This window comes from Acinetobacter terrae (assembly GCF_002135195.1).
Classification (GTDB): domain Bacteria; phylum Pseudomonadota; class Gammaproteobacteria; order Pseudomonadales; family Moraxellaceae; genus Acinetobacter; species Acinetobacter terrae.
The window spans coordinates 1-115,343 of the sequence record NZ_NEGF01000001.1; the positions used below are offsets into that span (position 1 = coordinate 1).

Consider the following 115,343-nt stretch of genomic DNA (forward strand, 5'->3'; position numbering starts at 1 on the left):
CCGCCATATTTAGCACGCCATTTATAGAAGGTCGCATTACTCATACCGTGTTCACGACAAAGGGCAGCTACAGGTGTGCCAGACTCCGCCTGTTTCAAAATGGACATGATCTGACTGTCAGTAAATTTAGATGTTTTCATGCAGAATCTCCTGCCTATACTTTAAGAGAAAATTCTACTTTTAGGTCCTATTATTTTCAGGGGGGATTACCGATGGAAATCAGCCTACGGTCAAAATTGAGCGTCAATACGGTTGATAGAAGCTGAATAAATCCAACGGGCATATAGCTCGTTGGATTTAAATATGTTCACTATATTGGCTAATTAATGCTCTTAATTAAAAATAAGCAATGCCAACAACCAGACAACATCAGTGTCCAAGGTGGCAATGCAACATCAGATCAATGCCAATCTGCTGCATAAATGGATTCGCCAGTCCAGATCAAATGACTCCAGCATTAAAAAGGACAGTTAATCAGATCAAGGATTGGATAGGAAGACTATCAAATGAATTTAGAAAAAATACACGTTTACTTTTTACGGGTAACTTACCATTTCAAATTACTAGTAACGTTTACACCACAAATATTACAAACAAAAAAATTAGAAATTAGGTTTATCAATCAAACAATTAAATGTACTATTCATGTAATTTAATTATAAATTTTAAGAGGGTATTATGGCTGTTGATCCAAAAACAATATTTGAAGCTATTTCCAAATCACCTATGGAATTACTTGCAGACAGAGGATTAGGTCTTTACATTCCATCCTACCAACGTCCATACAGCTGGGATAAAGATAAAGTTAGTAGACTGATTGAAGATATTGGTCACGGCTTAAAAACGTTAATTAAATCTGATGATAGTTTCACGTTTTTGGGCACAGTCATTACAATTCATGATGTAAATAATTCAACTGTACAACCTATCGTTAGAGCTGATGTACCAAGTAAAGTTCTTACTGTTATTGATGGTCAACAGCGTATGACCACTCTTTTACTAGTATGTATAGCTTTACACAACTCTCTAAATTTAATGCATAAACAGTTTATTAAAAAAACAAAATCTATCTTCAATGAATATGAAAAGTTATCCAATGCAGAGGAAGCTATCACACCGGAATTAGAAAGCCAAATGACAGCTTTCGAATGGCTGGATGGTCAAACTAGAGAAGCCCTCTCCGCACTATCTGATACTTTTTATGAAAAATATTCTTTTGGTCGCTCCCCCCTTTATCCAAGAATGATTCGCTCAATTGATGATCAATGGTCAAAAAATTCTACTACAAAAAAATATGACTCCCCAATTGCCAATCTGATTTTTAATTATATTACTGAAATTGATAAATCTGATTATGAAGTAATTGAATATAAACCAATTAAACGTGAAAGTAATATTGAAGGTGAAGAAGCATTAGTTGATCGATTCAACCAACTAATGAAAATTTTTAGGAGCATGTCAAGTAATCGCAATACAGTGGCAGATGAAATAGAAGAAGTACCCAGTATTGATGAAATTTATGCTTCAGATACCTTTCAAGAAGGCCTCTTAAATCATGTAGCACCTGTTTCTGATATCTTAAACTTACCTACAAATGAAAAAGAAATATTTGATAAATTAAGCCTACTCGTTTTTTATGCACGCTATGTCCTACATCGAGTGGTTCTAACAGTCGTAAAAGGGAAAAATGAAGATTATGCTTTTACTATTTTTGAATCTTTAAATACAACAGGTGAACCATTAACAGCATTCGAAACATTCAAGCCTCGAGTTGTGAATGCTGTAGGTCTAGCTAACTATGAGCAATCTGAAGCAAAAACACTCATGGATGAAATTGCCGACTACCTATGTGTATTTTCTGTTGGTCCAGAACTTCAAAAAGCAACCAAAGAACTCTTAATACACTTCTTCAGCTCCTATTCAGGTTTACGTATTTCAGGTCGACTAGCTGAGCAACGCAGTGAACTTAAAGCTTCTTTTGAGGAAACAAATAACCAACTAACATTTATCAAAATGTTAAGTTATTGCGCAAATTTCAAAAAACATATTTGGGAGTCAGAAAATTACAGTGAGTTATCAAAATATTTTGGTCAGTTACAATTATCAACTACTAGTCAATTAGGATTAAAGTTTTTCAAAGATATTAATCACACTATTGTAATTCCTATTCTTACCCTATTTTATAGTCAAATTGTTGACGCCACTACCCAACAAGAAAAAGAAGCACGCTTTAATGACTTTGAAGAAGCATTAAAAGCTATGGTAGCCTTTAGTACATTGTGGCGGGCATCTCGTAGAGGAACAGGCGGCATTGATAATGAATATCGAGAATTTTTAAGTAAAGAAGATATGCCAACAGGCTTACCTCGCCTTGCGAAATTATATATGCAAGATCAAACTATCAATATTGAACTTTTTAAGGCTGAACTTAAATCACGCCTATTAGATGGGGATCGGAAAGGAAATTTAATAAATAAAGATAATTTTGTATCTGTATCAAGTCACCTTCCAATTTATAGCAGTGCTAAAAAAGTTGCTAAATTTTTATTATTAGCTGCCCATCATGATGCAGTGGCTGACTCCACTTCTGAGGGCCTACTAATTAAAGGACGATCTGCTTCTAATCCTTGCTTAAATGTTGAAAGTTATATAGATGATAGAAATCTCTCTTTAGAACATATTGCCCCACAAACCAATAATAATGGTTTATGGGATACATCTATATATGAAAATGGTGAACTCAAAGATACTTTAGGAAACTTGATTCTAGTTTCTCGCGAGCTTAATTCATCTTTGGGCAATAGAGTTTGGGCAGAAAAACGTATTTTCTATAAAGTTGTAGGGGCTCAGGATCAAAATGAAGCATCCAGAATTTTGAGCGAAGCAGCATCTACAAATAATATTCGTTTTGGGGATCTAACACATGATTTACTACAGGCACAAAAATACATGCCTAATCTTATTGCCTTAGGTGGTATGACTAAACCATGGACTAGTGAATTCATTACCATACGCTCAAAACGACTTTATGAACTTGCCTGGGATGAACTAATTAAATGGTTAGAATAATTGATTAATATATGAAAAAGAGAGATGCTAAGAGCATCTCTCTTTAAACATAAAAAAATGATTTATTTAGATTTTGCTGCTTCTACCCCTCTTCTTCAATCTGTCAAGGAAGAACTATTCAGAGCATTTGAAGAAGAATATGCAAATCCTTCTTCTGCGCATAAGCTTGGTCTTCTATCAGCTGAAAAAATTGAAGACGTAAGAAGTTTAATCGCTGATTCAATTGGTGCATATAAAAGTGAGATTCTTTTTACTAGCGGTGCAACTGAATCTAATAATTTAGCAATTAAGGGATATGTTTTAGCAAATAGAAGCAAAGGGAGACATATCATCACTTCCTCTATCGAGCACAAATGTATCTTAGCAATTTGCCATTTTCTAGAAAAAGAGCACGACTATGACATAACCTATATTCCTCCACAAAAAAATGGGGTCGTTGATGCACAAGATGTGATTGCTGCTATGAGAGAAGATACCGTCTTAGTCAGCATCATGCATGTGAATAATGAGCTTGGATCAATCCAACCTATTGCAACTATTGGACAAGCATGCTTTGACAAAAACATTAAATTTCATGTAGATGCAGCTCAATCCTATAAAAAAATCCCAATTGATGTTGATGAATTAAATATTGACATGCTTTCTATCTCAGCCCACAAAATTTATGGACCAAAAGGTATTGGAGCAGTCTATATTCGTGATCTACGGGAAACTCGCATTCAGCCAGTTATACATGGTGCAGGCCAAGAATATGGCTTAAGAGGCGGTACACTTGCGACACCTCTCATTCTAGGTTTTGGAGCGGCTGTAAAAGATCACACAATTGAGCATAGTATAAATTCTGTGCTTGGACTAAATAAATATTTGAGAGAGGCAGTATCCGAGCTAGGAGGAATAAGTAACACTCCTGAACAACAGTTTATACCGCATATTTTAAATATAAGATTACCAAATTTTGATGCATCTCAGTTTGTCACAAATTCCATGTACTTATGTTCTCAAGGATCTGCTTGTTCTTCAATGAACCTTGAGGCATCGTATGTACTTAAAGCTATAGGAGCCTCCTTTGAAGAATCATTTTCAAGTATAAGACTGAGCATTTCCCATCAAACAGAAATTAGTAGTATAAAAGATTTAATTTTTCAACTAAAAGTATATATAGATTGATTTATATTTTTTAAATTCTAATATATACAACAACAATTTTATTTGAAAATTGATATGAAAAAGTCATTTACTAACTTAAAACTAAAAACAGTCTATCGTAGTAGCGATGATGATCTTTTTAATGACTTTTATTTACCTGTTTTATCTTATGCCACTAAATATGATAGAGCCGTAGGTTATTTCTCATCTGCAATACTTGCATGTAACACAAAGGGACTTAGTCAACTAATCAAAAAAAATGGAAAAATGCGTCTTATCATTGGTGATCCTCTAGATGCAGATGAATATGAAGCAATAAAATTTGCTTCAACAGAAATTATTAAAAGCCACGTAGATGAATATTTAGAAGAATTATTAAGTATGATTAAAAGTGAGGATTTACATTTTAATCGTTTAAAGCTCTTAGGATTTTTGATTGCATCAGAAAAACTTGAAATAAAATTTGCTTTACGAAAAAGGGGAATGTATCACGAGAAGATTGGTATAGTTTATGATGAATTTGATAATAAAATAGTTTTTCAGGGATCTGCTAATGAAACACCCTCTGGTTTATTTGAATTTATAAATGCTGAGTGTATAAGTGTTTATAAAAGTTGGAACCATGAGATTTTTAACGACTACGGAAAACATTATGTTAGTGCGTTTGAAAATTTATGGAACAATAATCAAAAAGACACGCTTACGCTTTCAGTATTATCTCATCAGTATAAAAATATATCAGATTATATCAAAAGCACATTAATTGAGAAAAATGATTTTATTGATTTAATAAATTACTATTATCTATTAGATAATAGTATTGAAGAAGTAATAAAAGAAAATGAAAAGCCTTATCCCAAAGTACCTAGTTGCTTAGGGGTACATAAATTCTCTATTCGTGAACACCAGCGACGTGCACTTAATCGGTGGAAAGCAAATCAATTTACAGGTATTCTGCAGCACGCGACAGGTTCAGGTAAAACGATTACGGCACTTTACGCTTTAACCAAAGTGTTTGAAGCCAAGTACAAAAAAAATGAACCTCTTGTCGTAATTATTAGCGTCCCATATGTTGATCTTGCAAATCAATGGGTTAAGGAGCTTAAAAATTTCAATATCACTCCTGTTTGTTGTTATGAAAGTCAATTAAAATGGGCACAAACTTTAGAAAGAAAAATTAAACTTCTTAATATAGCAAATTTAAAATTTATATGTATTTTAGTTGTAAATCAAACACTTATTTCAGATAAATTCCAAGAACTCATTAAACAATTAAATCCTAAAAATCTTATGCTAATTGGTGATGAATGTCATCGTCATGGTGCTCAGTCTTTATGTAACTCTCTTCCTGATGCCGACTTTAAACTTGGCTTATCTGCTACACCCTTTAATGATGATGATGATTTGGATAGTCCATTTCCCAATCTCGCCAAACAAAACATTTTAAGTTACTACCAGACAATAGTAGATACCTACTCTTTAGAAGATGCTATCAATGATAATATTTTAACGCCTTACGAATATTATATTATTCCAACCTATCTTACAGATGAAGAACAAGTCCAATTTGACAATATATCAGAAAAAATTTCTAAAATAATGATCAACTCTAATGGGGAATTATCAAAAGATGATAGCAATGCATTAATGATTTTATCCTCTCAAAGAAGTAGAGTTTTAGGATCAGCACAAAATAAACTAGAGGTGCTAAATACTCTTACTAAAACTATCCCCCTGTCTCAAAGAAATTTATCGCTATTTTACGTTGGTGAAGGAAAAAACAGTGAGGGAAATAACATTATTGATGAAGTTTCTAAAATATTAAAAAATAATAATTGGAGTACGGCTCAATTTATAGGGAACACAAAAAAAGATGATAGAAGAGATTTTTTAGAATCTTTCAAAAACCAAAAAATAAATGCATTAATTGCAATGAAAGTATTAGATGAAGGTATTGATGTTCCCGCTTGCCGTACCGCATATATTCTCGCGAGTACAAAGAACCCTCGGCAATATATTCAAAGACGGGGGCGAGTTTTAAGAAAGTTTCAGGATAAAAATATAGCAAGGATATATGATTTTGTAATTTTACCCTGTTTAGATTATAAAACCCCATATGCAGAATCTTTAAAACGTTCAGAACTTGAACGTATAAGAGACTTCACATATCTTGCAACAAACAAAATAGATATTGAACATATGATTAATAATTTGGAGATGAATAATGATAGACACTGATCTAAAGGATGTTTTTAAGGCTGCTCTAGAGGAAATCGAAATTGAATCAGAGTCGCCATTACGTCAACTAACACGAAAAATCTTAAATATAGAAAGAAAATTTCTTTACTCCGACCAAGGTTCAAATCAAAGAAGAAAAGATATTAAAGAACATATTGAGATAGCTAGAAAATCTGAAAGCTTTAAGGAATCACAAGGTTAATTTAAATGAAATTACTATCTATAACACTAGTAAACTTTAGACAATTTTACGGCAAACAAAAGATTATTTTTTCCACTGATTATAAAAAAAATATTACTTTGATTCATGCTGAAAATGGTGTCGGTAAAACGGCTCTGTTAAATGCCATAAAATGGGGGTTATTCGGAGAAACCACTAAAAATTTTAAAGATAATAAAATTTTATTAAATAATATTGCAAGATCAGAGGGTGATAGTAATTTATCTATTGAAATTGAATTCGAAGAAGATAATAAACATTATATTTGTGAGCGAAAAAGTGATTACACTAACCAACTTAAATTTATAGTTTATGAAAGTACAGATTCAGGTTATAAAAAAATCAATGATCCAGAACTTTTTATAAATTCTATTATCCCGAAAGATATGTCAGAGTACTTTTTTTTTCAAGGTGAAGGTATGGGCAGTATAACCAATACCGGCTCTGGCTCAAATCCAAAAGTCAAAGAAGCAATCCAGAAAATTTTAGGATTTACAACAGCAAAGCAAGCTTTAGAAGATTTAAACCTTATAAAAAGAGAATATCTCTCTGAAATATCAAAACTTGATAAGGAAGGGGAAATATCTAAGTTATCAAAAGAATTATCTGGTCTTGAATCAAGAATTTTTGAAGATACTGAGCGACTAGAAAAATGTGCGAGTAATATTGCTTATTACACCTATGAAATCGAAACGATTGATAAAAAGTTAGCCGATAGTGATCACAACGTAATTAAACGAATACAAAAGGAAAGACTAGAACTTGAAGCTGCTAAATCTAATCTTGAAAGAGAATATCAAGATAAGTTCAATCGCAAGAAAAAATTGATTAGTAGTTATGGAACTTACATTTTCAGCCATTTTCTCGCATCTAAAGCTTTAGATTTTATTGATGATGAAGAGTTTAAAGGCACTATTCCCGCACCTTATAATGAGAACTTAGTTCGACAAATTTTAGAGGAAAAGCATTGTATCTGCGGCTCAGATATTAATAGTGGATCAATAGCCTATAACAATATTATAAAACTTTTAGAAAATGCTGCTGATCCGGATCAAGGACATCGCGTTACTAGAGCTCGTGAAACCTTAAAATCTATTCGTTCAAAAAACCAAGATACTCATGAACACATAACTAACAATATTAAAGATTTAGATTCAATTGTAGAAAAACTTGAGCTCACCAAGAAGAAATTAGCTGAAATTTCATTGCAGCTTAATCAGATGACTATTGAAGAAATATCACACTTAGAAAATACTCGTCGTGGCCACGAAAAGAATAAAAATGCTGAATTGACTGTACAGGGCTCAAAAAGTAATGAGCTATCTAGAGCTAAGCAAGAACTTAACTTGAAAGAGGGCCAATTACGTCGATTAAGTTCGTTATCTTCCGAACTTAATACCTATAAAGAATCTTTAGATATTGTCAAAAAAATTGAACAACTTATTTCCAATACTTTAATTACAACACAAACTAGTGTGATTAATGATTTATCTAATATGATTAATAAGTTATTAGAAAAATACGTTCGTCAAGACTATAAAGCTTCTGTAAATAAAGATACATTTGATATTCGTTTAGTAGATCGCAATGGCCTAAAAGTTGCCGAAAGTGATGGTCAACAGTTATTACTCAGTCTTACGTTTATTTCCTGTTTAATAGAGCTCGCGGCAAAAAGAAAAAATGCAAAAGGTGAAATACTAACACCGGGTGCTATCGCCCCTTTTGTTATTGATGCCCCATTTGGAGTACTTGATAATAAATATAAAGGTAATATGGCTAAGTCAATTCCCGAATCTGTAGAACAAGTAATATTACTACTGTCTTCTAGCCACTGGGAAGGTTCAGTGGAAGATAACATTAGAGATAAAGTAGGTGCAGAGTATAATTTAATTGCTGAAGTTAATGCAGAACAAAATAATAAAGAAAAATATTGTATTACTATTCAAAGTAAAGAATATGACACAGTGAGATACAACTGTACAGTTGATAGAACTGTAATTGAAGAGGTTAAAATATGAATCAGTCACAGAGTAAGGTCAATTGGCGTAATTTAAATGTTAACCGTGATCGTAAATATGAGCATATCGTACAAAAACTAGTAGAAGATCGTGAAACAGGGATTTTTAATTATAATAAGGATCTTATGGTTTTTGCTGCAATGATTGGTCACTGTTTTAATAAAAAATTACCCCTATCATCTGACAAAATTCCAATTACATTAGGAACCTACTCCTCTACTGAAGAGGATGGTTTTATCTATCTTTTAGCCCTCATGGAAAATCGCAATGCGAAGTGCTTAAAAGATCAAAGCCTTCAAGATTCTATCAAAATTTTTGAAGAATATTGTAATGGGGGGTTAGACTTAATTAATGATTGGTTTCAAAGCAACCCTGGTGATTTAATGAAAATTGAAACCTTAGAAAAGAAGCTTTTGGATCAAATGGATAGAAATGATAAATCTAATTTACAAATTAACAATGATGATATAGATGTAGATTTTTAAGCATTAAAAATACAAAAAAAATGGGCTAATGGTAAATTAGATTAGCCCATTTACCTTATTTATAACAAGTAACGCAAGCCCCGCTTCCTTCTACCTCGTCATAAACTGCGTCTAAATCGATCATTTCTATTAATTGGTCATCATGTAGAGCATTACGACGACGCTTTTTCTTAAATTTCTCGAGCTTTTTCTCATGATCAGCTTTAATTTGAGCAATACGTTCAGGGTCTTCAAGCGTACTTAAAGGCGTATTTTTTCCCATCCAATAATAAGTTTCACCATTAGTAGACTTTTCATCAGCTAATTGTTTTTCATAAGCTTTCGCTTCTTCAAACTTCTCTGGATGACGCTCTTTTAAACGAACCCATTCAATTTTTCTTTGATAAAAACAGAATGTACAACCACTGCGTGAACGCCATTCATAATATTTAGGTAGGCCTAAACCAGTACCTTCCAAGATATTAATAATGTCTTCTTTGACCAAACCATCATCCGCGAATGGCATCTTAGTCGTTAAAAATTTTTGAGTAGGTACATAACCTTCACGCCACGGCTCATCAGCGCGAATACCGACATAACTAATGATTTCATAACCTTCGTCTAAAAAAGGCTTAACCCATTTTTCAAATGGTACTAGCTTCATTTGGACAGTACACCAACGTTGATGTCCTGAGGGAAGAAAATGATTATATTCTTTTAACCAATAATCAAAATCCTTATCTGCCCCTAAACGTAAAATAGGTTTACCTAAATAAGCTTCGAGCTTGTTTAGGTAGTCCATAACTTCAGGAAGTTCTTTTCCAGTATCAGTAAAGAAATATTCTATATCTAACTCAGGATAGTTATCTCGCATGTAAACAGCTAATGCTGCACTATCCTTCCCTCCAGATAGTCCTAGAACATGTTTAATTGGCTTCTCAATTGTCATGTTTCTTTTCCTCACCTATCGGATGCAAATATTTTTTCAGCAGTTGGTATAAGACTACTGCTTTAGCATCATCACTTAACTCTATAGAATTAACTTGTTTATCTAATTCTATTTCTAAAGTATTCAACTTACTTTGAAGTTTCTGATCAATAATGACATCTCTATTGTACTCTTCAAAACCATGGGCAGTATTTACAATTATTGCTAGAGATTGATGCTCTTGATTTGAATTTATTTCAGAATGAGCATTTTTAACAAAAAAACCTAGTTGTTTAAAGCGCTGTATATAATTTGGTAAAGCTTCAAAAGCTTTTTTCAAACTGTCATCAGTCCAATCTCTTTCAGGGATTTGTCCGAGCAAAGTGATCATGTTACTGATCCATTGAGCTGAACCATTTGAACTTTTAGATAAATGTTCTGCAAACTTTTTCATCTGCCAATCAGCAGCCGACTGGCTAACTGATTTTGCTTGTTCGATAATCTCTGGAGTAATCTCACCTAACTCTTTATGCAGTTTTTTTTCAAACTTCTTAAATAAATTAGATTTTGCATTCTTAATACTAATAAAGAAGTCCGAAATATCAGCAAGAATTTGTCGATCATCTTTATTATCCACCTCTAACAAATCATACATATCTTCAAATAACAATTTGTAGGGGTCATCAGCCTTAACAATAAAAGATCGGAGTTGCTGTACTTTTTCTTCAAAGAACTCAATATCTTTCGAAAATTTAACCCAGTTTGATTGCTTAACTACATGAGAAACCATGAAGCGAGCAACCAATAATGGCGTAGCCTGAATATTCTTAGAAAATATATCATTAATACTTTGAGCTAATAACTGAATAAAACGATTCTTTTCAGCTGGCTCTTTCACAAATTTTACAGCAACTTCATTTGGACGCTTAACCAACTTATTTAAGAACTCCTCATCCATTGAACTAATAAAACGAAATTCCTGTGTGACATCTTTGTCATAAAACGCTAGAGCACTTTCTTTAGCTAATAGTAATGTCAAACCAAAAATTGGTAATAGACCTTGCGGTATGCCAAATGGTGGCTTAGACCATTCTATATAAAGCTCTGATAATGTAACTAATCTCTTATTTGCCTTAAATAATTCGTACCCTTTCTCAAACATTTCAGAGACTAGTTGTAAGTTTTCTCTCCGCTCTTCATGACAGTTAGCATTCACTCCAGGAATCACAAAAGACCAGACACCTTGCTCAGCTTGATATTGATGCAAACCTAACTGTTTTAAACAGGAAAGATAAATAGCTTTCTCTGGCGGAAATTTATCTATATCTAAATTTTCTTGATCAAAACTTTCCAACATCTTTTCTAGTAGCTTTCTACGGCCTGCTGCTGCAGAGCTAGATACATCATGTCGAACGACTAATTCATTTGAGACTGCAGGACAAGCAAAAAACGTCTTATCAGCTACCTCTGAAGCGACCATCGATAATGATTTTGATAAGATCTTCTCTCCGGAAAAATACCAATTAACATTCTCAAAGGATTGTTGAAATAAGGAATCGATCTGCTGATATGCATAATTTAAACGTTGCTCATATTCTTTTTTAGCAACAGGATCAATCATTAATTTAGGTTGATCTGTATGGATTTCTTTTAAAGCAAAAATTTCTTTAGACCAACTTAGAATTTCATTCAATTTTTTCAATTGAGAAATAACTAACCTTGGATACTCAATCGAAATCTCAGTAAGTTTTTTAGGACTCAAAGCATGATCTGTGATTAAAACAAAATGTGCAAAGGCTTTAGTATTTTGCAATTTACCACTATTAAGTAAACGTTTAAGTTCTACAATATCATTGACTAGGTGCTGATCCATCCAACGCATCACACCCTTTTGTTGGTAGTGTCTTTTAGCGAGTATGGCATTTCCTTTATAGTCAATATGTTCAAAATAATTCTGTTGACTGCTTAATGTTTGTAACTTTTCCTGTAATAACTGCTGAATATTAAGCTCAGATGTTTCAACCACTTCATACGAATCAGTTCGATTCCAATGGGTTATTATTCCCCAAACTTTAAGGTTATCTATACATTCATCAAGAGAATCCAAAGTAGCTGCCGAAGTAGGCAATGCACTAGCTATTAATCCTTTTGTTGGATAAACACCTAATGATTTTCCAAATAGATTCATCATTGCAATAGCTTTAACAATATTAAAGTAAAGCTCATCTAATTGAATATTTTTACCTACTTCCAACTTATTGAGCTGTTTGCTTAATAAAGTGAGTGATTCTTCAACAACTCCCCAAGAATGCCCTTCTTTAGACCCTAAAATTTGATGCTGCAGGTTATGACTTAAATAATTCCATAAATCAACAATAGTATAAGTCTTGTAATATTCAACATCAGCTTCTAAGAACTTTCTGAAACTTAATGGCTCAACAGATAAGAGAAAACTAAAAATACTGCGTTCATTTTGACTAAAACTACTTTTTGCAATTGAACCTAAGAGAACTGTAGTTAGTGGGTGTAATGGCAAAGCGCCAATAAAATATTGTTTAATTTTAGGGCTACTTTCTGTCAACCTTGAACCAATAGATGACATTACATCATCAATTAGTCGCTCATTTAGATATACAACTGGCTCAGGAATCTTATTTTTTGTGGTCTTAATTGTTTTTGAGATTAAAGCAACCGATTCATCTAAAGAAATTCGATACGCAATATCAATATAACGTCCTTGAATCTTTGCCCACTCTAATGCAATTTGATGACTCAAGCCTTTTGCATAATCGGAAAAAGCCTGATGTAAAACGCCTAAAAATATAAAAGGACATTCTTTAGTTGACAGTCTATTAATTTTTTCAGATAACTCTTGAAATAGGTGTAAATCACCGCTATTTCTAGCGATATTATCTAGCAATTTACCCATCTCATCTAAGACAAAAATACTGCCTGATATTTTGCCCTGAAGTGCTCGAAATACCTCATCTATCCATTCTATTAATTGTTTCTCATTGTGCATTTCTTCAGGAAAGAAAAATAGATCATCTTGAAAAAGTTCTATGAGTTCTGCATCCTGCAGGGCTTTTAAGATAGATTTATAAAATAACTCAGCAGGTGACATCACACCACCTACTGCCTTAATTACCAACCATGGTTTATCATCAGAAAAATTAAAGGACTTATCAAATTTTTTAAGCAGTTTCTTATCATTAATAAGATTTCGTGCTGCACTTCTTATCCGATTATCTTGATGTAGTAAGCCAGTCAAAATAGCAGCTAAAGTTGATTTTCCTGTTCCATAACTCCCCGTCAATGTGAAGGTTGACTGCCCCGAAGTCTCAAATGAATCAATAATAGTCTGTAAAGAATTATAGGCTGTTCCATGAAAAACGACTTTATCAAAAAACTCTTTTGATATATCTGTATCTAATCGTGTAGATAAAAGATGATTAACATGAATCTGATAATAGTGATTCAAATTTTCTACTTTAGTCATTTTTAATTTTCCCACGATAAATATTTGCTAAGAGTTCATCTAAATTTACTTCGCTTATTTGATCGCAAGCCAAACTTCTCATACCCAAAGTATCTGTCCATTTAAAACGATCATCGATTAATGCACATTGATTTAAAAAGTAATCAACTGCTGCATTATTTAAACGATACAGTTTTCCAGGACTCCCTGGATTAGTTGCAACACTATCTACACTAATAGTAGGTGATTGGATAAAATTCTCTTTCCAGAAATCTACCAAACAATATAAAAACACCTGTACGGGCAAGTTTTTTTGCTCAAGTAAATCTGCTTTAAATTTATGTGATTCAACTTGATAAATGAGGTTTAATTCATTTAAAGGAGAGATGAATGCATCCTCATTGAGTTGCTTACGACTCAGTCTTTTCGCATAGCACAATACAAAGCAATCAAAATCTTTTTGTAAAGTCGCATGTGATGGAACTTTAAGTCCTGCTGACTCCAACCAATTAGCTAAATCACTAACTAGCTCAGCTTTATCAAAAACTTGTTTATTAGAGTAATTAAAATACCAACGAGAAAAAGTTAAGTCATTAAACCTTTTTTGAATGAAATAATGTAACAACCAAGTAGATTCATTCAGTTCTAAAAAAGGATCATAGTTCGTAAAAATGTCGCCTAGTTTAGTTTCATAGCTTATTTTATTATTTTCTTTATTTTGTAAGGGCACTAAGCCTGATACATCAGCCCAATATTTGATACTATTGACCATGTTTTTCCCAACACCTAGATCAACCACCTGTTTTTCAACATCTTTTTCATTTAAATTCAATGTGGTATAGGCTTTATTTAGCCATCCGTAGCGCAGAGCAAAAGTTTCGTGCCCTGAAAAATGCAAAGTAAAATTAGTAGAGTTCATTTAAAAATATTCACTGGAGAGTTTCCTCCAGTGAGAGTACTACTATTAACTCACATATTCAACAAATCGACTATTTTTTCTTAAATCTAAAAAAAAAGAAAAGCTCAAAGCTTTTCTCTTTCAACCACTTGAGCAACCTGTAGATAAGATTTCATTGCAAAAGACATACAGTCTTTTGAATTTATATCTTTTGGTATTTCAATAGAAATTATAACTCTATCCTGAGCCACATCTTTTAATTCCAATCTTGAATTATATAATCCAAATATAACCCTAACCCCATTACGCCTTTTTTCTACTTTATCATTACATAGAGAAAAAAAGTGATATTTAACCAGCCAACCTTCAATGAAGATTTTTATAACCTCATCATTTAATTCATTCATTACATACCTCTTCTATTCCCGTTGCGCTAGCTTGTTTTAATCCACTGATTAATTTCCCAAGCTGACCAACTGATACGATTCTGCGTGATTTTTACTTTCTTCGGAAACATTGGATCATAGTACTTTGAATCCTCAACCATCATTTCATAGATGGTTGAACGTCTAACTCCTACAAAATCCGTAACTTTCTTAATATTAATAAGTTGATCAATTTGAAATGTTTGACCAACAAATGTATTTATGACCAATTCTCCTTAGATTGTTTAAGCGAGCTTTCTACTACTCAAACAATCAGGACCTTCTGTAAAAAACCAATTTGAATGCTTTATCAAATTGGTCTAAGTCACCGCTCTCACACTCTGCTTCAACCCCTGCTGAATATCCTGCACAAATTCTTCAGGCGAAGTTTGTTGTTCCACCGCTCGGTTCTGTTCTTGTTCAGGGTAGTATTCCTCCAGCACATCTAACCCTTCCTCTATATCTGTTTCAAACCTTGCATTAGCAAAACCTCGTCTTGCTATATGATCCAGTGCCTCCTGATAAAACCCCGCTTGTTTACTCTGTTCATCAATTTGCTTGGCTTGGGTAATCGCATCATTCAGGCTAATACCCTCCCGTAAAGTCAGATCCACGTAGTACACAGGTTGGCGATAGCTTTGTGTGGTGCTTTTCCCTCTTAAAGTCAGTTGCAATGGTAGGCACGACAGTAAGCCTCCTGAAGCTGCACTGTAGTAACTCAATCGTGCTGCCAAAGTCCGAATACTGTTAAAGCCTGTGGTTCTAAAAATGAAGGTCCCAAATTCGTCCGAATCATCCAGGTTCACATGCAAGCGTCCATAAGGCTTGCAGTTACCTCCTTGAGCCAGAGGACATAAATCTGGCGATGGGCAAGGATGTTGCTCCACCCCTTGATTGGTTAAACGCTGGCAGGTTTCACCATTCCCGACACACACTGGCCGTCCGGTCTGTCGATCAAATAAGGTGTACTCTGCTCGTAAGTTCAAATCAGGATCATTGAAGATCATTCTGACGGGGATTGAGCGCAGCTTTTGATTAGGCATATTGGCTCGAAGCTGTTCATCCAGAGGATGCTTTATCCAGCCACTCTCTTTGCTTTGGATCTGGGAAGTAATGGTGAACTGATCATCCTTTTCAGGTAGACGTTTGCCATTCTTTTCTACCATACGACCAATACTGATACGTCCCAGGGTCGGTGGTGTAATCGCTAAACCTTTAATCATTCTATTTTCCTCAAATTGATTTTCTACAGATCATCCACCTTTATGTAGATCACCTGATTCAATAAATATGTATATAGTTCGCTATAAAAGCCGCAACCGTATTACCCTCTATTCCTAGCGAATGGAGGGCGGTGAGCAGTTTTTGCGCATCGGTATTTGAATGGGCTGAAATAGGCTTAGTCGGTATAGATGTTGAATCGACGACTGCCCTGCTTTTGAAGTGGATAAAGCTCGATAAGTTCAGGCTGGCGCTGAAGTAATGCCTTAGTATTTAGACTGATGGAATCCTTGGCTTTCTTCCAGACCACTGAGCCATGAGCAAAGGTGGCTCGTTCAGCATCTTTCATCAGCATTTGGATGTGATGCTTCAGCTGGTCAAAACGTTCCTGCTTATGCTGAATCTCTTCCTTCATTTTGATGAACTGATCGAACATCAAATTGGCATTTTCATTTTGCGATAGATCTTCAACGGTCAGTGGGACATGCGCTGGATACAGTTGCAGGATGGCCTTGGCTGCGGATTCACTGGCATCCACAGATGGCGGAGTATCATTCTCAACACACTCCCAGAAATAACGCTCTGCTTTAACGATGTGTTCAATCACTGATTCAGACCGTGTCACTTTAAAGATCTTGGTTTCATGCCCACAGATCAGCACGCAGACATGTGCTGCCTGCTTACCTGTGACGGCTAATTGATGTTGCACCTGACATAGCACGTATAAAGGCACCCCATCACGCCACAGTTTGGCACCATGTTCCCCGGCGGTTTTACACTCCAGGATCTGGACTTCATCACTACCCACTACAGAATAGTCCAGATTTGCCAACATAAAGGATTTATCCGGATCGGGATGCTGAAGCACGGCATTGACTCGTCTAACTTTATTATTGGTGTGCAAGCTGTAGTACTCAGCAACAAGCGGCTCTAGCTGTTTACCCCAATACAACGGTGCAACGCCTGAGCTGTCATCATCAATGTTCTGCTGAGTTCGACCAGTTTTGATCATCCACAGTTCCAGCATCGACATGTAAGGATTTAATCCACATGCGGTTGCGGCATCACTACTCCCAATGCCTTGTTTACGCACTTCAAGCCATTCCTGATAATCCATATTTTTGGTATTTGCTAAGCGCCTAGCGTTAGTTGAACGTTTAGCTGCTGGATTGGATTCGTTCACCTCATTTAAGATTGGAAGATGAGTATACTGATTTCCTGTAATGGGTACGATTTGGTTCATGGTCTTATCCTTTTATAAATAGCTGAGGCTGTAAAAATTTGCGGCATAAAAAAAGCCACATCCGAAGATGTGGCAAAGGGGGGGGGCATTGACTGGATATTGCTAAATGGTCATGTGACTGACCACTTGCAGAAAATTCAATTAAAGTGGATTAAATCAGGCTTAAACTGCTAATCGGAGGGCTTGTTCCAGTCCACGCTGTTTCAAAGCAGCACCTGCACCAAACCAGGCTGAATCGAGACGATGATCGGTACTCATGGCACGACGTTCATGATCGGCAAACTCGGTGATTGAACAAAGTAAGCCATAAGCGGTATCTTTGGCTGAGCTGAGTTCTGCACCACGGCCTTGCCCATTAAACATATTCATGGCTTTGCTCATGGCACGTCCATTCGGTTCAGACTTTTCTTTAGCTGGATTTGGATTGGCGACATTACGATAGAACTGAATGATGTTCCCCTCCTGATCTGCCACGCTCATCGTTGTATTGTTGAACACTGCATCAAAGAAAGCTGCTGCCTCGCCTTGGGTGACTTTACGCTGACTGAGCTGTTTCATTTCATACATATGCTCATCCCATGCACGGACTGAAATACCCAATTGCTGTTTGACCTTTTCCGCATCAAACTTGGTGCTGTGTGGCACTTTAACCACACCCGCACTGCCGCTCTGTCCACGTAAGGCAATCGCTAAGGTGTTGTTACATACCACCCTGATATTGGTAAATTGTGCAGTGGTCGCTAAGGTTCCATCGCATGCAGTTGCAAGGAGAATATAACCATTACTGACATCCTTGCCTTTTAAAGCCGTGCTTTGTCCAGTACGTGCCAATGCCCAGAACTTCTTACCACCTTTGAGTACGCCTGCGGTTTCCAGTTCAAAGCCGGATTGCTCGGTCAGATCCCGATAGAACTCCAGGATCTCGATGGGTTGAACTTCCTGATAGCGTTGACTCACTACAGACAGAGGTGCATGAGTATCTGAACGATACAATACTCGCTGTTCTTCATAGGACATGATAATGCTCTGCCCGCGTTCATTCTTTGCCATGTAGCTGACATCAGAGGATTCAATGCGCCAGTCCATGCCTGCTTGCTGTGCCCAGACTTCAATCGGTTGTTGTTGTGTCAATTGATTCCCTAGTCCATGCCAAGGGGTTTGACCAACATAGGCCATGTTTTCGATTAAATGTGCCATAGTAAATATTCCTTAATTTAAAAAGTAAAATGCTTGAAATGAATTAAGTGATGAAAAATGTAAGGTTGTGAGATCAAAGCTAGATCGTATTTAGACCTATGAGGATCTATTGATTAGGCTCATTAAGCAGGTTTTACCCAGGCAAAATGCTGTTGGCAGTCCTGGCAGATAAAATTCATGGCATTACCATAGTGCCGTTCAAAATAATATTGACTGACCACTACCAACACACCACCGATAACCACGCCAACCATCGCACCGGCTAAAGGTGGAGCTCCGGTCTTCTTCGCCATTTTTATTCCGAACAGCGCCATCTGGGCTGGGGAAAGAAAATACCGTAGCTGTTCAAAATACTGTTCATGAGGGTGTCCTGATTCAGTCTGCTTAATATTGGCAGACTGGCAATAAGGACAATGGATGAAAGACATAGATCAATTCCTATTAAAAAACTGGAAGGTCAGGCATAAAAAAACCGCACCCCGAAGGATGCGGTTTGGTCTTTAGGTCAGCCGTGACTGGTTTTGTTTTAGATCATTTATTGAAAACTATAACTGGCTGTGCCCTTTTCAGTTTCAACATCCACCTGCACTACATTGTTGTATCCGCATCCCGTCAGCTGTAATTTCAATACCTGCCCCATCTTAAATATTTGTGGATACTGAATTTTTCTTCGGTAACCTTCATAACCGCATTGACCGTTATTGATCGATACATTGGTCGCATCAATATTGTCAGGAGAATTGGATCGGATCGTCAGTACCGTAGCGGTTTGATTTTGAGCATACCAGTTACTGGTATCTTCAACATTCAGTTCAACGGTGAAAGTATTTGGGTCTAAACTTGAGCTGCATCCTGTCAACAGGATACCCGCAGCAGCTGTAACTGCCAGCAAGGTCGATTTAAAAAATGTATTCATAAAACTTATCCTTCAATGTTTTAATGAATATCTAAATTTTTTGAATTTGTTATAGACGATAAAGTACATTGATCTACTTAGCTCAAAACAGTATTAGAGATTCATCTTCATATCGGTAATATGTAATTGAAAAATTTTTATTCTTAGAAAGTTATAGACATACCTATGCCTTTGAATTAAATAAATTAGATTTATTTACCACTGCATTGAACATAAATCTAAACTATGTATGGGTATTCGTCCTGTATAACCTGATCGTTTGATCACAGCCAAAATAGATTCACTACGCATCAGTTCTCGATTGTGATCCAGCTGATGAGAAAGGAAAGGCTTCATATTTAACCTTTCCTTTCTCATCAATATAATTTTCATTATTAAGTTTTCAATTCATCCAGATAATCTGACCAAGCTTGCATCATCACTATACGCTCTTCAAGATATTTTGTTCGGTTATAGGCTCTACCATGCATATCACGAACCTGATGCGCAAGCTGCTGTTCAATCCTCTCAATTGGAAATTTAAGTACTTCATCTAACAGCGTTCGCGCCGTCGCTCGAAAGCCATGACCAGTAGTTTCACCATTCTCAAATCCATATTGCTTAAGACGCTTATTAATAGTTGAATCACTGATTACTTGGTTAGAATTCCTCATAGATATAAAACAGTATTCACTATTTCCAGTGATTCGATATAACTCCTTAAGTAAGCCATAAACTTGATTAGATAAAGGAACAATATGCTGAAGTGCTGTTTGGTTCTTGGTTTTAGGAGGAGTGTACGACCATAATCTTTTTTCAAAATCTATATCGGCCCACTTAGCTGATCTAAGCTCTCCAGGTCTAACAAAGACATGAGGTAAAATTTTAACTGCATAATCTACTGTGATTTCTCCACGCCCAAAATTCTCATCAATATTTGTTAGAAGCTGACCAAGATTTTCTGAATCTGTTATTGCTGCTCTATGGGTTTTAGTGCCAGTTTTCAATATACCGCTAATTTGATCAGCTATATTGAATTGACATAACCCTAGAGCAATTGCATATCGATAGACTTGTGAAGCTTTGCTACGCATACGTCGAGCAGAGTCAGTTTTACCTTGTTTTTCATAAAGTCTACAAGCATCTAAAATTTGTGCTGCGGTAATTTCACTAATTGGATAATCTCCAATCGATAAATAAAGTTTCTCCCAAACAAATGCATTTCGTTTTTGCGTGCTTGGTTCGAGCTCTTCAGTTTTTCTGAACTCTTCTGCAATAAATTTAAAGGTATTATCTGCAACAAATAAGGCTTGTTCCTTTTCCTTAATTTTTATTTCACCAGGATCAATATTTTGGGCAATTAATTTCCTAAATTCTGCTCGCTTCACTCTGGCATCTGCAAGAGTGACTTCAGGATAAACCCCCAAGGCCATCGTTGATCTTTTTTTAGAAATTGGTCTTACATAATCAAATCGCCAATATGTACCACCTTTTTTATCCAATAAAAGATAAAGACCATCTCCATCAGAAAGTTTAATATTTTTTTCCAATACCTTTTTTTGTTGCGATATTGCTGATTTTATCTTCGTATCAGTAAGCGGTAGAACAGTTTTAGCCATTTTTAACGGTATATTTTTAGAGTAAATTAACATGTACCGCAAAAAGTACCGTTAAAAATTACGGTAGATCCAGGATACCATTGGACATCATAGAACAATACTAAAGCCAAAACCCTTTATTATCAATATGTTTGGGATGAATTAGGACTTTACAGGAAGGGAAAATGGTGCGCTCAGCGGGACTCGAACCCACGCCACAGGCTTCGGAGACCTGTACTCTATCCAGTTGAGCTATGAGCGCGCGTGCACATCATAACAAAAAAAACCATAAGGTAAAGCAACTATATAGAAGTCTTCATTTTTAGTGCTTAGACTTTAAACAATGTTCCATAATTGCAACATAGAATTCCTCCTTATTTACTTGGTTTATTAGCAAAGATCACTCACAATACTCATACTATTCACCATGTGAGAACTTCATGACTGATGCATTGACCTTGAGAGACGTATCTAAAACTTACCGAAATGGTTTTCAAGCACTGAAAGGTATCAACTTAACTGTACCTGAAGGTGAGTTTTATGCACTCCTCGGACCCAATGGCGCAGGTAAATCAACCACGATCAGTATCATTAGCTCACTCACCAAAAAAACATCAGGTACGGTTGAGATTTTCGGGCACAATTTAGATACGCATCCTTCCGAAGCCAAACAATGTTTAGGTGTCGTACCGCAAGAATTTAACTTCGGTCAATTTGAAAAAACCTTTGATATTTTAGTGACCCAAGCCGGTTATTACGGCATTCCAAAAAAAATTGCTGAACAACGGGCGGAGCAATATTTAGAAAAACTCGGTCTTTGGGATAAACGTGCTATTCAAGGCCGCATGCTTTCTGGCGGTATGAAACGTCGTTTAATGATTGCTCGCGCCATGATGCATCAACCAAAACTGCTGATTCTAGATGAACCGACTGCTGGCGTAGACATTGAACTACGTCGTTCAATGTGGGACTTCCTCACCGAAATGAATGAAAAAGGCACTTCCATTATTCTAACCACGCATTATTTAGAAGAAGCTGAAATGCTCTGTCGTCGGATCGCCATTATTGACCGCGGTGTGATTAAAGAAGATACCAGCATGAAATCTTTCTTAAATCAGCTGAGTGAAGAATCCTTTATTTTTGATTTGGTTGAACCGATTCAACCCGTCAATATTGACATTATTGGGGTGCGTTTTAATTTAATCGATCCTGTCACCTTAGCCGTGACCATGGACAAGGCTCATACATTGAATGAACTGTTCCAACTTTTGGAAGCACAAGGTATTCAAGTGCGTAGCATGCGTAATAAATCGAATCGCCTAGAAGAACTGTTTGTGAAAATGGTTGAAAAAAATCTTGAAGGAGCTGCGCAATGAACTTTAATCAATTAAGTGTTGCGCTCTATACCCTGGTTCATAAAGAAGTGCGTCGCTTTATGCGCATCTGGCCACAAACCCTGTTACCGCCTGCCATCACCATGAGTTTGTACTTCGTGATTTTTGGTAATTTGGTCGGCTCACGCATTGGTGAAATGGGCGGCTTCAGCTACATGCAGTTTATTGTGCCCGGCCTGATTATGATGGCAGTGATCACCAACAGCTATGCCAACGTATCTTCCAGTTTCTTTAGCGCAAAATTCCAAAAAAGCATTGAAGAACTGATTATGAGTCCTGTGCCTTTACACATGATTCTTTGGGGCTATGTGATTGGTGGTGTGTGTCGTGGTGTCTTGGTCGGTATTATTGTAACTGCCATGAGCATGTTCTTTACTGACTTATATATCACCAACTGGTTTGTGACTATATATACAGTTTTAATTACCTCATTATTATTTTCACTCGGTGGTCTAATTAATGCGGTTTATGCGAAATCTTTTGACGATATTTCAATTATTCCAACTTTTGTACTGACTCCACTCACTTATTTAGGTGGTGTATTCTATGCCATTAGTGCTTTAAGTCCATTTTGGCAAAATCTCTCTTTAATTAACCCGATCGTATATATGGTCAATGCCTTCCGTTTCGGCATTTTAGGTCATAGTGATGTCAATGTTTCAGTTTCATTGAGCGTCATTACCTTATGTTGCGTTGCGCTTTATGGCATAGCTTACTATTTACTTTCTCGTGGTTCAGGAATGCGTGAATAATGAGTGTAGAACATTCTCTATTAGGTAAAGACACCAATTATCCAACAGAATATCAACCCGATATTCTGTTTCCCATTTCACGTGCGCAAGCGCGTGAAAAATATGCCCATGTTGAAGGCATTCAACAGGGTAAAGACTGGTGGCATGTTTTTGAAATTTCCTGGTTAAATGCAGCTGGCATTCCACAGGTTGCAATTGGTCGCATTACCTTACCGGCATCTTCGCCCAACCTGATCGAATCAAAATCATTAAAGCTCTACTTTAATAGTATGAACTTTAGCAAATTCGATTCAAAAGACGCTTTTATTGCGACGGTTGAAAAAGATTTATCTGTAGCAGCAGGTGCGCCGATTACCCTGACTTTATTCCAGGCAGATGATCTGGATATTTCCAAACCTGAAGGAATCTGTATTGATGATTTAAGCCCAGAACGCTTAGAGAACCATCCAGATGCAAGCTTATTAAAGCTTGATACCGAAAATAGTGACGAAGTCGAAATTCAACTGTATTCACATTTACTACGCAGTAACTGTCCAGTTACTGGCCAGCCTGATTGGGGCACAGTTTTTATTCGATATCAGGGTAAAAAACCTTGTTATCGCAGTATTTTAGCTTATATTATTTCTTACCGTCAGCATAATGGTTTCCATGAACAATGCGTGGAACAGATGTTTGCCGACATCTGGCAAAACCTTGCTCCAGAAAAGTTGATGGTATATGCAACTTATACACGTCGTGGTGGGTTAGACATCAACCCTTGCCGTGTATCGGATGCGACATGGATGCCTCGCCCCATTCGTTTGGCGCGACAATAAAATGAAGAACATTGAGGTTTTTTAACATGCCATTTTTTGGGTTTATTCCTTCTGAAGAATTATTAACCAGTATTCAAACAGCTCAGGAAAAGAAAAATTCCAGCGAACCGCTTTACCCTTTACGCGACAAAACAGCATTACTGATTAATGAAGAAATCATTGATGCTATTTTGACTGAACTTGTGCGTCGTTTTCCGGCCAGTGATAAACGTGATACTGCTGAAAAACTTGCGGGTTATATCAAATCAACTGTTGCTGTTTTATTGAAACAGTTGATGAGTAAATCTCCAAATGATGTGGTCAAGCAATCGATTGAGTTTTCTGAAAAAAGCTTATTTAAAGATGCGGAAGGTAACTTCCGTGTAGGCGAACTTTTGGATGCAAGTTTGGTGACCAATCTTAAGCATAGTTATGCGGAAATTAAAGCCGGTAATGAAGTCAATAAAGCGGCGCTCACTGAATCGTATAAGCAATTTGCTGAAGCGACCGTGCGTCATTTTATGAGTGACTTTAATAAAACCCTGGATTTAGGCATGATCAAGCGTAAAGCTGCGGATCTGGGTTCTGCTGCAGTGACTAAAGCAGTCCATATGGCAGTGGATAAAATCATTCCGAATTTGAATAAAGCTGAGCTTCTGGCACTTGCGGAATACCACGATACTTTATTTCATGTTTAAATTTCATGCTTGAGCATTTTTAAAATATCAAAACCTAGCCATGGCTAGGTTTTTTTATGGCAAGATTTCGCTCTCAACTAACAAGTACAATGAATCAATCAATACCGTCTTTATGCGGATTAAGTATTACAGATTGGCTGTGTATTACCTTGATTTCAGAAACAGGACTTTCATTAGTTCCCTACTCCTTCCATTTTTATGTAAATAATTTTTATATAATAATTTCCATATAAAGTGATGAGGGAAATTAAATCCTGCCAAATCTTATTCTTTATACTCTTTTGTCCAGCCCTGAATTTTTATCCATGTCATCTTTATAGCAGTACTAATAAAGAAAAAGGTTAATAGATGAACTTGTATGATTTGCGTTTTGCAGGGCGATTTTCGAATTTTTAAATAATGATCAAGGACAATCAGTCCTCGCTATGTTTTTGCCTTTATATGGGCTTTTTTGCAGATATGGCACAAAAGGCAATAAGGGAACATTATTTGCGTCACAGCTCAATATCGAATGATTTTTTCGCAACAAGTCCCTGTCCAACCAAGCAATGTATTCTGATGTTTTTTCAACCAAACACCGGCTAATAAAGCACAATCGCCGCTAAATTTCTTACCCTAAGCCTAGATAGACCGTATTATTGCAAACGATGTAAAAACCAGGCTTGATCAACTAAAACAAGTCGATGATCTTTTATTTTTGTCCTTCTACTGACAACAGCAAAGCAAATCTAAGAGAATAGGTCTCAAATATGCGGATTTATGCGCAGGCACACGATCTTTGTCTTTTTTTGTATATGTACTTGTTGATGCAGCGCTGGTCAATGTTATCTTAAGCCTCAATAGAAATTCTGTTACCTTTCATGCGATAGATTTTCAGTCATTCTGTCTGAAATGCCAGCTTTTAGCGTCGTGATGTCAATTGATACACACTGATTATGTTTTTGGAACTTTGAGTAATATGTTAAATATCAACTTTTATAACAAAATTAAACGTCTTCCTTTACTTCTCGGTGCACTTTCCATCACCAGTTTCTGCCAAGCCAATGATTTTTATAATCATCCTGCATATAACAGCTTCAAGCAAAAAACCATGCAAACTTATGGCTTAAGTGCCGAACAAGTCGACTGGGCCATGAACGGCTCAAAAAACCTTCCCAATATTATTAATATCATGAACCGTCCGGGCGAAAGTAAGCCTTGGTACCAATATAAAACCAACTTTATGGCTGAAAGTACCATTCAACGCGGGGTGCGTTTTAAAAATCAATATGCCGACACTTTAAACCGTGCTGAACAACAGTTTGGTGTACCTCAATCGGTGATTTTAGGTGTTTTAGGTGTAGAAACAGGTTTCGGTACCAATAAAGGGAATTTTGTCACTCGTGATGCATTGGCAACTTTAGGTTTTGATTACGAACGCCGTGCACAATATTTTCAAGATGAACTCTCTGCACTGATTGCATGGTCATATAAAGATGGTGTTCCAACCAACTCAGTGACAGGTTCTTATGCTGGTGCAATCGGCTACCCTCAATTTATGCCAAGCAACATTCCCAAACTAGGCGTTGACTATGATGCTGACGGGCATATTGACCTTAGAAATTCGGCGGTAGATGCGATTGGTTCGATTGCCAATTATTTGGCCCAACATGGCTGGCAACGTAATCAACCGATTGGCTTTGCTGCACGCTATACAGGAAATAATCCAGAATCGATTATCGCCAAAGATTTGGAACAACCAACACCTTATGGAGTCTTAAAGAATCAAGGTGTTACACCGACAAATCCGATTGTGAAAATAGATGATCTCGATATGGTGAATGTTATTCAGCTTCAAGATAGCTATGCACCAATTTATTATTTGACTTATCCAAATTTTCAAGTGATTACGACTTATAACAAGAGCCGTATGTATGCCACCGCGGTATGGCAATTAGGTACTGAAATTGCCAGTCGCTAAGACTGGTTTTTACTCAAAACAACCAAAGTCAAGGTTTTTTTATGTAAAATAGCGCACAAAACGGACATTTTAAATAAAATGTTACAATATTGGTTATTTTTTAACCGAAAAATGTTATATTTCTGTCCTTTTTGTAATATTTTCAATTAAAGAGTAGACAGCTTTAGCATGGCATGAATATTATCCATTTCGTCAAATGTAGTTGCAAAAGAGAATTAACAGACTGGATTGCTTATATTTCAAGCTTTTAAATGAAATTAAGTCAATGGTCTTTAGGAGTTTAATAATGCATTCATCGATTAAATATATTTTAGCTTTAAGTACCACTTTTGCCCTGAGTCAGTCTCAAGCGGAATTGGTTCAGTCATCATTTAATACAGATCATGACAACTCTCGTTTAGCCACGCGTGTGCTAAATAAAGACGCTCAAAAGTTCAATTCACACTTCTCAAATTTAAATAGTCTTTCAATCACTGAGCGTTCTGGCGATAAAATCCGTCGTCAAACCATTGCAGCAAAAATTGAAATTCCTGAAGACGAGCCTTCAGTGATTGAAAAGCTAAACACTGTTGCATCAAATACAGTTCGTAAATTTAGCCAAACGGGTGCAGCATCTTGGTACGGTCGCCAGTTTCACGGTCGTAAAACAGCAAGTGGTGAAACATTCGATATGAATGGACTCACTGCAGCTCACCGTAGCCTGCCATTGAACTGTTATATTCGCGTAACGAATAAAACCAATGGTAAGAGTGTAGTTGTGAAAGTGAATGATCGTGGTCCATTCCATGGCAACCGAGTTCTAGACTTGTCTTATGGCGCTGCGAAACAGTTAGGTATTACTAACGCAGGTACTGCGAAAGTAAATATTGAACGTGTTGATGGTCCAAATTCATAAGATAATGCTAGCCTCCTAATACATTTGACTTAAAAGCCACGTAAAGTGGCTTTTTTAATGTCTGAAAAAACTTTGTTTTAAGCATCCTCTTAGTGTTTAATAAATACAGCATATAAATAACAATAAGAGTTGAGGATGAACACATTGTTGAAAATCCAAAAGCGCCCTACACATAACTTGATAGCCAAATGCATCATTTCATCACTACCCCTCACTATGCTTGTTGCATGTTCAAATTTAACTACAGCACAACATAAACCTGTTCAAGAAAAAGCGTCAAATACATTATTGGTTTATGGCGGTCCCATTTTGACCATGGAGGGAATGCAACCCACTTATGTCGAAGCATTACTGATTCAAGCAGGTCATATCCAGTTTAGTGGAAAACTTGAACAAGCACGCAAAATTGCCCCTCGAGCACAGCAGCTCAATTTAGAACAACGTACAGTTATCCCGGGTATCATCGATGCACATAGTCATGTCAACAGTGTCGGCTTACAACAAACGGTTGCGAATCTCTACTCTCCCCCAGATGGAGCAGTGACTGATATCCACTCGCTCATTGTTGCCATGAAAAGCTGGCAGCAGCAAAATCCTGAATTTATTCAGGCAACATCCGGCTGGATTATGGGCAATGGCTATGACGATGCCCAATTAAAAGAAAAACGTCATCCAACGGCAACAGAACTGGATCAAATCTCTAAAGATCAGCCAGTCTTAATTTTGCATCAATCTGGACATCTAGCATCGGTAAATCATAAAGCTTTAGAAATACTCAACATCAATGCAAAAACACCCAATCCATCCGGTGGCGTGATTCGTCGGATGAACGACTCCATGGAGCCAAATGGTGTGCTTGAAGAAAGTGTTGTTTTTAGTGCCATGATGCAAGCTTTTAAAAATATCCCACCCGATGTTATGGAGAAAATGGCGCTCAGGGCTATTCAAACTTATGTCCAAAATGGTTACACAACCGTTCAGGAAGGTCGTGCGGATGCTGGAACAAGTGAATTGTGGCGAAATTTAGCCAAACAAGAAAAATTACCGATTGATCTGGTGTCTTACCCCGACATTAATAATGAAAAAGAATACATGCTTAAACATGGCACGAGTCGCAACTATGATCATCATTTTCGCATAGGCGGCGTTAAAATGAGTTTGGATGGCTCACCTCAAGGCAAAACGGCTTGGCTAACTCAACCCTATTTAATTCCACCAGAAGGAAAACCAAAAACTTATTCAGGCTACCCTGCCTTTCCTGAAAACAAAACGGTACAAGATGCAATTAATTTAGCCTTTGAACACAAATGGCAAATACTGACCCATGCCAATGGTGATGCTGCAATTGACCAATATTTAAATGATATTGATACCGCAACCAAGCACTATCCAAAATTAGACCGACGTAATGTCATTATTCATGCACAAACTATGCGTGAAGATCAGTTAGACAAAGCTAAATCTCTCGAACTCATTCCATCCTTCTTTTCATTACATACCTATTATTGGGGCGACTGGCACAGAGAAGAAACGCTGGGCGTAGAACGGGCAAATCGTATTTCACCAACAGGTTCTGCTATACGCAAAGGCATTTTGTTTACCGAACATCATGATGCCCCTGTTATTCCACCTCGTAGCATGATGACTCTGGATACCACTGTAAATCGTGTCACACGCAGTGGCAAAATACTGGGTGCTGAACAACGCGTCAGCCCTTATATTGCATTAAAGTCGCTCACAGACTGGGCTGCTTATCAATATTTTGAAGAAAATAGCAAAGGAACCCTAAGCAAAGGAAAACTGGCTGATTTTGTCATTTTAAGTGACAACCCACTCACTATCCCGAGTAACAAAATTAAAGATGTACAAATATTAGCCACATACAAAGAAGGTCAACAGATTTATCAAAACCCAAAGCTAAAAACCCTAGAACTAAAAACATCACCATAAAATTATGGTATCGCAAGTTCTTTAATGGGTTATTCAGCTAAATTAAACTGAATGACTAAAACCAATTGCTGGACACTTTGACCCATGATTGCTTCTGGTTTATATTTTATTTAAATAAAAATAAGTCTATGGATCATAAATCCAACTGGAGTGGATGATGAAAACAATAACCGAATGGTTAGATGAATATAGTGAGAGTCATCAAGACAAAACCAACAAAGCCATTCATTGGGTTTGTGTGCCTGCAATTCTTTTTTCAATCATTGGAATTCTTGCTCATTTCAGTGCGTTATTTACCGCCCTGATACTGGTCTTAACTTTTGTCTTTTATGCGCGTCTCGATCTGGTACTTGCTGTGGCAATGGCTGCTCTACTCGTTGTCATGGCGTGGCTTATTTTTATCTTACCTATAGGTGTCGGATTTTATATCGCAATTTTTGTTTTGGCTTGGATTGGGCAGTTTTATGGGCACAAAGTCGAAGGTAAAAAGCCTTCTTTCTTTAAAGACCTCCAATTCCTCCTCATTGGCCCAGTATGGTGCATGAACACCTATCTAGGTAAATTGATACCAAAATGGAAAAAACGCCAAAAATCGCAAATGACAGCAACTTAGACACCATCATCATTTTAACCTTTCGAAGAATCTTTATTGATAGGTTCTTCCTTTATACTTCAACCAACCGTTGGCATGACTTTTTTGCGGGTCATGATGAGTCCAGTGAATTACACCACCTTGATCACTGTATTCATATTCACCATAAAATTGGACAATTTCACCCTTTTCCAAGTCATCCAAGCGCGGGCTTAAGTCAATATTGTGAGCGACCAATACCGTTTGCCCACTACCCAATTGCAGAATAAATTTTTGATGACGTGAACCGTTATTATCATCACGTAAAATAGCTTTCACTCGTCCACTTGATTGGACTTGAATATCACTTTTTTGTTGTTGAAATGCCTGTTGAATTTTTTCATCATCATTTTGAGTTTGAAAATTTGATGGCTTCGATTCTACAGTTACTCTTTGATGTTCTGTTTCCGATAAAATTTCGGTTTGTGATTTTGAATTGCCGAGAGATTGATTTGAAGGATTTTGCTGTTCTTGTAAATCAATTCCAAAATATGCTGCTATTAAGACAATAATAACTGCACCAATCCCCAGATTGGTTTTATTTGCCATGTCATCGTTCCTCAAAATTTTATTGTATTCATAAAAAAAGCCCCAAACGGGGCTTTTTTTCACAAAATAGTTTTACCTAAAGGCAAAAATTATTTTGCAGCAGCTTGAGCAGCAGCAACTTCTTCAGCGAAGCTCATTTCTGCTTTCTTCTCAATACCTTCACCTACTTCGAAGCGAACGAATTGAGCAACTATAGTACCAGTTGATTTAAGAACGTCAGCAACTTTCTTGTCGTTGTCGATTACGTACATTTGACGCTCAAGAACAACTTCGTTCAAGTATTTTTCAACTGAACCAGTAACCATTTTTTCAACGATGTTAGCTGGTTTACCAGATTCTAATGCTTTCGCTTCAGCAATTTCTTTTTCTTTAGCGATAAGATCAGCAGATACACCTTCAGCATTTACAGCAACTGGGTTGAACGCAGCAACGTGCATTGCAATACCTTTACCAGTCGCAGCATCACCTGTGTAAGACACAACAACACCGATTTTTAAACCGTGTTTGTAAACTGCAAGGTTTTCGCCTTCAACAATTTTCGCACGACGAACTTGGATGTTTTCACCGATTTTTTGAACAAGAGCGATACGCGCTTCTTCAACAGTTTGACCATCTTCAAGTTTCAATTCAGCAATTTTAGCAGCATCAGTTTCGTTTGCAGCAAGAGCAGCAGCAGCAACTTTAGCAGAGAAACCGGCAAAGTTTTCGTCTTTAGCAACGAAGTCAGTTTGGCAGTTCACTTCTAAAAGAAGTGCTTTGTTGCCTTCTTGAGCAATCGTGATTGCGCCATCAGCAGCAATGTTACCAGCTTTTTTAGCTGCTTTTGCTTGACCAGATTTACGAAGGTTATCAATCGCTAATTCAACATCACCATTCGATTCTGTTAATGCTTTTTTGCATTCCATCATTGCAAGACCAGTACGGTCACGTAATTCTTTTACCATGCTCGCAGTAACTGCAGTCATGTTGTTCTCCTAAATACGGTAGAAAAATGAATCTGTTCAACAAAAACGGCCCAAAGTGTTCTCTGGGCCGTTCTGCTTTCTTGACGCTTAATTTGCCACCATTACATGTCGCAAAAATGACAACCTTGCGTCAAAACGCATTAAGCCTCTGGAGCTTCTTTAACTTCTTCAGCTTTCGCTTGAGCGTTTGCTTGTGATTGAGCGTACTCTTTACCAGCAAGAATCGCATCAGCCATAGCAGAAGCATAAAGTGTAACAGCACGGATTGCATCGTCATTACCCGGGATAACGTAGTCTACGTTGTCTGGGTTAGAGTTTGTATCAACGATACCGATTACAGGAATACCAAGGTTTTTAGCTTCTTTAATCGCGATTGATTCGTGGTCAACGTCGATTACGAATAATGCGTCAGGTAAACCACCCATGTTTTTAACGCCGCCTAAAGCACGTTCAAGTTTTTCCATCTCGCGAGTACGCTCTAAAGCTTCACGTTTAGTAAGCTTAAGGAAAGTACCGTCTTGAGATTGAGTTTGAAGGTCTTTTAAACGGTTGATTGATTGACGAAGAGTTTTCCAGTTCGTCAACATACCACCTAACCAACGGTGATCAACATATGGTTGACCAGCGCGTTGCGCTTGTTCACGGATGATGTTAGATGCAGCACGTTTAGTACCAACGAACAATACTTTGTTCTTTTTGCTAGCAAGATTGTTAACAAAGTTCAAAGCATCATTTAACGCAGGAACAGTATGTTCAAGGTTGATGATGTGAATTTTGTTACGCGCACCAAAGATGTATTCACGCATCTTTGGATTCCAGAAACGAGTTTGGTGACCAAAGTGCGCGCCAGCTTGAAGAAGGTCGCGCATGCTTACGTTGTAATCTGCCATTTTCTATACCTTAAAGTTTGGGTTAGGCCTCCATATATCCGCATTCTCCACTCTTTGCAGAGCACCCAGAGAAATGTGTCGATATATGTGCGGATTTTATTGCCCCATCGCACAAAGCCCGTGAAATATATTCACGAAAAAGCATTTGATAAAATGGGCGGCTATTTATACCATAGTCACATACAAATTTCCAAAAGTTTTTAGAGATCATGAACAGTACTTATAAAGCGCCAAGTCGACTCATTAAAACCCCTGACGAAATTGAAAAAATGCGTGTGGCGGGACGACTGGCAGCAGAAGTCTTGGATATGATCAAACCGCATATTGTTCCGGGTGTGACGACCCTTGAGCTTGATACGATTTGTCATGACTATATTGTCAATAAACAAGATGCCATTCCTGCATGTTTAGGTTACGGTGCAGCACCCGGTCGTCCTGCATTCCAACACGTGATTTGCACATCTGTAAACCACGTGGTATGTCACGGTATTCCATCGGATAGCAAAAAATTGAAAAAAGGTGACATTTTAAATATTGATGTCACTGTAATTAAAGACGGCTACCACGGCGATACCAACATGATGTACATCGTGGGTGGTGAAACCTCCATTTTGGCTGACCGCCTGTGTAAAGTTGCTCAAGAAGCGATGTACCGTGGCATGGCAACGGTTAAACCCGGTTCGACCATTGGCGACATTGGTAATGCCATTCAAAAATACGTTGAATCTGAACGCTTTAGCGTCGTACGTGAATATTGTGGTCATGGTATTGGCACTGTGTTCCATGACGAACCGCAAGTCCTTCATTACGGTCAACCGAATACCGGTATGGTTCTGGAAGAAGGAATGACTTTCACCATCGAACCTATGGTGAACGCTGGTGTTTGGCAAACTAAATTATTAGGTGACAAATGGACTGTTGTGACTAAAGATCATAAGTTATCTGCACAATATGAACACACCCTTTTAGTAACCAAAACTGGTGTTGAAGTACTGACAGCACGTCCTGAAGAAGACTTATCTCGTTTCATGTAATTATTCTATTTAAATTGCATCTTAAAAATGGCTACTTCAATGTAGCCATTTTTATGTTTAAACTTTTTTTATTTCATCCAGTCGCGTTATTTAGGTTAAAGCTTTTTCTAAACTTTCAATTTTTTGAGTTATTTTCTATTCTTATAAAAACATAAAATCGTACCCATTAAAGCCAAAACTATTAAAACAATTATTCATAAAAATATATTTTTTACATATCGTATATTTCTTGCACCCCTTTCTCCTGTTTTTTAAGCTAAGATAGTGTGCTTTTTTATTTTTTAATCCCTATAAGAAGGAATACTGCCGTGGACGTACGTCTCTCTGATCGTGTCAATGCCATCAAACCGTCCCCTACACTTGCTGTTACCAATAAAGCTGCTGAACTTAAAGCTGCTGGTAAAAACGTAATTGGTTTGGGTGCAGGTGAACCAGATTTTGATACCCCACAACACATCAAAGATGCAGCAATTACTGCGATTAACAACGGTTTTACCAAATATACCGCTGTTGACGGTACTCCAGGTCTTAAAAAAGCGATTATCGCAAAATTCAAACGCGACAATAATCTTGACTATGCAGCAAACCAAATCCTGGTTTCTTGCGGTGGTAAACAATCATTCTTTAACTTGGCACTTGCTTTGTTAAACAAAGGTGATGAAGTGATCATCCCTGCACCATACTGGGTAAGCTATCCAGACATGGTGATCATTGCTGAAGGTGTTCCAGTTGTTGTTAAATGTGGTGAAGAACAACGTTTCAAAATCACACCCGCTCAATTAGAAGCAGCAATCACTAACAAAACTCGTCTAGTGGTGCTTAACAGCCCATCTAACCCGACTGGTATGATCTACACTAAAGCTGAATTAGAAGCTTTGGCTGAAGTGCTTCGTAAATACCCAGAAGTATTGGTTGCTTCAGATGACATGTACGAACCAATCCGTTGGGATGACGAGTTCTACAACATTGCAACTGTTGCTCCAGACCTTTATGACCGCGTAATCGTGCTTAACGGTGTGTCTAAAGCATATGCAATGACTGGCTGGCGTATCGGCTATGCAGCGGGTCCTGCTAAATTGATTGGCGCAATGAAAAAAATCCAGTCTCAATCAACTTCAAACCCAACTTCTATTTCACAAGTTGCTGCTGAAGCTGCATTGAATGGTCCTCAAGACGTTCTTGAGCCAATGATTGAAGCTTTCAAACGTCGTCACGATTTAGTTGTAAAAGGCTTGAACGACATCAAAGGTATAACTTGCTTACCTGCTGATGGCGCATTCTATGCATACGCAAACATCCGTCCATTGATTCGTGCGAAAGGCTTAAAATCTTGCACAGAATTCTCTGCATGGTTATTGGAAGAAACTGGTGTTGCCGTTGTTCCTGGTGATGCATTCGGTCTAGGCGGCTACATGCGTATTTCTTATGCAACTGCTGACGAAGTACTTGTAGATGCATTAGCGCGTATCAAAAAAGCTGCTGATTCAATCGAAGGCGTTGACGCTGCGATTGCTTCAATTGCTGCTGAAAAATAATCTGCTTTTTAAATCTTATTTAAAAAACCCGCGATAAACGCGGGTTTTTTAATAACAAAGTTTTATATCCAATATAAGAAAGACTTAGTGATTGCCTTTAACGCTATGTTTACCTGTATAAATAACCAAAAAAATTCCCAACAAGACAATCACGGTAGATAAAACAATCCTTAGCCCGATTGTTTCACCAATAAAAAGTGAACCACCCAAAATAGCTAAGCACGGCACACTCAATTGCACAGTGCTGGCGGTCACACGGTCTATATGCTTCACTATGGCATACCACAGCACATAAGCACCGCTAGATGCTAAACCGCCTGACAGCACTGCTAAAAATACACCTTGAGGCTTTGCAAAGCTTTGTGTATAAAACGCAACATAAGCTAGCAATACAAAAGGAATCGCCATCACAAAATTTGCCAGCGTACTCGCCAATGGGTTCTGCATATTCTTACCCGCGATGCTGTACATAGCCCAGCCTATTCCTGAAAGCACCATAATTGCCACATAAACTAAATTTGGTGCAGTTGCACCCGGCAGCAGGAGAATGAAAATACCAAGAATTGCGATACCCAACCCTGCACCACGCTGAATATTGATTTTTTCACCATGACATAAGCCATAGCCAACCATACTCAACTGTACTGTGCCAAATAAAAGCAATGCCCCTACACCCGCATCAATATGCAAATAAGCCATTGAAAAGGCCACAATATACAGCGCAAGAGAAAAACCGTTTTTAATATTCCATTGTATTTTGGCTTTTTGTACAGAAAATATGTAGAACAGCAGCAAAACAGCTGCGCCGCTACATACCCGAATCAAGCTAAAACTCATGGGATCAATCTGCTGTTCGGCCAGCGCCAGACGACATAAAACCGAATTGGCGGCAAAAGCCAGCATTGCAATGCAGATTCTCAGCAGCATGGTTGGACATCCTTATTCAACGATCTGCTTTAGATATATCGAATATATATAAGTAAATCCACTTATTAAATCTATAGCTTAAATCTACAAACTTTCCTGATTCAATTCATCAAAAATACAAACGAGTAAACACTCTTCATATTCATCAATTATTATTTTTCTTCTTGGTCTTTAGAAAACATCGCAATCACTTCAACTTCTGTCATTTTTTTAGTTTGATTGTTAAATGAATAGAATGCTGGTTGATTATCTACATAAATCTCTAAATTGAAATCCAGATCCCCTGGTAATTGCTCTAGAGAAAATACATTAATATTGGCAAATGTATGGTCTTTGGTTCGCCAAAAAATTAGGGTACCACACGCATTACAGAACCCTCGTTCACCCCAATCTGAAGAACGAAAGACCGATAAATGCTGTGGGTCTATAAAATCTATATCCTGTATATCTACAGTCATCAATGGTCCTCCAGTCTGGCGGCGGCACATGGAGCAATGACAGGCGCAAACCTCATGGTTCTTCAGTTTTACCTCAAATTGAGTCGCACCGCATAAACATCTCGCTTTCATCTTTATTCCTAATTTTTATCATTATTTTTAATATTTATACTTTAACCGTAAGCAAAAGGCTCAGTACACTTCGATAATACAATTTTGAATTGATGATTGAATATCCACCCATCTAGAATTTAAGTTCCAATCTAAAAGTTAAACACAACAAGGACAGGCAATGAATATCAAGAATCTTTCAGGCCTACAAATTATGCAAGAGATGTGTAATGGCAACATTCCAATGCCGTCCATGGCCACAACCATTCCCATGTCAGCAAGCGAAGTTGAACTTGGGCATGTGACTTTCATTGTGAAAGCAGATGATCACCATCTCAATCCTATGGGTAGTGTGCATGGTGGTTTTGCTGCAACGGTCTTAGATTCAGTCACTGGCTGTGCTGTGTTTTCCATGCTAGAAGCAGGCCTAAGCTATACGACCATCGACCTAAATGTCAAAATGTGCCGTCCTGTCCCCCTCAATACCAAGCTTAAAGCTGTGGCTAAAATCATCAATATTAGTAAAAGCTTAGGCATTGCTGAAGGTCAGCTGATTGATGATGAAGGCAAGTTATACGCCCATGCCACTGCAACTTGTATGATTATTCGTTAATACAAAAAATGCTGGATTTGGAGCATGTTGACTCAACTAGAGCTTAAGTTAAGTTACTTAAGCTCTTAGCATTTGATCATCATTAGACAGCTGATTTAAATGATTTCGTTAACTCTGGGAAAGGCACTTCTGGACGTGACGTCGCTTTATAAATACATAAATATTTAAACACGCTATCGAGTGATACAGAGAGTTTCTTCTGTTCCGATATTGACCACACCTTCGAATTATTGCGTCCAGATAAGGCGCTGCCATTCAGTTGATACAAATACAGATCATGATCACGTTGCAAAGGTTGCTTACGACCATTTGAATAGCTTTCTAGTAACAATTGACAGGGTGAATCAATCAACCATTTGTCGCTAAACCAAAGCTGCAATAAGTCACCCAGATATAAGGCTTGAGTACCGACAGGCCACACTTGGATATAAGCATCTTCAACCGCAGTTTGATAGCGCTCAGGATCTTGAATGATAGAAAGGTAGTTGTCTTGATAAAAAGATAAATTTGAAAAGATTTCGGCAATCGTCAGCGTATGCATTCGCTTTCTCCTGTTTAGCCATTTTAGTGCTGGCAAGTTGGTTTAAATCCACACTGTTTGAACTTTCATTCAAACGCTCTGTTATGCATTTAATCTAACAAGCCGATTTTGGCTGTGCAAGTTTTTTTAACGTTTTTGATTTATTTGTCTAAATAAAAAGCATACAGCACAAAAATTAAGGAATCATGACACTTTTAGCTTGACCCTCTACAAAATCTCCTTATAATCGCATGCAGATTCTCCAATAGCTCAGTCGGTAGAGCGACGGACTGTTAATCCGCAGGTCCCTGGTTCGAGCCCAGGTTGGAGAGCCAAATACGAAAAAGCCCGCAGCATTAAAGCGGGCTTTTTTTTGCCTAAATAATCTATAACCATTTAAATCATCATAAAAAATTATCCTGATTTCCTTTTTTCTTAGATCAAATCTGCAAATATCTACTGGATATCAAGTTACTCTGTTCATAGCCATAAATTTATTGAGATATAAAAATTCGTAGTGAAATAATGAGTAAGCAATAAAAAAAGCGCACCTAAATGCGCTTTTAATCCATTCACCCTATCTAAACATGGATGAATCTAAAGATTGTCTTATTACTGAGGTAAAGGAATATATTGTGAATTATTATTCTGTGCTTTACGTTCAGTCACCACCACATTCAGGGTTAATGGTTTATCATCTCGAACTACTTCAACTTTGATCGTGCTATTCGGGGCTTGCAACGCAACATAATTAATCAAATGCGATGCAGAAGTAATGGTTTCACCATTTACCTGAATAATTTTATCGCCTTTCTTAATTCCGGCCTTGGCTGCAGGACCTTGAGGAAGCACGTCTGCAACCACAACACCTGTTTGCTTAGGTTCAAGAATGTTTTCCTGTTGCACTGGCATTAGGCTAATACCCAACCAGCCACGAACCACGCGACCATCTTTTAAAATTGAATTCAGGATTTGCTGACAGACCTTCGCCGGGATAGCAAAGCCAATACCCAATGAACCACCTGATTGAGAGAAAATAGCCGTGTTCACACCAATCAAATTACCCGCAACGTCAATCAGCGCACCACCCGAGTTACCCGGATTAATGGCAGCATCGGTTTGAATGAAGTCTTCATAAGTGTTGATACCCAAATCCGAACGATTGGTGGCAGAAATAATCCCCTGAGTGACGGTTTGCCCCACACCAAATGGATTACCAATGGCAAGAACAACATCCCCCACTTCATTAGCACTGAGTTTAAAAGGCAAAACCGGCAGCTTGTCGAGTTCAATCTTAATCACGGCAAGATCAGAATCAGGATCTGTACCAATAATTTTTGCTACAGCACGACGCCCATCATTCAATCCCACTACAATTTGATCAGCCTGTGCAATCACATGATTATTGGTCAAGATGTAACCATCCGAACGAACAATAACACCAGAGCCTAGGCTATTTTCATTTTGCTCCTGCCCGAATTGATCTGGTACTTCATCACCAAAAAATTCACGAAATGCAGGATCATTTAACAAAGGATGTTCAGCTTTTTTCACTTTCTGGGTGGTAAAAATATTTACCACTGCAGGAGCAGCAACTTTAACCGCAGCATTGTAAGATTCAATACCGCCTGTTCTCGTGGTACTGACTAAAGGCTCTACTTTCTCTACCGGCATTTTCACACCATCAGCCGCAACAGGTGCTTTAGGCTGTTGATATTGTTGCCATGCAAGAAAACCTAGCGTGACCAAAATGAGTAAAACCCAAGGTAACCATGTAAATGTGCGACGCACGTTAATTTCCTCTAACAATATTTTAATTCGTTGATGACTAAGTAATTTATGCGCCATTGTAAAATGAAATACAGCAGGAAACATAAAAATAGTGCAAGAGTTTTGTCATGCTTTAGTTACAATTCAAAATATGTTTTGATGATGTTAAATATTTAGGCTTTTGAGAAATTTATGGCAAAGCTCAACGAAATTATTCAGTGGTGCAACCAAACCCTGCAATCACACGAATTTAAAGACTATGCACCAAATGGTCTGCAAATTGAAGGCAAACCCGATGTAAATAAAATCTTGTGTGCAGTAACTGCATCACAAGATGCAATTGAAGCAGCTATTGAACAAGGTGCTGATTTGCTATTGGTCCATCACGGCTACTTCTGGAAAGGCGAACCCTACCCGATTACCGGCATGCGCGGCAAACGTATAAAAAGTTTAATTCAACATGATATTTCATTGGTGGGTTATCACTTACCTTTAGATAGTCACCCTACTTTAGGTAATAATGCGGCGATTGCGGATATTTTAGCACTAGAAAATATCGAAGCTTTAGATCCAAGCGAACGTAACCCGATTGGTAATATTGGTTATTTAAAACAACCCGTATCTGCTGAAGATTTTAAGCTGTATGTGTCGCAGCGTTTAGATTTTAATGCCATTCATCTTGCTGCTGATAAAACATCAATCCAAAAAATCGGTTTCTGTACCGGTGGTGCGCAAGATTTTATTGGCAAAGCGGCTGAGCAAAATTGTGATGCTTACATTTCTGGTGAAGTCAGTGAGCGTACCTATTATGAAGCCAAAGAATTGAATGTGCATTATTACGCTTGCGGACATCATGCCACCGAGCGTTATGGCGTACAACGCCTTGCAAAAGCTATTTCAGAACAGTTCGATATTGAGTATAGTTACTTCGAATTAAACAATCCGATTTAGGGTCTGTTTACATTTCATAAATGGCTTGCGCTGTAGGCTAAAATTGAGCAGATGAGGCATGAAACGAAGATAATAGCGCGACTATTTTCAAGTTTCATAACGAAATCTGAGATAATTTTAGCCACAGCCCTATGGGACGAGCATATTTTTTGCTGCTCTATCGTTACGAAGCAGTCATTTAGAGTGACTAAAAATCCTGCTCCGTGCCTCATATCAGCTAAAAAATATGCTTGTCGCAAACATAGATGAAGTGTCAACAAACCCTGATCTTAATTTGACGGTTTGACATTTTCTTTATACGTATAAATTCAGGCTTTATTCTGTATTGTTATTTATAAGCAATGCGCAATTTAGGCAAAGAATCCATTACAATAAGGCCACTTAATGTCAAAACCCAGCAAAACGCAAGGAATTGAAAACATGACAACGATTACTTTACCGGCACTTCCATACGGTTATGAAGATCTTGCTCCACATATCAGCAAAGAAACTTTAGAATACCATCACGACAAACACCACAACACTTACGTTGTAAACTTGAACAACCTGATCAAGGGTACTGACCTTGAAGGTAAAACATTAGAAGAAATCATTAAAGCTGCTGCTGGTGATGCTGCTAAAGTTGGCGTATTCAACAACGCTGCTCAAGTTTGGAACCATACATTCTACTGGAACTGTATGGCTAAAAACGGTGGTGGTAAAGCGACTGGTGCTTTAGCTGCCAAAATTGATGAAGCTTTCGGTTCTTATGAAAAATTTGCTGAAGAATTTGCTGCTGCTGCAACAACTCAATTCGGTTCAGGTTGGGCTTGGTTAGTCGCTGACGAAGTAAATGGCAACCTTTCTATTCTTAAAACTTCAAATGCTGACACCCCACTTGCTCACGGTAAAGTTGCAGTGTTGACGATTGACGTTTGGGAACATGCTTACTACATCGACTACCGTAATGCACGTCCTGCTTACATCAAAACTTTCCTAGAAAGCTTGGTAAACTGGGATTATGCAAATGCTAAATATGCTGGCCAAGAAGCTGGCGTTGAAAAATAAGATTTAAAATAAATTTTATTTTTTGCATAAAAAACCACCCTTTATGGGTGGTTTTTTTATTTTTAGGGCATATCTGCATAATTATAAGGCAAATGATTCATTTCTTTATATTTACGTGTTGACGACTTGGGTTTTCATCCCTAAAATGCGCATCAGATTCTCCAATAGCTCAGTCGGTAGAGCGACGGACTGTTAATCCGCAGGTCCCTGGTTCGAGCCCAGGTTGGAGAGCCATCTATTCTTCCATAGCTCAGTTGGTAGAGCGACGGACTGTTAATCCGCAGGTCCCTGGTTCGAGCCCAGGTGGAAGAGCCAAGATTCTAAAAAGCCCACTCATCATGCAGTGGGCTTTTTTATCCCCTAATTTTTTATTTACTTCTCATGCAACAGATACTTTTTAATCTCTTATCTTTCATCAGCACGCTTGATTTAAATCCTAGATCATTCCCCTATCTATTGTTCGCTTATTAAAATTTGGTTATGTTAATTCTAATAAAAATATTTTAATAAGCCGCCATGAATGCAACCTGGTTAAAATCTCTCATTTTTTGGATTATTTTGATTGTTGTCATGTTCGCAGTGTTTCAATGCAGTCAAAATTCTGAAAATAAAAAGCAGGCTTCCGCGCTCATGTATGAACGCTTATTTCATTGCACCCGTAATTTACCCCAAAAGAACCCTGAGGTTTTAAAACACATTCAACAACAACTCAAGCCTGAGCTTACCCAAGCCGAGCTGATGCAATTGATCAACGAATGCCGTAAAGCACACCCCTTACAAAGTAAAGAAAATTATATAGACCTCATAAAATCACTTAAATAATAGGCAATAAGTTTATTTTTAAAACATTCAATTCATTTTCATGGTTTTTTTAAGCACAAGCCCTTGACCCCTTCAGCTTAGATACATAGAATGCGTATCAGATTCTCCAATAGCTCAGTCGGTAGAGCGACGGACTGTTAATCCGCAGGTCCCTGGTTCGAGCCCAGGTTGGAGAGCCAAATTCTAAAAACCCACTCTACTTGAGTGGGTTTTTTCTTATCTGTAGATTCGTATCGTGTTTAATTCCAGTTCATCTACCTTTCTTGTGATAGGTATTATTGCCAGTCTTGCATTGATCATCCTGTGTGCTCAGCAATATTTCAAAACCAAAAAGAAGTTTTATCCCAAACGTGTCATTACGCCTTATGAATGCAGAATGTACGTTCGCTTAAAAGAAGCCTTTCCTCAATATCATGTTTTGGCACAAGTTGCCTTTAGTGCGTTAATTACCAGTCATAATCTTAAAATTCGCAATCAGTTCAATCGCAAAGTGACCGACTTCGTTTTACTCAATGAATCGCTGCAAGTTTTAGTAATTATTGAGTTAGATGACCCAACCCATTTATACAAAGTTGAAGAAGATAGATTTCGCGACCATATGCTGCATGAAGCGGGATATCGCGTATTACGCTACACTGAAATTCCAAATGTCAGACAACTGCATAAAGATATTCTTTAACAAGCCATTTATGAAAGTCTATTTCTAAATAGCCAAGCCGCTAAAGGTAGCGTAATCAACGCTAAAACAATCAGTGCAATGAAATCCAGTTTAATCTGAGAAAAACTGGCACCCTCCAAACACAACTCACTATGCTTGTGATGGATGGGATAATTTGCACAAAGCGGTGTTATTCGAATCTCATACACCTTTTTTTATTTTGCTGTATGTCCGCACCATGACATTTTAATCAAGCATAAAAAAAAGCATCTGGCTAAATATAATTTAGTAGATGCTTTTTATAAAATCCAACTTTCAGACCAACTCATCATTAAAGCAGTGCAATAAAGATCCCGGCAAAGATAATCAGCCCCACCCACCGGTTATGACGGAATGCCCAAAAGCAGAGTTGGGGATTTCCGTCCCTGGTTTTTGTCCACTGATAAATAAAGTCAGCCACTACCACGAGCAAAGCCATTAATCCAAAAGGTACAAGTAAAGCCTCTCGAAACAAAGCTGCACCAATCAACAACACACTTGCTACTTGTAATAGCGAGATGATTTCGATGTCGTATTTTCCGAATAAAATCGCAGTCGATTTCACTCCAATTTTTAAATCATATTCGCGGTCAGTAATCGCATATTGGGTATCATAAGCCACCGTCCACGCTAAATTACCAAAGTACAAAAGCCAACAGGTCAGATCAGGTGTTTGTCCGACTGCGGTATATGCTATTGGAATGGACCATGAAAATGCAGCACCCAAAAACACTTGCGGCAAGTGGGTATAGCGCTTCATGAAGGGATATATAAAGGCTAAAAACAAGGCACCAAATGACCAGTAAAAGGTTTCTATCGGCAAGAAGAACAACAGGCAGGCACTGGTAGCAACAAGAATTAAAAATACCCCAATGGCTTCTATCGGCTTAATTACCCCTGTCGCTAAAGGTCGATCTTTGGTTCTGGCAACAGCGCCATCCACTTTACGGTCTGCAAAGTCATTTATGGCACAGCCCGCTGCACGCATAAAAACCACACCCAAGATCATCAGCAACAGTATCTTTAAGTCGGGCATGCCTTTGGCTGCAATCCACAATGCCCACATGGTTGGCCAAAACACCAACTCTGTGCCAATTGGTTTATCAAAACGACATAAATAGTAATACGCTGCTAAACGCTCACGCCATGTAGTTTGTTGCGCAATGTCCATGACTGTCCTTAACCAGATTTCTGTTCAATGTTTTATTGTGAAGTATTTTGCTGAATAAATTGTTCAAATGCAGGCAAAAAAGTCTCTTGAACAATAAATTTACAACCATGCCAAGTATAGCAACTTTGCCGTGTCCAGCCATCTTCAAGCAGAATCACACGGCGCTCGCAATCTGGATTAGTGCGTTGAAACAAGAACCAGCCAATTGGCTTTTTGCCAATATGCTGAAAAATACGTGCACGAGATTGCAAACTTAAAATCGGAAAGATACTTTTCGCTTTGACCCAAGGCTGATCTTCACAGCCATATAAATAGCTTTCACGCACCCATGAGGTATGCTGATGCGGCATGTTCATCCACTGGCTGTCGGCAAAGTTTAAACGCAAAAAATGCTCTTGGATCGGCTGTACTTTAAACTCTCCATCGGCTAAATCTGTCAGTTGCTGCGTGAGTGAACCCGATGCATACAACCATTCACGTAATTCAGCAGGAATCTGTTTATCCTGTCGTTTACATGCTCGCTTGTTTTGCATAAGTCCCCTGCTCATTTAGGTTGATTGATTTTAATCTCATATATACATCATGTTAGCAATAACCGATGTTAACTCAGCCGTCACCGTTTCCCTATCATATCCAATCAAATGCGATTAACAATTATCTGTTTTGGCAATCACTTCATATTTGCCTTGTGGGGTTTTAATTAAAACCAAACCTTCAGCGCTGATATAAAAACTTTGCGGATAATCAAAATCCAGTGCCAATTCTGGATGACGCAGCTCTACAAATTCTGCTTGCTTATAGCCTTCTATAGTTCGCCCTATTTCCATATAGGTCACTTCAGAAAAATTCAGTTTAAAGCCTTTGTCATGTTCTTGCGGATCAATCCAAGGGAAAAATCCGGTATGTTTTTTACGTTGCGCCATAATATTTACAATAATGAGTTTCAAAAACAATGATACAAAAAAACCCGCTACATGAGCGGGTTTTTAAAGCTTAAATTCGCGAAAGAATTATAGGCTGTAATACATATCAAACTCAACTGGGTGAGTAGTCGTGTTAAGACGACGTACTTCTTCAGTTTTAAGTTCGATATATGCATTAAGCATTTCTTTCGTGAACACGCCACCTTTTAACAAGTAGTCATGATCAGCTTCAAGTGCTTCAAGCGCCATTTCTAGGTTATGAGCAACTGTTGGGATTTTCGCTTCTTCTTCAGGAGGAAGATCATACAAGTTTTTATCAGCAGCTTCACCTGGGTGGATCTTGTTTTGAATACCGTCAAGACCAGCCATCAACAATGCTGCGAAACCTAAGTACGGGTTCATCATTGGATCTGGGAAACGTGCTTCAATACGTTTGCCTTTAGGGCTAGACACGTATGGAATACGAATCGAAGCAGAACGGTTACGTGCTGAGTAAGCAAGCATAATCGGCGCTTCATAATGCGGAACCAAACGCTTGTACGAGTTTGTAGAAGGGTTTGTGATTGCATTCAATGAACGAGCATGTTTGATCACACCGCCAATGAAGTACAACGCCATTTCTGACAAGCCTGCATATTCATCACCAGCAAACAAGTTCTTGCCATCTTTAGAGATAGACATGTGAACGTGCATACCAGAACCGTTATCGCCAACCATTGGTTTAGGCATAAAGGTTGCAGTTTTAGCGTATTGATGCGCAACGTTCCAAACTGCATATTTGAACTGTTGAACTTCATCCGCTTTACGAACCATGGTGTTGAAGCTCACACCAATTTCTAACTGGCAAGATGCAACTTCGTGGTGATGTACTTCTACACGACCAGGGCCCATGATGTCTTCGATTTTTGCACACATTTCTGCACGCATGTCATGTGAAGAATCTACAGGAGGAACTGGGAAGTAACCGCCTTTAACACGTGGACGGTGACCAGAGTTACCACCTTCGTAGTCTTTGTTGGTTGACCATGCAGCTTCTTCAGCGATTAATGTATGGCGCGCGCCAGACATATCGATTTCCCATTTTACTTCGTCAAATACGAAGAATTCTGGTTCTGGACCAAAGAATGCAGTATCACCGATACCAGTAGATTTTAAATATTCTTCTGCACGGCGAGCAATTGAACGTGGGTCACGGTCGTAACCTTGACCAGTTGAAGGCTCGATCACGTCACAAGTTACGACAACCGTTGCTTCAGCAAAGAACGGGTCAAGGAAGCATGTTGCAGGATCTGGACGTAAAATCATGTCAGATGCTTCGATGCCTTTCCAACCGGCAATTGAAGAACCATCAAACATTTTACCGTCTTCAAATGTATCTTCGTCAATCGTATCTGCTGGGTAAGTTACGTGTTGCTCTTTACCCTTAGTATCAGTAAAGCGAAAATCGACCCATTTTGCGCCACTTTCTTGGATGAGTTGAAGGACCTTGTTCGCCATGCTCATTGTGCTCCGATGATTTTTTGTTGCACCTGTTAAGTGCGTGTTAGTAGTTGGCAGTTATAAAGCAAATCCCGTACCAACTTTAAAAAACAAAGATAAAATATTGAATTCTTTATCAGAATAGAAGATTTAGATACTTTAGTTTGACGCTATTATACTGTGTGCAAATGTAAATGCACCATATTCAAACACTCTTAATTACTTTTGCTTAAAAAGCCGCTTTCAGTGTATCAAAATGGTGCGAATTTATTTTTAAAAGTTGTAAATGAGCCTTGTTTCCATCTATTTGGTTCAATTTTCTTTGCATCCGATTAAAATAAATACTTAAAAATCAATTTTCATCCATGTCGATGATTTAATTACTTAATATTTCAACTATTTAATTTTAATCCCTTCTATAAATTTAAATTTAGAATGAAGTTATCTTATTATTTTTTCACGATTTTATATTCAAGACAGTTTCACTAGCAGATTTTTTCAGCACTTGAATAAAGAAAGGCTGTGCGCCATTTTGGTGATTAAGCTTAGATCTCATTTTCTTCTATTTATGCTTCTTTATTAAGTTCAGCTTCAACTGATCAAAATTTAATACCAATAAAACTTACTTATCGTTAGCCTATTACTTAAATTCAATTTCATAGCCTCATTGATTGCTTTTAAATCTAAATAAAGCCTCCATATTATTTGAAAGTGGTTTCAATGGTGGAAATAAACAGCGATGAATTTCATTCAAGACAAAATGTAAATAAATCAGCTTATTTTGATCCTGTGATTCCTCTAAAATCATTATCATAGAAATAGTTCAGCAGAAAATGCTTATTTTTTGCTATGATTATTCGCACTCCATGTTTGACTTGTTTTTATTCGCCTCTTTTATATCAGGCGGGCCATTAAAAACAGCAATCCTGCGAGTATTCCTGGACTATTCGAGCACATATAAGTGCGTAAATTTCAATAGGTTAGCTCATGCTTTTAATGATCGACAACTATGACTCTTTTACCTATAACATCGTCCAATATTTTGGTGAGTTAAATCAAGAGGTAAAAGTTGTCCGTAATGATGCCGTGACATTGGAAGATATCGAGCGATGGCAACCCAAGTATTTGGTGATTGGTCCTGGCCCTTGTTCACCAAGTGAAGCAGGAATTTCGATTCCCGCGATTCAGCACTTTGCAGGCAAAATTCCATTGCTTGGCGTGTGTTTAGGTCATCAAGCCATTGGACAAGCTTTTGGTGGCGATATTATTCGCGCAAAGAACGTCATGCACGGTCGTTTGTCCGATATGTATCACAGCAACAAAGGCATTTTCAGCAACCTGCCTTCTCCATTTTCGGCAACGCGCTATCATTCACTGGTGATTGATCAGGCGACGGTGCCAGATTGTTTAGAAGTGACCTGTTGGACCAATGAAGCCGATGGCAGCATGGAAGAAATCATGGGTGTAAAACATAAGACATTAGCCGTCGAAGGCGTGCAGTTCCATCCTGAATCGATTTTGAGCCAGCATGGTCATCAAATCTTCCAAAACTTCTTAGAAATTTATGCATAGTGAACACAATGAATATTCAACAAGCTTTAAATAATATTACCAAACAGATTCACCTGACTCAGCCGCAAATGGAAGATGTGATGCGTAGCATCATGTCCGGTGAAGCAACTGATGCTCAAATCGGTGCACTGATGATGGGCTTACGCTTAAAAGGCGAAAGCATTGACGAAATTACCGCGGCCGCTCGTGTGATGCGTGAATTTGCGATTAAAATTGATGTCAGCGATATTCCACATTTGGTCGATATTGTGGGTACGGGTGGTGACGGTCAAAACCTGTTTAATGTCTCTACCGCATCCAGTTTTGTTATTGCTACTGCCGGTGCAACGATTGCCAAGCACGGTAACCGTGGGGTGTCTTCCAAATCAGGTTCATCTGACTTGCTGGAAAAAGCAGGCATTAATCTGAACCTGAATATGCAGCAAACTGAACGCTGTATCCGTGAAATGGGGGTCGGTTTCCTATTTGCACCCAATCATCACAAGGCCATGAAATATGCGATTGGTCCACGTCAAGAACTGGGTATTCGAAGTATTTTCAACTTGCTTGGCCCGCTGACCAATCCGGCTGGAGTAAAGCGTTTTGTGCTCGGTGTATTCTCGAATGAACTGTGCCGCCCGATTGCCGAAGTGATGAAACAACTCGGCGCTGAACACGTCATGGTGGTGCATTCTAAAGATGGTTTGGATGAAATCAGTCTGGCATCTTCAACTTATGTGTCAGAACTGAAAGATGGTGAAATCACGGAATGGATGATTAACCCTGAAGATGTCGACATTGAATCACAGACTTTAACCGGTTTGATTGTTGAAGATTCAGCTGAAAGTCTGGCTTTAATTAAAGATGCTTTAGGCAAAAAAAAATCAGCAAAAGGTGAAAAAGCTGCCAACATGATTGCACTCAATGCAGGTGCAGGCATTTATGTCTCCGGCTTAACCACAAGCTATAAACAAGGTGTGGCATTGGCACATGACATTATTTACGGTGGACAAGCTTTAGAAAAAATGAGCGTTTTGTCTGAATTCACCAAAACCCTCAAAGAATACGAAGCTTAAGGCTATACAGGAAATATTGTCATGCTAGATATCGCAAATACGATTTTAGGTAAAATTGTTGACCGTAAGCAGGTCGAATTTGCTGCACGTTTAAAGCAACATAGCTTAAAAGATGTGGAAGAACTCGCGCAGGCAGCGACACCTGTGCGTGGTTTTGCACAAAGCCTGTTAAGTAAACGCCCGGGAGTGATTGCTGAAATTAAAAAAGCATCACCGTCTAAAGGCGTGATTCGTGAAAACTTTAATCCTGCTGAAATTGCACAGCAATATGAGCAAGCTGGTGCAGCCTGTTTATCTGTCCTCACGGATGTGGATTTTTTCCAAGGTGCAGATGAAAATATTGCCATTGCACGTTCACACTGTGCCCTTCCTGCCCTACGCAAGGATTTCCTGATCGATCCTTATGGCGTGATTGAAGCACGTGCCTTGCATGCAGATTGTATTCTTCTGATTGTCGCGTGTCTGTCTGACCAGCAACTGGAAGAAATGTCTAAAACCGCATTTGAACACAATTTAGATGTATTGGTTGAAGTTCATGATGAACATGAGCTTGAACGTGCTATGCAACTTTCAGAGCGTTGTCTGTTAGGCGTGAATAACCGTAATTTAAAAACATTTGACGTCGATTTAAATACATCTTTACGTTTGAAAAAATTACTTGAGCCTTCACGTTTACTGGTGACTGAAAGTGGTATTTCCACACCAAATGATGTCCACATGATGCAAGAGCATGACATTCATGCCTTCCTTGTGGGTGAAAGTTTTATGAAACAGCCTCGCCCAGATCATGCATTCACTGCATTATTTGGTCAACCTGAAACTGTTTAATGAATAATTGAGATTATGAGTAAACATGATTCTTCACTTTCTAAAGGTCAGTTCGACTTACTGAAAGCCTTTAAAAAGCAAATCACCAATCCGCATTCGACTGCCATTGCAAAACAGCCTGAGCCTAAAAATCAGCTTGAGCAAGAACCGGAAGATGATTTCGATCTGTTCCAAAAATCAATGCAAGGTGTCAAAAAAATGGACACCGGCAATATTGCAAAGATTGAAAAGGACAAAAAGAAAAAAATTGATGCGCAAACTTTAGCAAAACGTGCAGCAGCAACCGGTCCCATGCAAACTGACAATGCAGAGCTTTCGGATACGCAAGCCATGCTGAATCCTGTTGCCAGTCAAGCTACATTAAGCTATCGCATTGGTACTTTACAGCACAAAGTGTTTGAAGATTTAAAAGCCGGCAACCTGCGCTGGTTTGAAGCGGTTGACCTGCATGGTTGTACGGTTGAAGATGCGCGAGCTGCGGTATTACAGATCATTCAAATGGCAAAAGATGAAAATCAGAATGTCATTAAAATTGTACACGGCAAAGGTCCGGAAGCCATTTTAAAAACCTATGTGAATGGCTGGCTTCGTCAACACCGTGATGTTTTAGCGTTTGTCAGTGCGCCTGAAAAACAGGGTGGCACCGGTGCGGTTTTAGTCTTGCTAAAACGTGCGGAAAAGAACCCTAAATTTAAACAGTAATCGGAATTTTTCCCCAAAACAGGGCATTGTAGCGGTTTTCTGCTACAATGCCGTCCTTGTTCGATATCAGTGTAAGTGAACACGTCTTATGTCTATGCAGCAATCCTACGCCAACATTCTGACTGCCGTTGGTGAAGATCTTAATCGTCCTGGTCTAAAAGATACGCCAATGCGTGCTGCTAAAGCTTTTTCGTATTTAACGTCTGGATATAGCAAAACTTTAGAAGAAGTGACCAATAGTGCGGTCTTCCCTTCTGACAACCGTGAAATGGTTTTAGTGAAGAATATTGAATTTTATTCTTTATGCGAACATCATTTATTGCCTTTCTACGGTCGTGTGCATATTGCTTATTTACCGGAAGGTAATGTTTTAGGTTTATCTAAATTTGCCCGCATTACCGAAATGTTTGCGCGTCGTTTGCAAATTCAGGAAAACCTGACTCAGCAAATTGCTGAAGCTGTGGCTGAAGTGACTAAAGCACGTGGTGTTGCAGTAATGATTGATTCTGCACATATGTGTATGATGATGCGCGGTGTAGGCAAACAGGAATCAACCACACGTACTGTTTCTTTTGTTGGTGATTTCAAAACCAATAAAGATGAACGTCGTGAATTCTTGACTGCTTTACCTGAAAGCCTCTAAGATTTTCAGATTTTAAAAAGCCCCGATTGTTCGGGGCTTTTTATATATGCTTTAACTTCTTGCATTTATGCAACTTTTAACTTAAAGGATAAGTCATGTCATCTATTTGGTTAGCAGGTCACGGTTTAACTCAGAGTGAAGCAACGCTTGATTATCCCCGTCCCGACCGTCTGGTTGCAGGCAACCCTAAACGCATAACCCAAAGTTTATATGAACATCCCAATATGAACTGTGGCATCTGGATCTGTGAAGTGGGTGCATGGAATATTCAATTTGCTGCCAACAAACAGGAATTCTTTCAGGTGATTGAAGGTCTGGTACGCTTGCATGATGCCAACACGCAGAATTTTGTCGAAATTAAAGCGGGTGAAGCTGGCATTATCCCGCCCGGCTTTACTGGAAAATTTCAAGTCGTTGAAGCCGTTAGAAAATATTTTGTCGTGGTTGAAGCCTAAACCTGTGTATACAGGTTTTCTTATTTCTTTCGTGCTTTTATAAAAATTTTAAAGCAGTAGCAAACTCACAAGCTCAGTACATGTCATTACTCGAACCATTCTCTCTTCGCTCGTCATCTATCTTAGATTATTAGCAAAAAAATTTATCAGATTTCTTAGGCTATTTACAACAGAACGATTTTGTCGGTGCAGATATAGCACGCAATTTTTTCAGATGGGTTATATCCCTGCACGTCGCTATACCAATCATAACGGTGAGGGAAATATAAAGGCTCTATGCTTAGTGATAAAAAAGCTTAAATAGCACACATGATCGTAAAGAATTACTGTATCAAACAATAGATTTTGTCAAAGTGGCAGCAAAAAAAAATTAAACAAAAATGGGATGAAGCCAAAACCTATCCCGAATATGTAGCGCAAAAAAATCCAAGACTGGATGAAGCAGTCCAATATTTAATGCTTTTGTTAGAGTTGTACAGACTCTGCTGTGTTAGCAACAGCAACCTGCAACTCGTTTTTAGCCAAATAGACACGATTTCGACCGCTATTTTTAGCTGCATACAGTGCTGTATCTGCTGTATCCAGGAATTTTTGATAATCTGGATGACCATTATAAAGCACACAGCCGATACTCACGGTGAATCTAAACTGTTGTCCCTGACTGCTCGTAATCATGCCATTTTCTACATATTTACGAATACTTTCTGCAATATTCAAGGCACGTTTCACATCAGTGTCGACCAATAACAATAGGAATTCTTCACCGCCTACACGGAAAGCATAATCACTGCCTTGGCTGTATTTTTGCAAGGCTTCAGCAATAAACTTCAGTGCCAAATCCCCTGCTGCATGTCCAAACTTATCATTAATGGATTTAAAGAAATCCGCATCAATCGCGAGCAAAGACAGCGGCGTTCGATTTTGACGTGAGAATGTAATTTCACGTGAAATAATGGTATTTAAATAGCGACGATTTAACAGTTGAGTCAGTGAATCATTGCCCGATTCAATATACTCAGACACTTGAAACAATTGATCGACCAACAATTGAATTTCACGGTTTAAATCACGAACCTGCTGAATCAGTCCCAAGATTTCATCTTTTTGCGTGCATTGAATCACGGCAGTATTGAGCTGATCGACCTGATAAATACGATCAATGATCAATTGCACCTGATCAGAACCAGTAAAGGCATACGATGCTTTATGAATAAACCACAAGCCAAATTCAGATTTAGACAATATTGGGTGATGAAAACCGGCATTGCCTGAAAAGACTTTAAACATCAGTTCATTTTCCCAATCGAGTAATGAACTGCGTTGTTTATCTTTTTGTACCGCCACATCCTGCATTGCGGAAAACAGTCGATAACTGTGTTTAATCTCTTGATTGACTGCGGTTTTGGCTTCGTATGAGCGGCACATGATTTCAGTTGAAAAGCCCATGATTTGGACAATATAACTGCAAGTGGTGATCATATCGTGTTGTGGCTTTTGAGCCATCAGTTCAAATACTTTGCGTTCAATCTCACATACACCGCGCATGATTAACCACGATGGAATGCCCACACGTGCATGCACATGTCCAACCATATGCTGTTTTTGCACAGCTTCGAGATAGCGTTTATTAATGCCGACACTAAAACTTTCAAGTAGCCATGCATTCAGTGTGTCAAGCAAGCGTTGTTGAATCAGATCATCTGAGAAAAATTCCGCAGATTCTTTCTCAACCAGCATTTTTTTATAAAATTCTTCAACCAAAATTAGCGAGTGATCTTGTATAAATTGAAAAGCATGCAGTAAATCATCGGATGAATAATTTTGACATATATGTTCCCATTGCTCAGCCAGCATGGCCATACATTCATTATTCATACAATTGATTCCAAGAACTTTAAAGAGAGGGAGATAATTAGTTTATTAATATAACAAATAATGATAAAAATTACTTTGTGAACCAATAGTTGTTTTATATAAATAATGAGAAAAAACTTGCATTTATTAGATATTTTGCTCTAAAAGAATCGTACATATCCCACACTGGTTTTCATCCAGTCTTTGCTATCTTGTTGTTGATATTGCCAATTGAAACGAATTGCATTCTGATGATTCAATACATATTGCAGTTGAGTATTTAGCCCTAATTGCCATTGCTGTGAATCTTGCCAATACGGTAATTCCACTTGTATTAAGCTATTGATTTTATCTGACCAAATATTCTGACAACCTATGGTGGGTCCCATTCCTATACGCCAACCATCATGCAATGCCTTGCCGGCTTGAATATGATTTTGAATTTGCGCATAACATAAATGTTCACGTGTTTGATCGGCATAGCTATAGCCCATTTGCACTTTTAAATTGGCTACGCCATGTTGCTCATGTTCACTAAATTGCCCAGCCTGCTCTAATGCTTCCTGTTGCCAACCCAAATTAAAACCCCAACTCAGTGGTGTTTTAAACGGCGTAATCGGGTTATAAGAATTCACCGAAAGAAAGTCGAAATGATTCAGCTTTAACTCATCTTCACGATATTGAATTGAACCATTCCAGAACAGCAACTGTGTACCTGTTCGGAAGCCCCCTTGCGGATCAATCAGGTCGTGATAAGCCTGACGGTGCCCCAGCTCGATAATTTTTTCACCCTGAATTTCGCCCATATTGACTGAAAAATGACGCGCATCATGCGCTTGAGTTGGATTCACTTTCGGTCGTACAGGTTCTTGGCGCTGTTTTTCCAAATCAATTTGACTGCGCAAACTCAATAACTGACGTAAGCGTGGCTGTGCAAAACTCGGTTCAACTTTATGTCCGATAAACTGAAGATATAAGTCATCATAGGCCATTTCTAAAATTTTGGCGCGATCTCGTCCCTGATACTGTTCTAAAATCGTCGGTATGTCTTTTATTTCAGCAAAAGCGACTTCATGCGCAACTTTAGCTAAGCTCTTACCATGCTGCTTCACTTGAGATAGCAACTGAGTTTCTAAGGCAGGACGATAGACCGTATCTTTGACCAAGCCTTGCTGTTCAATGGCTTTAATGGTTTCAACAGGGATTGATGCCACTTTAAATTGTTGTTTTAAATTAAGCGCTGGACGAACCAGATCAATCAAACCCAATAGACGATAAGCACAGTTATCACTAACAAAATAATAGGGAAAAGTCGCATGTTTCATTTCCCAAATATGTTCGACTAAAAATCGGGTTTCGTCGGGACTTAAGTTGAGTTCATATTCCCACAAATCACGGCTTTCCAAGTCACCATATTCTTTCACCTTACGGTAATAAGGCATTAAGGAATATTCACCGGGGTACTGCCCTGTTAAGCCATTCCATGCAAAAGACCAACCTTCACCACTGGTGACCGTGGCAGCATAATTTACCGCATACGAAACTAAATTGAGTTGCTTTTGATCTTTTGGGTCTAGACGCAATAAGGTATGCCCAAACATCGAACTTGGATTACCCATAAAGTCGGTCGCGTAAATGAGCGTGGCTTTATAGGGTTTAATTTGTCCAATCCAATCATCCAATTCTGGACAGGTTACTGTAGGCAGTTGCTGTTCTTGAATATGCAGTTGCTGTATTAACCAATGACTACGTGCAGGAAAGCGACAACGTACCGACTGATTCGGTTCTGCAAATTGGAATAGGGCTTGAATATTTGCGTGTAACTCTTGCTTTAAATCAGCCTTTCCTTCAGATGCCAGAAAATAGCCTGAATAATTAACTTCACTTTGACCTTTTGCATTGGCATACATCAGCCTTTGCCAAGTGATGTCTTGGTCTAGTTTTTGCTGTTCTGCACGTTCTATATAGGGTTGAGCAGTTTGGGAGCTTGTTGCTGAATAGGCAACAGGTGAGGACATTAAAGCAAAAACTAACGCAATTGGTTTCATTCAAATCTTTTATTTATCATTTATTCAATAAGAAAAACCCTGTCAAAGACAGGGTTTTGTGCTCAACAATTATACATATGCTTTAAGCACGTCATCTTTAGCCATCACAGCCTGTAAAGCTGCAAGAACTTGCAAAGAGTCTTGATTTTCTGCCGAATAAATTTCAGAGAAGTTTTGTTTAGATACAGCGAAGAAACGGGCTTTATCTTGAGATTGAATGTTTAGAAGTTCAGCAAGTACATTTAAGCTTTCACCCTGACCTACAGCCATGTCACGCGCTAAAGTTTCAGCATTTTCATTGGTAAACGTCACTGCCTGTGCAGTAATGGTACCGGTACCGCTACAACCTAAAGTACCAAAAGTGATACCGAATAACTGGTTTGCAAAAAGGCCATTTGTGGTTGCAGCAAGAATTTTAGGCCCCTTACCTGATTTACCTGCCCATACTTGAGAACCGATACCACAACCAACATCTTTATCCGCAAATGCTGCTGTAGAACCGAGGGCTACAACTGCAGCTAAAGCTAATTTTTTCAACATGGTTATTCTCCAGAGTTTCTTATCCGAGTGTTTTTAATTATTCACAATTGTGTAAATTTTATTACACCTCTGTAAGATAACGGCATCTTTCTGATAACGCAAAACAATTTATACTAAAGATATCGATTACTAATTACGCACCTGAAATTATTTATTTTTTAACTGCCAAATGCCTTCATCACTACGATTTCCAAGTATTTTTAACACTAAAACCAGACTTAAAAGCAGCAATAAATACCAAGAACCCAACTTGCCCCACCCCACCATATGCCAGGCATTGACCTGACTTGGGTATAACCAGATTTTGTAAAAAGTACTGATATTTTCTGCAATCCAAATGATAAAAGCTAAAATCATCAGCACGGGTAACATCGGAAGTTGGATCTGATGCTGTTGTAGCTGAAAGCGAATTTTGGTTTTCCAGAAAATAATCACGCTCCATGCAAATAGCAAATAGCGAATATCTGGAACAAAAAATTTGCTCATAAAATTAATATAAGAAAGTACTGCCAAAGCGATCATATTGGGAAAATTGGGCAGCTTCTCAAACGACACCTGATACAGCCTTAATGAGCGAGCAAAAAAACTCCCCACTGCTGAATACATAAATCCGGCGAATAATGGCACCGTTAAAAGCTTAAATATTGCGGGCTGTGGATACTGCCATGACGCAATTTGCGGATGAGTCAGAAAAATTTCCATGCCCATCGCCATAATATGAAACAAGGCAATGACTTTGGCTTCTGGCCATGATTCCAGCTTTAAATACAGCAAGCAAACTTGAATGATTAAGGCATAAAACAACAAGTAGTCATAACGAAAAAAACCGTAAAACTCCTGACTACCCATGGATGCTGTGAATACAAAAGCAATCAGCAGTAAAATCCCAAATAAGGCAGCCGAAGCTGCCTTAAATGAGAACTCAAAACATGATTTAAAAAGACTGATCAAGGTTGAATCCTAAAAAATGAGTTTACTCACAGATACTTAAAGATATTTGGCGCTATATTCATGCACGGTATCAATAAATACTTTAGGATTCGCAGGATCTACCCATTGGGTAATACCATGACCCAAGTTAGCGATATAACCGGTTTTTTCACCACCCGCATAAGCATCGTCAAGCATGGCTTTGGTTGCTTTTTCAATGGATGCTGGTGTGCCATATAAAGTGGCTGGATCTAGGTTACCTTGCAAAGCAGCACGACCATTAACAGTTTGACGTGCCACATTCAATGGTGTAGTCCAATCCAGACCTAAGGCATCTGCACCCGTTGCCAGCATCGGCTCGATCCACTGACCGCCACCTTTGGTAAATAAAATCACCGGTACTTGACGACCTTCATTTTCACGTTTTAAACCTGCAACAATTTTCTGCATGTAGTTCAATGAAAATTCAATATATTCACGATGTGCAAGCGCTCCACCCCAACTGTCAAAAATCTGAATGGCTTGTGCACCGGCATCAATTTGCGCATTTAAATAATCAATCACGGCAAGAGCCAATCGATCAAGCAAAGCGTGTAACACTTCAGGTTGGGCATACATCATATTTTTGGTGTAACGGAAATCCTTACTTGATCCCCCTTCAACCATATATGTTGCAAGCGTCCAAGGACTACCCGAAAAACCAATCAAGGGAACTTGTCCACCTAATGCTGAACGAATGGTGGTTACAGCATTCATCACATAATCTAGATCAGATTTGGCATTGAAGTTGGGTAAATTCGCTACATCTTGTTCGGTACGAATGGTTTTGTGGAACTTCGGACCTTCACCCGCTTCAAAATACAGACCTAGCCCCAAAGCATCCGGCACAGTTAAAATATCTGAAAATAGAATGGCTGCATCCAAGTCATAACGACGCAAAGGTTGTAAAGTGACTTCACATGCAAAATCATTATTTTTGCACAAGGAAAGGAAATCACCCGCTTTGGCACGTGTTTCGCGATATTCAGGCAAATAACGTCCTGCTTGACGCATCATCCAAACTGGTGTGGTATCTACTGGCTCACGCAATAAGGCACGTAGAAAACGATCGTTTTTTAGAGTCGTCATTTACTTTCCCATCTCATTTTTAATCTTCGAACCATCATAACAAAAAGCCCGAAAATTTAGTAACTTCTCTCGCATCTAAAAAGCAATCACGGGAAATGTAAAATAATTTATACACAAAACAAATACTGCATCTCCTCATTTTTTCTGCAATACTTGTGTAGTTTTATCAAATTGTTAATGAATAATTCTTAAGGTTGACTTACATGTTCGTTCGCACATTACTCGCTATGAGTTTAAGTTGCATTTTTGCGGGTACAGCGTTTGCCGCATCTACTGCTGAACAACCCTTAAATCCCAAAAAGATTGCTGATACTGCGGTTCAGGATCCGATTGATCCACTTGCAACCGAGCCAGCATCAAGCGCTCAAAGCACTGAAACTCATATTACACAACAAGAACAGCGAGACTTGAATAAGGCTTCGAAAACCTTAGAAGATCTTAAACAAACTGAAGATGATACTGCTGCAATCGGTGTTGCACCAACCACAACAACACCAACTACGACAACCACTACCAGTGCCGCTGCAGTCAAAGCATCATGGACACTGGATGGTCTGAACCAAGCTGAATGGTATGAAAATATTGGTAAGGGCCAGTTTCCGGTTTATGCGCGTGCCCATGTCATGTTAAATAATGCCCATGCTTCACCGGGTGCGATTGACGGTTCAAGTGGTAAAAATACCCTGAAAGCGATTGCATCCTTCCAGCAAATCAATGGCATTAAACCGACAGGTATTTTAACCCAAGAAACCTGGGATGCTTTAGTCGCTAAACAAGGTTCTAAGCCTGCATTTGTTGAATACACCATTACTGATGCGGACTTAAAAGGTCCTTATGCCGCATCTATTCCACACGATTATGCCTTGCAAGCGAAAATGAAAGGCTTGTATTACACCCGTGTCACCGAAATGCTAGGTGAAAAGTTCCATATGGATGAAGACTTTTTGAAAAAGTTAAATCCTAAAGCAACCTTCAAAAAAGCGGGTGAAAAAATCATTGTGGCAAATATCCGCAATGAAGTTCCTGAAGATATTCATCTGATCGTTGCGCATAAAGGTGCAAAACAACTGTACTTGTTTAACAGTCGCAACCAGATGATTGGATCATTCCCTGCTACTATTGGTAGCTCGGATACTCCATCTCCAACAGGAACTTATAAAGTGACTGGCGTAGCCCGAAACCCTTGGTATAGCTATTCACCAAGTAACTTTGTTCAAGGTAATAATACGAAACCGCTTTCTTTACCACCCGGTCCAAATGCTCCGGTCGGAAACATCTGGATTGGTTTAAGTAAAAAATCATTTGGTATCCACGGTACGCCAAACCCATCTGCCATTTCTAAAACTGCATCGCATGGTTGTATCCGTTTGACCAACTGGGATGCGAACGACTTGGGTAAAAAAGTGAAATCTGGCGTAACTGTTAAATTCCTAGAATAATCAAAATATTGATAATTAAAGAGCCTGCATTTATGTGGGCTTTTTTTTACAAAAAATAAAATGCCATTTATTTTCAAATTACCCATAATGTGACCTATTCTTCATTTAAGAATATTAACAATAAGAAAGTCACTGTTGCATAAATAGAATGATATGTTGCTTTTATCCTATTTTTATCACTTTTATAGCACGGTATTATAATTCTAATTTTAAATAATAAGGAGCATCAAAGATGAATGCTTTTTTACATCATGCTGAAAATCGAGGTCATGTTAAAGCCGGCTGGTTAGACACCAAACATAGTTTTTCTTTTGGTAGCTGGTATAACCCCAAATATATGGGAGTCAGTGTGCTTCGGGTCATTAATGATGACACCATCGCTGCGCATAATGGTTTTGGTACACATCCACATGAAAATATGGAAATCTTAACCTGTGTACTTGATGGCACGATTTCACATAAAGATAGCATGGGTAATGAACGTCATATTAGTGCAGGTGAATGGCAACTGATGAGCGCAGGTACAGGGGTTCAACATAGTGAAATGAACAATGGCGATATCCCTGTTCATATGTTGCAAATCTGGATTCACCCTGATGTGCAAGATGCAGAACCCACTTATCAACAAATTCAGTGTAATCCTCATGACCAACCGAATCAGTGGCATTTAATTGCTGGACCAAATGACAATGCGCCTATGCATATTCGCCAACAAGCCGAAGTAAAAACTGCGGTCCTGGAAAAAGATCACCGGCTTCCTGTTGAAGCGACTCAGCACGTCAATTATGTGCATGTCATTTCAGGGGCAATCCAGATTGAAGATCTAATTGTGAAAACCGGCGATGCGCTACTTTTTACAGAAAATCATGAAATTAAAGCCTTAGAAGACAGTCAATTTATCTGGTTTGATTTACCGCAGGCAAAAAATTAATACTGTGTATTGAAAAAGCTCGACTGGAGATGATTATTGCAAAATAGTCATCTCAACATAGATTCAGAAAGTGAATATTAAAAAATAAAATGAACCGTTTATTCACTCTAATTATCGTTATATTTTCTTGCATCCATATCTACAAAAAATAAAAATTAAACCAATAAGCATCATATTTTTACCCAAAAAAACTGCCTTTTAGACGAATATCCTCTTATCTATTTTTATTAAATCATCAGATACAAAGTCGCTTTAATCGGTAAGGGCGAGTCTGATTATTCCATTACAATGGGTTAAATAACATCTATAAACCTTAATTTTTTAATAATTAGAAGAGAAAATCCATATGAACCAGATTTTAGATGTTCAGACTACTCAACAGCAGGCATTGCTTTTTTTATTAGATTATTTAAAACAACAAGACTATCGTTTTACGGTAATAACCCCGCTTTCCCATCAACGGATTCTGGACCGAAACAAGAACACAAAAAACAAAGGCCTTACACTCCGAGATATATTCGGTTGGAATTTAGCATTCGCAAAAACTGATCTGGAAACCACCCTTTTTTCAATTTTAAAAGAAAATCAACTTATCCGTTTCCAAGATGGTCAGTGCCTCAGCAATGTACGAGTCGCATCCCTAGATGATGAATTATTTATTCATTCCAGTTTTCCCACCGTTCAACATGATGCGGTTTTTTTCGGACCAGATACCTATCGCTTTGTTTATCATTTAAAACAATATTTGGCAGCTAAAGCTCAGTCATTCAAACGAGGTCTGGAATTATGCTGCGGCACTTCTGCTGCTGCCATTAGCATTGCCAAACATTATCCAGACTTTAATGAAATGATGGTGGCGGATCTTAATCCGAAAGCGTTGTTGTATAGTCAAATCAATGCGAGTTTTGCAGGTTTAAATAATATCTTTCCGATCTACAGCAATTTATTTACAAATCTTGAAGGACAGTTTGACCTTATTTTTGCCAATCCACCTTATTTAATAGATGCAGATCAACGGCAATATCGTCATGGAGGCAATGAACTGGATGGAAACGAATTGTCATTCAATATTGTAAAAGAAGGGATTCAACGTCTTAATCCCCGGGGGTGCTTATTTTTATATACCGGTGTCGCAATCAGACCAAATGGCAATCCATTTTTAGAACACTTAAAAAAGTTGATTACACCGTATTCAAATATAAACTGGTCTTATGAAGAAATTGACCCCGATGTTTTTGGCGAAGAATTAGAGCAGCCGGCTTATCAGCATATAGAAAGGATTGCCTTGGTTTTGGTGAAATTAGAACTCGATAATCAAGACTAAAGCTTTATAAAAGAATTTGAAAGGCGTTTAGCTAAGGCCGAAAGCATTAAAATGAAGAGCTTGAAGAAAAATTTAAAGTAGCATCAAATATTCAACTACCTTATCTTTAAGATAGAAAAAAAGGGGGAAAGAAGATATTCCCCCTTTTACTTACTATTAATTTACGTTACATAACCCCAGAAACAACAAAGCCCTGATCAATGATCAGGGCTTTGTCTTAAATTTGGCGGAAGCGGTGAGATTCGAACTCACGGAGGACTCACACCCTCGTCGGTTTTCAAGACCGGTGCATTAAACCGCTCTGCCACGCTTCCATGTGCGCCATAATACGGATCTTTTTAAAAGCTGACAAGTAAAAATTACAACTAAACTATTCAAATGAATATTGTTTCACCAAATCAACTCAAAAAATCATAATCTGGCTGCTAATTCAGCACCTTCACGGATCGCGCGCTTCGCATCAAGCTCTGCTGCCAGTTTGGCACCACCAATAATATGGTAATTTGCCAAGGTAAATTCATCTTCGGTTGGCATAATGTCTTTTACTGACTCTTGTCCTGCACAAACGACAACGGTATCTACACGTAAAAGTTGGTCATAACCATTGGTTTCAATCCATAAGCCTTCATTGGTAATGGATTTATATTGCACACCACGTAGCATCTTCACAGCATGCTTTTTCAATTGGGCACGATGTACCCAACCAGTGGTCTTGCCCAATCCAATACCCAACGGCGTGGTTTTACGTTGCAACAAATAGATCTCACGCACAGGTTGATCCACCTCAGCAGCTTGCAAGCCACCTTCAGAGATATAGTTCGGATTTGGGTCAATGCCCCACTCGCGTTGCCAGTCTGCTAAAGGTTGCGGTTGTGGCTGATGTTCAGGTCTCAATAAAAATTCAGAAACATCAAAGCCTATACCACCTGCACCCACAACTGCCACTCTATTGCCAACCGTTGCACCGCGTAACACTTCTGCATATGATAAGACTTGCGGGGCATTACTACCTTCAATTTTTAAACTGCGAGGCACCACCCCTGTTGCAATGATAACCTCCTCAAAACCTTCACGTTCAAGTTGTTCACGGTTCACTTTGGTATTTAATCGAAGCTCTACCCCAGTTTTTTCAATCTGAACTTTAAAATAACGAATGGTTTCGTGAAATTCTTCTTTCCCCGGAACGACTTTGGCTAAGTTGAATTGCCCACCGACCTCAGTTGCAGCTTCAAATAAAGTGACCTTATGACCACGACTGGCAGCTACTGTTGCAGCCGACATGCCTGCCACACCACCACCGATAACAGCAATCTTTTTAGGTGCTTTGGTTTTTAAGTAAACCAGTTCAGTTTCATATGCAGCACGTGGATTGACCAGACAGGTTGCCCGTTGATTTTTAAAAGTATGATCCAAACAGGCTTGGTTGCAGGCAATACAGGTATTAATTTCATCAACCCGATTGGTCGCTGTTTTATTGACCCAGAAAGCATCTGCCAAGAGTGGTCGCGCCATTTGCACCATATCTGCTTTTCCAGCCGCTAAAATGGCTTCGGCTGTTTCAGGCATGTTAATACGGTTGGATGCAATCACAGGAATAGCGACATGCTTTTTCACTTCCGCAGTATAATCGGCAAATGCTGCACGCGGCACTGAAGTTACAATGGTCGGAATACGCGCCTCATGCCAGCCTATACCGGTATTCAGCAATGTTACCCCAGCTTGTTCCAATGCTTTTGCAACGCTAATCACTTCAGCCATGGTATTGCCATCATGAACAAGATCGAGCATCGACAAGCGGAAACAGATAATAAATTTTTCACCGACTTTTTCACGAATCGCTTTAACAATTTCCACAGCAAAACGCATGCGATTTTCAATATCGCCACCCCAACGGTCATCGCGCTGATTGACATGACGGCTTAAAAACTGATTCAGCAAATAACCTTCTGAACCCATCACTTCCACGCCATCATAGCCAGCTTTTTTAGCGATACTGGCAGTATGTGCAAAATCCTCAATGGTATCCAGAATTTGCTTTTCACTCATTTGACGAGGTTTAAAAGGTGAAATAGGCGATTTAATTGGACTTGCAGAAACCACAAAAGGTTGGTAACCATAACGACCAGAATGCAGAATCTGCATCAAAATTTTTGCGCCATGTTTATGCACAGCATGGGTCACTAAGCGATGCGGTGCCACATCACCCAGGTTGTTCATGGTACCGCCAGCTGGCAGTAACCAACCCTGACGGTTCGGCGAAATTCCCCCAGTGATAATCAGCCCCACTCCACCTTTTGCACGTTCCCCAAAATATGCAGCAAGTTTTGGATAGTTATAAAAACGGTCTTCCAGACCTGTATGCATAGAACCCATCACGACACGGTTTTTAATAGTCGTAAAGCCTAAATGTAGTGGTTTTAAAATATTTGCATAGCTTGTTGTCATGATGAATCCTTAATTTATTGGCTTTGCAACTTGTTGCATCCTACTTTACCTATTTTTAGCATTTTGTTTATGACATCTTTTCAACATTGTCTGACGAAACAGTCAATTCAGTAAAAATGAACAGTTTAAAAACCACACCTTCAATGAACTCTGTCTTATTCTTAAAACCATCAATTCCAATATTTTAATTTAGATATATGACCAATGCCGACATTGAAACTATTGGTCGGAACTAAAATTCGATAATGATTTTTTAAGGCAGGTTTAGCCAATATAAATGTCCAACATTATGCTTTGCAGAATATTCTGCCCCCCGCGTTCTTCTAATAGATGCCATATATGTAAATCACGAGCTTTTAACAGCCCACCAAACCATAGATGTGAGTTTCCTACAATTTAAATTAGATTTCGAATAGCCTGTTCAGGCGTTGAATGAATATTCTCTTGTTTAAAATCCTATCCACGTAATTCGTGATCAAGCTTCACCAAACAATCTGATGTAATATCTTGAATCGTTTTTGCACCGGTTAAAGTCATGGCAACCCGCATTTCTTTATCAATTAATTCAAGTAAATGACTGACCCCTGCACCACCAGCCGCACCTAAAGCATAAACAAATGCACGCCCCAACATACAAGCATCTGCACCTAAGGCCAGCATGCGTACCACGTCTAAACCACTGCGAATACCTGAATCGACCAAGATTTTTAAATCACCTTTAACTGCATCTACTATTGGCGGCAAAGCACGCGCAGTGGATAAAACACCATCCAACTGTCGTCCACCATGGTTTGAAACCACAATACCATCTGCACCAAAACGTACTGCATCTTTGGCATCTTCTGGGTCTAAAATTCCCTTGATGACCATTGGGCCATCCCAAAACTCACGAATCCACTCCAAATCTTTCCAAGAAATAGAAGGGTCAAAATTTGAACCTAACCAGCCAATATAATTTTCAAGCCCCGTGGGTTTGCCTAAATATTTTGAGATATTGCCCAGGTCATGCGGACGGCCAAACAAGCCGACATCCCAAGCCCACCGCGGATGCAATACAGATTGAAAATAGCGACGCATAAGGACATTTGGACCACTCATCCCTGAATGTGCATCACGATAACGCGCTCCCGGTACGGGCATATCTACAGTAAACACCAAGGTTGAACATCCAGTCGCTTTGGCACGTTCCAAGGCATTTTTCATAAAGCCACGATCACGTAGCACATACAGCTGAAACCACATTGGACGTTGGATTGCGGAGGTGACTTCTTCTATCGGACATACTGAAACGGTAGATAAAGTAAATGGAATGCCTTTTTGATCTGCGGCAACTGCCGCTTGAACCTCACCACGACGTGCATACATTCCAGTCAATCCCACTGGAGATAAAGCCACAGGCATAGATAAAGTTTCATCAAAAAGTTGAGTTTCGAGGCTTAAGGAAGACATATCTTTCAAAACTCGTTGTCTTAACGCAATTTTGGATAAGTCTTCTACATTACGCTTTAGTGTGTATTCAGCATATGCACCACCATCAATGTAATGAAACAGGAATGGAGGTAAGCGACGTCTAGCGGCTTCACGGTAATCATGAGCGGAAGAAATAATCATAATGATATCCTGTTTAATCGACTCGCACTTTGTAGATGCTCTTTTTATCGTTTATCAATCGGGCATATTTATTGAATAACATTTGACTAACATACACGCTTTCTGGTGAGCAACTTCCGAATCTTGAGATTCAATTTTTTTGCTCAAAAATCATTCACTAGATATACGTTTGTAAGTTAATCATACCGAGCATTACTTTAATGTTTATACCGTGTTTAATGCTAAAAATAGAGACATTTACTATTACGATTAAACACAACTTTAGACTTAATCATTTTTCATTTGGTTTTTAAATTTAACTTCTATATTTAAATAATATACTTAAAATCAATAATTTAATTAAAAAAATTTAATCTCAAAATCAAAATTACTTTTACAGTAACAAGAATAATTCAGATCAAATGAATTCTATCCATCATTAAATTTCAGATGAATGCATCGCATAACAGTATGCATAAACCTACCTTTCCCACATATGTGATTTTTTGATGTCTCTGAGTATAAATAGAGTACGGTTTGTTTTATTTAATCCACTTTTAATTTTTCATTAAATATTCAAACAAAAGTTATTTTCTAACGGCCAAAGATCCCACACACGGTCAGAGCTATAGAATCTAATCAATGACATATTTTGCGTATTTATTTTGCTCTATTTCCCTTCTTTATAATCAAATTAAATCGTTGATCAACTTCCAAAGATCTATCACTTTAAAAATTGTAGATATTTTTTTTGATTGTTTATTTTTACGAAAAATCTTTTTCCTAAAAGTGCTATAATTGAGGCAACTATAGATTCTCCTCGGCTACCAATTATCGTGGTGCCTATTTTATATCGTTAGGACTTACAATGACTGACAATGCAACTATCTTGCAGAATGTACCAGTAGGCAAAAAAGTCGGGATTGCCTTCTCTGGTGGCCTTGATACTTCAGCTGCTTTATTGTGGATGAAACAAAAAGGTGCTGAACCTTATGCTTATACAGCAAACTTGGGCCAGCCAGATGAAGAAGACTACGATGCGATTCCTAAAAAAGCTGAAGCTTATGGCGCAGTAAAAGCTCGTTTAGTTGACTGCCGTTTACAACTTGCGCTTGAAGGTATTGCTGCTATTCAATGTGGCGCTTTTCACATTAGCACTGGCGGTGTTCCTTATTTCAATACGACTCCATTGGGTCGTGCAGTAACAGGTACCATGCTTGTTACCGCAATGAAAGAAGACGACGTAAACATCTGGGGTGACGGTTCAACTTATAAGGGTAACGACATTGAACGTTTCTACCGTTATGGTTTGCTGACTAACCCAAACCTTAAAATCTATAAACCTTGGTTAGACCAAACGTTTATTGATGAATTAGGTGGTCGTGCCGAAATGTCGCAATTCTTAATCGACAACGGTTTTGACTATAAAATGTCAAAAGAGAAAGCATACTCAACTGACTCAAACATGTTGGGTGCGACTCACGAAGCGAAAGATCTTGAGTATCTTGATGCGGGTATCAAAATCGTAGACCCAATCATGGGCGTTGCATTCTGGAAAGAAGAAGTTGAGGTTAAACCTGAACTTGTATCTGTGACTTTCGAAGAAGGTACGCCAGTTGCATTGAACGGCCAACGTTTTGACAATCCGGTTGAATTGATTCTTGAAGCAAACCGTATCGGTGGTCGTCATGGTCTAGGCATGTCGGATCAAATCGAAAACCGTATCATCGAAGCGAAATCTCGTGGTATCTATGAAGCACCGGGTATGGCTCTTCTTCATATCACTTACGAACGCCTTGTAACCGGTATTCATAACGAAGACACCATTGAACAATACCGTATCAACGGTTTGCGTTTAGGTCGTTTATTGTACCAAGGTCGCTGGTTCGATTCTCAAGCATTAATGCTTCGTGAAACTGCTCAACGTTGGGTTGCTAAAGCAATTACTGGTACAGTAACTTTAGAACTTCGTCGTGGTAATGACTTCACCATCATGAACACTGAATCTGAAAATCTCACTTATGAAGCTGAGCGTTTGACGATGGAGAAAGGTGATTCTATGTTTACGCCTATGGACCGTATTGGTCAGTTAACCATGCGTAACCTGGATATTACAGATACACGTGCGAAACTTGGCATCTATACCAACGCAGGTCTTCTTGCTGTAGGTACAGGTTCTGCAGTACCTCAATTAAAAGACAAAAACAAATAAGTTTGTTTTATGTCAAAAACCGCCTAAATGGCGGTTTTTTTATGGCTGAATTTTGAGTCTTTAAGCAATATTTGACGCACGAATAGACTGATAATAAATCTGGTTTCGCCCAAGCTGTTTAGCCCGATATAAAGCTTGATCGGCAATTTTGAGCAACTCTTCTTTGCTGAGTTCATTTTCTCCACGATAGACCGTAATCCCTAAACTAATCGTGACATAGCTCGACACCGACGATTTAGCATGTGGAATTTCCAGACGCTCTATCGCCTTAAAAATATTTGATGCAACCGCATATGCACCATGTGCATCTGTTTCAGGCAATAACACCACAAATTCTTCGCCACCATAACGCGCAACAAAATCCATATGCCGAATGGCGCCTTTAATAGATTTAGCAATGGAAAAAATGACATCATCACCTTTTTGATGACCATAAAAATCGTTATAGTTTTTAAAGAAATCTACATCTATAAACAAAATGGATAAAGAGGTGTGGTCTAGACGAGTTTGCTGATAAAAAACCTCCATCATTTCATCGAAAGTACGGCGATTTGAAATTTTAGTCAGTTCATCGTGCTGACTCAGATGCAGTAATTCTGAATTGTGAATACGGTGAATTTTTTCACTAATTCTGGCCCGCATCGAATACAAATAAATCATCCGCTCACGTGCAAAAATCATATGACTAATGACATAACCTAGTACACAGCTTCCAGTGAGAATACGACCCAGTACCATCGCATCAAAATCAACATGCAGCCCTAAAAATAGCACAATTGTGAACATTGCTGCCAAGACGCCTGTCACCAACATGTGAAATGGTTTTACCCCAGTAAGAATATAGCCAAGAATATAAATAATACATAATATAGCCATGGCTTGATGCTGTAGCTCAACCGTTTCAACCGTCATGGTCAACCAGGACATGGAAACAATGGCCCAAAACTTGAGTACCATCGCAGCATGGGCAAAATATGGACGCAGTTTAGGGAAATAAGCAAAGAAGAATAAAGCCAGCAAACATAAACCGCCATTCACCAGTGCGAACATGGTTTGCATGAAATCATGGACGAAATATTGCTGGTCGATAATCCAGTAGTCACTTGGAATCATGACCACCATAAAAACAAAATAGCTTAAAACACCACCCCAGAGGTATTTTTCAATATGTTTACGCGCGCGTTCTAAATTTTTAGACCAAAATTCCTGTTCTAATTTTTTTGGAAAAACTTGTCCTACACGGCGACTTTGCTGCGTAATCAGTTCTTCTACTTTTTCTTTATCGTACTGTAATTTAGCCAGATTATACTTGTATTCCATTCGCAAGCATTATGTAGTTATTTTTTAGTTACTTAAAAGTAACACAATTTTATTATTAATATTTAAATATATATCACCATTTGTCTTTAATTCTCGTTACCATTTTCACACTTTATAGATTATCATTTGTTTTATTTCTTCGATTGAAATGGCCTTGAATACAATCACTCTCCTCCAGCCAGATGATTGGCATGCTCACCTTCGTGATGGTCTTGCTTTAAAACGTACGGTTCCCGATTTAGCCAAACAGTTTGCGCGCGCAATCTGTATGCCAAATACTGTTCCTCCTGTGAAAACAGTTGAAGAAGCGATTGCTTATCGTGAGCGTATTTTGGCGCATGTACCTGAAGGTCTCTCATTTGACCCACGTATGGTGCTTTACTTTACCGACTTCACCCAACCGAGTGAAGTTAAAAAAATTAAAGAATCTGAGCATGTAAATGCCATCAAGCTATACCCTGCTGGTGCAACGACAAATTCAGATAATGGTGTCAGCGATATTCGTAAAGTCTATGCCGTGATCGAACAACTTGAAGAGCATCAAGTGCCTTTATTGCTTCATGGTGAAGTCACTCATAACCATGTCGATATTTTTGATCGTGAAAAACGCTTCCTAGATGAAGTGCTTTCTCCGCTATTAAAACAGTTCCCTAAGCTTAAACTGGTGCTAGAACATATCACCACCAGTGAAGCTGCGCATTTTGTACTCGAACAAGACCGCAATGTTGCTGCGACCATTACCCCGCAGCATTTATTGTTTAATCGTAATGATATGCTAGTCGGTGGCGTGAAGCCGCATTTTTATTGTTTGCCGATTTTGAAACGTCAAACCCATCAGCAAACTTTACTTGAAGTGGCGACCAGCTCTAATCCTAAGTTTTTCTTGGGTACAGACAGCGCGCCGCATTCAAAAAATGCCAAAGAAAATGCATGTGGCTGTGCGGGTTGTTATAGTGCGCCTACCGCAATTGAATTATATGCTCAAGCTTTTGACCAAGTCGGTAAAATTGACCGCCTGGAAGGTTTTGCCAGCCACTTTGGTGCTGACTTCTATGGTTTGCCGCGTAATACCAGCACCATTACTTTGGTTAAAGAAGAGCAAGTTATTCCGACAAGTTTAGACTACTTGGATGGTGAAAAAATTATCCCCCTATATGCGGGTAATACCATCCAATGGAGAAAAGTGTGACAGATGAAACCCAACCAATAATTGGTCAACGTTTCCGTGGATTTTTACCTGTTGTTGTCGATGTCGAGACAGCAGGTTTTAACTCACAGACTGATGCCTTATTGGAAATTGCAGCAATCCCCATCATTTATAACGAAGAAGGTCAATTTGTGCCAGGCGAAGCCCATCACGCACATATTAACCCTTTTGAAGGGGCTAATTTAGACCGCCGCTCACTCGATTTTATTGGAGTTGATCCCTTTAATCCGATGCGTATGGCTATGGCTGAAGATGAAAAAAGTGCCTTAAAACGTATTTTTAAATCTGTAAATGAAGTTCGTCGCCAGCAGAATTGTACCCATGCAGTTTTAGTCGGTCATAATGCGCATTTCGATCTCGGTTTTGTACAAGCAGCCATTGCGCGTACCGGAACTAAAAATCAAAATCCATTCCACAGTTTTTCGGTGTTCGATACCGTGACTTTAAGTGCAGTCATGTTTGGTCAAACCGTACTGGCAAAATCGTGTATTCACGCTGGAATTGAGTTCGATGGTAAAGAAGCACACTCTGCTTTATACGACACTCAAAAAACTGCAGAACTGTTTTGCTATATTTTGAACAAACTCGCACCTCACCTACTTGACACTCTGGTGGCGGATCAATAAGATACCGCCATCTTCTAAACGTCCCTATCGTCTAGAGGCCTAGGACATCGCCCTTTCACGGCGGTAACCGGGGTTCGAATCCCCGTAGGGACGCCATTTATTACTTTTCCTCGCTTTAATTCAATTTCTTAAAAGCATTCTATTCTTTAGATTTCGCTATATTGCTAAATACCCCTATCTATCTTATTGATTATTTTAATTTCTATTAAAGTATTTGATTAAAATAGCTGTCATTTTATTTTAACTCTTGAAGCCATATTCCAATTGCTAAAGACTTGACTCGCATATTTAAGCGGATAGTCAACAATGTGAAAAAATCGTCATAACTTGTAAATAATAATTGAATCACAAATTCCAAAATCGACCGCCAATTTATTGTTGATATTACTTTTAATTTCTAATCTTAAAAGTTTAACTCCTGAGCACTTCGGTGCTCTTTTTTTATATCAGTTTGCATGCTAACGTTAAGCCTCCCACTCAATACTGCCTCCATGATGTTGAAAAAAGTTTTTATTGTTTTAATGATTCTCCTGCCTTCAGCTGTATATATTTATCTTGCCAGCAAAGATGCAGAGCCTACCAAAGAATCTCCCTCTGCAGCCCCTAAACAAATACCGGCACAAGAACAATCACAAAAATACCAGACACCAGATCACTAGAAGATGATTTAAGTTATTCTTTTCATTCATCTAGTTTTCTTATTAAATTTAGTAATGAGTCAGAAAAAAACGATTTATATGAATATTCATCCAATCACCAATTAAAATAATTCTTTCAACTCTTTTTCTAAATTATGCAATCTCCTATACAACCTTCGCAGCATCCAGCTGCTGAGGGGCAAACCAGCTCGTTAAAAAGAGCCATGACCAAGCGTCATCTCATCATGCTCTCCCTCGGTGGTGCAATTGGTACCGGTTTATTTCTGGGTTCTGGTGAAGTCATTTCACAAGCAGGTCCACTGGGTGCAGTCATCGCCTATATTATTGGTGGTTTAATTGCCTACATGGTTATGCTTTGCTTAGGCGAGCTTGCAGTACATTTACCTGTATCCGGCTCATTCGGTGCATTTGCATCCAATTATATTGGCCCCGGTACAGGCTATATGGTGTCCTGGATGTACTGGCTCGGCTGGTCAGCGACTTTAGGGACTGAATTCACTGCCGCTGCCTTACTGATGCAGGAATGGTTTCCAAGCACCTCAATCTGGATCTGGACGCTGATTTTCGCCAGCGGGGTTCTGCTGTCCAATTTGAGTTCCACCCGAACTTTTGCCGAATCTGAATTTTGGCTTTCAATGATTAAAGTGGCGACAGTTCTGGTTTTCATTGTTTTAGGTTTTGGCGCTATTTTTGGTTTTATTCCTTTTCAAGGTTATGAATCTGCCCCACTCTTTGCAAATTTAACCGAACATGGCTGGTTACCCAACGGCATCTTCCCTATTTTTGCCACCATGCTGATTGTCAATTTTGCATTTAATGGTACAGAAATGATTGGGATCGCGGCTGGCGAAACCGAAAATCCGGAGAAAAATGTACCCAAAGCCATTCATGCGGCTGTTTGGCGCTTAATCATTTTCTTTGTGGGAACAATTATCGTGATTAGCTCACTACTTCCTTATCAAGATGCAGGACTCAATGCAGGTCATGGCTTAAGTAGCAGTCCATTTGTATCCGTGTTTAACTTAATGGGCATTCCTTATGCGGTTGATATCATACGTTTTGTGATTATTACTGCATTACTCTCAACTGCAAACTCTGGACTGTATGCCGCTTCCCGTATGATGTGGGCTTTAGCTGCACAAAACCAGCTGCCTCGTGTATTTGCCAAAGTCAGTAAATCAGGCATTCCTGTATTGGCAGTATTGGTGACCATGATTGGTGGGTTGCCGGGCCTGCTTTCAGAACAATTTGGTGCAGATGTCATCTTTAAAAACTTGCTCGGTGTTGCTGCATTTACCATGGTCATTGTCTGGATGAGTATCTGCTGGAGTCAGTTTAATTTCCGTCGCCAATGGCTTAAACAAGGTCATAGCGTTGCAGAACTTAAATTCCGTACCCCGTGGTTCCCGCTTGTACCAATTCTCGGTTTTGTATGCTGTACGGCAACCGGTTTAAGTATGGCTGCGGACCCTGAAATGATCTCTGGTTTTATTGGCTGCCTCCTGTTTATGGCAGGCTGCTATGCCAGTTATTACTGGTTATACCACCATAAAAATTAGTCCCTCAATTTTAAAATGAATGAAGCGCAGTTTAAAACTGCGCTTTTTTAATTCGAATTTGTTATTTTTTATGCAATCAATTCAATATTTTAAAAATAATGCAATTACAGGTTTGACAGCCTCATTAAAAATCCATAATATACGCATCACCTCCTAACGACCCTATCGTCTAGAGGCCTAGGACATCGCCCTTTCACGGCGGTAACCGGGGTTCGAATCCCCGTAGGGTCGCCATATATCGTTCCATACGATCATTCAAGCTTCAATACATCTCATTATTACATTGCAGATTTGTAGTTTTTCACTACAATAGCTCGCTTCATTTATCTTTTTATTTTTCTCTTATGCAGTCATCTCATACTCCGAATGATGCTTCGCATCAGGGCAATTCTGCGCCTTTAAAACGCGCTATGAGTACTCGACACTTGGTCATGATTTCGCTTGGTGGCGCAATCGGAACAGGTTTGTTTTTAGGTTCGGGTGAAGTCATTGCACAAACGGGGCCTGTAGGTGCCATCATCTCCTATGTACTAGGTGGTTTAATTGCCTATGCTGTAATGCTTTGTCTAGGCGAGCTTGCGGTGCATATGCCCGAATCGGGTTCTTTTGGTACATATGCACGCAGATACATTGGTCCGGGTACCGGCTATATGATTACCTGGTTGTATTGGCTTACCTGGACTGCCACCCTGGGAACCGAATTTACTGCTGCGGCCTTGCTGATGCAGGAATGGTTTCCTCAAATTTCAGTCTGGATCTGGACTATTGTTTTTGCAGCGATTGTTTTTGGACTCAATATGAGTTCAACAAAGTTATTTGCAGAGTCTGAATTTTGGCTATCTCTAATCAAAGTGATCACAGTAATCAGCTTTATCATTTTAGGTCTATTGGCAATCTTTGGAATTCTTTCTTTCCAAGGTCACTCTTCTGCGCCTTTATTCAGCAACCTGACCGCTCAAGGTTGGTTCCCTCAAGGCTTGTTCCCTATTTTTGCAACCATGCTGATTGTGAACTTCGCCTTCTCGGGTACAGAACTGATCGGTGTTGCTGCCGGTGAAACCAAAGATCCAGCCAAGAATGTACCTAAAGCGATCAATGCAGCGATCTGGCGATTGTTAATCTTCTTTGTCGGAACAATTGTCGTGATTAGTGCGCTATTACCACACCAGATGGCAGGCTTAGGTGCTGAAGGCGTAAGTAGCAGTCCGTTTGTGACGGTATTTACCTATATCGGTATTCCACATGCGGAAGATATTATCCGCTTTGTGATTATCACCGCGCTGTTATCTGCAGCCAATTCAGGTTTATATGCCGCTTCACGTATGATGTGGTCTTTATCTGATAAAAAACAATTACCTGCTGTATTCTCTAAAGTAAACCATCGTGGTATTCCATTTATTGCGATTATGGTCACCATGCTGGGTGCCTTACCCGGTTTACTGTCAGAACAATTTGCACCTGAAACCATCTTCAAAAACTTGCTAGGTGTAGCTGCATTTACCATGGTTGTGGTTTGGATGAGCATTTGCTTGAGCCAGTTCAATTTCCGTCGTCAATGGTATAAAGCAGGTCATACTGCAAAAGAATTGGGCTTTGCCGCACCTTTGTTTCCAATCGTGCCGATCTTAGGCTTTGTATTCTGTTTTATTACCTGTATCAGTATGGCAACTGACCCTGAAATGCTACCGGGCTTTATTGGTTGTTTAATCTTTATTGCAGCTTGTTATCTTAGTTACTATGTTTTCTATCGAAAGCAAAACTAACACATAAAAGGAGTGGTCAAGTACCACTCTTTTTTTTAAGCTAAATCAAGTCAATGACATCTATAAAAATCTGATCCGGCATGAAAATCATTTTTATTCACGGTATGAATCAACAAAACTATGATGCAAATTCATTAAAACAACATTGGTTAACTGCATTTCAGTCCGGTTTAAATAATTCACATCTCGATATTGAGCTAAAATCCCTGGAGATCCGGTTTCCTTTTTATGGTGATTTACTCAGTAAACATCACTTATATAACAGCTTGGATTTACAAATATTTTTACCAAAATCAATCGCACATCTGCACCTTCCCTTTCACTTGGGACATAGCAGCTGTATTGTCCAAGAACATCAACCATGCATCCACGCATTGCCTACATTTAATCCAGAACATTCTGAATCGTTTACTCAGCGCTTATCTGTTATTTCGGCACTCACCAAAGACCATGCATTCAGGGAATTGTCCCTGTTCCTAAATCATTATCCCAAATTGCATGAAACCCTGATTCATAAATTCCTCATCGAAACTTACTTATACCTCTCCAATCCAGATTTCATGCATGAAGTTCACCACAGAATCATGTCTTACCTTCGTCCGGAATTAGATCATATTATCGTGGCGCATTCATTAGGATCTGTGATTACCTACAACCTGCTGCATCAATTCACAAATTTTAGAATCCAGCGCTTTATTACATTAGGTTCCCCTCTGGCTTTTAAAGTCATACAGGAAAAACTCATCACCCCCATTTCCAGACCACCCCAGCTCCAAGGAGATTGGTTCAACTTCTATTCACCTGAAGACTTTTTAACAGCTTTCCCCTTATCAGAACCCCCTTTTGATTTCGACCCCCCCATTATTAACCAAATGATTACCACACTCATTCATAATCCCCACAGCATTACCGGCTATTTACAACACCCCGCTGTCATCAAAAGCATCGTAGATGCCTTAGAGTGTAAAAAATAGGGCATTTCAAAGTATATTTCACATATTTGTTTTATTTTTATTCACTTGATTGGGTTTTTAAAGATTATCGCTGAAAAAGGTTTGACAGCTTTTAATATCCACCCTATTATACGCCCACCTCTGAAACGTCCCCATCGTCTAGAGGCCTAGGACATCGCCCTTTCACGGCGGTAACCGGGGTTCGAATCCCCGTGGGGACGCCAATTTATATAGATGACCCTATCGTCTAGAGGCCTAGGACATCGCCCTTTCACGGCGGTAACCGGGGTTCGAATCCCCGTAGGGTCGCCACATTCGAGATTGAAAAATCTCAACAAAAAAGCCTGATCATGATGAATCAGGCTTTTTTGTTTTTAAGATTCTTAAATTTAAAATCGCTTTATGTTTTGTACTTTTGAGATCGTAAAACTATCACCATTTTTCTCTGATTTTTTTATAAAAAGATGATGCTCTCTAAAAATATCCCATAAAAAAACAGACCTGCCTTTCAACGTGCTTTAGAGAAAGACAATGGTCTGCTTCGGAATTTCTATCTTATTGGTCTAAAGCGTGGCAATAAAAGCTATGCACTACGACGTGAATTAATCTGCCCTTTAATAATTGCGGTTATATTGCCTTTGGCATATTTAAAGAAAACTTTCAGTGGCGAGAGTTTTGGATTGGGACGTTTGCCTTGCGCGATATCTTTAAACTGCGCGGCATACCAGATAATTTCCATAATCGCCATTTTATCGACCATTGGAATACCGGTTTTAATTTTATCTACTGCGTAACGAACATTATGCCCTGCAATCAGACGATCGGTTAAATCCGTTTCCACCGCCAATGGACGGGCAATGCCAATAAATTCACACGCGCCACTGTCGAGTGCCGCATTCATCCCTTCTACCGTACGGAAGCCGCCTGTCACCATTAAATGGCATTTCACTTGTTTACGAATCTTCTCGGCAAAATCGAGGAAATACGCTTCACGGGCAATAGTGCTGACTTTACGTTTATCTGCTTTAGCGCCTGCCATTGCAGGAGCTTCGTAAGTTCCACCTGAAATTTCAATTAAATCAATTCCAGCTTCATCAATGGCTTTAAATACTGCAACCACTTCATCTTCGGTAATTCCACCACGCTGGAAATCAGCTGAATTGAGTTTCACTGAAATGATAAATTGAGCCGAAGTGACCGCACGTACCGCTTTATAAATCTCTAACAGGAAGCGCATGCGATTTTCAATCGAGCCACCCCATTGATCCTGACGTTTATTGGTCAAGGGCGATAAGAACTGGCTGATCAGATAACCATGTGCACCGTGTAACTGCACGCCTTCAAAACCGGCTTTTTCACAGATTTGGGCAGAGGTGGCAAAACGCTGAATAATGTCGAGAATCTCATCTTCACGTAATTCACGTGGTGTACCAAACGTTGTCGCAAGCATCGGAGAAAAAGGCACAGCTGACGGTGCGACGGTTTCCTTGTTTAATCCTTTAGGACACTGACGACCCGGATGGGACAATTGAATCAGTTGCACCATGCCGTGTTGTTTACCCAGCTCTGCCCATTGCTTTAGTTGAGCCAAATCACGTTCCGATTCAATCACCACCACGCCCGGTTCATTTTTGGCGCGGAAGTCCACCATTACATTCCCGGTAATGGCACAGCCCAAGCCACCTTTGGCCCAGGCTTCATAGAGATTAAAATGTAACTGGCTCGGCTGACCCGCATCATTTGCCAAGGCTTCACTCATCGCAGCTTTGATAATTCTATTTTTAAAGGGGGTATTTCGAATGGTGGTTGCTTCAGCAAGATGGCTCATATTTCAATCCTGATTTATTTGTATTTATTTAGCTTTAATACCCTAAACTTATTCTGCAATCCGTCAATGACTATTCTGACAATATGACATGTCAGTAAATTTAAACATACTGACTTGCCTCGATCAATTGTCGGGTATATTCAGTTTGTGGATTTAAAAATAATTGTTCAGTGCTTTGAAATTCCATTACCTGTGCATGACGTAGCACCAAAACTTTCTGACACAGTGCTTTTACCACTTGTAGATCATGGCTGATAAATAAATAGCTGATCTGATGTTCCTGCTGCAATCGTCTTAACAACTTCACAATCGCCCGCTGAGTAGTACGGTCTAATGCCGAGGTAGGTTCATCTAGAATAAGCAACTTAGGTCGTAATACCAGTGCACGTGCTAATGCAACACGCTGACGCTGCCCGCCCGAAAGTTCATGCGGATAACGGGTTCGAAAAGAAACCGGCAATTCGACTTTTTCCAAAGCTTCATCAATCCGCTGTGATATTTCAGCTGATGACAGTTTTTTTAAGCCTAATCCTTCGCCAATGGTTTGCTCGACATTTAAACGTGGGTTTAAACTGCTAAACGGGTCTTGAAACACGATCTGAAATTCGGCACGCAACGGTCTTAACTGCTTTTCATTACACTGGTTTAAATCTGTGCCCAACAGAACAATCTCACCGTCACTTTTAACTAAACGGGTAATCGCCAAAGCCAGCGAGCTTTTGCCAGAACCACTTTCACCGACGATGCCAATCGATTCACCTTGTGCCAACTTTAAATCTAGGGGTTCAACCGCAACAAAGTAGTCTTTGACTCGATTTAACAATCCTTGCTTGATTGGAAACTTCACCGCGACATGGTGTAAAGCCAATAAATTTGGTCCATCTGTAATCTGAATCGCTTCACCAAAATCATGATTCAGCAAATCTCGGGTATAGGCTTGTTTCGGGTTTTTAAATATTTCGGCAACACTGCCCTGTTCTTCCACCATGCCTTTGTTCATCACAATCACCTGATCGGCATAGCGACGTACCAGATTTAAATCATGGCTGATCAGAATCATCGCCATATTTCGGCTTTGTTGTAATGATTTCAGCAGATGCAAGATTTGCGCCTGTAAAGTCACATCTAAAGCAGTGGTTGGCTCATCTGCAATCAGAATATCCGGGTCCAAGGCCAATGCCATGGCGATCATCACGCGTTGACGCTGTCCACCAGAAAGCTCATGTGGATAACGGCGTAATTTATCTTCAGGCTCGCTAATCCCGACATCATTCAGTAATTCGATAATGCGTGCCTGAGTCTTTTGCTTTGACCAACCTTGCAGCAATAAAGTTTCGCCAATAATTTTTTCAACCCGATGCAAGGGATTTAAAGCCGTCATCGGTTCCTGAAAAATCATGGCAATTTTATGGCCACGAACTTGTCTAAGCTGTTCAGCTTTCAAGGACAACAAGTCTTGCTGCCCGAGCCAAGCCTGACCTTTTATTTTTAAGGTGCTCGGTAAAAGCCCCAACACAGCCAGACTACTAATCGATTTACCTGAACCACTTTCACCCACAATGGCAATGGTTTCACCTGCATGCAGCTTAAAGTTCAGGTCATCCACCAAAACCTGTTGTTGATGCTGAATATTAAGATGTTCTACAGTTAATACCGCTTCTGGATTATTGGCGTCTTGGATCGAATGCATCACGTGTCGCCTCCCCAATATAAATCAATAAAGATAAGACAATGGCTAAGGTAAAGAAGCCAGAAAGTGCCAGCCACGGCGAATTCAGGTTGGATTTTCCTTGTAATAATAATTCACCCAAAGATGCAGCATCTGGCGGTAAACCGTAACCTAAAAAGTCCAATGCAGTCAGTGCGGTAATATTTGCCGTTAACATAAAAGGTAACTGCGACAAACTGGAACTCATGGCATTGGGCAAGATATGCCGAAACATAATGGTTCGATCTTCCACACCCAGACTGCGTGCGGCACGGACATAATCCAGATTACGTGACTTTAAAAATTCTGCGCGAACCAATCCCACCAAAGTGGTCCAGCCAAATAACAGCATAATCAGAAACAGCCAATAGACGTTTGGGGTAAACATGCTGACCAGAATCATCACCATAAATAACATCGGCAAACCACCCCATACCTCCAAAATGCGCTGACCCAGTAGATCGATCCATCCACCATAATAGCCCTGAATCGCCCCTACAGCGATTCCGAGCAGCGCTGAAGCAATGGTCAAAGCAAAACCAAATAGCAGTGATACGCGTAAACCATAGAGGATACGTGCCAATACATCACGCCCTTGGTCATCGGTACCCAACCAGTTTTGTGAGGTCGGTGCAGAAGGTACCGGAACTGCCAGTTCCAGATTAGGCGTTTGATAGGAATATTTGATCAGTGGCCAGATCGCCCAGCCTTTATTATTGATGAGTTGCTGTACCACAGGATCTTTATAATCGGCTTCGGTTTCAAATACCCCACCAAAAGCCGTTTCTGGATAAGACTTTAAAACCGGTACATAAAGTGAATGATCGTAGCTCACCAAAAGCGGTTTATCGTTGGCAATCAATTCAGCAGCCAGTGATAAAAAAAAGATCAAGGCAAAGACGATTAAGCAGCCAAAACCGAGCTTGTTTTCCTTAAAACGTTTCAAGCGTGCATGCATTAAAGGTGACATTATTCAGCACCTCGCGAATCAAAATTAATGCGCGGGTCAATCACCTGATACAGCACATCACTGATTAAACGCAGAATCAAACCCAGTAAGGTAAACAGGAACAATGTCCCGAAAATCACGGGATAATCGCGCTGTTGAATGGCTTCAAAACCCAGCAAGCCCAAACCATCCAGATTGAAGATGATTTCAATAAACAGGTTGCCGACAAAGAAAATACCGATCAGGGCTTCAGGCAGACCTGCAATGACAATCAGCATCGCATTACGGAAAACATGTCCGTATAACACCCGTGATTCGGTTAAACCTTTAGAACGTGCAGCTAGGACATACTGCTTATTTAATTCTTCCATAAAAGAATATTTGGTTAAATAGGTGAGACTGGCAAAACCGCCAATCACCATCGCGAGCAAAGGCAAAGTCATATGCCAGAAATAGTCTTTAATTTTCCCCAATACGCTCAGTTCACTAAAATTTTCTGAAACCAAGCCCTGTAGCGGGAACCACTGAAAATAGGATCCGCCAGCAAAAAATACAATCAGTAAAACTGCAAAGACAAAAGATGGCACGGCATAACCGATCGCCAATAACATCGAGGTGGATTTATCAAACAGCATGCCATGTTGACGCGCTTTTTTAATGCCTAAAGGAATAGAGACCAGATAAATCAGCAAAGTACTCCAGAGTCCCAATGACAAGGACACTGGCATTTTTTCCCAGAGTAATTGGGTCACAGGTTTATCTTTAAAAAAACTGGTGCCAAAATCAAAAGTCACATAACTTTTCAGCATCATCCAAAAGCGTTCAGGTGCCGGCTGATCAAAACCATATTGCGCTTTGATCTTCTCGACCATTTCTTCGCTCAAGCCTTTTGCACCCTGATAATTACTTTTGGCCGTCGTGGTTTCACCGCCGGTCGCTCCCATGCCTTGAAAAGCTTCCGCCTGTTGAATCGCTTGCTCGACTGGACCTCCAGGTGCAATTTGAATCACCACAAAGTTAATCAATAAAATGAAAAACAGTGTCGGAATAATCAGCAGCAGTCTTTTTAGTATATATATGCCCATCGAAACGACGTTCCTTGTGCCTTGCTATTGCTTATTGTTGACCTAAATAATGGGTGACTTTTTTGGCTTGTTCCGCATCACTCCACCAATAGTCAATCCCTGTTGAAAGTTTCGGTTTCACCTTGGGCTGATGATACATATTCCAGTAGGCAAACCAGTTTTCACCTTTACCATAGGTCGGAATTTGATAATAACCGGCACGCAATAAACGATCGAGCACCTTGGTTCTGATTACCAGTTGCTCGCGATCAGGTGCACGGATGAGCTGCTGAATCACCTCATCAATTACCGGGTTTTTGATGCCGGCATAATTATAATTTCCCGGCTGATCTGCCGATACACTACCCCAGAACTGCGCCTGTTCATTGCCTGGATTTAAGGACTGTGGCATCACATTGGTGGTCATATCAAAGTCCTTGCTGCGCATACGTTCAATGTACTGCGGCACATCAACATGACGAATGGCAACATCCACACCAAGACGTTTCATATTACGTATAAACGGCATCAGCGTGCGTTGCAAACCATCCTGATGAATCAGAAATTCAATCCGAATTGGCTTGCCTTTGGTATCCAGCAAACGACCATTGTTAAAGGTATAGCCTGCCTTAATGAGTAACTGGCGTGCAGTCAGCAGATTATTGCGGTTAAAACCACTGGCATCAGAGACTGGATATTTCCAATCCTTCAAAACACCCTGACGCTGAATCGGATTGAGTTTGGCTAAATATGGTTTTAAAATCGCCAGTTCTGCATTGCTTGGAACATCTTTCGCTTCAAGTTCACTATTGGCAAAATAACTCTGTAATCGTCGATATTGTCCATAAAACAAGGCTTTGTTTTGCCATTCAAAATCGTAGGCATAAGTGATGGCTTGGCGAAATTTGATGTCTTGAAAAGGTGTACGGCGGGTATTAAAGACAAAACTTTGTGTCGGAATGGGATTCTGATGCTTGAATCTGTATTTCACCACCATCCCTGTTTTTACCGCAGGAAAATGATATTCCGTGACCCATTTACGCGCAGTAAACTCTTCATGCAGGGTATATTGACCCGACTTAAATCCTTCAAAAGCAATGTCCAAACTGCGGTAATACACATACTTCAAACGATCAAAGTTATAACGTCCTTTATTGACCGGTAAATCTTTGCCCCAATAATTCGGGTTACGTTTATAGCTAATACTACGACCGGCATCAATTCGATCAATCAGATACGGTCCTGAACCCAAAATCGGCTGCATGGTGACACGGGTGAAATCTCTGTTCTGCCAATCGTGTTTTGAATAAATCGGCATTTGCGACAAGATCAGCGGCATTTCAGCGTTATTGTCAGATTTGAAACTCATCTTTACTGCAGATCTGGATAACACTTCGGTTTTATCCAGATCTGCCAAATACATCTGCAAACCCGGATTGGACTTGGTCTGATAAGCATCAAAACTGAATTTCACATCTTCGGCAGTCACCGCACTGCCATCACTAAAGCGTGCTTTGGGATTTAAATGGAAAATGACATATTTGGTTTGTTTGGGATCATAAGTCACTTTCTCCGCCAGCAAGGGATACATCACCCCCGGCTCATCCAGCGAATTCGACATCAGTGAATCAAACAAATGCTCAACACCTTCTGTTGAGCTGCCTTTGCCATTCATACTGTTCAGATTATCGAATGTACCATTACTGGCAGTACTTAAATAACCGCCTTTGGGAGCATTAGCATTTGCATAAGGCATGACGGATAAGCCAGCGTATTTTGGCTGGCTATGTACCGCGATATAAGGCGTGGTCTGCACTGCAGCCCACAGACCTTGAGTCAAAAGACTAAGCCCGCAGGCAAAACTCAAGCGTTTTGCTAGAGCAAATGACATCTAAAATGACTCCCTGTCTTTGCGTTATTATAAGTTCGGCACTTTAATGACATCACCAATACGCAATTGAGTATTGGGTTGAATCGCATTCATTTCAGCGAGTTTTTCACGATCCAAACCATAGCGATTGGCCAAGCCAATCAAGGTATCACCGCGTTTGATCTTGTACTCTGTGACTGTTTTAGGCACCATGATTTGCTGACCGACACGCAAACCTGCACGTGCATTGAGATCATTCAATGAGGCCAATTCAGCAACCGATACCCCTACCCGATTGGCAATCGCATTTAAAGACTCACCCGGTTTCACTGTATAGGTATCAGTGCTTTTAGATGAAGATTTAGTTTTTAGAGGACTTGCAACGACAGGTCGAATACTGTTGGCTCTTGCTTCAATTTCAGTCGGTAAGCCAATTTTTAGCTGCTGTCCGATACGTACAGTGCTGTTAGTACTGATTTGATTGAGATCGGCCAAATACTGAAGCTGTAAGTAATGCTGACGTGCAATCGAAGTTAAAGTTTCACCCGATTTCACCACATGCATACTTGGCTTCACACCTTTGACTGCTTTTTCAGTTTTATCCATTCCTGTTTCATGTACAGCCTGAACCGCAGGTGCAGCTTCACCACTGAGTTTTAAGCGCTGTCCTACACGTAAGCCTGTATTACGGTTAATGCCGTTGATATTGGCAATATAATCCATACTTAAATCATATTTAGCCGAAATAGCCGACAAGCTATCACCGGATTGCACCGTATAACTTTCAGGAACAGTTGAACCTGCAGGAATTTTAATCGTTTGACCAACTTGTAAACCACTGCTATTGGATAATTTATTGAGTTGGGCTAATTCAGTTAAAGAAATCTTCGACTGCGCAGCAATACTGGATAAGGTGTCACCACGTTGAATACGATAGCTTTCAGTTTTATACGCGAGTTCTGAAACAGCTGTTTCTGCTTTAACAGAAGTAGCTTTTTCTTCCTGCTTAGTCTCTAGCTTGCTTTCAACTTCATGTAATGGAACATTAATTTTTTGCCCCACCATTAAGCTACTACCCGAAGTTAAACCCGTGGTTAAATCTGCCAACTCTTGATTAGACAAGGCATAACGGTCTGCAATCAGTTTTAAATATTCGCCACGTTTGATCACATACGGCTTGGTTTTCACTTTAGCAGCGGATGGTGCGTTATTCGTCTTGGGATCAGCAGTATTGGAATTACTTTGAGCAGTTTCCTTTAACGATAATTTTTGCCCAACACGCAAACCGCTGCTGACTGATAAATTATTGTAATCCGCAAGTTGTTTAACTGATAAACCAAACTGGCTAGCCACCCCAGTCAAACTGTCATTGGCTTGAACCACATAAGTTTCAGGCTGTGATTTTGCCTTCGTTGTTGCAGACGTTTCTGTGCTTTGCGGTTTCGCATCGTATAGATAAATACTAGTTCCCACGTACAGCGGTGAGCTTGGATCGATCTGATTCCACTTCGCCACATCACGCCAGTTCAAACCATTTTTCATGGCAATGACCGCCAAGGTATCGCCAGGAAGAACGGTATAGGTACTGCGTTTACCTTTAGGTGGTGTAACCACAACTTCTGAATCCGTCTTAACGTAGTTTTTGCCTTGGTTACGTTTTGCTTCGTCAGAATCGGCTTTGGTATTTTCCGCTACGCCTTTTGGATAAGAGAAACCTTTGGTCAGCTCTTTACCTTGTTGCTCTGCCACAGACTGACTGGTTTGAATCGCAGTGAGTTTAATTTTACCGTCAAATGGATCGGTAATTTCTGTGCCTTGCGGTGCAAGGGCTTTAAGTTCTGCAACCACTATCTCTTGTTCAGCTTTGCTGGCTACAGGTTGTAGCACTTGCTCAACTGTTTTATTTGCACCTTCAGCTTTTACTGCAGCCAAAATTTGTTCACGTTCAGCCGAAGATAATGGTGGCTCAACAGTCACAGGTTTAACATTGGCAACTGGAGTAACCGCAACTGGAATACGTGGTGCACTTGGGATATCGCTATTCGATGCAAATGATGCCAACGCTGCCGAACCTTGCGGCGTAGATATACGCCGCGTATTTGAGGCTTGTGTTGTGGTCACAGGATTGGCAGGTTTAACTGCTACTGCTGCAACAGCTTGAGCAGTTTTTGTAGTTGTTGTGGTTAATACGGGTGGTGCTTTTTTTACCGGATTAATCACTTGAGTATTTAATTCAGGCGGATTAGATCTTTCTGGCGTAAAAGGTTGTGCAGTGCTGGCCCATAAACCACCTGAACTCGGTGATAGCTTTTTAAGTCGGGCATCAATAGAAGGACTTAAATCCGCAGGAATAATAATCTTCATTGGGCTTTGACTATCCACCCAATCCCCACGATGTCCTGGATTTAATTGATATAGCTCTGCACGGCTTAAGCCTGTAATAGAGGCAACTTCATTTAAACTCACAGTCCCTACAGATATTTCTCTAAAGTGTGGGCGGTTGGCAATTGGAGGTAAAGACACCCCGTATGCACCCGGATTTTTAATAATTTGTGCAACCGCCAAGAAACGTGGCACATAGTTCATGGTTTCTTGTGGCAGTTTCAGTGACCAGTAATCCGTTGGTAAACCTGCTGCTTTATTGCGGTTAATCGCTTGCTGGATACGTCCCGGGCCTGCATTGTATGCCGCCAAAGCCAGCTCCCATGAACCGAACTGATTATACAAGCCACCTAAAAACTCATAAGCTGCACGCGTCGATTCAACCACATCACGGCGACCATCGTATAAACTGGTTTGTTTCAGGCCATAAATACGTCCAGTACTTGGAATGAATTGCCACATGCCTGCTGCTGCCGCACTACTGGTTGCTGCAGGGTCATAGGAACTTTCAATAATCGGCAATAAAGCCAGTTCAGTCGGCAAGCCACGACGCTCTGCTTCTTTCACAGTGTGATAAAGATAACGTGAAGCACGTGCACTCAAACGATCCAAATATGGTTGACGTGAAATAAACCAACCACGCTGTGCTTCAATACGAGAGTCCCAATGGGTTTGATCCATTTTAAAACCCACGGTCATGCGTTTCCAAACATCACCGTGTTTCAAAATGAGCAGCCGATCACCTTCCACCGCGCGCATATCTGTTGCAGAGAGTAGATCTTCTAAAGAGTCCAGACTGTTGGCATCCAGATATGCAGAACCCACCAGCTTCGATTTTGATCCATGCGTTGCACTTTGGCTTGAGGAACAACCCGTCAGACCTAGCGCAGCTAAAGCTGAACCCAATACTGTTATTTTAAAAAAATTGGGTAATAAAGGCTGCCACAAAATCGCGGTTGGTTTATACATAAAGGAATCCAAACAACTCGTATAAAATTTATTTTTTAGATATGCCATTGTAGTGAAGCATGTCGTCGACACAAGATATTAATTTAGCGCGATTTCACTGTAAATGTTACAAGAAATTAAAAAATAAGCATGTTATACACTGCAAAAGTGCAATTGCGTTATACAATACACCATTCACATGCTTCAATTTAACTCTCACTCGTTCGGATTTGGTTTATATGGCTCAAACAATCACACTCTATGTCGATGGCGCTTGTCGCGGCAATCCAGGTTTAGGCGGTTGGGGTGCATATGTCATTACTGAGTCCGAAGAGCATAAGCTGTATGGTGGTGTCCCTGAAACCACCAATAACCGCATGGAACTCACCGCGGCAATTGAAGGCATTAAATTCTGCCCCACCGATGCCAAACTGATTATCTGGACAGATTCCAATTATGTGAAACAAGGCATTACCGAGTGGATTCATGGCTGGAAAAAGAAAAACTGGAAAGATGTGAAAAATCCAGACCTGTGGAAACTTCTGGATGCAACCTGCCAAGGCCGCGAAATTGAATGGAACTGGATTAGAGGTCATTCTGGACATCCTGGCAATGAAATGGCGGATCAACTCGCCAACCTGGGTGCAGATCAAACATTAGCCAACATGAAAAATTCATCATCAAAAGCAGAAAAACCATTAGCAGAAGCTGTGGTTTTAGATAAAAAAAAAGTGGAAAAGGATTGGCTGCTAGATGATCCTTTTGGTTTCGATTTAATGGAATCTGATGTGCAGGATGACACGGAAGCTTTAGAAAATTTAGAACAAGAAATGATTCGGTCTGAAGATATGCATGACGAAGCTGAAATTCAAGATGAAATTGTAGAGGATATCGTGCCTGCCCTATCAAATGTAGAGCATCCACATATTGTAATTACGCCGCGAACCAAGCAAGTTCATGGTCCGCGCCAACTAATTCTGGATACCGAAACCACCGGTTTCTATTTTCAGGACACTGACCGGATTATTGAGGTCGGTGCGCTTGAAATGGTGAACCGTAAACTGACCGGTAGCTCCATTCACATTTATATCAATCCGAAAAAACCGGTTGGTGATTCTGAAAATATTCATGGTATTTCAGATGCCTTTTTGCAAGACAAACCGGTTTATGCAGAAATTGCCGATGTGCTGTTTGAATATTTAAAAGGCGCAGAAATTATTGCGCATAACGCCACCTTCGACATGAACTTCTTAAACATGGAGTTCAAACGTGCGGGCTTTGTGGCTTTATCCGAGGTGTGTGAGGTTACCGATACCTTAGCCATGGCGAAAAGCAAACATCCAGGGCAGAAAAACTCCCTTGATGCTTTGGTGCGCCGTTATGAAATTCCACAACGAGACCGTACTTTCCATGGTGCATTACTCGATGCTGAAATTCTGGCAGATGTCTATTTAGCCATGACCGGTGGTCAAGTTTCCTTCGACATGGATACCTTGACCGAGAGTGAGCAACAAGAGGCGCAGACTGCACGTTTAAGTGTACAAATCGAGCTTCCTGTCATTTTACCTTCAGAACAGGAACTTGAAGCACATGAGACCTGGGTCAAACAATTTGAAGAAAAACATGGCACAGCTTGTCTTTTTGCGAAATAAAATCTACATTTCTAGTGGTTTTTTGTATTTAAACATTTAACAGTTAAGTTATAGTTGAATGTAAAGAAGTTTCGCCTTTAATGGGCTGCTCATAAACAGATAAAACACTAGGATAGGTGCAGATACATGTCTTACCAAACCTCTATTCATTTTGACCCAACTGCATTGCTGATAATAAAAAATGAGGTTGATAACTCAATTAAACTAGTCGAATCAGCGGTTAGCAGCTTAGCAGAAGATCAAACGTTACCTTTTGGTATTGATGATGCACTGAATCAATTTGAGCAATGTGCCCAAGTACTGGCGCTTATTGATATGCAAAGCTTGGCTAAAATCGCTCAATATTCTGCTGAGTTAATGCGTAAAATCATGGGGAATCCTGCGCAAATCAACACCCAAGAAGTGATTGCCTTAAGTGAAGGCACCACCATGATGAAGCGCTATATCGAATTTATTTGCTTACGTGAAGTGAAGATTCCGCAATTCTTGCTCGATACGCTGAATCGTCTGGAAATTGTATTGGGTAAGCCAATTACTCATGAAGGTCAGCATATTGAGTCATTAATTGACAGCATTACCCCTGATTTTAAGCTTCCTAAAGCACAGAGTTTAGAGAAATCTAAATATGTGCATCGCTTGTATAAACTGTCTTTAAACAAGCTGATTAAGCAGGAAGAAACAGAATTTGATCTTCAAGCGATTAAATTGGTCGGTGCATATTTAGCCGGTCTTGCCGAAAATACGCCAAGCAAGCAATATTGGAATCTGGTGCATGTTGCATTTGACCAGATTGACCACTTGCTTCTGAATGATCCGCGTTTACGCACATTAGTCAGCATTGAACGCAATATGGCGCAATATTTCAACACCCCGGATCGTTTCAAACCAAGCTTGGCCGATTTAGCCAATATTTTAAGTTTGTGTATTAGCCAGGAAGATGAGACTGCACAACATATCCGCAACCAGCTGAATCTGGGTGAAGACCATCTGACCGATACGCAATTACAGGTATTCAGCCGCCATCTTTATGGTCCCGATTTTGATACCATGCATACGATTAGTGAACTTGTGACCACGGAAATGACACAAATTCGTAATGACATCGAATACAACTATCAAAATATGACCCCGGAAAAAACACGGGAATTACAAGATAAATTAAGCAGTCTTGCTAATATTTTCAAAGTGTTAAATCTGAATGAAGCCTTTAATGACTTGTCGCGCCAGGCAAGTTTGCTCAGCAGTGCTGAAGTGCTGAAAGATGAAGGTTTTGCACAGCAATTGATGAATTGTATTCTATCTGCAATGAATTCAATTGGCGTACTGGAACGTCATCACACCTCAAGCCGTTTACAGCTTCGTGTGCATAACATGAATATCTCTTTAGACCGTCTAGACGAAGCCCATGCTGCTTTGCTCAATGAAACTAAAGCGGTAATTGAGCTTTCTAACCAAACTTTAATGCAATATTTGCAAGACAGCAATCTGGCAACTGTAGAGAATTTGCCGACCCAATTACGTGAAATTGGTGGTGCACTGTTGTTCTTAAATGCTGAAGCAGGTCAAACCGCGTTAAAAACCGCAGCAAACTTTATCCAGCAGCAAGTCGAAAGTTCAACAGTGATTAATGCTGAACAAATCAATCACACCCTCGATACTTTAGCCAGTGCCGATATGATGATCGACAATTTAAAATACAAACAACCTGTATTGCAGTCGATGTTTAATGTAGCATTGCAAAGTAGCGAAAAACTGAAAACTGTTGCCTAATGTCTGAATTATCACTTGCTTATATCTTTCATCAACATCAACTGTTAGTGGATGAAAATTTTCAACTGCCTCAAGTAGAACGTTTGGCAAGTGATCTTCACTTCAACACGGGTGATCAAGTGGTTGCCCGTGATCTTCTCGAAGACGAACCTATTCCTCAAGGCTTACAATTGGTTCCTATCCGTCAGTTATTGACGCTTTGGGATACAAAGCAATTCGAGCATGCCAGTCGCGCAATTCAACTTTTGGAATGGCGTAAAAACCATAAATTCTGTAGTCACTGTGGACATCAGACGGAAGCACATCCGACTGAATATGCCATGATTTGCCCTGCTTGTCGTTATCACCAATATCCTCGGGTACAACCTTGTGTGATCACCGTAATTACCCGTGGTGATGACGAAATCCTGCTGGCTAAAAATGCAAAAAACAAAACCAATATGTATGGACTGATTGCCGGTTTTGTCGAAGTTGGAGAAACCTTAGAAGAGGCGGTACGCCGTGAAACCTTTGAGGAAGTCGGATTAAAAGTCAAAAATGTGCAATATCTTGCCAGCCAGCCCTGGCCTTTTCCGAGTAATTTAATGCTCGCTTTTCGCGCTGAATATGCTTCTGGCGACATCAAGCTTCAAGAAGAAGAAATTAGTGATGCTCAATTCTTTAAATTGGATCAACTGCCCGAAATTCCGTTTAAAGGCAGCATTGCTTATGCCATGATTAAACACATTACCGAAGGTCATCCTGTTGCAGATGACACCCGTGAATGGTTATAAATTAAGGTTTTAGGGCTTCATCCAAAACCGCTAAAATTTGCTTCTTGGTCTGGAAATAACGACTAAACAAACTCGAAACCGATCCCATAATGGAAACATGCCCTGTCCCCGGAATGGTGATCATTTGGCTATGATTGCCCTTTTCCTGCAAAATACGATGCAAATCTTCTGAATTATTATGACCTACCACTTGATCATTCGATGCTAAAAACAGGTAATGCTTCACCGTATTCGATTCAATAAAATAATAAGGCATCACATGTTGATAAGGGATGCTCTGATCAAACGCATCTGCACATAATGGATCATCTTTATAATCAAAATGATAAGGCCCAGACAATCCAATAATCGCTTGAATTTGAGCACGGCAGTGCAAAGCATACGGCTTTGGATGATACAGTGCCGACATGACATTAAATGCACCGGCTGAATGCCCCATCAACACGATTTTTTCAGTGCGAATATTCAGTCTAGATTGATGCTGGGTCAGATAGTTTAATGCCAGACTCAGGTCATCAATATAACTGGGGAATACATGTTCGGGTGCCAGATGATAATTGATCACCGCAACGTCATAACCCTCTTTGGCAAAGGCTTCACCAACAAAGCGATAATCTTTTTTATCTCCATGTAACCACGCCCCGCCATGTACAAATACAATTAAGGGACGCTGTTCACGTGGAGTTTCGGCAGTAAAAATATCTAGGCGTTGTCGTGCTCTTAAGCCATAAGCAATGTTTTCAACGACCGAATAACCTTTTTTAGGGGTTAAACGATTCAGGGCATAACTACCAAAATCGTAAAGGCGAAAATCCTTGTAAAACATTTTCACCAATGCGACATTTTGTTGCAGTTTCTTTTTGACCACTTGAGTTACATTATTGAGCATTCGTAGGTTCAGCTTGGTCAGGATCAATGGCTACAGGCGTTTGTTCAATCGGTTGTGCATACACCACAGGACTGCTAAAACTTGAAGTTACTGCACGTGATTGTTCAACATTATCAATCAGGGTAATGATTTTAGTGACATTACCGACTTGCTCAAGCACCTGATTCAGATCTTTAATCTCGGCACTATTTAAACGCCCCATCACATATAAAATGCCATCTTCAGTATGAATGCGGACTTTACTATCTGATACCACGACGGCTTTCATAACCAGCCCACGCGTGTTCGCTGTGACCGTGGTATCTTGCATAATGGTGGCATAACCGATCTGGTTACCCACTTTAATATAATTATGTACAGTTTTGACATCGCTCATGGCACGCACATTATCTTCAGCCAACTGCTTTAAATGTGCATCTGGCACTTGGCCGGTCAATAAGACATTGCCATGAAAACTTTCAATATTGACACGAGATTGTTTAAATCGTGCATCTAATTTATATAAATTAATTTTAGCGGTACGTTCTATAGAAGAGTCAATAAACACCTGTCCAAGTGAACGGGCGCCACTCTCTGTTCCTACTGGGGCTGATCCTGTGCCACCAGAGATGAAACTTGCACAACCAGATAAACTTGCTACACACAGTAACGTCATTGCAATACGGTTAAACACTCAGCAAGACTCCTAATCGTTAATTTCAATTCTATTTTATTTCAGCATTTATGCTCTGATTTTGTTCAAAGATTAATAAACTCTTGCTCAAAAGTAAAAGCATTTTCAATCCATTGTTGATCATAAGTGAATTTAGAAAAATCTTGCTGTATTGTTTTTGCAAATTGTTGAAAAAAATCAAAACAAATCACATCAAAACGACAATAAAACTGTTGGAATTGTGGATGAGTATTTAAAAAGCATAAAGCAGATTTCATAATCTTCTTTTGTTTAGAGAGTGAAATCGTTTCACATGATTGTGCATATTGAGTCGCAGAGCGTGCTTTCACCTCCACAAAGATCAATTCTTGATCCTTTTGTACAATCAGGTCAATTTCCCCATATCCACAATGATAATTCGTGACAATGAGCGCAAAACCTTGAGCTTGTAAAAGTGCTAAGGCCTGTTGTTCTGCCCATTGTCCTAAATTTGCTTGCATATTCTTTGCCATTACAAGGTCTTAATGCCTTTTCTGGTATTTTCATAGCAATGTGGAATACGCTGAATATGATTATTGCTGATTTTAATCAACCCTGTACGCCCCTCAAATTCAATACTTTTTAAATTCGGTTCATCTAAATATTGTTGAGCAATATGCCAGGTATCACCGCCAAAGGCCAATAGCCGTTGATATGGCATGGAAACAGGATTGTGTTGATAGGCTTTAATCACATCTGACCATCCCGGATCATATAAAGCGGGTGCATCACAAAACCTCGCACCTTTGGGAATGGGTTCATGTTGTTCAATGGCATTCGCTAGTACATAGACATTTTTATTCGGCAGCTTGGCCAGACTATTGAGCCATTCATTATTTCCGAGCAGTAATAAACTGCTTTGTTTATTCAACTTTTCAGGTATTTCCTCGACAAGAGTTAAGGGATAATCAATTTGTGAAACTAAAGACATGAGAAAAAGTTCACTGTCGACTTCTGTTCCCGGTTGGCGAAAAACATAAAGTTGCTTAATTTTATCTTTCTGCAAAATTTGATTCAGCGCATAAGCATCATCTTTCTTGGATAGACTGAATTGCCAGACATTATCCGATTGATCAGTCACTTCATTTAAAGCCAAAACACGAACTTTGGGTTTGCTTTTGATTAACCCTTCCACCTCATTGCGTGCTAAAGGCCCAATCACCATCTGGGTTTTTTTATTTACATTTATTTTTAGTAGCTGGGAAATTTGTTTTTTATCCGAGTTTACAAATTTAATCGGAGTTTTCTGACCTGATGCTTGATAAGCACTCATAAAACCCTGTTTGACACTCAATCCGGCTCGCGCCATAGGGCCCGATTCAGGTAAAATGACCAATACTTCGGCTTGTGCTTGGTTAAAAATGCAATACAGGATGAAGCCCATCAAATTATTTTTATTATTCAACATTGGAGAAACCTTATGAGTGCTCAGTTATTTGTTGTAGCGACCCCAATTGGGCACTTAGATGACATCACTTATCGTGCAATTAATGTTTTGAAGTCTGTAAGTATTATCGCGGCAGAAGATACGCGTACTTCTGCTCAATTATTAAAGCACCATAATATATCAACTCCACTGACTGCGTGTCATGAGCATAATGAAAGTAACAAAATTGATATATTGATCCAAAGATTGCTAAATGGCGAAAACATGGCATTAATTAGTGATGCAGGTACGCCGCTGATTAGTGACCCGGGTTTTAAACTGGTTCGTGCCGCGCAAGAGCATAATATTCGCGTGGTTCCTGTGCCAGGTGCTTGTGCAGCGATTGCCGCACTCAGTTCTGTCGGTTTGCCGAGCGACCGTTTTAGCTTTCAAGGCTTTTTGCCTTCGCGTCAATCGCAGCGTCGAATTCAGTTAGAAAAGTTAAAAGATGAAACTCAAACTTTAATTTTTTATGAAGCACCGCATCGTATTTTAGAGTCAGTTAAAGATATGGCTGATATTTTTGGTGCAGACCGTCCGGTTGGTTTTGCCCGTGAAATCACTAAAACTTTTGAAACCATCAAAAAAATGACTTTGGCAGAGTTGATTCAATTGATTGAATCTGACCATAACCAGCAAAAAGGTGAAATTGTATTAGTTATTGGTGGTGCAACGGTAGAAAAGGATTTAGATCAAGAAAAACTGGATCAGTTATTGACTCGTTTATTGCAAGATTTATCGGTAAAAGCAGCTTCACAATTGGCAGCTGATTTGATGGGAATCAAAAAGAAAGTGGCGTATCAACGTGCTTTGGAACTCACCAATCAAGAATAAAAATGAGCCAGTAAAAAGTAAAAAAGCATCACTTCTGTGATGCTTTTTTATATCCCTTACAAAAACCAAGCAAAGGCAGGATTAGTCTTTTGCAGATTCATCCGCAGGGACTTCAACAATGCGACCACCACGTGCAAGGAACGCAGCAACTTCATCTTCCAAGGCTTGACGCTGTTTCAGTTTAGCAGTTACGGTTAAAGTTTCTGCTTCAGCCAAATCGCTATCAGTTAGCGCAGGTTCACTGGCAGACGCCCCTTTTTCAGCAGCCTTCGCTTCATCCTCATCTACCGCAGTTTCTTCTACTTCATCGTAGTCATTCATATCTGTCATCTCTATTTCTCCCCACAAATGACTTCTATAGTTCCAATGTGAATTGGTTTTGAATTAGGAAGAAATTTAGCAATCTCTGATCGTTTCGCATAGAGTTAAATGCAAAAAAAACGTATCTTTTTTAATCAAAAAAGTAAACTTATATGAATATTTGTACAAAAATCAGCTTTTCAGTCTCAAACTGCATAACAAGTGTCTTTTAAGACCTGTAATCCGTTGGCTTGAGACATAAAGGCATCTTTTAAGGCTGCGTGTTGCTCCACTTGTTTTAAGCCGAAATTTCGCGCCCAGACTACAGGGAAAAGTTGTGTGGTTTCCATCCAGCCAATCGCAGACATGCTATGCATCATGGCATCATTCTGTCCTTTGCGATGGTGTTCATAGCGCAGTAAAGTTTGTTCATGTGCCCATACGCCACGCTTTTTGTCATGCAATAATGCATCACATAAAATGGCAGCATCTAAACAGCCAATATTTACCCCTTGCCCAGCAAGCGGATGAATTACATGTGCAGCATCGCCAATCAGGGCTAAGCCCGCTTTCACATATTGCTGTGCAGCACGTGCTTTAAGCGGGAATTGTGCCCGTGGTGTAGCTTCTAATACCTCACCTAGCATGTGATGACTCTCACGTGTTAAAAGTGCAGTAAAAGCGGCATCATCAAGAGCTGCATATTGTTCTGCATAATCGTCCGGCAATGTCCACACAATCGATTGCCAATAGCCGTCCTGTTCCGGCTTTAAACTTGCCATGGGTAAAAATGCCAATGGTCCGGTTTCAAGGAAAATCTGACGTGCCACATGCTGATGCGGCTGTGCAGTTCGAATGGCGCAAGTCAAACCTGCCTGCTTGTAATCGAGGATATCCAGGTCAATAAAAGCTTGTTCCCGGACAAATGAGTTTGCACCATCGGCACCAATCACCAGTTTGGTTTTAAGCGCTGTACCATCCGCCAAGTGAATATGCCAGATGCCCACACCTTGTTCTACGCGTATGACTTTGACTTGAGTGCGGTAATCTTGCAGCTGTTCCAGCATTTTTTGCTGAATGGCTAAATTCAAAACACTCGGCTCAACCATCGACCCTAAAGTCTGTTCAGCACTGGGTGTGTTTTGGCTGGCTTGTCCAAAATTAATTTCACCATAGCCGTTTTTATTCCACACCTGCATGCCGCTATAGGGCATCTGACGGGCAAGCTTCTCCCACACATGCACTGTTTTGAGCAAATGAATGGTAGCTTGGCTCAGTGCCAAAACACGTGGGTTTGCAACAGAAAGAACTTTTTGCTCATCTAAAACAGGTGCAGCATCGAGTACCGTGGCCTGAACACCACCTTGTGCAAGCAGCAATGCGGTTAAACCACCCACCAAGCCACCGCCAATAACAACAACATCTAGCACATCTAGAACTTCACTCATGCTTTTAGCCCCATTGCGTAATTTGCCACCAATGGCTTCACGCCAGGAATCATGTCAAAAGCAAGTAATCCGGTATTACGGATCAATTTGAGCACAGGGTTTTGGTTACTAAAGCCACGTACCACAGTGTCGCAGAACTTGATTACACGTTGTTGATCAGTTAATCGTGCCTGCTCGTAAGCAAGTAACATGCTTGGCTCACCAATATCTTCAGATTTAGATAATTGCTCTGTCAGAGAACGCACCAATACATAAGCATCACGCATACACAAGTTAAAGCCTTGCCCGGCAACGGGGTGAATGGTATGTGCAGCATTACCCATTAATACCACACGCCCGACTGCCTGTTTTTCGGCAAGCACTTGGGACAATGGGAAACTAAAACGGCGACCGGTTTTTTGGAACTTGCCTGCTCGGTCACCATAGGTTTCTTGTAAGGCATCCAGGAAATGTTGATCATTTTCTTCACCGAGCCATTCCGCTTCAGTTCCTTTTTTCACTGGCCAAACCACTGAACGGCGGTATTCACCCGGTAAAGGTAAAAGTGCTAAAGGTCCAAGCGGACTAAAACGTTCAAAACCAACGTGGTGATGTGGCTTAGATGTTTGTACTGTGGTGACAATCGCGACTTGATCATAATCATGTTCATCTGCGCCAATGCCTAAAGCTTTACGGCAGAATGAATCACGACCATCGGCAGCAATCACCAGTTTTGATTGTAAAGATAAAGTTTTTTCACCGCGTACAGCTTCAATATGGGCTTGATCAGCATCTTGCGTGAGTGAAGTGACTTGTACACCATCAATCAATTCAATCAGCGGCTGTTTTCTAACTTCCGTTAGAAGTACACGACCGAGCCAGGCATTTTCAATGACTTGTCCAAAGCTTTCGACTTTTTCTTGTTCAGCTTTTAGTCGAGCCTTACCAAAGCTGCCTTGCTCTGTAATATGCACTTCCAGAATTGGAGTGGCATGCTCTTGCAAGGCATTCCACAAACCGAGTTCTTGATAGATTTGAACACTGCGACGTGACAAGGCACTGTTTCGCGCATCAAAACTGGAGTGATACGGGGCAAGATTGGCATCATCATAATTTGGGTATTTGATGGCTTCGAGCAGTTTGACTGCAATATTTGCTTTGGCTAACATCAAAGCGAGGCTTAGCCCCACCATTCCACCACCAACAATGATGACCTCTTGTTGCATGTTTTGATCCTTTCTATGCGATATCTAAAACGTCTAGATATTTATAATCTTGATTGATTTTATATTAGCTCAAAAATTTTCATTTTTATAATGAATTAAAGCTTGGCTTATAAATGATATGAAAGTTCGGGTAAATTTCGATTCTACCACTTTCTATTGATGAAAAAATTTCAACAAGAATACATATAAACTGCAATGTCTCATCATAAAAAAACGGAGCTTAAGCTCCGTTTTTTTATAGGATCAATGAGGTCAGCAAAATAAGCCAATGATATAAATTACGGAAAAATCGGCTTAATGAGGATTGAAGTTGATGTATTCCGATCGTTGTCTGTTAACGCACAATTCTTGTCTGAGGCTCATGATGTACTGATTTACTTAATTTAGTTCCTGTATAGATCAAATAAAGTGCAGACAAACCAACCAAGACATAAACAATTCGAGATAGAGTGCTCATTTCACCAAAGATTGCAGCGACCAAATTGAAGTCAAACGCACCAATTAAGCCCCAGTTGATGCCACCAATAATGGTTAAAGCATAAGCAATCCAGTCTAGAGTATTTAATCTCATAATTTTTCTCCCGCTCTTCTTTAAGTTTATTTGAGGATCAGAGAAAGTATGAGAAGAAAAGTAGATTTAATATGTTGCTTTGATGCTAAAAACCGATTTTCTATGTTGAATTAGTGTGATGTTATAGAATTTAAATTTTAACTTGGTTAGTTTTATTTGAGTTATTCGCGATCAACGTAAATTAAATCACCTCTCGTCTTCAATGAGTATCAATTCGAATTACATTAAATATTGCGATTCTTCCTTAATCTCATCTCAGAAGAATTAAAACGTATCAAACGATCCTATTGATTAGAAATAATTGTGATGACAAGTAAATACGTGCATGTAATATATGCACTGCAAAAATGCAGTTGGTTTTTATTGAAAGATCTAAAAGCCGTGCACCAAGCATATTACACTTTTAATAAAAAAGCCGATCATCAGACCGGCTTTTAATACTAAAAAATTGCTTAGGCTACTTTGGCCTTCGCCATCAACGCTTCAATATCTTCTACTGTTTTCACCACATCTTTGGTCAGTACCAGTGGACCGTTTTCAGTGGCTACCACATCATCTTCAATACGGATACCAATACCACGCCATTTCGCATCTACAGTTTCATCATCTGGTGCAATATATAGACCCGGTTCAACAGTGACGACCATGCCTTCTTCATAGGCACGCCATTCACCATCAATTTTATATGAACCAACATCATGCACGTCCATACCCAACCAGTGACCAGTGCCATGCATATAGAACTGGCGGAAAGATTCATTACGGATAATTTCTTCAATATCGCCTTTCATCAAGCCAAGCTCAACCAGACCTTCAACCATAATACGAACAGCAACATGATGCGGTTCTTTGTATGAATTACCGATACGCACAGCATCAATCGCTGCAAGTTGTGCTTTTAAAATAAGTTCATATAACGCTTTTTGCTCAGGGCTGAATTTACCATTGACTGGAAAAGTACGGGTAATATCAGAAGCATACAATTGATATTCACATGCTGCATCAATCAGGACTAAATCTCCATCGTTTAGCGCTTTGTCATTTTCCACATAATGCAGAATGCAGGCATTTGCTCCGCCACCAACAATGCTGTTATAGGCAGGTACGCAACCATTTTTACCAAAGATATAATTGATTTCTGCTTCAAGTGCATATTCCATCATGCCCGGACGTACAGTTTGCATGGCACGAGTATGCGCTTCGCTACTGATGTTCGATGCAAGTTGCATCAACTTAATTTCTTTTTCGGATTTGTGCAAACGCATCTCATCTAAAATACGATCCAGCTGAATCACATTTGCAGGTGCAGAGGTACCTCGACGTGATTCACCGTTGGCCTCAGCAATCCACTTGGCTACACGCGCATCAAAATCAGCTTGCTGACCAATACGATAGAACAATTTCTGTTTATCGAGCAATTTCTCGATAATTTCTTCATCTAACAGATCGATCGCGTAGGCTTCATCAGCCTCATAATCATCTACTGCACCATCTACACCGGCACGGTAACCGTTCCATATTTCCATTTCACGGTTACGTTCACGGCAGAACAAGCTATAAGTATAACCTTCATCAATCGACTCAAATGTCTCAATGACAGCCACTGCTTCAGGTTCTGCAAATCCCGTCAGATAGAAAAAGCTGCTGTCCGCACGAAATTTATAATCTGCATCACGGTTACGCATAGCAACCGGACTGGTGGCAATAATCGCAATACTGTGCGGACCCATTTCTTCTGCCAGGCGGTCGCGACGTTCCTGAAAATCTGCTTGAGTCAGTTTCATCATTAAGTTTACTTTTGTCTTTTATGAGTGGAGGTTATAACTTTTTAAATAGCCTGTTGTTGAACCAGAATCGCCCGAATTAGCTCGGACGATGTGGTGTAAACATTTCTACAACACTGCTTGCATCTATTGAAGCTGCACTTTTCAATTGAGGTTGAAGCTTTTTCAGCAACGGCGTTTCTGCAATTTCTACTTTCTTTCGTCCCAATGACAGGCTAACAGGAATCAAGCGCACAAATTCATAAAGTTCCTGATAGCTTGCTTCGCCCTCTTCATCATCGTCAGATTCTTCAAACTCGACTGCTGCAACATCTTGAAGATGTTCAATCCATTCGACTTCATCTGGACGGATATGACCTGAAGCCAAACCGAAACCAAGTACAACCCCGGCACACCAATCTGCCAACGCTTGTACACGATCCGCAAGAACGTGTTCGTCATCCGGAAGCAGTGGTAAATAGTCCAGTTCATCGTCTGATAAAGCATGAGAAATATCTTCCGCTTCATCTGCGAGCAAATTCAGCACTTGTTCATCCAATGCTGGAATTTCAAGGGTTGCTAAAATTTGTTGCCATTCATCGCTGGTTGGTGCCTGAGTAACACAAACAATACCCGTAAGTAATCCATGTAACTCACTTGGGCTTGAAATCTCTTCAATTTTTGAAAAATTGTGGTGCCATTCCGACCAACCTGAAATATCGTCTTGCATTCGTTTATCCAATCTCTATACTTCGTATATATTACCTTTGTTTGCAATACTGTGCGACTACCATATGTTAGAAGAATTACAGCGTCTACAGGCGCATATTGGCGTTTTAAAAACGCGACTTACGCATTATGAAAGTGAAAATAGTGCACTCACCGCGGCAAAAGAAAATTCTGCCGAGCATCATCATGCCCAAATTGTGCAAAAGAACGGCATCATTACCAAGAAGCAAGAAGAAATAGATGATCTTAGTGAGCAATTAAGCGATGCACGCTCCCAGTTCAAGCAATTGAATACGGATGCGACTTCTTTAGCTGATCGTTATAGTCGCTTGGAAAAAAGTTGTACCGATCTTAAAAATCGTTTTCAGGAAATTCTTGCTGAACGTAATGAATTACGTGTCATTAAAGAAAAAATGCAAAATGAACAACGTCTTGCTCAGCAGGAAATTCAAGCTTTGCAGCAGGAACGAGAAAGATTGTTACAAAAAAATGAGCATGCCAAGGCCAAGGTTGAAGCGATTATTCAGCGCTTGTCTATTTTAGGGACTGCTCAAGATCAGCACGCGCAAGAAATCCAACAACTTGCTCACCCAACAGAAGCCAATGAGGACATTTAAGCATGAGTGAACAAATTGCTGTTGAATTGCGTGTATTGGGACATAATTTTCGTTTAGCCACCACTGAAACTGAAAAAGCTGATTTGGAACGCGCAGCTGAATTGTTAAATGAAAAATATGATGATTTTCGTCGTAAAGCCCCACGTCTAGAGCCGACTAAACTAATTATCATGGTGGCTTTAGAGCTGATGCAAGAAGTGCTCGCGATGAATAAATCATTGCAAGAATATGCTCACTGCGAGCGTTTGTTGGCGACCATTTTAGAAGATGTGGATGATTTGGCTTAATTTTTGTTAAAATTGGGCAAAGTATCAGCAGTTGAAATCTAAGTTTACAGTTCCTGCACACGGATGATTTGCCAATACGTGATTATTGGTTATACTTATCCCATCTCTGAGATGTTCGCCAGCGAGTCAGATTCCCCTGAGCCGATATCTACACCCCCGGATGCGTTCTGTATATTTAGAGTGTATGCCTGCCTTCGAGTAGGAAACCCAGCAAGTATGCGCCGCGTCCACCTTGAACTTTAGGGTTCAAGGGTAATGACATGCAGCGGCATCTTCGGAGTGTTTATTTAATTTAAAAATAATAACTTAAAAAAATACAGCTAAATTCAAAGCCATCTATCTTTATTATTAATTAGTACATTCAAAATAAATCATCCCCTAATTTTCTAAATGCTCTTTATTTCACTCACTTTGTTGGGATAATTTTAAATTTTTTATGCTTTTTTGCCTTTAAAAACCATTTCATGATTTAAGCTCAAAAGATTACTGTACAGATTGGGTGTCGAGAAAATATAAAATAATTATGCTGAATTTTCACATAATGATATAGATCACACACATACTCCAAAATAATAAAAAATTCTGAAATATAAATAAGATATAAATTTTTTAATCGTACATATCCCTACATAGCTCGCTCCAATCTACCTCATTGTAACTAGATTAATGTGTCACTCTTACCAGATCGAATCTTCGGCAATTAAAACAGAGAATAACTATGTTTGTTAACAATACAGCACCTACTAAAAAAGCTTCTTTTAATCAATTTTCAAATAAAGTTAACGAAACTGCTCAGCATTCTAATACCAATGAACAGTCTCCTAAGCCTGCTCAAGAAGAGCAAACAAAGCCTAAAGACCAGCCAGATCAAAAAGAACAATCAGAGAAAAAATAGCCAACTGCGAAATAATTTAATTTCTGAATCAAAAAAACCCACGAGATGTGGGTTTTTATCATTCATCAGAAACACTATAATTGAGTTAAATCAACTCAAACAATTAAGATTAAAAGATATTTTTTAAGCAATAATATTTAATCTTGCAACCACCCAATTTAGAAATAATTTTTTATTGTTGAAATCTGGAGCTGCCACAGCATCCATTAATATCCATGATTTATTAAAATTAAGTGTAAATTTAAATGGTTTATAAGATTCAAAATCACCAATGTTATGATCATTAAGTTCGAAGAAAAAATCTTTCAACTTATCAAATTGGTTATTCATCTTATAATCAGGAGTTACTTTTAAAAAATTATAAATTTGTTCTATCGCTACCAGTGAATTTGTATTGGGCATTTTAACCTTTGAGTGTTTTTTGAGCCTGCAGTATGACACATATCTAATCAAAAGCCCGAACTTTCAACACAATAGATGAAAAATACCCAAGATTTTCATCTTGGGTACGCTATATAAATAAATGCCTAGCTTTTCAGTCCTATTCAGACTTTTGCAAACGTAAGGCATTAAGCACGACTGACAAAGAACTGAGTGACATCGCCACAGCTGCAAGCATCGGTGTCAATAACAGACCAGTTAATGGATAAAAAATTCCCGCAGCCACTGGCACACCTAAACCATTATAGACAAAAGAAAATGCCAAGTTCTGCTTCATGTTTTTCACGCCCAGTTTCGCCATATGAATAGCATCAGCCACACCGCGGATATCCCCTTTAACCAAGGTGACTTGGGCCGTTTGCTTGGCAATATCGGTACCATTCCCCATTGCAATCCCGACATTGGCTTGTGCAAGTGCAGGAGCATCGTTAATACCATCACCTGCCATTGCCACAACTTTCCCTTGGGCCTGATATTTTTTCACAATGTCTAATTTTTCGGTTGGTGTACAGTTGCCATAAACATGCTGAATTCCTAGTTCTGCCGCGATCAGTTTTGCATTTTGTTCATGATCACCTGTCGCCATGACTACTTCTATGCCATCCGAAATCAGTTGATCAATCACTTGATGCGCATTGTGTTTAATCGCGTCATGAATCGAGATATAGGCCAAAACCTCTTGCTCATTGGCCAAGAAACTAATCACATTACCTTTAGATCGTTGCTGATCAAGTTGTACTTGAATAGTTTCATTTAACTTTAAGCCCAGTTGATCGATGAGTTTTTGGCTGCCCACATACAATATTTGATTTTCAATCTGCCCTTTCACCCCAAAGCCGGTGACATCTTCAAAATCATTGACCTTAATCAGTTGATTATTCGGAACAAGCTTTGTCAAAGTTTGTGCAATCGGATGAGTTGAATATTGCTCAATCGATGCAATCCATTGTTCCACCTGAGCTTGCTCAACATGCTCTGAAAGCAATTTAATCTCTTTCAGGCTCGGTTTACCTTCGGTCAAAGTTCCAGTTTTATCAATAATTAAGGTGGTGACTTTGCTTAAGGCTTCAATGGCTTCAGCATCCTTAAACAACACCCCTTTTTGTGCCGCGCGACCTGTGGTTGCCATGACTGACATTGGCGTTGCCAGACCTAAAGCACATGGACATGCAATAATTAAAACCGCTACTGCGCACATGAGTGCCAAATCAAACTGTGCTTCGCCAAAAACCATCCAGGCAATAAAGGTCAACACACTAATTGCAAGGACGATCATGACAAAATATTTAGCAAATACATCAGCCAGACGTTGCAACGGCGCTTTGGAACGCTGTGCTTCTGCTACGGTTTGAATCATTTTCGCTAGAGTGGTATTGGCACCAACTGCTGTTGTGCGTATACGAATACTACCCTGCTGATTCACTGTGCCACCAATCACCCGATCATCGACTTCTTTTTTAACGGGTACAGGTTCACCCGTCATCATCGCTTCATCGACATAGGTTTTGCCTTCCACCACAATGCCATCCAGTGGAATCTGATCACCTGAAGAAATCTGCAGGATATCGCCCTGTTTCACCATGCCAATATCCACTTCCACCACCTGATCATGCTGCACCAGTTTTGCAGTATGCGGTTGCAGTTTCAACAGTGATTTTAACGCATCTGCGGTTTTGGCACGGGCTTTCAGCTCCATGATTTGCCCAAGCAAACTCAAGGACACAATCATACAGGCCGCTTCATAATACACGGCGACCCCATGACCGGTTTTCGCCTGCATCGGAATCAGTGATGGAAAGACTGTTGCGACAACACTGTAAATAAAGGCCGCCAACACCCCGACACCAATCAGGCTCCACATGTTCAGGTTGCGGGTTTTATAAGAGATCCAGCAACGCTCGATAAACGGCTTACCCGCCCAAAGGATGACTGGAATAGATAAAACCAGTTCAATCCACGGCTGAATATGTTGCGGAATAAAGGCATAGATGTGCGAACCCATTGCCAATACAAATACGATTAAAGTGAGGGGCAATGTCATCCAGAAACGATGACTGAAATCGACCAGTTCGGGATTCGGTGCATCATTTAAAGTCGGTTGCATCGGTTCCAAAGCCATGCCGCAAATCGGGCAGGTTCCCGGTCCTTTTTGTACAATTTCAGGATCCATTGGACAGGTATAATCCATATCCGCTGCACCTTCAGGTACAGGTCGCTGATCCGCAGGAATCAAATAAAATTCAGGATCAGCCTTAAACTTCTCTAGGCAGGATGGATTACAGAAATAGTAAGTTTCGCCCTGGTAATCTGTTTTTAAATCAGTTGAAGTATCTACCGACATGCCACACACAGGGTCAATTTCCGAACTATGTGATGATGAAGGATGAGTTCCGCCACAACAGCTAGATTTCTTTTCTTCAACTGCCGCTTTTGCTGTTGAAGCACAACAGGATGATGCTTTCTGATTGCTTTTTAGATATTGATCTGGCTGCTGATTGAATTTATTCAGACAGCGTTCCGAACAAAAATAATAATCCTGTGATTCAAACTGCGTATGAAATTTAGAATCTGTTTTGACCTGCATACCACAGACTGGATCTGTGAGCGTTTGTGTATTTTCATACACATTTTTTTGATCTGCTCCATCACAACACGATTTTTTTTCATCTGCTTTGGATTTAGATGCACACCCACATCCCGAAGCTTTGGGTTGATCTTTTTCTAAATACTGCTCAGGATTTGCCTGAAATTTATTTAAACAGTTCTGACCGCAAAAATAATACTTTTTTCCTAAATATTCAGTATGCGGCTTGGATAAATCCGTCACGGTCATGCCACAGACGGGATCAATATATTCCTTTTGTTGTGCTTTTTGACTACCACAACATGAAGATGATAGCGCTGCCACTTTGGCTTTATTTGCACAACCACAACTTGAAGTTGATTTATTTTTTGTTGAGAGATATTTTTCAGGATTGCTGGCAAAATTCTTTTTGCAGCCATCGCAACAGAATAAATATCTCTCCCCCTGATATTCAAAATAATATGCTGTATTTTCAGAGACATTCATCCCACAAACAGGATCGGTTTTAACCAATTCAAGCCCTGAATCCTGTTTTTTACAGCAAGGAGATTTTTGTTGCTCATTCATCAGACTCACCTATTTTATTCTTTAATTGTGCTAGCATAAAGTCTGTACCTAGGTACAGAGTCAAGTCATATTGAGGATGTTTTATGCTCACCATAGGAAAACTTGCCAAACAGTGTCATGTCAATGTCGAAACCATTCGCTATTATCAACGCATCGGTTTAATGCGGGTACCTGAAACCATGCAGAGTTATCGTTATTACAATGACAAAGACATTGAAACTTTAAGCTTTATTCAAAAAGGTAAAGATGCAGGACTACAGCTCAGTGAAATACAGGAATTGCTGCAACTTCAACTCGATGATCGGGAACAAGTTCGGCATGTCATTGAACAACGATTAGAAAAAATCGATCAAAGAATTCAGGAATTACAAGCGCTAAAGACCCGTTTAAGCAGTTGGGTGGATGAATGTAAAACCACCAATGAAAGCGGTTGTCCGATTTTGAAAGAACTTAAAAACAGGTAAACTCTATTTTCGATGAATATTTTTGTATTTTTTGGGGACAAATAAGTGATGTCAGTAGATTTAAAAATTTTACGCAAGCAACTTCGACATCAACGTAGAGCCATTTCTCCTTTTGTACAAAAGCAATCTCAACAACGGGTGCTAAACCAGCTACTACGCCTTAAACAATTTCAATACTCAAAAAAAATTGGCGTTTATCTGCATGCCTTTGGTGAAATTCAGACCAGACAAATCATTGAATATTGTTTTAAACAGCATAAAGATGTTTATCTGCCGATGATTTGCACTATGAATAAGCAATTGCACTGGGTCAAAATCACGCAACAGCAATACCGAAACAATCGATTTTCATATCACCCCCTTGGCATGAAAGAACCGGTGGCGAGTCGTGGTTTACATGTATCTAAACTCGACCTGTTAATCATCCCTTTACTTGCATGTGACCTCTATGGCACACGTATAGGCATGGGTGGTGGCTTCTACGACAGAACCTTGGCCAGTGCAGGAAAAACCCCTTTTCGTTTAGGGATTGCTCATGACTTTCAACTCATTCAAGCACGCTTACATCGCGAAACTTGGGATCAACCGCTGGATGCTTTAATTACACCCTCAAAATATTTACATTTCAAACGCTAAACTGGTATTTTTGACCACTAGGAACACTTTAAAATCACACATTTACTCATTTTTTATACATTTTCATTGCCCCTACCCTTGTAATTTTTGAAATACACTTCACTATAAAAATATGGCAACACCGTTGTTACTCATTAGGAGTGCCCATGTCTGAAATTATTATGAATCAAGAAACCTTAGCTACACAGGTTCCAAGCGTATTACCGCTTTTAGCGCTACGAGATGTGGTGGTTTATCCTCACATGCAAATTGCGTTATTTGTAGGTCGTGAAAAATCGATCAAAGCAGTTGACGTGGCTCGTAACAGTGACAATCTCGTATTTGTAGTTGCACAACAAGATTCTCTTACAGAAGAAATTGATCACGACAACTTATATCAATACGGTACTGTCGCGAAGATTGTGCAAGTTGTGAATCATGAAAATGATGAAAACTGTATAAAAGTACTCATTGAGGGTTTACAGCGTTCTAAACTGGTAAAAATCATCGACAACGATGAATATTTATCGGCCGAACATGCGATTAGCCCGATGACAGTTAATGTTGAAGCTGCGTCTCAAGAAACACGTGTGCAAGAACTGCGTGCTTTATTTGCACAATATGCAGAAGCAAAATTACGTAATGCACGTGAATTGATTACTGCTGCAAATAAAATCGATGATTTATTGCAACTGTTGTTCTTCGTGGCCACTCGTGTCCCGTTGAACATCGATGTAAAACAAAAGTTCCTGGAACACGATGACTTTGAAGCACATTTGACTGAGCTCATGACTTATTTGTTACAACAGTCTGAAGAACAACAGATTGAACAAACCTTGCATGACTCAGTAAAACGCCAAATGGAGAAAAACCAGCGCGAATATTTCCTGAATGAAAAAATGAAGGTAATTCAGCGCGAACTTTCCGACATGAACGGCGGTGCTGAAGATGATGTTGCTGAAATTGAACGTCGTCTTGAAGAAGCTGACCTACCTGAACACGTGCGTAAAAAAGCGGAATCTGAATTCCGTAAGCTAAAAGCAATGCAACCTGCTTCAAGTGAAGCTGCTGTGGTGCGCAATTATATCGAGGCGATTTTAGATACGCCTTGGAATAAAGCCAGCAAAGTCAGCATTAACCTGAACAAAGCACAAGAGATCTTGGATGCTGACCACTATGGTCTAGATGAAGTTAAACAACGTATTGTTGAATACTTGGCTGTTCAATCACGCGTTAAAAAACTTAAAGGTCCAATTCTTTGCCTGGTTGGTCCTCCAGGGGTAGGTAAAACTTCACTGGGTGAATCGATTGCCAAAGCCACAGGTCGTGAATTTGTGCGTATGGCTTTAGGTGGCGTGCGTGACGAAGCGGAAATTCGTGGTCACCGTCGTACCTATATCGGTGCGATGCCAGGTAAAATTGTACAGTCTTTGACAAAAGTAGGCGTAAAGAACCCATTGTTCTTGCTCGACGAAATTGACAAGATGGCGCAAGACTACCGTGGCGACCCTGCTTCTGCTTTGCTTGAAGTGCTTGATCCATCACAAAACAGCAAGTTTAACGATCACTATTTAGATCTTGATCTTGACCTTTCTGAAGTGATGTTCATCTGTACTGCAAATAGCATGAATATTCCTGAAGCTTTGCTTGACCGTATGGAAGTGATTCGTCTACCGGGTTATACCGAAGAGGAAAAAGTCAATATTGCTGAACGTTACTTGGTTCCGAAAGCCATTAAGGACAACGGTTTACGTGCTAAAGAATTGACCATTCATGAAGAAGCCATTCGTGACATCGTGCGTCGTTATACTCGCGAAGCGGGTGTACGTAGCCTTGAACGTGAAGTATCAAAAATCGCGCGTAAAGTCGTGAAAGAAGCGGTGAGTAAAAAAGCCAAGAACTTGCATATCGATGTGACTGCTGAAAATCTGTCTGATTACCTAGGCGTTCATAAGTTCGACTTCGGTATGGCAGAGGAAGAAGCGCAAGTGGGTCGTGTAAATGGCTTGGCGTGGACATCAGTCGGTGGTGAATTGCTTTCCATTGAAGTTGCTGCGGTAAAAGGTAAAGGTAAATTCATTACCACCGGTTCACTCGGTGATGTCATGAAAGAATCCATTACCGCTGCAATGACTGTGGTTCGTACCCGTGCAGATGCACTCGGTATTGAGGCTTCAAGATTTGAAGAAACCGATATCCATGTGCATTTACCTGAAGGTGCAACCCCGAAAGATGGTCCATCTGCAGGTTTGGCATTAACCACCGCCTTGATTTCTGCCTTCACTGGCATTCCAGTTCGTGCTGATATTGCCATGACGGGTGAAACCAACCTGAGTGGTCGTGCAATGCGTATTGGGGGCTTAAAAGAGAAACTTTTAGCTGCACATCGCGGTGGCATTAAACTGGTGTTTATCCCTCAAGAAAACGTCCGTGACTTGGTGGAAATTCCAGATAACGTGAAAGCAGGTCTTGAAATTAAAGCAGTGAAAAGTATCGATGAGATCTTGCCATTTGCCTTAATCGAAACACCGAAACCTTTGCCAAAAAATCCGATTGTAAAACCGGTTGAAGAAAGCAAAGCTGCACGTCATTAATCGTATTTAGATACAAAAAAGAGAGCTTCGGCTCTCTTTTTTTATGATGAAAAGTTTTACTATATTAATAAAGCATACGCTTGAAAAATGTACATCCGACCCTCATTTATTATTATAGAGACACAGATGCGCTGTAAGTTTCTGATTAACAAGTTATGTGAATGGTCATCTACATCTCCAGGTGGATGACCTTTTGATCGCAGTCCCAGTATCCATTCAGGGGCTGCGTTTTTTATGCGTTCTTTATCAGTCAGATTGAACCATTAAACTATAAGCCAGCCCGTCTACCACATTGGCCATTTTTCCAATATTCAGTGTTTTCAAACTATCACCATGAGTGTGGTAATGCTTATTTCGAAAAGAAGCGGTATCGGTAATCATCATTGCGGGAATCCCGAATTTCCAATAATTCACATGATCAGAAAATTCCATTGCTGATACAAAAGACGGTGCAGCCACTCTCTGACATTCTAAACGATTAAATATCTGCATCGATTCACAGTAATTTGTCCCCAAATCATAAGACTGTAGATTACTCACTGCCGCAATAAAATTACCATGCCTTGGATAGACCCACTTCAAACCCACGGGATATTGCTGCACAAGATTTTCATCATAGTAGCCAATCATCTCTAAAATATAGACACCTTGAATTTGATCCTTTTGTGCCTGTACTGATTTGGCATGAACATAACTTCCCATCTGCTCGGTTTTAAAAAATGGCGGTTCTTGCAAGGTATAAAATACAAATTCGACATTATTGGCGAGCTGCGATTTTTGCTGCGCCAAAATACGTGCCGTTTCAATCACCCCTGCAACACCGGAAGCATTGTCATCTGCGCCCTGTTGCTCCCCAAACACATCATAATGCGCACCGACAATCACTTTGGCAGAATGACCGGCCGTTAACGTGCACACGACATTTCGATAACCCAAACCATTCACCGAATAATTTTGATACTGGCATGGAACACCAAACAAACGCATTTGTTCTTTAATCCATGCAGAAACGCGTTGTAATTCTGCTGTATTTTTATAATGACGATATCCCTGCTCGCCTATAATTTGCTCCATATAGACCTTTAAATTATCGGTACTGGCTGGTGTTACGCTAGGCAATGCCCATGTCGAAGTCGTAAAAAAAAGAGTGCCAAGAAAAGTGCTCAACCATAAGCCCAAATTTTGATTATTTTTTAATCTCATTTAAATATCTATTCCCCTTTTATTATTTGTGTTTAATCCCTTGTTGAAGATTAAAGCAGCATCTCGCACGACTTTTCAATTTCAATTTGTTGCTCAAAATAAGTAAAACCAGTTTTAGTGTTTATAATAAAGATGACTTTCAAATCATCGAATCTTATGAAAATCCGTATTATTACCATCGGTCAAAAAATGCCAGCCTGGGTACTCACTGGTTTTGAAGATTATTTCAAACGTATTCAGCCTTTTGTGCAAACTCAGATTATTGAATTACCCATGGCAAAACGCGGGAAAAATGATTCGGAAGCGGATATTTTAAAATATCGCCAGATTGAAGGTGACAGCATTCTGAATGCACTGAAGCACAATGAAACCCTGATTGCACTTGAAGTCGGTGGCAAAGAGTTCAGTACTGAAAAGCTGGCTGAAACCATGAAAGGATGGATGCTTGAAGGCAATGATGTGGTTTTAGCAATTGGTGGTCCAGACGGTCACTCAGAAGCGGTGCGTAAAGCTGCTGCATGGCACTGGTCATTGTCTAAGCTAACCTTGCCTCACCCGATGGTTAGAGTCATGCTGATTGAGCAGCTATACCGCGCAATGAGTATTAACAATAATCATCCTTACCATCGTGCAGGTTAAATCAGCAGATTGAATGATTCATCTTAGTTTTTTAGAAAGCTGAAATAGCGTAATTGTTAACTTTTTGTCTTGATGAGAAAATCATATAACTCATTTTCTCATCGTTGCATTTATGCAACAACATGTTGAAATAAACTCTATTTATTCCATATCTTCTTTTTGGCATCATAACCATTACAACCCCAGTCGATATTATTTGAATTAGGCGCATCGTCATGAATTTACAAACTTTACCCGGTTTATTTATTTCACATGGATCGCCCATGCTTGCGCTTAATCCAGAGCAAGTTGGGCCGGCTTTAGAGCGCTTGAGTTTAAACTTCCCTAAACCTGAAGCGATTATTGTGATGTCAGCACACTGGGAAAGTAATGCGCTAGAAGTCAGTAGCAGTGTACGTCCTGAAACCTGGCATGACTTTCGTGGCTTTCCCGCTGAACTTTATGAAATCCGCTACCCTGCGCCCGGTCAACCAGAACTTGCTGAAGAAATCCTACATCTTTTAGCAGATGCAGGCTTGGCGGCTCATGCCAATAGCACCCGCCCTCGTGATCATGGGGTATGGATGCCATTGCTGCATATGTATCCAGAGGCAGATATCCCAGTGGTAGAAATCTCGTTACCAATGAACATGTCTGCTAAAGATATTTATAAAATTGGTCAAACACTGGCTCCACTTCGTGAAAAACAGGTGTTGATTATTGGTTCGGGTAGCATTACCCATAACTTGGCAGAGCTTGCTTGGCGGGGTGAACCGGCCGATGTACCCGAATGGGCATCGACTTTCCGTAATTATGTGGTCAACAAACTGAACCATGACGATTATGAGGCAGTACTGGATTGGCAAACTATTCCCTATGTGCAACGTAATCATCCGACCTTAGAACACTTTGCACCACTCTTCTTTGCGATGGGAACAGGTCATCGATTTAGCATTGTGCATAGTAGTTTCAGTATGGGTTCACTCGGTATGGATATCTATCGTTTTGATTAATTCATAACTTTTTATTAATAAACAACAAAAATTTAGTTATGGATACATTTTGATACTTAACTCATCAGAATGTATCCATATTTTTTGAATAACAATACGATATCCTCATAAAAATTCTTCAAAACCAAGTACTTTTAACATGAAACTTAAATTTTTAGCGATTGCCCTTTTCCCACTCACGCTTGCAGCTTGTCAATCTGGTGATATTCAAAAAGTTGGAGATGTTGCTGTGTCTGTACTGCAACAACAAAATGCAGATAAAACCCTTGCTTCGTATCAATGGAGCAGCAATACCGGCAATGCGCCTAAACCTTTAGTGCTTAATTTTGATGATCAAGGTCGCTTGAGTATTGCAACCAGTTGTAATGGCATGGGAAGCAGCTGGAAAGTGGAAAATAATCAGATTGTAACGGGTCATTTAATGGCTACCCAAATGGCGTGCCCAGAAGCATCCATGCAACAGGAAAGCGTAGCATCAGATTTATTTAATAACCGCAAAGCACCTTTTGTTTTAGATTTAAAAGATCCGCAAAACCCAACGTTAACCGTCATTTCCGCTACAGGTCAAAAATATGTTTTTACTGGAAAAATGACACCTGAAACAAAATATAACGCTCAGGCTGAAATCATTTTCCTGGAAATTTCACCTGAAACTAAACCCTGTACCGGTGTTGGACCACAAACCTGTTTACAAGTCCGTGAACTCAAATACAACGACAGTGGCGTCAAAACCCAGATAGATAAAGACTGGACTTTGTTTTACGACCAGATTGAAGGTTTTGAGCATAATCCTGCTGAACGCCAAGTGATTCGGGTAAAGCGTTATGAAATTAAAAATCCTGCAGCCGATCAGTCTAAATATGCTTATGTGCATGACATGACCGTAGAACGTGCAACTGTAAAATAATTCTGCTTATTTCAGATATAAAAAAACCGATGCCTAAGCATCGGTTTTTTTCATATTCAAGAAAATATATTCTTAGAATACGCCTTGAGCCAACATCGCATCGGCAACTTTTACGAAGCCAGCAATGTTTGCACCATCAACATAGTTTACAGAACCATCTTCTTTAGTACCGTATTTAACGCAGTTACGGTGAATTTCTTTCATGATTGCATGTAGACGTTCGTCAACTTCTTCGAAAGTCCAACCCAAACGAATCGCGTTTTGAGACATTTCAAGACCAGAAGTTGCAACACCACCAGCATTCGATGCTTTACCTGGCGCATAAAGAATTTTTGCTTCGATGAATTTCTCAACAGCCTCTAAAGTAGATGGCATGTTTGCACCTTCAGCAACAGAGATCACGCCGTTTGCAATCAATTGAGCTGCATCATCCGCATCCAACTCGTTTTGAGTTGCACATGGAAGCGCGATATCACATTTGATTGACCAAGGACGCTTACCTTCAAGATATTCAAAACCGTGTTTAGACGCGAATTCTGAAATACGACCACGTTTAACGTTTTTAAGTTCCATCACTTCAGCAAGTAATTCGTCAGTGAAACCATCTTTAACGTATACAGTACCTGCAGAGTCAGAAAGTGAAACCACTTTCGCACCCAAGTACATTGCTTTTTCAGCAGCATATTGTGCAACGTTACCAGAACCTGAAATCGTTACCACTTTATCTTTGAAGCAGTCGCCACGAGTTTTCAGCATTTCCTCAGCGAAATAAACTGTACCATAACCTGTTGCTTCTGGACGAGCCAATGAACCACCGAAAGTCAGACCTTTACCTGTGAATACGCAAGCAGTGTCATTACTCAATTTCTTCATCATGCCGGCCATGTAGCCAACTTCACGACCGCCCACACCGATATCACCGGCAGGAATGTCAGTATTTGAACCTAAGTAACGATAAAGCTCGATCATCAATGCCTGGCAGAAACGCATGATTTCGCCTTCAGACTTACCTTTAGGGTCGAAATCTGAACCACCTTTACCACCACCCATCGGGAGTGTAGTCAAAGCATTTTTGAAGGTTTGTTCAAAACCTAAGAATTTAAGAATTGATAGGTTCACAGATGGGTGGAAACGCATCCCACCTTTGAATGGACCGATTGCTGAATTGTACTGTACACGGAATGCACGATTGACATGTGTTTGACCTTTGTCATCAACCCAAGAAACACGGAATTGAATTGCACGTTCTGGCTCAACCAAGCGTTCAAGTAGACCATGATCAGCATACTCCGGGTTCTTTTCAATGAACGGCCAAAGGCTAGTCATTACTTCTTCTACAGCTTGTAGAAATTCAGGTTGATGTGCATCACGTGATTTAACGTAATCTAGGAAGTCGTTAAGG

The 115,343-nt window shown here is 39.6% G+C and carries 99 protein-coding genes, 10 tRNA genes, 1 other RNA gene and 3 pseudogenes (1 of these 113 running past the window's edge); 58 read left to right on the forward strand and 55 right to left on the reverse strand.

All coding sequences use genetic code 11. The features are described 5' to 3' along the window. The coding region (tnpA, locus tag B9T23_RS00005) for an IS66 family insertion sequence element accessory protein TnpA (protein ID WP_143222484.1) at positions 1-140 on the reverse strand (140 nt) is incomplete at its 3' end. A gap of 538 nt (positions 141-678) precedes the next feature. Between tnpA and B9T23_RS00010 the strand changes: the two genes are divergently transcribed. Genes B9T23_RS00010 through B9T23_RS00035 form a run of 6 tightly spaced genes read left to right on the forward strand, consistent with a single transcriptional unit; the run spans position 679 to position 9,176 of the window. Beyond that, positions 679-3,069: a DUF262 domain-containing HNH endonuclease family protein gene (locus tag B9T23_RS00010; RefSeq protein ID WP_086192181.1), complete on the forward strand. Its 2,391-nt coding sequence runs from the start codon at positions 679-681 to the stop codon at positions 3,067-3,069. Positions 3,070-3,126: 57 nt separating this feature from the next. Continuing rightward, positions 3,127-4,236: a cysteine desulfurase family protein gene (locus B9T23_RS00015; RefSeq protein WP_086192834.1), complete on the forward strand. Its 1,110-nt coding sequence runs from the start codon at positions 3,127-3,129 to the stop codon at positions 4,234-4,236. 54 nt (positions 4,237-4,290) lie between these two features. After that, positions 4,291-6,453, forward strand: a complete 2,163-nt coding sequence (locus tag B9T23_RS00020; RefSeq protein WP_086192184.1) for a DEAD/DEAH box helicase family protein — start codon at positions 4,291-4,293, stop codon at positions 6,451-6,453. Next, a complete protein-coding gene (locus B9T23_RS00025; protein ID WP_086192186.1) occupies positions 6,440-6,655 on the forward strand; it encodes a hypothetical protein in 216 nt (71 codons plus the stop codon). Before B9T23_RS00020 ends, B9T23_RS00025 begins: the two co-directional genes overlap by 14 nt. Positions 6,656-6,660: 5 nt before the next feature. Beyond that, positions 6,661-8,691, forward strand: a complete 2,031-nt coding sequence (locus B9T23_RS00030) for an AAA family ATPase (RefSeq protein ID WP_086192189.1) — start codon at positions 6,661-6,663, stop codon at positions 8,689-8,691. Continuing rightward, entirely contained in the window at positions 8,688-9,176 is a 489-nt protein-coding gene (locus B9T23_RS00035) for a DNA phosphorothioation-associated protein 4 (RefSeq protein WP_086192191.1), read from the forward strand. The genes B9T23_RS00030 and B9T23_RS00035 overlap by 4 nt, the downstream gene beginning before the upstream one ends. Positions 9,177-9,231: 55 nt before the next feature. Here the strand turns inward: B9T23_RS00035 and B9T23_RS00040 are convergent, their stop codons facing one another. The 13 genes and pseudogenes from B9T23_RS00040 to B9T23_RS00095 all read right to left on the reverse strand — a co-directional run bounded on the left by B9T23_RS00040 (position 9,232) and on the right by B9T23_RS00095 (position 21,300). Beyond that, positions 9,232-10,104, reverse strand: a complete 873-nt coding sequence (locus B9T23_RS00040) for a phosphoadenosine phosphosulfate reductase family protein (RefSeq protein WP_086192194.1) — start codon at positions 10,102-10,104, stop codon at positions 9,232-9,234. Beyond that, entirely contained in the window at positions 10,094-13,582 is a 3,489-nt protein-coding gene (locus tag B9T23_RS00045) for a hypothetical protein (protein ID WP_086192196.1), read from the reverse strand. Before B9T23_RS00045 ends, B9T23_RS00040 begins: the two co-directional genes overlap by 11 nt. After that, the gene (locus tag B9T23_RS00050) at positions 13,575-14,480 is read right to left on the reverse strand and encodes a DUF4007 family protein (RefSeq protein WP_086192198.1); all 906 of its coding nucleotides are present in this window, start codon (positions 14,478-14,480) and stop codon (positions 13,575-13,577) included. Before B9T23_RS00050 ends, B9T23_RS00045 begins: the two co-directional genes overlap by 8 nt. A 104-nt stretch (positions 14,481-14,584) precedes the next feature. Further along, a complete protein-coding gene (locus B9T23_RS00055) occupies positions 14,585-14,866 on the reverse strand; it encodes a hypothetical protein (RefSeq protein WP_086192201.1) in 282 nt (93 codons plus the stop codon). Positions 14,867-14,878: 12 nt separating this feature from the next. Continuing rightward, positions 14,879-15,108, reverse strand: a pseudogene (locus tag B9T23_RS00060) (helix-turn-helix transcriptional regulator). Positions 15,109-15,204: 96 nt separating this feature from the next. Further along, positions 15,205-16,107 carry a recombination directionality factor gene (locus tag B9T23_RS00065; RefSeq protein ID WP_086192204.1) on the reverse strand — a complete coding sequence of 301 codons (903 nt, stop codon included), beginning with the start codon at positions 16,105-16,107 and terminating at the stop codon, positions 15,205-15,207. Between the two features lie 176 nt (positions 16,108-16,283). Continuing rightward, positions 16,284-17,348 (reverse strand): YqaJ viral recombinase family nuclease, encoded by a 1,065-nt coding sequence (locus tag B9T23_RS00070; RefSeq protein WP_086192205.1) that lies wholly within the window; start codon positions 17,346-17,348, stop codon positions 16,284-16,286. A gap of 162 nt (positions 17,349-17,510) precedes the next feature. Next, entirely contained in the window at positions 17,511-18,545 is a 1,035-nt protein-coding gene (locus tag B9T23_RS00075; RefSeq protein WP_086192206.1) for a DUF932 domain-containing protein, read from the reverse strand. 122 nt (positions 18,546-18,667) lie between these two features. Continuing rightward, positions 18,668-18,973, reverse strand: a complete 306-nt coding sequence (locus B9T23_RS00080; protein ID WP_005248118.1) for a hypothetical protein — start codon at positions 18,971-18,973, stop codon at positions 18,668-18,670. A 107-nt stretch (positions 18,974-19,080) separates the two neighbouring features. Beyond that, entirely contained in the window at positions 19,081-19,461 is a 381-nt protein-coding gene (locus B9T23_RS00085) for a YajG family lipoprotein (RefSeq protein ID WP_086192207.1), read from the reverse strand. Positions 19,462-19,627: 166 nt separating this feature from the next. Beyond that, positions 19,628-19,767 (reverse strand): annotated as a pseudogene (locus B9T23_RS16565) (tyrosine-type recombinase/integrase); the annotation flags it as partial. A 68-nt stretch (positions 19,768-19,835) separates the two neighbouring features. Continuing rightward, positions 19,836-21,059 (reverse strand): tyrosine-type recombinase/integrase, encoded by a 1,224-nt coding sequence (locus B9T23_RS00090; protein ID WP_086192836.1) that lies wholly within the window; start codon positions 21,057-21,059, stop codon positions 19,836-19,838. Positions 21,060-21,224: 165 nt separating this feature from the next. Beyond that, a tRNA-Arg gene (locus B9T23_RS00095) sits at positions 21,225-21,300 on the reverse strand. A gap of 178 nt (positions 21,301-21,478) precedes the next feature. On the opposite strand from B9T23_RS00095, the gene B9T23_RS00100 reads away from it, so the two are divergent. The 8 genes from B9T23_RS00100 (at position 21,479) to B9T23_RS00135 (ending at position 30,094) form a co-directional block, all read left to right on the forward strand. Continuing rightward, positions 21,479-22,414 (forward strand): ABC transporter ATP-binding protein, encoded by a 936-nt coding sequence (locus B9T23_RS00100; RefSeq protein ID WP_086192208.1) that lies wholly within the window; start codon positions 21,479-21,481, stop codon positions 22,412-22,414. Further along, positions 22,411-23,184 carry an ABC transporter permease gene (locus B9T23_RS00105; protein ID WP_086192209.1) on the forward strand — a complete coding sequence of 258 codons (774 nt, stop codon included), beginning with the start codon at positions 22,411-22,413 and terminating at the stop codon, positions 23,182-23,184. The genes B9T23_RS00100 and B9T23_RS00105 overlap by 4 nt, the downstream gene beginning before the upstream one ends. Continuing rightward, positions 23,184-23,999 carry an NADPH-dependent 7-cyano-7-deazaguanine reductase QueF gene (gene queF, locus B9T23_RS00110; RefSeq protein WP_086192210.1) on the forward strand — a complete coding sequence of 272 codons (816 nt, stop codon included), beginning with the start codon at positions 23,184-23,186 and terminating at the stop codon, positions 23,997-23,999. Before B9T23_RS00105 ends, queF begins: the two co-directional genes overlap by 1 nt. Positions 24,000-24,025: 26 nt before the next feature. Then, entirely contained in the window at positions 24,026-24,676 is a 651-nt protein-coding gene (locus tag B9T23_RS00115) for a hypothetical protein (RefSeq protein ID WP_086192211.1), read from the forward strand. Positions 24,677-25,634: 958 nt separating this feature from the next. Continuing rightward, entirely contained in the window at positions 25,635-26,636 is a 1,002-nt protein-coding gene (mltB, locus tag B9T23_RS00120) for a lytic murein transglycosylase B (protein ID WP_086192213.1), read from the forward strand. A gap of 286 nt (positions 26,637-26,922) precedes the next feature. Further along, complete coding sequence (locus B9T23_RS00125; RefSeq protein ID WP_067724135.1) at positions 26,923-27,531, forward strand: septal ring lytic transglycosylase RlpA family protein; 609 nt, start codon at positions 26,923-26,925, stop codon at positions 27,529-27,531. 216 nt (positions 27,532-27,747) lie between these two features. Then, on the forward strand, positions 27,748-29,481 hold the full coding sequence (locus B9T23_RS00130; protein ID WP_086192215.1) for an amidohydrolase: 1,734 nt from the start codon (positions 27,748-27,750) through the stop codon (positions 29,479-29,481). A 157-nt stretch (positions 29,482-29,638) separates the two neighbouring features. Further along, positions 29,639-30,094, forward strand: a complete 456-nt coding sequence (locus tag B9T23_RS00135; RefSeq protein WP_086192218.1) for an Mpo1 family 2-hydroxy fatty acid dioxygenase — start codon at positions 29,639-29,641, stop codon at positions 30,092-30,094. 33 nt (positions 30,095-30,127) lie between these two features. Here B9T23_RS00135 and B9T23_RS00140 read toward each other — a convergent pair whose 3' ends face one another. From B9T23_RS00140 to rpsB, 3 genes are all read right to left on the reverse strand, one after another. Next, positions 30,128-30,661, reverse strand: coding sequence for a DUF3465 domain-containing protein (locus B9T23_RS00140; RefSeq protein ID WP_086192247.1), 534 nt, complete (start codon positions 30,659-30,661; stop codon positions 30,128-30,130). A gap of 89 nt (positions 30,662-30,750) precedes the next feature. Further along, positions 30,751-31,626 (reverse strand): translation elongation factor Ts, encoded by an 876-nt coding sequence (gene tsf, locus B9T23_RS00145; RefSeq protein WP_086192250.1) that lies wholly within the window; start codon positions 31,624-31,626, stop codon positions 30,751-30,753. A 140-nt stretch (positions 31,627-31,766) separates the two neighbouring features. Next, positions 31,767-32,516 (reverse strand): 30S ribosomal protein S2, encoded by a 750-nt coding sequence (gene rpsB / locus B9T23_RS00150; RefSeq protein ID WP_067724130.1) that lies wholly within the window; start codon positions 32,514-32,516, stop codon positions 31,767-31,769. 209 nt (positions 32,517-32,725) lie between these two features. Here rpsB and map point away from each other — a divergent pair, with 209 nt between their 5' ends. Together map and B9T23_RS00160 are read left to right on the forward strand one after the other, a co-directional pair. Next, entirely contained in the window at positions 32,726-33,550 is an 825-nt protein-coding gene (gene map, locus B9T23_RS00155; protein ID WP_067724129.1) for a type I methionyl aminopeptidase, read from the forward strand. A gap of 308 nt (positions 33,551-33,858) precedes the next feature. Next, the gene (locus B9T23_RS00160; RefSeq protein WP_067724128.1) at positions 33,859-35,085 is read left to right on the forward strand and encodes a pyridoxal phosphate-dependent aminotransferase; all 1,227 of its coding nucleotides are present in this window, start codon (positions 33,859-33,861) and stop codon (positions 35,083-35,085) included. An 84-nt stretch (positions 35,086-35,169) separates the two neighbouring features. Here the strand turns inward: B9T23_RS00160 and B9T23_RS00165 are convergent, their stop codons facing one another. Together B9T23_RS00165 and B9T23_RS00170 are read right to left on the reverse strand one after the other, a co-directional pair. After that, positions 35,170-36,012, reverse strand: coding sequence for a DMT family transporter (locus B9T23_RS00165; RefSeq protein ID WP_086192253.1), 843 nt, complete (start codon positions 36,010-36,012; stop codon positions 35,170-35,172). Between the two features lie 152 nt (positions 36,013-36,164). Then, entirely contained in the window at positions 36,165-36,581 is a 417-nt protein-coding gene (locus tag B9T23_RS00170; protein ID WP_086192256.1) for a GFA family protein, read from the reverse strand. 160 nt (positions 36,582-36,741) lie between these two features. Here B9T23_RS00170 and B9T23_RS00175 point away from each other — a divergent pair, with 160 nt between their 5' ends. Further along, positions 36,742-37,173, forward strand: a complete 432-nt coding sequence (locus B9T23_RS00175) for a PaaI family thioesterase (RefSeq protein WP_086192259.1) — start codon at positions 36,742-36,744, stop codon at positions 37,171-37,173. Positions 37,174-37,255: 82 nt separating this feature from the next. Here B9T23_RS00175 and B9T23_RS00180 read toward each other — a convergent pair whose 3' ends face one another. Next, positions 37,256-37,714 carry a hypothetical protein gene (locus tag B9T23_RS00180; protein WP_086192261.1) on the reverse strand — a complete coding sequence of 153 codons (459 nt, stop codon included), beginning with the start codon at positions 37,712-37,714 and terminating at the stop codon, positions 37,256-37,258. Between the two features lie 238 nt (positions 37,715-37,952). Here B9T23_RS00180 and B9T23_RS00185 point away from each other — a divergent pair. Next, positions 37,953-38,028, forward strand: a tRNA-Asn gene (locus B9T23_RS00185). A 277-nt stretch (positions 38,029-38,305) separates the two neighbouring features. On the opposite strand, the gene B9T23_RS00190 is transcribed toward B9T23_RS00185, so the two are convergent. Beyond that, complete coding sequence (locus B9T23_RS00190) at positions 38,306-39,484, reverse strand: trypsin-like peptidase domain-containing protein (RefSeq protein ID WP_086192264.1); 1,179 nt, start codon at positions 39,482-39,484, stop codon at positions 38,306-38,308. A 171-nt stretch (positions 39,485-39,655) separates the two neighbouring features. On the opposite strand from B9T23_RS00190, the gene B9T23_RS00195 reads away from it, so the two are divergent. The 7 genes from B9T23_RS00195 to B9T23_RS00225 all read left to right on the forward strand — a co-directional run bounded on the left by B9T23_RS00195 (position 39,656) and on the right by B9T23_RS00225 (position 42,962). Further along, positions 39,656-40,414 carry a Nif3-like dinuclear metal center hexameric protein gene (locus B9T23_RS00195; RefSeq protein WP_086192267.1) on the forward strand — a complete coding sequence of 253 codons (759 nt, stop codon included), beginning with the start codon at positions 39,656-39,658 and terminating at the stop codon, positions 40,412-40,414. A gap of 420 nt (positions 40,415-40,834) precedes the next feature. Then, positions 40,835-41,461 carry a superoxide dismutase gene (locus B9T23_RS00200; RefSeq protein WP_086192837.1) on the forward strand — a complete coding sequence of 209 codons (627 nt, stop codon included), beginning with the start codon at positions 40,835-40,837 and terminating at the stop codon, positions 41,459-41,461. 158 nt (positions 41,462-41,619) lie between these two features. Continuing rightward, a tRNA-Asn gene (locus B9T23_RS00205) sits at positions 41,620-41,695 on the forward strand. 5 nt (positions 41,696-41,700) lie between these two features. Next, a tRNA-Asn gene (locus B9T23_RS00210) sits at positions 41,701-41,776 on the forward strand. A gap of 255 nt (positions 41,777-42,031) precedes the next feature. Then, positions 42,032-42,283, forward strand: a complete 252-nt coding sequence (locus B9T23_RS00215; RefSeq protein WP_228139732.1) for a hypothetical protein — start codon at positions 42,032-42,034, stop codon at positions 42,281-42,283. 103 nt (positions 42,284-42,386) lie between these two features. Next, positions 42,387-42,462: transfer RNA gene (locus B9T23_RS00220), tRNA-Asn, on the forward strand. 56 nt (positions 42,463-42,518) lie between these two features. After that, on the forward strand, positions 42,519-42,962 hold the full coding sequence (locus B9T23_RS00225; RefSeq protein ID WP_086192270.1) for a DUF2726 domain-containing protein: 444 nt from the start codon (positions 42,519-42,521) through the stop codon (positions 42,960-42,962). A gap of 310 nt (positions 42,963-43,272) precedes the next feature. Here the strand turns inward: B9T23_RS00225 and ubiA are convergent, their stop codons facing one another. The 4 genes from ubiA to glnA form a co-directional block, all read right to left on the reverse strand. Continuing rightward, on the reverse strand, positions 43,273-44,151 hold the full coding sequence (gene ubiA / locus B9T23_RS00235) for a 4-hydroxybenzoate octaprenyltransferase (protein ID WP_086192273.1): 879 nt from the start codon (positions 44,149-44,151) through the stop codon (positions 43,273-43,275). A gap of 32 nt (positions 44,152-44,183) precedes the next feature. Continuing rightward, the gene (locus tag B9T23_RS00240; protein WP_086192276.1) at positions 44,184-44,684 is read right to left on the reverse strand and encodes a chorismate--pyruvate lyase family protein; all 501 of its coding nucleotides are present in this window, start codon (positions 44,682-44,684) and stop codon (positions 44,184-44,186) included. Positions 44,685-44,798: 114 nt separating this feature from the next. Then, positions 44,799-45,074, reverse strand: a complete 276-nt coding sequence (locus tag B9T23_RS00245; RefSeq protein ID WP_086192278.1) for a hypothetical protein — start codon at positions 45,072-45,074, stop codon at positions 44,799-44,801. A gap of 87 nt (positions 45,075-45,161) precedes the next feature. Further along, positions 45,162-46,577, reverse strand: a complete 1,416-nt coding sequence (gene glnA / locus B9T23_RS00250) for a type I glutamate--ammonia ligase (protein ID WP_171255171.1) — start codon at positions 46,575-46,577, stop codon at positions 45,162-45,164. Positions 46,578-47,540: 963 nt separating this feature from the next. Between glnA and B9T23_RS00255 the strand changes: the two genes are divergently transcribed. From B9T23_RS00255 to B9T23_RS00280, 6 genes are all read left to right on the forward strand, one after another. Next, positions 47,541-48,125 (forward strand): anthranilate synthase component II, encoded by a 585-nt coding sequence (locus B9T23_RS00255; protein WP_067724116.1) that lies wholly within the window; start codon positions 47,541-47,543, stop codon positions 48,123-48,125. An 8-nt stretch (positions 48,126-48,133) separates the two neighbouring features. Next, positions 48,134-49,180, forward strand: coding sequence for an anthranilate phosphoribosyltransferase (gene trpD / locus B9T23_RS00260; RefSeq protein WP_086192281.1), 1,047 nt, complete (start codon positions 48,134-48,136; stop codon positions 49,178-49,180). A gap of 21 nt (positions 49,181-49,201) precedes the next feature. Next, positions 49,202-50,008 carry an indole-3-glycerol phosphate synthase TrpC gene (gene trpC, locus B9T23_RS00265; protein WP_086192284.1) on the forward strand — a complete coding sequence of 269 codons (807 nt, stop codon included), beginning with the start codon at positions 49,202-49,204 and terminating at the stop codon, positions 50,006-50,008. Positions 50,009-50,023: 15 nt separating this feature from the next. Continuing rightward, a complete protein-coding gene (locus B9T23_RS00270) occupies positions 50,024-50,710 on the forward strand; it encodes a Smr/MutS family protein (protein ID WP_086192286.1) in 687 nt (228 codons plus the stop codon). 94 nt (positions 50,711-50,804) lie between these two features. Beyond that, the gene (gene folE / locus B9T23_RS00275; RefSeq protein ID WP_171255180.1) at positions 50,805-51,353 is read left to right on the forward strand and encodes a GTP cyclohydrolase I FolE; all 549 of its coding nucleotides are present in this window, start codon (positions 50,805-50,807) and stop codon (positions 51,351-51,353) included. A 95-nt stretch (positions 51,354-51,448) separates the two neighbouring features. Then, entirely contained in the window at positions 51,449-51,808 is a 360-nt protein-coding gene (locus tag B9T23_RS00280) for a cupin domain-containing protein (protein ID WP_086192289.1), read from the forward strand. Between the two features lie 465 nt (positions 51,809-52,273). Here the strand turns inward: B9T23_RS00280 and B9T23_RS00285 are convergent, their stop codons facing one another. The 5 genes from B9T23_RS00285 to hemE form a co-directional block, all read right to left on the reverse strand. Then, entirely contained in the window at positions 52,274-53,683 is a 1,410-nt protein-coding gene (locus B9T23_RS00285) for a diguanylate cyclase (protein WP_086192291.1), read from the reverse strand. A gap of 140 nt (positions 53,684-53,823) precedes the next feature. Further along, positions 53,824-55,710, reverse strand: a complete 1,887-nt coding sequence (locus B9T23_RS00290; RefSeq protein ID WP_086192294.1) for an Lnb N-terminal periplasmic domain-containing protein — start codon at positions 55,708-55,710, stop codon at positions 53,824-53,826. Between the two features lie 69 nt (positions 55,711-55,779). Continuing rightward, entirely contained in the window at positions 55,780-56,250 is a 471-nt protein-coding gene (locus tag B9T23_RS00295) for a DUF3015 family protein (RefSeq protein ID WP_086192296.1), read from the reverse strand. A 147-nt stretch (positions 56,251-56,397) separates the two neighbouring features. Continuing rightward, on the reverse strand, positions 56,398-57,198 hold the full coding sequence (locus B9T23_RS00300; RefSeq protein ID WP_171263034.1) for a DUF817 family protein: 801 nt from the start codon (positions 57,196-57,198) through the stop codon (positions 56,398-56,400). A 39-nt stretch (positions 57,199-57,237) separates the two neighbouring features. Beyond that, positions 57,238-58,308: a uroporphyrinogen decarboxylase gene (gene hemE, locus B9T23_RS00305; RefSeq protein WP_086192301.1), complete on the reverse strand. Its 1,071-nt coding sequence runs from the start codon at positions 58,306-58,308 to the stop codon at positions 57,238-57,240. A 203-nt stretch (positions 58,309-58,511) separates the two neighbouring features. On the opposite strand from hemE, the gene B9T23_RS00310 reads away from it, so the two are divergent. From B9T23_RS00310 to B9T23_RS00320, 3 genes are all read left to right on the forward strand, one after another. Then, positions 58,512-59,747 carry a L,D-transpeptidase family protein gene (locus B9T23_RS00310; protein ID WP_086192303.1) on the forward strand — a complete coding sequence of 412 codons (1,236 nt, stop codon included), beginning with the start codon at positions 58,512-58,514 and terminating at the stop codon, positions 59,745-59,747. A gap of 232 nt (positions 59,748-59,979) precedes the next feature. Then, positions 59,980-60,678: a pirin family protein gene (locus tag B9T23_RS00315; RefSeq protein WP_086192306.1), complete on the forward strand. Its 699-nt coding sequence runs from the start codon at positions 59,980-59,982 to the stop codon at positions 60,676-60,678. A gap of 346 nt (positions 60,679-61,024) precedes the next feature. Further along, positions 61,025-62,002, forward strand: a complete 978-nt coding sequence (locus tag B9T23_RS00320; RefSeq protein ID WP_086192309.1) for a methyltransferase — start codon at positions 61,025-61,027, stop codon at positions 62,000-62,002. Positions 62,003-62,226: 224 nt separating this feature from the next. On the opposite strand, the gene B9T23_RS00325 is transcribed toward B9T23_RS00320, so the two are convergent. The 4 genes and pseudogenes from B9T23_RS00325 to lldD form a co-directional block, all read right to left on the reverse strand. Continuing rightward, positions 62,227-62,316: transfer RNA gene (locus B9T23_RS00325), tRNA-Ser, on the reverse strand. A gap of 97 nt (positions 62,317-62,413) precedes the next feature. Then, on the reverse strand, positions 62,414-64,447 hold the full coding sequence (locus B9T23_RS00330; protein WP_086192311.1) for an NADPH-dependent 2,4-dienoyl-CoA reductase: 2,034 nt from the start codon (positions 64,445-64,447) through the stop codon (positions 62,414-62,416). Positions 64,448-64,617: 170 nt separating this feature from the next. Then, a pseudogene (locus tag B9T23_RS17195) lies at positions 64,618-64,763 on the reverse strand (hypothetical protein); the annotation flags it as partial. A gap of 140 nt (positions 64,764-64,903) precedes the next feature. Beyond that, positions 64,904-66,058 carry an FMN-dependent L-lactate dehydrogenase LldD gene (gene lldD, locus B9T23_RS00340; protein ID WP_086192313.1) on the reverse strand — a complete coding sequence of 385 codons (1,155 nt, stop codon included), beginning with the start codon at positions 66,056-66,058 and terminating at the stop codon, positions 64,904-64,906. 847 nt (positions 66,059-66,905) lie between these two features. On the opposite strand from lldD, the gene argG reads away from it, so the two are divergent. Further along, entirely contained in the window at positions 66,906-68,249 is a 1,344-nt protein-coding gene (argG, locus tag B9T23_RS00345) for an argininosuccinate synthase (RefSeq protein WP_067724100.1), read from the forward strand. A 60-nt stretch (positions 68,250-68,309) separates the two neighbouring features. Here the strand turns inward: argG and B9T23_RS00350 are convergent, their stop codons facing one another. Next, a complete protein-coding gene (locus tag B9T23_RS00350; protein ID WP_086192316.1) occupies positions 68,310-69,569 on the reverse strand; it encodes a GGDEF domain-containing protein in 1,260 nt (419 codons plus the stop codon). Positions 69,570-69,723: 154 nt separating this feature from the next. On the opposite strand from B9T23_RS00350, the gene pyrC reads away from it, so the two are divergent. The 9 genes from pyrC (at position 69,724) to B9T23_RS00395 (ending at position 76,648) form a co-directional block, all read left to right on the forward strand. Continuing rightward, positions 69,724-70,758 carry a dihydroorotase gene (gene pyrC / locus B9T23_RS00355; RefSeq protein ID WP_086192838.1) on the forward strand — a complete coding sequence of 345 codons (1,035 nt, stop codon included), beginning with the start codon at positions 69,724-69,726 and terminating at the stop codon, positions 70,756-70,758. Beyond that, positions 70,743-71,402 (forward strand): ribonuclease T, encoded by a 660-nt coding sequence (rnt, locus tag B9T23_RS00360; protein WP_067724098.1) that lies wholly within the window; start codon positions 70,743-70,745, stop codon positions 71,400-71,402. The genes pyrC and rnt overlap by 16 nt, the downstream gene beginning before the upstream one ends. Positions 71,403-71,422: 20 nt before the next feature. Beyond that, positions 71,423-71,498, forward strand: a tRNA-Glu gene (locus tag B9T23_RS00365). 697 nt (positions 71,499-72,195) lie between these two features. Further along, positions 72,196-73,620, forward strand: a complete 1,425-nt coding sequence (locus B9T23_RS00370; RefSeq protein ID WP_086192319.1) for an amino acid permease — start codon at positions 72,196-72,198, stop codon at positions 73,618-73,620. Between the two features lie 158 nt (positions 73,621-73,778). Continuing rightward, positions 73,779-73,854 (forward strand) — tRNA-Glu (locus tag B9T23_RS00375). 110 nt (positions 73,855-73,964) lie between these two features. Further along, positions 73,965-75,383 (forward strand): amino acid permease, encoded by a 1,419-nt coding sequence (locus B9T23_RS00380; RefSeq protein ID WP_067724096.1) that lies wholly within the window; start codon positions 73,965-73,967, stop codon positions 75,381-75,383. 80 nt (positions 75,384-75,463) lie between these two features. Then, positions 75,464-76,357 carry a hypothetical protein gene (locus B9T23_RS00385; RefSeq protein ID WP_086192321.1) on the forward strand — a complete coding sequence of 298 codons (894 nt, stop codon included), beginning with the start codon at positions 75,464-75,466 and terminating at the stop codon, positions 76,355-76,357. A gap of 127 nt (positions 76,358-76,484) precedes the next feature. Further along, positions 76,485-76,560, forward strand: a tRNA-Glu gene (locus B9T23_RS00390). 12 nt (positions 76,561-76,572) lie between these two features. After that, a tRNA-Glu gene (locus B9T23_RS00395) sits at positions 76,573-76,648 on the forward strand. Between the two features lie 271 nt (positions 76,649-76,919). Here the strand turns inward: B9T23_RS00395 and B9T23_RS00400 are convergent. From B9T23_RS00400 to B9T23_RS00425, 6 genes are all read right to left on the reverse strand, one after another. Then, positions 76,920-78,164, reverse strand: a complete 1,245-nt coding sequence (locus B9T23_RS00400; RefSeq protein WP_086192324.1) for an NADH:flavin oxidoreductase/NADH oxidase family protein — start codon at positions 78,162-78,164, stop codon at positions 76,920-76,922. Between the two features lie 100 nt (positions 78,165-78,264). Next, positions 78,265-79,854 (reverse strand): ABC transporter ATP-binding protein, encoded by a 1,590-nt coding sequence (locus B9T23_RS00405; protein ID WP_086192327.1) that lies wholly within the window; start codon positions 79,852-79,854, stop codon positions 78,265-78,267. Beyond that, a complete protein-coding gene (locus B9T23_RS00410) occupies positions 79,829-80,842 on the reverse strand; it encodes an ABC transporter permease (RefSeq protein ID WP_086192330.1) in 1,014 nt (337 codons plus the stop codon). The genes B9T23_RS00405 and B9T23_RS00410 overlap by 26 nt, the downstream gene beginning before the upstream one ends. Beyond that, positions 80,842-81,906 carry a microcin C ABC transporter permease YejB gene (locus B9T23_RS00415; protein ID WP_086192332.1) on the reverse strand — a complete coding sequence of 355 codons (1,065 nt, stop codon included), beginning with the start codon at positions 81,904-81,906 and terminating at the stop codon, positions 80,842-80,844. The genes B9T23_RS00410 and B9T23_RS00415 overlap by 1 nt, the downstream gene beginning before the upstream one ends. Positions 81,907-81,937: 31 nt before the next feature. Beyond that, positions 81,938-83,776: an extracellular solute-binding protein gene (locus B9T23_RS00420; protein WP_086192334.1), complete on the reverse strand. Its 1,839-nt coding sequence runs from the start codon at positions 83,774-83,776 to the stop codon at positions 81,938-81,940. Between the two features lie 27 nt (positions 83,777-83,803). Continuing rightward, entirely contained in the window at positions 83,804-87,106 is a 3,303-nt protein-coding gene (locus tag B9T23_RS00425; protein ID WP_086192337.1) for a lytic transglycosylase, read from the reverse strand. A 218-nt stretch (positions 87,107-87,324) separates the two neighbouring features. Between B9T23_RS00425 and dnaQ the strand changes: the two genes are divergently transcribed. The 3 genes from dnaQ (at position 87,325) to nudC (ending at position 91,280) form a co-directional block, all read left to right on the forward strand. After that, positions 87,325-88,737, forward strand: coding sequence for a DNA polymerase III subunit epsilon (gene dnaQ / locus B9T23_RS00430; RefSeq protein WP_086192340.1), 1,413 nt, complete (start codon positions 87,325-87,327; stop codon positions 88,735-88,737). A 126-nt stretch (positions 88,738-88,863) separates the two neighbouring features. After that, positions 88,864-90,507 (forward strand): chemotaxis protein, encoded by a 1,644-nt coding sequence (locus tag B9T23_RS00435; RefSeq protein WP_086192342.1) that lies wholly within the window; start codon positions 88,864-88,866, stop codon positions 90,505-90,507. Then, complete coding sequence (nudC, locus tag B9T23_RS00440; protein WP_086192345.1) at positions 90,507-91,280, forward strand: NAD(+) diphosphatase; 774 nt, start codon at positions 90,507-90,509, stop codon at positions 91,278-91,280. Before B9T23_RS00435 ends, nudC begins: the two co-directional genes overlap by 1 nt. Before the next feature lies 1 nt (position 91,281). On the opposite strand, the gene B9T23_RS00445 is transcribed toward nudC, so the two are convergent. The 4 genes from B9T23_RS00445 to B9T23_RS00460 form a co-directional block, all read right to left on the reverse strand. Further along, positions 91,282-92,169 (reverse strand): alpha/beta hydrolase, encoded by an 888-nt coding sequence (locus B9T23_RS00445; RefSeq protein WP_086192348.1) that lies wholly within the window; start codon positions 92,167-92,169, stop codon positions 91,282-91,284. Next, positions 92,159-92,842 carry a BON domain-containing protein gene (locus tag B9T23_RS00450; protein WP_086192350.1) on the reverse strand — a complete coding sequence of 228 codons (684 nt, stop codon included), beginning with the start codon at positions 92,840-92,842 and terminating at the stop codon, positions 92,159-92,161. Before B9T23_RS00450 ends, B9T23_RS00445 begins: the two co-directional genes overlap by 11 nt. Positions 92,843-92,907: 65 nt before the next feature. Next, entirely contained in the window at positions 92,908-93,333 is a 426-nt protein-coding gene (locus B9T23_RS00455) for a YraN family protein (protein WP_228145881.1), read from the reverse strand. Further along, entirely contained in the window at positions 93,333-94,268 is a 936-nt protein-coding gene (locus B9T23_RS00460; RefSeq protein WP_086192353.1) for a penicillin-binding protein activator, read from the reverse strand. The genes B9T23_RS00455 and B9T23_RS00460 overlap by 1 nt, the downstream gene beginning before the upstream one ends. A 12-nt stretch (positions 94,269-94,280) precedes the next feature. On the opposite strand from B9T23_RS00460, the gene rsmI reads away from it, so the two are divergent. Next, positions 94,281-95,120 (forward strand): 16S rRNA (cytidine(1402)-2'-O)-methyltransferase, encoded by an 840-nt coding sequence (gene rsmI / locus B9T23_RS00465; RefSeq protein WP_086192357.1) that lies wholly within the window; start codon positions 94,281-94,283, stop codon positions 95,118-95,120. 81 nt (positions 95,121-95,201) lie between these two features. On the opposite strand, the gene B9T23_RS00470 is transcribed toward rsmI, so the two are convergent. The 6 genes from B9T23_RS00470 to B9T23_RS00495 form a co-directional block, all read right to left on the reverse strand. Beyond that, positions 95,202-95,450 carry a hypothetical protein gene (locus B9T23_RS00470; RefSeq protein WP_067724080.1) on the reverse strand — a complete coding sequence of 83 codons (249 nt, stop codon included), beginning with the start codon at positions 95,448-95,450 and terminating at the stop codon, positions 95,202-95,204. Between the two features lie 176 nt (positions 95,451-95,626). Next, the gene (locus B9T23_RS00475) at positions 95,627-96,868 is read right to left on the reverse strand and encodes an FAD-dependent monooxygenase (RefSeq protein ID WP_086192359.1); all 1,242 of its coding nucleotides are present in this window, start codon (positions 96,866-96,868) and stop codon (positions 95,627-95,629) included. Further along, positions 96,865-98,073: a 2-octaprenyl-6-methoxyphenyl hydroxylase gene (gene ubiH, locus B9T23_RS00480; RefSeq protein ID WP_086192362.1), complete on the reverse strand. Its 1,209-nt coding sequence runs from the start codon at positions 98,071-98,073 to the stop codon at positions 96,865-96,867. Before ubiH ends, B9T23_RS00475 begins: the two co-directional genes overlap by 4 nt. A 334-nt stretch (positions 98,074-98,407) precedes the next feature. After that, complete coding sequence (locus tag B9T23_RS00485) at positions 98,408-98,644, reverse strand: DUF378 domain-containing protein (protein ID WP_067724077.1); 237 nt, start codon at positions 98,642-98,644, stop codon at positions 98,408-98,410. Positions 98,645-99,096: 452 nt separating this feature from the next. Next, positions 99,097-100,428 carry a Xaa-Pro aminopeptidase gene (gene pepP / locus B9T23_RS00490; RefSeq protein WP_171263035.1) on the reverse strand — a complete coding sequence of 444 codons (1,332 nt, stop codon included), beginning with the start codon at positions 100,426-100,428 and terminating at the stop codon, positions 99,097-99,099. Positions 100,429-100,507: 79 nt separating this feature from the next. Next, on the reverse strand, positions 100,508-101,137 hold the full coding sequence (locus tag B9T23_RS00495; protein ID WP_086192370.1) for a UPF0149 family protein: 630 nt from the start codon (positions 101,135-101,137) through the stop codon (positions 100,508-100,510). Positions 101,138-101,201: 64 nt separating this feature from the next. Between B9T23_RS00495 and B9T23_RS00500 the strand changes: the two genes are divergently transcribed. The 4 genes from B9T23_RS00500 to B9T23_RS16710 all read left to right on the forward strand — a co-directional run bounded on the left by B9T23_RS00500 (position 101,202) and on the right by B9T23_RS16710 (position 102,935). Then, positions 101,202-101,753, forward strand: a complete 552-nt coding sequence (locus B9T23_RS00500) for a hypothetical protein (RefSeq protein ID WP_067724074.1) — start codon at positions 101,202-101,204, stop codon at positions 101,751-101,753. Between the two features lie 2 nt (positions 101,754-101,755). Then, positions 101,756-102,040: a cell division protein ZapA gene (locus B9T23_RS00505; RefSeq protein ID WP_067724073.1), complete on the forward strand. Its 285-nt coding sequence runs from the start codon at positions 101,756-101,758 to the stop codon at positions 102,038-102,040. Positions 102,041-102,140: 100 nt separating this feature from the next. Continuing rightward, positions 102,141-102,324: non-coding RNA, 6S RNA (gene ssrS, locus B9T23_RS00510), on the forward strand. A 434-nt stretch (positions 102,325-102,758) separates the two neighbouring features. Beyond that, positions 102,759-102,935 carry a hypothetical protein gene (locus B9T23_RS16710; RefSeq protein ID WP_155859807.1) on the forward strand — a complete coding sequence of 59 codons (177 nt, stop codon included), beginning with the start codon at positions 102,759-102,761 and terminating at the stop codon, positions 102,933-102,935. Positions 102,936-103,058: 123 nt separating this feature from the next. Here B9T23_RS16710 and B9T23_RS00515 read toward each other — a convergent pair whose 3' ends face one another. Both B9T23_RS00515 and B9T23_RS00520 read right to left on the reverse strand, forming a co-directional pair. Beyond that, positions 103,059-103,337, reverse strand: a complete 279-nt coding sequence (locus B9T23_RS00515) for a hypothetical protein (protein ID WP_067724072.1) — start codon at positions 103,335-103,337, stop codon at positions 103,059-103,061. 139 nt (positions 103,338-103,476) lie between these two features. Then, positions 103,477-106,527, reverse strand: coding sequence for a heavy metal translocating P-type ATPase (locus B9T23_RS00520; RefSeq protein WP_086192372.1), 3,051 nt, complete (start codon positions 106,525-106,527; stop codon positions 103,477-103,479). A gap of 83 nt (positions 106,528-106,610) precedes the next feature. Here B9T23_RS00520 and B9T23_RS00525 point away from each other — a divergent pair, with 83 nt between their 5' ends. The 3 genes from B9T23_RS00525 to lon all read left to right on the forward strand — a co-directional run bounded on the left by B9T23_RS00525 (position 106,611) and on the right by lon (position 110,200). Then, positions 106,611-106,991, forward strand: a complete 381-nt coding sequence (locus B9T23_RS00525) for a MerR family transcriptional regulator (protein WP_086192375.1) — start codon at positions 106,611-106,613, stop codon at positions 106,989-106,991. Positions 106,992-107,039: 48 nt separating this feature from the next. Then, positions 107,040-107,627 (forward strand): 5-formyltetrahydrofolate cyclo-ligase, encoded by a 588-nt coding sequence (locus B9T23_RS00530; protein WP_086192378.1) that lies wholly within the window; start codon positions 107,040-107,042, stop codon positions 107,625-107,627. 146 nt (positions 107,628-107,773) lie between these two features. Then, positions 107,774-110,200: an endopeptidase La gene (lon, locus tag B9T23_RS00535; RefSeq protein WP_086192381.1), complete on the forward strand. Its 2,427-nt coding sequence runs from the start codon at positions 107,774-107,776 to the stop codon at positions 110,198-110,200. Between the two features lie 246 nt (positions 110,201-110,446). On the opposite strand, the gene B9T23_RS00540 is transcribed toward lon, so the two are convergent. Continuing rightward, on the reverse strand, positions 110,447-111,403 hold the full coding sequence (locus tag B9T23_RS00540; RefSeq protein WP_086192384.1) for a M28 family peptidase: 957 nt from the start codon (positions 111,401-111,403) through the stop codon (positions 110,447-110,449). Between the two features lie 156 nt (positions 111,404-111,559). Here B9T23_RS00540 and rlmH point away from each other — a divergent pair, with 156 nt between their 5' ends. The 3 genes from rlmH (at position 111,560) to B9T23_RS00555 (ending at position 113,941) form a co-directional block, all read left to right on the forward strand. After that, positions 111,560-112,042, forward strand: coding sequence for a 23S rRNA (pseudouridine(1915)-N(3))-methyltransferase RlmH (rlmH, locus tag B9T23_RS00545; protein ID WP_067724067.1), 483 nt, complete (start codon positions 111,560-111,562; stop codon positions 112,040-112,042). 215 nt (positions 112,043-112,257) lie between these two features. Further along, positions 112,258-113,034, forward strand: a complete 777-nt coding sequence (locus tag B9T23_RS00550) for a dioxygenase family protein (RefSeq protein WP_086192386.1) — start codon at positions 112,258-112,260, stop codon at positions 113,032-113,034. A 139-nt stretch (positions 113,035-113,173) separates the two neighbouring features. Then, positions 113,174-113,941, forward strand: a complete 768-nt coding sequence (locus B9T23_RS00555) for a DUF4377 domain-containing protein (RefSeq protein WP_086192388.1) — start codon at positions 113,174-113,176, stop codon at positions 113,939-113,941. A 72-nt stretch (positions 113,942-114,013) separates the two neighbouring features. On the opposite strand, the gene gdhA is transcribed toward B9T23_RS00555, so the two are convergent. Next, positions 114,014-115,343 carry the 3' portion of an NADP-specific glutamate dehydrogenase gene (gene gdhA, locus B9T23_RS00560; RefSeq protein ID WP_228139729.1) on the reverse strand. Its footprint extends 17 nt past the window's final position, so 1,330 of the gene's 1,347 nt are visible here — the last part of the coding sequence; its start codon lies off the right edge, out of view; it ends in the stop codon at positions 114,014-114,016.

What these genes read in the sequence shown, in the direction of transcription:
- B9T23_RS00010 (WP_086192181.1), top strand. Translation starts at nt 679, where the DNA reads ATGGCTGTTGATCCAAAAACAATATTTGAAGCTATTTCCAAATCACCT.
- B9T23_RS00015 (WP_086192834.1), top strand. Translation starts at nt 3,127, where the DNA reads ATGATTTATTTAGATTTTGCTGCTTCTACCCCTCTTCTTCAATCTGTC.
- B9T23_RS00020 (WP_086192184.1), top strand. Translation starts at nt 4,291, where the DNA reads ATGAAAAAGTCATTTACTAACTTAAAACTAAAAACAGTCTATCGTAGT.
- B9T23_RS00025 (WP_086192186.1), top strand. Translation starts at nt 6,440, where the DNA reads ATGATAGACACTGATCTAAAGGATGTTTTTAAGGCTGCTCTAGAGGAA.
- B9T23_RS00030 (WP_086192189.1), top strand. Translation starts at nt 6,661, where the DNA reads ATGAAATTACTATCTATAACACTAGTAAACTTTAGACAATTTTACGGC.
- B9T23_RS00035 (WP_086192191.1), top strand. Translation starts at nt 8,688, where the DNA reads ATGAATCAGTCACAGAGTAAGGTCAATTGGCGTAATTTAAATGTTAAC.
- B9T23_RS00040 (WP_086192194.1), bottom strand. Translation starts at nt 10,104, where the DNA reads ATGACAATTGAGAAGCCAATTAAACATGTTCTAGGACTATCTGGAGGG.
- B9T23_RS00045 (WP_086192196.1), bottom strand. Translation starts at nt 13,582, where the DNA reads ATGACTAAAGTAGAAAATTTGAATCACTATTATCAGATTCATGTTAAT.
- B9T23_RS00050 (WP_086192198.1), bottom strand. Translation starts at nt 14,480, where the DNA reads ATGAACTCTACTAATTTTACTTTGCATTTTTCAGGGCACGAAACTTTT.
- B9T23_RS00055 (WP_086192201.1), bottom strand. Translation starts at nt 14,866, where the DNA reads ATGAATGAATTAAATGATGAGGTTATAAAAATCTTCATTGAAGGTTGG.
- B9T23_RS00065 (WP_086192204.1), bottom strand. Translation starts at nt 16,107, where the DNA reads ATGATTAAAGGTTTAGCGATTACACCACCGACCCTGGGACGTATCAGT.
- B9T23_RS00070 (WP_086192205.1), bottom strand. Translation starts at nt 17,348, where the DNA reads ATGAACCAAATCGTACCCATTACAGGAAATCAGTATACTCATCTTCCA.
- B9T23_RS00075 (WP_086192206.1), bottom strand. Translation starts at nt 18,545, where the DNA reads ATGGCACATTTAATCGAAAACATGGCCTATGTTGGTCAAACCCCTTGG.
- B9T23_RS00080 (WP_005248118.1), bottom strand. Translation starts at nt 18,973, where the DNA reads ATGTCTTTCATCCATTGTCCTTATTGCCAGTCTGCCAATATTAAGCAG.
- B9T23_RS00085 (WP_086192207.1), bottom strand. Translation starts at nt 19,461, where the DNA reads ATGAATACATTTTTTAAATCGACCTTGCTGGCAGTTACAGCTGCTGCG.
- B9T23_RS00090 (WP_086192836.1), bottom strand. Translation starts at nt 21,059, where the DNA reads ATGGCTAAAACTGTTCTACCGCTTACTGATACGAAGATAAAATCAGCA.
- B9T23_RS00100 (WP_086192208.1), top strand. Translation starts at nt 21,479, where the DNA reads ATGACTGATGCATTGACCTTGAGAGACGTATCTAAAACTTACCGAAAT.
- B9T23_RS00105 (WP_086192209.1), top strand. Translation starts at nt 22,411, where the DNA reads ATGAACTTTAATCAATTAAGTGTTGCGCTCTATACCCTGGTTCATAAA.
- queF (WP_086192210.1), top strand. Translation starts at nt 23,184, where the DNA reads ATGAGTGTAGAACATTCTCTATTAGGTAAAGACACCAATTATCCAACA.
- B9T23_RS00115 (WP_086192211.1), top strand. Translation starts at nt 24,026, where the DNA reads ATGCCATTTTTTGGGTTTATTCCTTCTGAAGAATTATTAACCAGTATT.
- mltB (WP_086192213.1), top strand. Translation starts at nt 25,635, where the DNA reads ATGTTAAATATCAACTTTTATAACAAAATTAAACGTCTTCCTTTACTT.
- B9T23_RS00125 (WP_067724135.1), top strand. Translation starts at nt 26,923, where the DNA reads ATGCATTCATCGATTAAATATATTTTAGCTTTAAGTACCACTTTTGCC.
- B9T23_RS00130 (WP_086192215.1), top strand. Translation starts at nt 27,748, where the DNA reads ATGCTTGTTGCATGTTCAAATTTAACTACAGCACAACATAAACCTGTT.
- B9T23_RS00135 (WP_086192218.1), top strand. Translation starts at nt 29,639, where the DNA reads ATGAAAACAATAACCGAATGGTTAGATGAATATAGTGAGAGTCATCAA.
- B9T23_RS00140 (WP_086192247.1), bottom strand. Translation starts at nt 30,661, where the DNA reads ATGGCAAATAAAACCAATCTGGGGATTGGTGCAGTTATTATTGTCTTA.
- tsf (WP_086192250.1), bottom strand. Translation starts at nt 31,626, where the DNA reads ATGACTGCAGTTACTGCGAGCATGGTAAAAGAATTACGTGACCGTACT.
- rpsB (WP_067724130.1), bottom strand. Translation starts at nt 32,516, where the DNA reads ATGGCAGATTACAACGTAAGCATGCGCGACCTTCTTCAAGCTGGCGCG.
- map (WP_067724129.1), top strand. Translation starts at nt 32,726, where the DNA reads ATGAACAGTACTTATAAAGCGCCAAGTCGACTCATTAAAACCCCTGAC.
- B9T23_RS00165 (WP_086192253.1), bottom strand. Translation starts at nt 36,012, where the DNA reads ATGCTGCTGAGAATCTGCATTGCAATGCTGGCTTTTGCCGCCAATTCG.
- B9T23_RS00170 (WP_086192256.1), bottom strand. Translation starts at nt 36,581, where the DNA reads ATGAAAGCGAGATGTTTATGCGGTGCGACTCAATTTGAGGTAAAACTG.
- B9T23_RS00175 (WP_086192259.1), top strand. Translation starts at nt 36,742, where the DNA reads ATGAATATCAAGAATCTTTCAGGCCTACAAATTATGCAAGAGATGTGT.
- B9T23_RS00180 (WP_086192261.1), bottom strand. Translation starts at nt 37,714, where the DNA reads ATGCATACGCTGACGATTGCCGAAATCTTTTCAAATTTATCTTTTTAT.
- B9T23_RS00195 (WP_086192267.1), top strand. Translation starts at nt 39,656, where the DNA reads ATGGCAAAGCTCAACGAAATTATTCAGTGGTGCAACCAAACCCTGCAA.
- B9T23_RS00200 (WP_086192837.1), top strand. Translation starts at nt 40,835, where the DNA reads ATGACAACGATTACTTTACCGGCACTTCCATACGGTTATGAAGATCTT.
- B9T23_RS00215 (WP_228139732.1), top strand. Translation starts at nt 42,032, where the DNA reads ATGTTCGCAGTGTTTCAATGCAGTCAAAATTCTGAAAATAAAAAGCAG.
- ubiA (WP_086192273.1), bottom strand. Translation starts at nt 44,151, where the DNA reads ATGGACATTGCGCAACAAACTACATGGCGTGAGCGTTTAGCAGCGTAT.
- B9T23_RS00240 (WP_086192276.1), bottom strand. Translation starts at nt 44,684, where the DNA reads ATGCAAAACAAGCGAGCATGTAAACGACAGGATAAACAGATTCCTGCT.
- B9T23_RS00245 (WP_086192278.1), bottom strand. Translation starts at nt 45,074, where the DNA reads ATGGCGCAACGTAAAAAACATACCGGATTTTTCCCTTGGATTGATCCG.
- glnA (WP_171255171.1), bottom strand. Translation starts at nt 46,577, where the DNA reads ATGAGCATGGCGAACAAGGTCCTTCAACTCATCCAAGAAAGTGGCGCA.
- B9T23_RS00255 (WP_067724116.1), top strand. Translation starts at nt 47,541, where the DNA reads ATGCTTTTAATGATCGACAACTATGACTCTTTTACCTATAACATCGTC.
- trpD (WP_086192281.1), top strand. Translation starts at nt 48,134, where the DNA reads ATGAATATTCAACAAGCTTTAAATAATATTACCAAACAGATTCACCTG.
- trpC (WP_086192284.1), top strand. Translation starts at nt 49,202, where the DNA reads ATGCTAGATATCGCAAATACGATTTTAGGTAAAATTGTTGACCGTAAG.
- B9T23_RS00270 (WP_086192286.1), top strand. Translation starts at nt 50,024, where the DNA reads ATGAGTAAACATGATTCTTCACTTTCTAAAGGTCAGTTCGACTTACTG.
- folE (WP_171255180.1), top strand. Translation starts at nt 50,805, where the DNA reads ATGCAGCAATCCTACGCCAACATTCTGACTGCCGTTGGTGAAGATCTT.
- B9T23_RS00280 (WP_086192289.1), top strand. Translation starts at nt 51,449, where the DNA reads ATGTCATCTATTTGGTTAGCAGGTCACGGTTTAACTCAGAGTGAAGCA.
- B9T23_RS00285 (WP_086192291.1), bottom strand. Translation starts at nt 53,683, where the DNA reads ATGAATAATGAATGTATGGCCATGCTGGCTGAGCAATGGGAACATATA.
- B9T23_RS00290 (WP_086192294.1), bottom strand. Translation starts at nt 55,710, where the DNA reads ATGAAACCAATTGCGTTAGTTTTTGCTTTAATGTCCTCACCTGTTGCC.
- B9T23_RS00295 (WP_086192296.1), bottom strand. Translation starts at nt 56,250, where the DNA reads ATGTTGAAAAAATTAGCTTTAGCTGCAGTTGTAGCCCTCGGTTCTACA.
- hemE (WP_086192301.1), bottom strand. Translation starts at nt 58,308, where the DNA reads ATGACGACTCTAAAAAACGATCGTTTTCTACGTGCCTTATTGCGTGAG.
- B9T23_RS00310 (WP_086192303.1), top strand. Translation starts at nt 58,512, where the DNA reads ATGTTCGTTCGCACATTACTCGCTATGAGTTTAAGTTGCATTTTTGCG.
- B9T23_RS00315 (WP_086192306.1), top strand. Translation starts at nt 59,980, where the DNA reads ATGAATGCTTTTTTACATCATGCTGAAAATCGAGGTCATGTTAAAGCC.
- B9T23_RS00320 (WP_086192309.1), top strand. Translation starts at nt 61,025, where the DNA reads ATGAACCAGATTTTAGATGTTCAGACTACTCAACAGCAGGCATTGCTT.
- B9T23_RS00330 (WP_086192311.1), bottom strand. Translation starts at nt 64,447, where the DNA reads ATGACAACAAGCTATGCAAATATTTTAAAACCACTACATTTAGGCTTT.
- lldD (WP_086192313.1), bottom strand. Translation starts at nt 66,058, where the DNA reads ATGATTATTTCTTCCGCTCATGATTACCGTGAAGCCGCTAGACGTCGC.
- argG (WP_067724100.1), top strand. Translation starts at nt 66,906, where the DNA reads ATGACTGACAATGCAACTATCTTGCAGAATGTACCAGTAGGCAAAAAA.
- B9T23_RS00350 (WP_086192316.1), bottom strand. Translation starts at nt 69,569, where the DNA reads ATGGAATACAAGTATAATCTGGCTAAATTACAGTACGATAAAGAAAAA.
- rnt (WP_067724098.1), top strand. Translation starts at nt 70,743, where the DNA reads ATGGAGAAAAGTGTGACAGATGAAACCCAACCAATAATTGGTCAACGT.
- B9T23_RS00370 (WP_086192319.1), top strand. Translation starts at nt 72,196, where the DNA reads ATGCAATCTCCTATACAACCTTCGCAGCATCCAGCTGCTGAGGGGCAA.
- B9T23_RS00380 (WP_067724096.1), top strand. Translation starts at nt 73,965, where the DNA reads ATGCAGTCATCTCATACTCCGAATGATGCTTCGCATCAGGGCAATTCT.
- B9T23_RS00385 (WP_086192321.1), top strand. Translation starts at nt 75,464, where the DNA reads ATGAAAATCATTTTTATTCACGGTATGAATCAACAAAACTATGATGCA.
- B9T23_RS00400 (WP_086192324.1), bottom strand. Translation starts at nt 78,164, where the DNA reads ATGAGCCATCTTGCTGAAGCAACCACCATTCGAAATACCCCCTTTAAA.
- B9T23_RS00405 (WP_086192327.1), bottom strand. Translation starts at nt 79,854, where the DNA reads ATGCATTCGATCCAAGACGCCAATAATCCAGAAGCGGTATTAACTGTA.
- B9T23_RS00410 (WP_086192330.1), bottom strand. Translation starts at nt 80,842, where the DNA reads ATGTCACCTTTAATGCATGCACGCTTGAAACGTTTTAAGGAAAACAAG.
- B9T23_RS00415 (WP_086192332.1), bottom strand. Translation starts at nt 81,906, where the DNA reads ATGGGCATATATATACTAAAAAGACTGCTGCTGATTATTCCGACACTG.
- B9T23_RS00420 (WP_086192334.1), bottom strand. Translation starts at nt 83,776, where the DNA reads ATGTCATTTGCTCTAGCAAAACGCTTGAGTTTTGCCTGCGGGCTTAGT.
- B9T23_RS00425 (WP_086192337.1), bottom strand. Translation starts at nt 87,106, where the DNA reads ATGTATAAACCAACCGCGATTTTGTGGCAGCCTTTATTACCCAATTTT.
- dnaQ (WP_086192340.1), top strand. Translation starts at nt 87,325, where the DNA reads ATGGCTCAAACAATCACACTCTATGTCGATGGCGCTTGTCGCGGCAAT.
- B9T23_RS00435 (WP_086192342.1), top strand. Translation starts at nt 88,864, where the DNA reads ATGTCTTACCAAACCTCTATTCATTTTGACCCAACTGCATTGCTGATA.
- nudC (WP_086192345.1), top strand. Translation starts at nt 90,507, where the DNA reads ATGTCTGAATTATCACTTGCTTATATCTTTCATCAACATCAACTGTTA.
- B9T23_RS00445 (WP_086192348.1), bottom strand. Translation starts at nt 92,169, where the DNA reads ATGCTCAATAATGTAACTCAAGTGGTCAAAAAGAAACTGCAACAAAAT.
- B9T23_RS00455 (WP_228145881.1), bottom strand. Translation starts at nt 93,333, where the DNA reads ATGGCAAAGAATATGCAAGCAAATTTAGGACAATGGGCAGAACAACAG.
- B9T23_RS00460 (WP_086192353.1), bottom strand. Translation starts at nt 94,268, where the DNA reads ATGTTGAATAATAAAAATAATTTGATGGGCTTCATCCTGTATTGCATT.
- rsmI (WP_086192357.1), top strand. Translation starts at nt 94,281, where the DNA reads ATGAGTGCTCAGTTATTTGTTGTAGCGACCCCAATTGGGCACTTAGAT.
- B9T23_RS00470 (WP_067724080.1), bottom strand. Translation starts at nt 95,450, where the DNA reads ATGACAGATATGAATGACTACGATGAAGTAGAAGAAACTGCGGTAGAT.
- B9T23_RS00475 (WP_086192359.1), bottom strand. Translation starts at nt 96,868, where the DNA reads ATGAGTGAAGTTCTAGATGTGCTAGATGTTGTTGTTATTGGCGGTGGC.
- ubiH (WP_086192362.1), bottom strand. Translation starts at nt 98,073, where the DNA reads ATGCAACAAGAGGTCATCATTGTTGGTGGTGGAATGGTGGGGCTAAGC.
- B9T23_RS00485 (WP_067724077.1), bottom strand. Translation starts at nt 98,644, where the DNA reads ATGAGATTAAATACTCTAGACTGGATTGCTTATGCTTTAACCATTATT.
- pepP (WP_171263035.1), bottom strand. Translation starts at nt 100,428, where the DNA reads ATGAAACTGACTCAAGCAGATTTTCAGGAACGTCGCGACCGCCTGGCA.
- B9T23_RS00495 (WP_086192370.1), bottom strand. Translation starts at nt 101,137, where the DNA reads ATGCAAGACGATATTTCAGGTTGGTCGGAATGGCACCACAATTTTTCA.
- B9T23_RS00500 (WP_067724074.1), top strand. Translation starts at nt 101,202, where the DNA reads ATGTTAGAAGAATTACAGCGTCTACAGGCGCATATTGGCGTTTTAAAA.
- B9T23_RS00505 (WP_067724073.1), top strand. Translation starts at nt 101,756, where the DNA reads ATGAGTGAACAAATTGCTGTTGAATTGCGTGTATTGGGACATAATTTT.
- B9T23_RS16710 (WP_155859807.1), top strand. Translation starts at nt 102,759, where the DNA reads ATGTTTGTTAACAATACAGCACCTACTAAAAAAGCTTCTTTTAATCAA.
- B9T23_RS00515 (WP_067724072.1), bottom strand. Translation starts at nt 103,337, where the DNA reads ATGCCCAATACAAATTCACTGGTAGCGATAGAACAAATTTATAATTTT.
- B9T23_RS00520 (WP_086192372.1), bottom strand. Translation starts at nt 106,527, where the DNA reads ATGAATGAGCAACAAAAATCTCCTTGCTGTAAAAAACAGGATTCAGGG.
- B9T23_RS00525 (WP_086192375.1), top strand. Translation starts at nt 106,611, where the DNA reads ATGCTCACCATAGGAAAACTTGCCAAACAGTGTCATGTCAATGTCGAA.
- B9T23_RS00530 (WP_086192378.1), top strand. Translation starts at nt 107,040, where the DNA reads ATGTCAGTAGATTTAAAAATTTTACGCAAGCAACTTCGACATCAACGT.
- lon (WP_086192381.1), top strand. Translation starts at nt 107,774, where the DNA reads ATGTCTGAAATTATTATGAATCAAGAAACCTTAGCTACACAGGTTCCA.
- B9T23_RS00540 (WP_086192384.1), bottom strand. Translation starts at nt 111,403, where the DNA reads ATGAGATTAAAAAATAATCAAAATTTGGGCTTATGGTTGAGCACTTTT.
- rlmH (WP_067724067.1), top strand. Translation starts at nt 111,560, where the DNA reads ATGAAAATCCGTATTATTACCATCGGTCAAAAAATGCCAGCCTGGGTA.
- B9T23_RS00550 (WP_086192386.1), top strand. Translation starts at nt 112,258, where the DNA reads ATGAATTTACAAACTTTACCCGGTTTATTTATTTCACATGGATCGCCC.
- B9T23_RS00555 (WP_086192388.1), top strand. Translation starts at nt 113,174, where the DNA reads ATGAAACTTAAATTTTTAGCGATTGCCCTTTTCCCACTCACGCTTGCA.